Source organism: Brachybacterium sp. GU-2 (genome assembly GCF_030866705.2).
In the GTDB taxonomy this organism is placed as follows: domain Bacteria; phylum Actinomycetota; class Actinomycetes; order Actinomycetales; family Dermabacteraceae; genus Brachybacterium; species Brachybacterium conglomeratum.
In genome coordinates, this window is record NZ_CP133037.2 from 3,008,101 (window position 1) to 3,117,582 (window position 109,482).

Sequence of the window (109,482 nt, forward strand, 5' to 3'; positions counted from 1 at the left end):
CTGTCGGTGGGGGTGCGGAACCGGAACACGATCCGGTTGTCGTCCTCCTGCACCGCATCGAATGTGACGCCGCCCGTGCGGGCGAGCGGCTTGATCACGTCGAGGATCGGCTTGTCGCGGTCGTTGACCTTCACCGTCTTGCCTCGACCCTGCGAGGTGGCGACCGTGAACCCGTCCTGCTGGCGCGCCGTGACCGCGCCCGTGCCGACGTTCGCGTGCACGATGTCGCGGATCACCGTCTCAGCAGGACCGGACCGGGTGTACTTCCCCTCGGCCGTCTGCTGCGTCCAGATCTTCGTCGGGTCGCCGAGGAGGAGCCGGTCACGCACATGCACCAGATCCGACTCCCCAGTCAGAGTCCGGTCCCGGGACTGCGTGTCCTCGCTGATCTCCGTGACCGGCCCCGACAGGACCGTCACCCCGGAGTCCTGGATGATGACCCGCCATCCCGGCCCGACCCGCTGCGACAGCGGATCACCGGAGGGGACCGTGATCTGGAACGTGCCCACGTCCGCGTCCCGCAGGACTGCCGTGCACTCCGTGACGACGAGATGCCCGCGCCGCACCCGCTGAGGGTCGACCGCCCAAACGACCAGCGACATCAGACCCCCTCGAGGTAGCGCTCGCGATACGTGAGCCGGACGAGCGTCGCCGGAGTCGCCGACACGAGCGTGACAGTGAGCGACTGCTGCCCCGGATCCAGAGAGAACAGGCGCGACCGCAGGCTCGTATCCGACCACCGGTCAGGAGTGATCCGGCCCGCCGCCGTATCGATCAGCACCGGCGAGGTCGGGGAGAAGCTGCCCGCGATCTCGATCCGGTCCGTGCCGCGTGCGATCACCAGATCCGTTCCCGGACCCAGCACCTCCCACGCCGGCCACACCGGGCCGTCACCCTCGATCGTCACGTCGAACCGGCCCTGCACAACAGACTGCGCCAGGATCACCGGGAAGAACGGCGACGTGTCAGACAGGAACGGCTTGCTGCCCGGGTTCACGCGCAGCTCGACCGTCTGCTCCGGCCCCAGCCACCACGAATCCGGACACTCGAACGTCAGCCCGAGCGTCTGCCACGACCCGTGGAACCCGTCACCGAAGTCCCCGTCCAGCCCCTCCCGGTAGTAGCCGCGGATCATCCGATCCGTGCCCGATGCGGGATCCTCGATCCGGATCTCCACCGGCCCGAGGTGGGGCGCGAGAAGCCTGTTCAACTCCCGCCGCATCACGGACAGACCCGCGACCGAGTCCGCCTCCATCAGCAGAGGGAGGTACACCTCCCGCGCCCTATACCGGACACCACGCACGATGCTGCCGTCCCCGGTGATCCGGTCCTTCGACGCGATGTCCACCGGGGCGAGACCCAGACCCGTGCTGCCATACAGATGCAGCACCGGATCATCCGGGCCCCGCCCCAGCGTGAACGTCTCACCGTTCCGAGACAGCGACACGATCGGAGAGTCCGACCAATCCATCAGCCCCTCCTCACGCGTACAGCGCCATCTGGCGCTTCTGCCGCTTCTCGATCTCCCGGGCAACGTCCTCAGCCGTGTAGCCGTGGACACCGCCGTTGATCTGGATCGCCGGACGCTCCTCCGACCCAGCACCCATGCCCGCCGACGCCGCGACAGACGGGACTTGCGGACGGATGTCCGCGCGCCCCATCTCCCGGAGCCCCGCCAGGTCCGGCGGCGTCACCAGCGACTCGAGCGACGACTGCACCGCCGGGACCATCCCCTCGACACCGACCTGGAAGCCCTCCCCGGTGAACCCACCGAGCGCCTTCATCACCCGCGAAGGCGACTTGATCTTGAGCTTCGACCGGACCGTGAAGATGACCCGGTTCGCGAGGTTCTCCGACGCCTTCTCGACGTTCTTCAGCTGCGACTCAAGCCCGCGCACGAGACCCTTCGCAGAGTCCACGCCGGCCTGATGCATCTGCTGACCGAGGACCGTCCCCGACTTCGACGACGCACTGTTGAGGGCGTTGTACTGCTTCGTGATCGCCTTGATCTGCGAATCGGACCCCGACAGGAGGTTCTTCGCGACCTTCGCCCCGTCCGCAGCTCCGAGCTGAGCGATCTGATCGATCAGCCCCTTCGACAGGCCCTTCGACTGCAGCTCACTCAGCTGCCCGGTGAAGGTCTTCACTGTCGCCGCCGAGTTGCGGAATCCCCGGATGATCGTCTCGATCCCCGTGGTCGCCGACTCGGCCGTGAGCGCATACCCGCCGGCGAACTTCTCGGTGAGCGACGACGCGTAGTCGTCCCGCACCTTCGTCGCCTCGGTCAGCGCCGCCTTCGCGTTCTTCAGCTTCGCCGTCAGAGTGTCCGACTGCTTCGCGAGGTTCTGCAGCTTCGTCGTCGCCGACGATGCGTACTTCGTGAAGAACGCATCAGCGGCCTTCGTCGCCGCGGCCGAGGTGTTACCCCGACGCGCCTGCTTCAGCGCCGCTTCCGTCGATGCGATCTGCTTCTGGACGTCCTTCAGCTTCGCCGCCGTCGCAGACGCCGCAGCCGAGTAGTCGCCGCGCCGCGCCTTCGTGAGCGCGGACTGGGTCGACTCGATCTGCTTCCGCACCTGCGCGAGCTGCTTCGCCTGCTTCTTCGAGTCGAGGGCCTTCGCCTTCTTCCGAAGATCAGCGAGGTCGTCCGACAGTCGGTTGACCGTGGACTTCTTCGCCGACGACGTCTTCGCGGACACCGTTTTGTTCAGCTGGGACGCCTGGTTCTTCAGCGCCTTCAGCGAGTCAGACAGTCGATCGACCGTCTGCTTCTGGTTCGCCTTGAACCGGTCGTTGAACGTCTTCGTGATCCCGTCGGCGAGCTTCCCCGCCGCGGTCTTCACCTGCTTCTCGGTCCCGAGAAGCCCGTCCAGAATGACGGTCACCTTCGACGAGCCGATCTTCGCGTTCGGCGACACCTTCCCACCGGACGCATACCCGACCAGGCCCCCGGACGCATACCCGGCCAGCGCTCTCGCGCCGTACCGGTTCAGCGCATCCAGCAGCCCCGGACGAGCCGACTCAATCGACCGCCGGGACGACTTCTGCACCACGAACTCGTCCGCATGCACCACACCCGCGGGCTGGTACTTGCTTCCGGGCCCGGTCCAGCCACCATCCGCGTAGCCGCCCTTGCGGTTCCAACCTCGTGCCGGCGACCCGTACGCGGCGCGCGCGTATCGGATCGAGGCGAGGATGTTGCTCAGCGGGTCCCAGATGTTCTTGTCGTACCCCGGACGGGCGTACGCACGGAACGTCGGGTCGATGACCTGCATCAGGCCCTTAGAAGGAGTGCCCTTCTTCGCGTTCGAGTCCCAGTTGTTAATCGCCCGCGGATTGAACCCCGACTCCTGGTTCATGCGGCGCATGAGGGAGTTGAGATTCGACTCGGAAAGCTCGCCCTCCATGGACAGAGCCTTCTTCGCCACTGGCAGCCAGCGGGCAGTCTTCACAGCGCGACCAGCGCTGTCGATCTGCTCCATGCCCCAGTCGCCGAGCTCGGAGATCTTCTTCGACGCCCAGTCGACCGCGCCACCGATCAGCTTCTGCGGCACCTCGAACAGCATGTCGCCCAGCGGCGAGTCACCGACGCCCTTGCGGGTCTTCTCCTTCAGCGACTTCCACAGGCCAGCGAACGGGTTCAGCATCCCGCCACCACCGCCGGAGCCAGACTCGCCGCCCGCACCGAGGTACGGGGCCGGGTCGACGTAGCGCCCGTCCTTCTTCAGCGAGAAGTGGAGGTGCGGACCGGACGAGCGGCCGGTCGAACCGACCCGCGCAACATCCGCGCCACGACCGACCGACGAGCCCGCCTTCGCGATGTACTGCGACAGGTGGTGGTAGCCCGCGACGAGCCCGTTCCCGAGCACCAGCTCGAGCTTGTTGCCCGCGTTCGCGTTGCGCGTGTGCCGGATGTGCCCGGCACCCACAGCCTTCAGGATCGCTCCCGAAGGCATCGGCCAGTCGATGCCCTTGTGCCTGCCACCACGAGCTCCGAAGCCGTCGCCCCGCGGGTAGCTGCCGGCGAACGGCATCCGCAGCTTCACGAGGCCGCCCGACGCGTAGCCGAGGGCCCTCGCGCCGTGACGGTTCAGCGAATCGAGGAAGCCCGGCGCGCGCCGCGCCAGATCGTTCTGCGACTCCTTCCGGATCACGTACTCGTCAGCATGGACGATGCCCGCAGGCGTGTACTTCGACCCCGGGCCCGTGTAGCCACCAGAAGACCAGCCGACCGTGAACTTCTTCTCGTCGATCGTGCCGACACCGAACGTGCCCGCGACCGTGTTGTACTTCTTCACGATCCCGTCGCGGATGATGTCCTGGACGACGAACTTGATCGGAGCCTTCGCAGTATCCCGGATCTTCTCCCACGACTTCTTCACCGAGTCACGGAGACTGGTGAACGCGTCCTTCACGCCACCGGTCACCCGGTCGAACATCGGCTTGATCGTGTCGCGGAACCAGTTCGCGACCGGCGCGATCACCTTGTCCTGGATGAACTTCCACGACGCCTTGATCGAGTCGCGCATCGTGTTGAAGCCCGACTTCAGCTTCCCGATCACGTTCGAGACAATCGGCCACGCCGTATCCCGGAACCAGGCCACGACCGTGTTCACAGCCGTCTTCACGGCCTTCCACACGGTCTGCGCGATCAGCTTCCAGCCCTCGAAGGACATCTTCAGCCAGCCGATGACCTTGCTGATCAGCGGCCAGGCCGTGTTCTGGAACCAGGACACGACCGTGTTGATCGAGCCCTTGATCGCGTTCCAGTAGATGCCGATCGCGATCTTCAGAGCTCCGAAGAACTTCCCGATCCAGCCGATGACGCGCTGGATGATCGGCCACGCGGCAGCGATCAGCCAGTTCACGACCGCAGAGATCGCGGCCTGGATCCCGGCCCACGCCGGCTTCAGGGCCGAGTTCCACAGCCACAGCGCCGCGCCGGCGATCGCGTCCCACGCCCGCTTGATCAGCGGCCAGGCCGTGCCGACGATCCAGCCAGCGACCGCCCCGATCACGGCCTTGATCCCGTTCCAAACGGGCACCATCACGTTGTTGTAGAGCCACAGCGCGACCGGCGCGATGACGTTGCTGAAGTACCACTTCAGCAGGTCGATGTAGACCAGCACCGCGGTCACGACGACCGCGATGACTGTCTTGATGCCCTGCCACGCAGGCTGCATCACGTTCTGCCACAGCCACATCGCGGCCGCACCGATCGCCGACCACGCCGTCTGCAGAGCAGGCCACAGCGTGCCCGTGACCCAGTCACCGACCACCGCGATCGCGGTCTTGATCCCGTTCCACGCCGGGACGATCGCCGAGTTGTACAGCCACAGAGCGCCCGCGGCGATACCGTCCCACGCAGCCTGCAGGTAGGGGAGCGCCGTGCCGGTGAACCAGTCCACGACCGATGCGGCGGCGTTCTTGATCGCGGTCCACACGGACTCCCAGATCGCCTTGCCAGTCTCGGTCTTCGTGAAGAACCAGACCAGTCCAGCGACCAGCAGCGTGATCCCCGTGAGGATCAGGCCGATCGGCCCGGTCGCGAAGCGGATCGCCGCGCCGAGCAGACGAGTCGCCACAGCCGCGGCCTTCGACGCGATCGCGCCGGCCTTCGTCGCGATCGTCCGCGCACGCTCCGCGATCGTCGCCCGAGTCGTCGTCGCCGCGTTCGCATTGGTCGCGGCGGTGAGACGGATCTCAGCCATGGTCGCCTGGTTGCGGGCAACAGCAGACGCCAGCGACGTCACGTTGCGGAGGATCTGCGTGGGCAGGGTGGCGATGTCAGCCGCACGCTGCGCAGTGACAGCCGCGGTCACCCCCTGCGTGGCGACCTTGTAGGCAGCGAACCCTGCCACGAGATAGGGGAGCAGCTTCACGACCGTGTCGGAATGATCCGCGAGGAACCCCATCGCGGAACCGAGAAGCTCGAGCCCAGACGCGAGCAGAGTCGGGGACGCCTGCGCCATCTGGGAAAGCGACCCACCGATGGACGAGAACGCGCCACCGAGCCCATCCACACCCTTGGAACCGAGCCCGCCGAGCGAGTCGAGGAACCCCGAGAACGACGAGAAGTCGAGCTGCTTGACCGAGTCCCACAGCTGCCGCGCCATGTACCCGGCACGCTCCATGAACCCCGGGAAGCCGGACGAGGTGATCTCCCCGTCGTTGTACTGCCAGGCGGCACCGAAAGCGGTGATCCCGCCCTTCAGTTCGCCGAACACGTTCTTCCCGATGTCGCCCACGCGGGTCAGGAAGTCGATGACGATCTGCGGGTCGATCTTCTCGATCCACGACACGATGCCCGCGAAGAACCCCTCGACGCCCGCCGTTGCTGCGGGGGTGAATCCCGCGAACAGGTGGTCGAGGATGGGGCCGAGCTTCTTCGTGACAGCCTGGATGACGGACTGGATCCCCGTTGCTCCGGCCTTCACCATCGGCAGGAAGCGGGTGACCACGTCTGCGCCGAGCTTCGAGAAGCTCGTGAGCATGTTCGCTATCGAGCCGCGGGTCGTGTCACCCATCGCGGTCGCGACGCCGCCAGCCGCCTGACGAGCGGCCTCCTCGAAGGTGGCGAAGTCGATCTCGCCCTTCGAGGCCATCTTCTTTACCTCGTCCTGGGACTTGCCCAGCTGGTCACCGAGCGCCTGCCAGATCGGGATGCCGCGCTGGGCGATCATGTTGATGTCGCCGGTGTACGCGGTGCCGACAGCAGCGACCGTGTTGAAGATCCCGCCGATCTCCTCCATGGGCGCCTTCGCGCCAGCGGCGACGTTCGCGACGGTCTTCATCGTCTGCTCGAGCTGCTCGCCCGGCTTGATGCCCGCCGCGACTGCACCGGCCGCAGACGTCGCTGCGGCGTCGAGGCCGAACGCGGTCCCCTCAACCGAGGCGAGGGCGTTCCCCATGATCTTCTCGACAGACTCGGTGTCATGGCCGAGCCCGGACATCATGGCCCGCGCGTCCTCGATGCCGAGGGAACGGTTGATGCCGCCCTTGAGGGTCAGCCCCGCGATCGCACCAGTGACGACCCCGCCGATCTTCAGCCCACTCTTCAGCGACGACGTGATCGTCGAGCCGAGCTTCGAGCCGATCGACTGTCCGGCACGAGACGTCTCCGACATGACCGCGGACCCCGCGAGCTGCGACCCGATGTTGCCGCGCACACCCTGGATCGTGGGGATCAGACCGATGGCTGCGGTCGCGATGACGGGGTTGCCTCCAACGGCCATCGGGCACCTCCTGGCATGCAGAGAGGAGGCAACGCCGCTACCCGGCGCGCCCCTCTACCTGTCGTCTTGCTTCGATAGCCCGCTGCCGGCGCATGAACTCCTGCGCCTTCGCGTCCGCGGTCGACGCCTTCGCCTGCACGTCACCGACGAACGCTGGCGGTTCCTGCATCTGCGGGGGGTTCTTCCCCTTCGACCCGTCCTCGGTCTTCCGCCACTCAAGCCGCTCGACTCGGTTCATGACGGCGAGGAGGCCGTGGTACTCGTCGGTCCACGCCCTCGGACCGCCCGTCGCCTGCCAGACCCGCGACCCTGCGGGGAGTTGTGTGGCGAGGACCGCGACGCGGCGGAGAGTGAGTCCGCCGCGCCACAGGTCCACCAGATCGATGCCGTACTCGCCCGCGAGATCGGCCTCGAGCTCCTCCGGGAACTCAGAGAGGACCCAGAGGAGGCCGGTCAGTTTCCCTGACCCGCCGCCTCCATCAGCTCGGTGAACACCTCGCCCATCTGCTCGGTGCCGACACGGTTGGTCTCTTTGTCGCGGACCAGATCCTTCAGCTTCTCCTGGTCTCCGCTGTCGAGAAGCTCGTCGAGCATCACGGGGAGCATGCCCTTCAGCGACATCTCCATGAACTCGTAGTCGTCGACGGTGCGCTGCTGGTACTTCTCGACGTGGACGGTGAACAACTCGCCGCGGACCTCGACGATCACGTCGCCCTTCGCGGCCTCGGCCTGCAGCGCCTTGACCTTCGCGCTGGTGGCCTTCTTCTTGTCGCCGGGGGACTTCGCGCCCGCAGCCTTCGCCTTCTCGGCGGTGGTCTTCGTGGTGGTGGTCTCAGACATGGTGACGGTCCTTTCGTGACGGTCGAGAGAGTGCGTGACGGTCGGATGAAGGAGGGAGGTGGTGCTGGGCGCGGACCGTCACGCACGCGCCCAGCACCGGACATGCAGAAGCCCCCGCCACCACAGGTGGAGAGGGCTCCGGGATCGAGTAGCGGCAGATCAGCCGCCGGCGACCTCCGCGACCATCGCGGGATCGTTGGTGAGGATGTCGTAGCCGCCGTACACCGTCACGGTCTGCTCGTACATCGTGATCTCCGAGTTGGACGCGACCTCCTCGGGCCGCTCACCGGTCTCCCCGGAGGGGATGAGGTAGCGGTACCAGATGTCGCCGTCCCACTTGTCGACGATCCACGAGCGGCGGTCGTTCGACTTCTTCGAGCCCGACACCTTGATGCGGGACACGCCACCGGTGGTGGTGTGCTCCTTGATGTCGTGGATCAGCCCGAAGGTGAGGAGGGTCGTCTCGAGCGCGGTGAACGTGAACGTGTCCTCGCTCGTGGTGACCTTCTTCCGCACGACACGACCGCCCTGGTGACCGTTGAAGGTCTCCACGTTGTCGTTGTGCGCGAAGTTCAGGCCGTCCTCGGACAGCCAGCCCACGTTGTCGTGGTTCTCGGGGATGACGATGTCGTCATCGGCCGGCATGACCGCGCCGTGGTCCCCGATCCACACGGAATCGAGCTCGCCACCGTAAATGCGCGCGTTGTCGGGGTTGAGCCACGTCGCCTCCGTGGCAGTGGTGATCGGAACGCTCACTTGGAGACCTCCTTGCTCACGGGCGCCACCTTCGCGACGTCCTTGTCCTGGATCTGGATCGAACCGCGACCCGCCATCACTCGAGCGATCTGCGCGTCGAGCGTGACCGAGTCACCGGCCTTGTACTTCTTCCCGCCGATCTCCTGGTTGTGGGAGACGACGGCCTTGACCTTGCTGTCAGCCATCACTGGCCCTTCCTGTACGTACCCCGCAGGTACACCTCATGGGTGAGGACATAGCGGGGTGTGGATGAATCGGGATCAGGAGAGTCCATCGGGGCTGAGATCTCCTCGACCCGATGCACCTTGACCCCGGAAAGAGTGACGCCGCGGAGGGCGAGCACCGCGGCCCGCACATGCTGTGCATCTGACTGCGCGTCGACCTTCTTCTCGGCCCAGCACTCGAACGTGAGCCGAGCGACGTCCGTGACCCCGTTCGCGAGGTATCCGCCCGTGCGGATCGTTCGCACGAACCGTTCAGGACGTGTTGTCGGGATCGTGGTGACGCAGCGCAGCCCCGTCGCCTCGGATAGGTGAGCGTTGATGAGCCCCTGCGCGTTCGCGAACCCCATCGCTCACCCCCTCAACTGGTCACGGACCCGCATCAGGGTGTGGTTCCGTGCGTTGTCACGAGCAGCCTCCGGAGTCTCAGCCGTGACACGGCCGAGGGCGCGAGTTCGGCCAACCTCGACGGTCGACTCGTACCCGCGACCCGCAGACCTTGCCGCCGCCCTTGTGCGTCGAGCGAGCTCGTCCCGCACGCCCTTCGACTTCAGCAGTTTGTCGATCTCACGAGAGTTCAGCTTCACGTCGACGCGTCGCGCCATCAGCCAGCCACCTTCTCCACGTTGATCTGCACGCACCCGATGTCGAGACCGGGGCGCCGGCCACGGCAGAGCACCCCGCGACGTCGAGCCGGGTTCGACCGCTCATCGAAGATCGCGACCTCGCCGACGACGCCCCACCGGCCCTCGTAGCCGGGGACCTCGAGCTCGTCGTGAGCACCGACCCGCACCCCCTCCGAGGCGAGGATCGTGAGCCGAGTGATGACGAGGGACCGGTTCGGGTCCCCAGGCTCATCCGACGTGGTCGGGTAGATCGACTCCACCTCGAGCACGTACGGCTCACCAGGGATCTCGATCTCGTCGCCCATCTCGTCCACGCCGCCCGTCCCGGCGGGGTGAACAGTCACGGTCAGCGCCATGTGTCCACCGTCCCAGCGGCTCGGCGGCTCCCACTCGTGACGCCGAGCATCTTGCGATGCTGGGCAGTGAGGGTGAGCTGTCCGGGGGAGTCACCGCCATACGTGATCGACCCCGACGAGGGCCCGTTCGACTCCTGCACGGTGCGGACACCGCCGGGGTTCGCGAACTTCCCGAGCACGAGGTCGATCTGGACGTCCTTCGCGGCGTCTTCGTCGACCAGCCCGGCCCGCACTCGTTCGGCGAGCACGGGTAGCTTCACCTCTGCGAGGATCGCCCGCTTCGCTCGCCCCAGCCAGTACGTCATCTGCGCCGTCTCGTACGCCGCGGTGACCCCCTCGAGGTCTGCTCCTTCGAGGTCGGTCTCGGTGGCCCACTCGATGATGTCCGCCATGACGGGGCACCTCCTTACTTGGTGGAGGCACCCTTCGCACGCGCACGCGAGGCCTTCGCGGGCTCCTCGGCGGCGGGGGCCTCCTTGGCGGTGCCGTCCTTGTCAGAGGCGGCGTTCTCCTCCTCGGGCTCCGGCTGGGGATCCTCAGCGGCGGGGGCCTCGCCCTTGCCGGCGAACACCTCGGAGCGGACGCCCTTCGCGTCCGCGTCCGAGATGTCCTCACCGGCGAGGCGGACCCGTCCACCGATCAGCACGTTCTCGGTGAGGCGCGGCATCAGATCACCTTCAGCGACGCGGACAGGTTCGCGTTCTTCAGGATCGGGAGGAACGTCGAGTCGGCGTCCACCACGGTCTTGCCGGCGGTGCCCTCGGTGTCCCACACGGCTGCGACCGCGCCGGGCAGCTGACCGCCGATGGCGGAGAACTCGGGCTTGAACGAGGACTCGGTGAGGCCCCAGATCGTCGCGCCGAGCTCGGAAGCGCCACCGCTGACGTAGTCCGGCACCAGGATCAGGCGATCCTCGGGCAGGAGACGCGACTGGCCGATCTTGCCGTTGTAGCGGACCAGCTGGGGCAGGTCGGAGGCCAGGAGCACCTGGTTGACCTGCTCGAGGGTCGCCGGGCGGGTGACGTCGTTGACCTTCGACGCGAACTGCGCGTGGCGGAGGAACGCGTTGATCGCCTTCGTCGACGCGAGCGCGTACGAGGGGCGGGTGCCGCCGGACTTCTCCTCGAAGATGTCGACGAAGTCGCCGAGCGGCCCGAGCACGTCGGAGCCTGCAGCGGACACCAGCTGGGCGAGCGCCGCGGTCAACTCAGCGGCGCGGCCGAAGTCCTCGTCCAGACCGAAGTTCGCCTGGTCGATGGTGGCCTTGCCGGTCGCGAGCACGTTCGCACGCTGGCGGCGAGCCGCGTTGAAGATCGCCTGCGCGACGGAGTCACCGGCACGCTTGATGAGGTTCGCGTACCCCTCACCGCCCGCGAGGCGGGACATCAGCGCGTCGGACTCCGACACGGGGATGCGGCGGGAGAATGCGACCAGGTCGATCGTGCGGCGGGCCTGCTTGGGCAGGTCCCCGGTGGACGGCTGAGCGTCCCAGTCGCGGGCCTCGGCCTCGGGAGTCACGCCGGCGTCGCCGACGCTGAAGCGCACGGCGATGTTGTCGACCGTCTCGTCCGGGAGGATCTGCGAGAGCACGTCCTGCTCGGAGTACGACTCGATCCGGCCACGGACGAACCCGGTCGTCTCCGCCGGGGTCAGGTACTTGGTGTTGAGCGCCATGTCAGGCCTCCTCGACGATGATGTGGGTCAGCGCGGCCGCGGGGGCAGCGTCGACGACGGCCTGAGCCGCGGCGGACAGGAGCGGCTTGCGCACGTGCGCCTGCCGCATCACGGCGACGTTCAGCGCACCGTCCGCGTCGGTGACGCGATCGGAGACGGTGAAGCCGACCTGGTCGGTCTCGCCGACGGTCGGGGCGGCGTCGTCCTTGGTGTAGACGGTCGCGGCGCCCGCGGCGGTAATCACGACCGGCGACAGTGCCGGGACGGCCCCGTCGTTCACGTCGGCGGTCGCCTTGAAGGTGGTTGCGGTGTCCAGACCCAGCAGGGACGCGAGCGCCTTGCGGCTCGACACTCCCCGGCGGTCCTCGTCCTTGATAGCCATGAGGTGGCCTTCCTATGAGATGTGGGGTTGTTCAGGGGCGGAAGCTCTTCGCGGCCTCACGGCCCGCCTCGACCGAGCCCCCGGGCTGACCGGAAGTCGGACGCAGGGCGGGGCCCTGGTCGGCGCTGGACAGGTTCGCGAGGATCCTGTCCGCTGCCTGGTTCATCTCGTCCTCGGAGTCGCCCGTGACGAAATCAGCCCACTCGCTGGGCACGTTCTTCGAGGCCAGGACCGACGCGCGCATCTGCGCACGGGTCTTCTCGGCCTCGTAAGCCTGGGTGGTCTTCTCGAGCTCGGCGATGCGCTCCTGCGCCCGCTGCAGCTCGGTCTTCTCGGCGTCCTCGATCTCCTTCAGCCGAGCCTCGAGCGCGTCCGCGCGCTTCTTCGCCTGCGCGGCGCGGAGCCGCTCCGACTTCAGCGCCTTCATCCCCGGCTCACCGAGCGGCTCATCCGCATCGTCGTCGGCGGAGGGAGGATTCCCCTCCTCGTCGGAGCCGTCGGAAGACTTCGGGTCCCCGCCGCCATCCCCGTCGGGGGTCTCGGCGTACCGGAGTGCGCCGACGGTCTCGAGGAGGTTCATGAGGTTGCGATCCATCGCGGAGTCCTTTCACGCCCCCATCGCGGAGGCATGGCGAAGAGCCCCACCAGTCGGTGAGGCTCGAGATTGGTCATTGGTCAGCGAGCGCCGTGCTCGCCTCGGATGATCGCCAAGGCGATCTGCTCCTGGTTAGGAAGCTCGCGCGACTCGGCCTTCCACGCGTCTCGCTTCTCGCTGGGACGCAGTACGCGGGAGTAGATCTCCTCACGGAGCGCTTCCCGTTGTGTCGCACGCTCTTCGCCCGCACGGGCGTACGCGTCGTCCCATTGCCGGGTGAAGCTCTCCCAGCGGAGTTGATACTCCTCGGGGACGTCGTCCATCCCGTTCGCGCCGAACATGGCAATCGGCTCGCACCGGCAGTTCCCGTGGAATGGGGAACCGGGGCCCTGCTTCGAGCCTCGAGCCGCTCGCGCCTCCGGGGTCACCATCGGTTCGCCGTTCTCATCGATCCCCGCGTAGCGGAGGTACGGATGGAAGAACCGACGATGCTCATGGCGGTCTGACCGGTAGTACCCGTAGCGCGCTACAGTCCGGGACGCATCGGCCCGGTTGCTGTAGGTCCACTGCGACATCATCCGGCAGTACGCACACGCATCCGCGCTGGGGACGCGACGCCAGGATGCTTCCTCCGGAGACTCTGCAATCCCCTGGGAGACCGTCTCGCGCCCGACGTTCGTGACCAGACGAGTAGCACCCTGCACGACCTTCGGCAGGACTTCCTCCATCGCCCACGGCATCACCACATCGGTGAGAGCCCACTTCACGACCGGCTCGAGCATCGCCGCGGTGATCACGGCAGCGGTGGGCTTCCACGGCACGACGCTGAGGCCGGCAGAACGGTGGGCACTCTTCACGTACCCGACAGCGGCATCCTGTGACGACTGCGCGTAGGACGACAGAACCACCGGCGCTGCCGTCGCCATGTACTCGAACACATCGGATCCGCCGGGGGCGCGATCCATCAGCAGAGTCGTCACATGCGTGGTCGCATCGGCGATCTCGGCCGTCTCGCCCCGCCACTTCAGGAACGCATCCCAGCTCACGACTGCTCGACCCCGGACTCACGAGCAGCGACCAGAGCCGACGTGAGCGGATTCGACCGCGCGGCGAGCGCCTGCTCAGCGATCGCCTGCTGGTTCTTCCGCCGCTCCGCCTCCTGGAACGCCTCCGTGAGCCGCAGGGACGTAGCCCTCGAGTAGCCAGCCGCCTCGTACGTCACGACCTCACCAGGCACCACGGCACCCGCGGTCACGAGCGACGCGAGCGCCATCCGCTGCGAGTATCGGGTCGTCATCGCCGGATCGTGCATGTCGCACGCCAGCGCCTCGACATCAGTCGGCAGCGTGACGGAGTTGTTGGCGAGGAGCCACACGTCCTGCATCAGATCCACGGTCGGATCGTCGATGTCACGCCCCGTCTCGTCCGCGAGGTCGTTCAGCTCCCCGTCAGCACGGTCGATCGCATCGGCCGACGACGGGTTGTCGTGGATGACACCCAGCTTGTCCGGCGACAGCTGCGACTCCGCGGCGAACATCGTCGCCGTCATCCGCAGCTGATCCATATGGGGCTGCTGCGAGCCGATCTGGACCTGCCCGATCTTCGACTCCGGCGCATCCTTCACCGGAGCGCCGTCCTCGTCCCGCTCGTAGTCCAGCGCGAAGAACCGCGCCATCCCCGACCGGAACTGCTCCGCCGCCTCCGGAGGAGTGTTCGTCCCGTACAGCTGCGGGTACCCGTACACCTCACCGTTCATCTCGCCACGCAGGAACGACCGCGCACCCGAGCGAGCCAGCGACATCATCGGACGGTTGATCCGCGACTGCCCCCACGGCTTGTCCAGCTGAGGACGGAACCGGAACGCACGCAGCGACACCCTGCCCGGCAGACCCGTCGAGAACCGGCCCACCTGCCAGTCCGCACCGACCGTCGGCCGCTCGAGCTGGATCACCTGCCCGGGGTAGAACAGCAGCAGCGACTTCGGCCCGAAGTGCGACCACTCCTGAACCGCGAGACCCACACGGAGCCGGCCCGGACGCACCGGATCCCACAGCCCCGTCGCGTCCCGCGCCGAGTAAGCCTGCACCTGCAGCGTCCCCGCGTTCTTCAGCGTCGCCATGAACGCGACGCCGTAGATCAGCATCGACTGCACAGCCATCTTGTGCTGCTGGTAGAAGCCCGTGTCACGGAACGTCCTGTCGAGCCCGTCGAACCGATCGACCGAACCTCGACGCACGAACCCATCCAGCTGGATCCGGCGCGCCAGAGCATCGACGGCCGTCGCATTCCAGCCCAGCACCGACGCGTACGGCTCGAACTCCGGCGGGATCGCGACGCCCATGTTCACGAACGCCTGCTCCGCGTTGTAGAACACGAACCGCTCCCGGTTCCGCTGAGCGACCCGACGCACCTGCTCCGACATCTCCGCGATGTCCGCGTTCTCCGCGTCCGACAGCTCCGCGATCCGAGGAAGGTTCAGCAGCCGCTCCGGCTCATGCGAAACGTCCACCATCGGGCCAGGGCCGATACCGAGCATCACCGGATCACCGCCGTTCTACGTCTTGCAGGGACCTGCTTCTTCCGGGCGGCGCCAGCGGACATTGCATCCAGCCGTGCCTTCCATGCCATCACCGCCGCGTATGCGGCATCGATCTTGTCGGGGGAGTCGGGGTACGCCTTGTACAGCAGGTACCCGGACCTCGTGCGTCGCCGGCGCGCGTTCAGCATGTGCCGGATCAGGACCGTCGACCCATCGAGCGAGCAGTCACCGTTCACGACCGCGTCGTGGAGCTCCTCGAGGAGCCTCGGCACGTTCGCGTCCTTGCCCTTCGGCCAGTACGTCATCGGAGCGTCACGCTTCGCCTTCACCGTCAGGTGCCGGCCATGCCGCGCCTCCCACTCGGAGATCTGCGACGTCCACCCGTTCGGGTCCGCGTAGAACCCGACCACCGTGTACTGGTCGAACACCTCACGCACTCGAGCATCCACATCCGCGACGGGCACATGCCACTCCGTCGCGCTCCGCGGCTGCTCCCACACGTCCAACACGAACAGGTGCCCGTCCGAGACCCGGCACCCGATCAGAGCCGTCGCATCCGCCATCCCACGCGCACGCCCACGAGAGCCGTCGAACCCGACCACGATCGGATCATCCGGGCCGACGACCTTCACGACGTCGACCACCGCGGTGAGTTCCGGGCGGGACAGCCACGAATCCGACGCTGCGACCACCTGGTTCAGGTAGTCCGACCGAGCGACCTGCACATCCTTCGTCAGGTCCCAGAACGACTGGATCCGCGGCTCAAGGTCCGCATGCCCGGGAGGGCACGCCGGCTCATGGATCACGCACCCGTCAGGATGCTGCGACGCATCCCCGTACGCGATCCGCAGACCGATCGTCAGCGACTCACGATCCGCGACATCCGTGTCCCCAGGCGCCTCGCGATGGTCGTAGTACAGACCATCCGCGACCGCCTTCCCCTCCTGGATCATCGACCAGTAGTTCGCGGACTTCTCCGCGACACTGTCCTCGCCGGGGATGAACGCGTTCGGCGTCTCGAGATACGCACCACCGCGCTTCGCTGCGTTCGCGTCGATCACCTGATGGAGCCGGGCGCCACCATTCGACGACACCCACTCCTCCGTCTGATCACAGACCACGAAGTCCGAACGAGCACCCTTGATCGTCCGCGCCGACGTCGTCACCATCTCGAGGCGCCCCGACGGGAGGTTGATCCGATCACCCAGGATCTCCACACCCCGGTAGTTGTCCACCACCGGGCCCTCCATCATCTCCTGCAGCGCCGAGAACGTGTTCCGAGACTGCGTCTCCGACGTCGCGGCGACCTGGATCAGCGGCGTCCGGATCTCCGCCCACGGCTTCCCGACAGGCTGACCCGACGCATCCCAGCCATCGAACACGACCGGGCCCAGCCCCTCGACAGCCATCAGAGCAGCCGCGAACGGTGACTTCCCCCAGCCACGAGGACGCGACAGCACCCCGCGCCGGAACTTCCGCCGGCCCGTCACCGGATCCAGCCGGTAGAAGTTGATCAGGAAGTCTTCCTGCTCGGGGTAGAGCACGAACGGGCGCGGCTCCGCACCAGCATCCGGCTGCGCCAGGTTCGCCGAGATCCAGTCGATCACGTCGTACCCCAGCGTCGGGAACTCGTCCCCGTCCAGTGGCTCCCACGACATCCGCGGTCACCTCCTGGACACTCACTCCGCGGACGCCGGACGCTCCTCCGGACGCAATACCTTGATCTGTCCACGCCGAGCTCGAGCAGACTCCGCCGGCGCACTCCGCTTCGAGTCCGCCGCATCCGCGTCCGCGAACTGCATCCGCAGGCGAGCGCGGTCCTCCGGGGTGCTCCCGAACTTCGCAACACGAAGACGCAGCTCCGGCAGCGACGACATATGACCCCGACCCCACACCGCCGCATGCAGCAGCGCCGTGTCGAGCAGGAACGCCCAGTCCGTCGACCCGAAGTGCTCCGACTGCGGCGAGTCCCGCCACATCGCCCACCAGCGCCGAGTCGCCTCCGGCCACACGTACTTCTGCGCGATCAGCTCGCCGTCCTTCTCGACCTGAACATCGAACTCAGGGAGCTCCGGCTGCTCCGACTCCTCGAACCGAAGGATCGTCGTCGCCGACGGATCAGCGTTGCGCCGGACCCGCTTCGAAGGGTCCTTCGGCTGCGGTCCACGACCTGCCATCGCCACCACCTCCTGTCAGAACCAGAACTCCCCAGACCCGTACGGCTACCTAGCGACTAGCGACCCCGCCGCGCTCTGGGTGGGGGAGGGGAGGGCATACAGCCCCCTGACCTGCGGGTTTACTTGAGTCCGGGGTGGGGTTCGGTCTTGCGCTTCCAGCGGTGTTGTCCGCGGCGTGCTTCGGCTTGTGTCTTGTCGCTGTGGCAGGTCGAACAGGCTCCTTGGCCGTTCGCGGGGTCGAGCTCTGCGCCGCCTTCGGCGACGGGGACGATGTGGTCGGCTTCGTCGACGTGGCCGGTGCATCGTGGGCCGTTGATCTGGCAGTGCTTGTCGCGTGCCTTGATGGCGCGCTCCCATGCGATCTGCTGTGATCGTGTGGCGGTGCGCTGCGTGGGGTACTCGGTCCAGCTCACGTGGTGCTTCCTTCTGTCACGGCTGCTGGCTACGCTTCGCTCATGGGCTATCGAGAGTGGCGTGAGCGTCAGCTCGCGAGGGTTGATGCGATGCAGGCGCGTGCTGATGAGCGTGTGGTTCGGGCTGAGCAGCGTGCGGCTGATGCGCGTGCTGAGGTTGAGTCAGCGAGGTCTGTGCGTGCTTCGGAGTCCACGTTGTCGTGGGCTGAGTCGCGTGCTCGTGCGCTTGGTGAGGTCCATGAGGATCTGGTGTCTCGGGCGGAGGCTCTGGGGATTCCGTTGCCGTCGCCCGATCGTCAGTTGCGAGGTCGTGGTCTTGCGGCGTTGGGTGAGCTCGTGGTGCTCGATGGCTCTGGTGTTGAGGGTGGCACCGTTGATGCGTATGAGGCGTGGCGTGATCGGATCATCGTTGAGGAGTCGATGGTGGCGAAGCAGGCTCGTGGTGAGTCGCTGTCGTTGAGGGATCGCGCGGCGTTGAGGGTTGCTCGGTTCGCGTCGAGGTAGGTCGGGGCCGGCCGGGTTCCGGGGTGGGGGTGGGGTCCCTTGTCGGTGAGGGGTGGGTCCTGCCTGGGGGTTGGGTCCCTGGTTGTGGGGGGTGTGCACCGAGCCCCCGGGGGACTTGTTGGTCTCCCCGGGGGCTGGTGCTGCGCCGTGCCGTCGCGTGGGGGCGTCTGTGGCCCAGGTGTACGCGTGTGGCTGGCGCGTCCCGCGAGCGCCTGTCACCCGTGGGGCGCTTCGAGCGGGGGCTGGGTGCCGTGGTCGTCCCTGCTGGCGCTGGGTCGGTGGTCACGGTCTTCGGACATGCGAAAGGCCGCTACCCGTAGGGGTGAGCGGCCTGGGAGTGGAGACACTGGTGCCTCAGTCGGAAGGTTACACGATTGCGGGAGCGGATGCGAGTAGCGGGAATCCGTAGTGTTGGCGGAGGTCTTGGACGCGCCAGTGCTTGCCGTCGGGGTCGCATCGGTAGTCGGGTTCGCGGTGCTGCCTGCGGGCCCGGTCTCGTTCGGCGTTGCGGTCGCGCTTGACGCGGTTCTCGATGCCGGGGGCGAAGCGGTCGGCTTCGCGGAGCGTGAGCATCGTGTGGTCGGGGACAGCTTGGGCGTGGCGTTGGATCTCCTCGGCGTCCGCCATCGTGGGCGTGTCGTCCTTGGGGGCGTTGCCGGTGAGACGTGCGAGGCGCCACCACAGCGCGGTGAGGTCTTGTTGCCACTCCTCACCCCACGGGGACTCGAGGATCCGGGGGGTGTGGTCCCAGTGCCAGCGCCAGCACTCCGCCCAGGACCCGGCGTGCTGCTCCTCGGTGATGGTCTCCCGCCACTCCCGGAGGACTTGGTCGGGGTGGGGGAGGTCGTCGCCGTGGTCCGCGTCGCGGGACCAGGGGCCGAGCATGGCGAGGGCGTCACCGCCGGGGATCCGGTCGGTGGTGCCGCGGATGCCGGTGAGGTCCATGGAGTAGCCGGAGATGGTGAGCATGACGTCGTTGAGCTGGGCGCGCCATTCCCTGATGTCGTCGAGGCGGTTGCGGTGGCGGGCGATGAGGTTGAGGTGTTCGAAGTCGTCGAGGGGGTCGGTCATTCGTCGTCTCCTTCGAGGAGGTCGTCCTGCGTGAGCTGGGTGCGGGTGTCGCCGTCTGGGCGCTGCTGGACGTGCCAGACGGTTCCGTCCGCGTCGCGGTAGATGTACTCGCCGTGGTGCAGGTACCCCGCCGGCTGGTAGTTCGAGGCGGGGCCCACGTAGCCGCCTGCTGCGTAGCCGGTCTGGTTGGACTGCCTGCCGAGGATCCGGCGGAGGAGCGCGCGGGTGAGGTTGCCGATGGTGGTCACTGGTCGTCTCCTGCCTTGCGTCCGTATTGGGGGATCCCGCGCTCCTGGCGGTACTTCTCGACGTCGTGGTCGGTGAGCACGGCTCTGCGCTGTGCGGTCTTGTCGATCTGCTCGGCGACTTCGTCGGCGGTGTAGCCCCGGGCTTTGAAGTGGACGTGCGGTCCGGTGGAGTTGCCGGTCGGAGGGTTCTCCTGCTCGAGCTGTCCGCCGAGTGCGGCTCCGACGAACAGCAGCAGTACGCCGGTGAGGAGCCATGCCCACCACGGGCCGTACGGCTGCCAGATGGCGGCGAGGAGTGCGAGGACGGAGAGGGTGAGGGTGGCGCGGGCGAGGTGCTTCATCGGGGGTCCTCCGGGTCGGTGTATCGGGTGGCGAGAAGGCGTCGGGCCCCTCCGGCAAATGCCCGGGTGGTCGCGATCAGGGCCGGGGTGAGGGCGCGCCAGACGATGACGTAGGCGGTGGTGAGGTCTCGGGCTTTCGCCCGGTACGTGTAGCGGGGACGGACGGTCATCGTTCGATCTCCTTCTCGATCTCGGTGAGGTAGGTGGCGGTGACGGCGAGGAGCCGGGCCGCGGTGTTGAGGTGGTGGGCGAGGTCGTGGAGGGTCATGTGGCTCCGTGGGGTGTAGGCGGGCATGAAAGAAGCCGCACCCTTCACGGGTACGGCTGGGGGTATTCGTGGCGTGTGGGGCTACTGCTGGGGTTCCCAGGGGGTCGTGTAGCGGGTCATGCGGGGGAGCGAGTCGATCCACGCGACCATGAGGTCGTGGAACGGATGATCGCCGAGATGTGCGGTGCTGTAGCCGTCCTCGTCGATGAAGTACCAGCGCCCGTCGGCGTCCTGGTTGGGGGTGCTGTGCGGGGGCCAGGGGGCGTCGGTGAGCCGCGGGAACACGGGGAGCCCCTTGTGCTCCTCCTCGGCTTCGATGGGCACGAGAGCCGTCCAGCCGACCATCTCGGCGTTCGTGCAGTTCCCGCCCACGGCAACCCATACGTCCCGACCGAGGGGGGAGACCTTGTGGGCGTGGTCCATACCGGGGCCAGCGGCGTGACGGGCGAGAGTCCCGACGGGCAGTGCTTCGGCCTGCTCGGCGGACTCGATCAGGACAGGGCGGTACAGGGTGGTCATCGGGTCTCCTTCCGGTACTGCCAGTCCTGGCGGATGGGGCCGGGAAGGCTGAGCTTGAGCTGGATGCGGCGGCGCTGGACGGTCCGCAACCAGACCCAGCCGTGGGTGACGGTGTCGACGGGGCGCCAGGCGAACCAGCGATGCCAGGGGCCGATCGCGTTGTAGAACAGCGGCGCGGCGGTGTCCGTGTTCACGGGGTGTCCTTTCGCTGGGCGAGGGTCTGGCGGATCTGGGCGATGCGTGCCCGCGCCTCCCCTGGGGGAGGGGCGTCGAGCACTTCCGGCAGTCGTGCGCCCACTGATCCGGATGCTTCCCGCACTCCCTGCCGACGGGGATCTTCCGGGCCGCGCGGGCACGGACCCACGACGACACGTCCGACGGGCGGAGGAACCAACGCTCCGTCCGCGGGCCCTGACGGACGAAGTACTCGCGCGCAGCCTCGAGCCCCTCACGGGGGAGGCCGGCGAGAGCCTGGTGCCACAGCATCAGACGGTCACGGTTCGCGTGCCGGACCTTCTCCTGCTGCTCCACGGTGCCGGTGCGGGGCTGCCACTGCTCCACGAGGCGGGCGAGGATCAGCGACTCGACGTAGGCGGTGATCCACTCGCCGGTGACGGCGGTGCCCTGCCACTGGATCGCGGCGCGGGTCCCGTTAGCCGCGGTGACGATCTCGGTAGCGGGCTGGTCGAGGGTGTCGAGGGCGGATCCGATCGGGGTGGGGTCGTTCATGAGGGTGCTCCCATCTGTTGCATGTCGAAGTGGGCTTGGACGAGCGAGTCGCGGGAGTCGACCTCGCGGTTCGGTCGTTGTTGGGTGCTCCGGTCGGGGCGGGCGTTGCGGAGCCAGTTGCGGACGACGGCGTCCCAGTCGAGCCGGCGGTTGTTGCCGCCCTTGGACCAGTCGCGGACCTTCGCGATCTCGAGCTCGAGGTCGACGCCGCGCTCGGCGGCGAGCTGTCGATGCTCGGGCTTCGGCTCCCAGTCGTCGGGGATCTGGTGTGCGCCGCGCTTGCGCGGAACACTCTCCGTAGGAGAGTGCTTCTCCTCTTCTCCCCTTCTCCCCTTCTCCCCTTCTCCAATGGGTGACCCTTCGCGAAGGTCTCGCGAGGGTGTCGCGACGGTCTCGCGAGGCTTGGTGTTGTCGCTGGTGGGGAGGGGGTAGCGGGACTTCGCGGCCTTGTCGATGCGCTGATGCTTCGACCAGGCGTTGACGTACAGGTACGGCTTCCCCTCGAGGGTGTAGCGAGTGATCTGGCCACCTTCGGAAAGCCTCGCGAGGCTTCGCGAGACCGTCGCGAGAGTGTCGCGAGGGTCGTCCTCGAGGGGGAACAGGTCGGCCACGATCAGCTTCTCCACGTCCCGGCCGACGCCGTTGTCGTCGACGTAGGACCAGAGGCCGATGAACACGAGCCGGGTGGTCCAGTCCATCGCGGCGATGTCCTCACTCGACCAGAACTCTGGACGTATGCTGCGGATCCTCAACTCTCCGCCCCCTTCGCGATCTCGATGACCTCGTGCCACTGGGCGACGGGCACCTGGAAGCACTCGGAATACCCGGCACCGTTCCTGCCGAGATGCGCCGCAGCGTCAGCCTTGGACGCGAACGCGAGAGGCCACCGGCTACGCATCTCCTCCTGTACCTGGCTCTCGACGTTCAGCGCCTCGATCCCTTCGAACGACTGCAGGTACAGCAGCTCCCCTCCGCGGACCAGGTAGGGGCCGAAGCGCGTGCGTCCGGCGGAGGTGTACCCCGCCTTGACGACGCCAATGGCGGGCCACCCGACGATGTACACCTGACTCAGGAGCCATCTCCCTGCGCTGTAGTGGGCGAGCTCGTGCGGCTGTGAGCTCTCCATGTCGTTCCTCCTCATTCGTCGTAGGTGGGGTGGTCGGCTCCGAGGAGCCATGCGAGGTCCGCGAGGGTCATGTGGACCCACTGGTCGGCGGGGTTGGTGGTGCCGCGCCGCTTGTGGACGACCACGCCGATCCGGGCGTCGTCGTTCATCGCCTCGAGGTGGGCTTCGCGGATCCAGCCGGCGAGGTCGGTGCGGGCGGTGTCCTTGCATTCGAGGACGACGCGCTCGCCCCGGTGGCGGACACCGCCGATGTCGCCGCGGTCCTTCGCGCCTGTCTTCACGCGGCGGTCGATGCGGTCGTCGAGGTGTTGCGCGAGCCAGTCCGCGATGGAGCGTTCGAAGCGGGCGCCGGCGGCGCGGGCGGATGCGCGGGTGCGGGTCATCCCTTCGCCTCCCCGCGGGTCATGGCGAGCACGGTGCGGGGGTCGAGCTGTTCGCCGCGGCGGACCGCGTGCTCGGCCTGTTGGCGGATGAGGTGGAGTCGGACGGCGGGGCGGTCCTCGGTCATGGGTTCTCCTTTGGTGGAGGATGTCGTTCAGGCAACGAGAAGCCCCGCCACCCGGGGAGGGGTGACGAGGCTGTGGGCTGTGGGGTGGTGGGGTCTAGGCGTTCAGCTCGATGATGCTGAGGACGATCTGCGCGAGGCCCACGGCCACGGTGACACCGATGGCGACCCACGCGAGTGTGCGGCTCCCCTTCGCGTCCTTCTCTGTGGCCGCGGCGTGCTTCCTCGCGTCGTCCCGCTGCTCGACGAGGATCGTGTTCTGCTCCTCGATCTGAGCGATGAGCTCGTAGGTGGGATCCGGTGCGGGCGAAGGAAGGTCTGGCATGTCGAATGCAGTGGCCCGAGCTGCCGGGATGGCGGGCGCCACGGGCTCGGGCCGGAGGTTCGGACCCGTTCCGGTTGCGATGTTGCCCTTGAGGGCGAAGTGCGGCTTTAGAGCCTCTGTCAGGCTCTTCGCCATCGACGCATGGGACGCGAGGATCTCTTCCGCGAGCTTGTTCTGGGCGTGCTCGATCGTTTCGGCGATCTCGGTGACTCTGCTGTGGTTGAGCTTCCGGAGATCGGCCACCCGAAACTTCGGGAGATCGTCCGATGCTTGGACTCGTTCCCAGGTGCCGTCCGGTGTCTTCTTCTCGATCCAAGGGGTGTCGTCATCGTCCGACACGATTCGCAGTTCGCTCATGCCCTCATCCTTCCAGCGCGCGGCGGATGTCGTAGAAGCTGACCTGATCGTCATAGGCCGCTTCGAGCACGTCCCGCACGGCCTTGATCCGCGCGTCCCGGATGCGCACCTGCTCCATCTGGTCGAGGGCCGCGCCGCGCTCGTCCCGGACCTCCTGGGTGAGGTCACGGATGCGCTGCTCTGCGGCGTCGAGCTGGTCGAGGAGCTGGGGCACGGCGGTGCGGGAGGCGGCGATGAACTCGGCGTCAGGGCCCGCGACGCACCAGTCGGTGATGTACACGGCGGGGAGGTTGCGTTCCCCGCCGAACAGGACGACCGCGAAGTCGTGGGGTCGTGTGGGCATGCAGTCCCACGTTTCCCACGGCCCTGGGGTGGCCTTGTCTGCGAGTGCTCGTAGCTGGTCTCGGGTGGGCTGCACGGTCACGGGGTCAGTCATCGTCCTCGTCCTCCCACCACTCAGCACCGCATCGGCGGCACTCATAGGTCGTCATGCCGTCCTGCGTGGTGGACACCTCGTCATGGTCGTAGGTCTCGCCGCACACGTCGGCGTTCTCGTCATCCCAGTCGATCAGGTCGATAGTCACGGGGTCTCCTCGGGGTAGGTGTCATCGACTGCAGTACGGAGGTCGTCGGCGGTAGCGGGGCCGAGGTCGCTGTCCTCGTCCTCACCGATCCCCCAGTCGAGAAGCGTGCGGTCCACGAACTCCCTGGCGGCGTCTCGGCGGACACGGGCGAGGAAGGCGGACCATGCCTCCTCGCCAGCGCGGTCGGCCTCGCGCTCCTGGTGCCGCGTGATGGGCTCGGACTGCTCGACGTACGCGGCCACGTAGATCAGTCGAACGTCGTCCTCGCTCGGCACGTACTCATCGGTGCTCATCGCTGTCTCCTGTCTCGTACTCGGTGGCGATGGTGTGGAGCAGTTCGGCGTCGTCTCGGTGGCAGGGCAGGCAGTAGGGGGAGGAGGCGTTGTCGTGCACGCTGTCCGCCGCTTCCCTGAGTGCTTCTGCCTTCGCCTTGCGCACCTCGGCGGCCACAGCAGGCGTGACCATTTTGGCGAGCCGTTCTGCCGTGTCCTGCAAGACGGGCAGAACGGCAGCGGCGTAGACCTTGTACTCCTGCCAGGCGTCCTCTCCTCTGATGTGGACGCGAGCCGCTATAGCCCGCGCCACGTGCTCGGTCAGCGCGTCAGTGTCGGTGGTGGTCATGTCATTCGCTCCTGTCCATGAATCCTGCGTGATGTGGGCCGGCGTGTCCTGCGGGCCGGTAGCAGTGCGTGCCGATCCGGGACTGGTGCCCGCAACGGGTGAGGCCGGACTCGGCCAGGTACTCGACGCGCCAGGTCGGGTGGATCGGGTGGGTGCGCCCCGGCTCGTCGTCGAAACGGACCGTGAGGTGCTCAGCGGTGCGCGATGAACCCGTGATCGTTGCCGGGTCACCGTTGCAGATGACCCGCGCCCCTCGCTTCGCGGGCACGCCGTAGCGGTCCCGGATGGACTGCATACTCACGGTGCCTCCCGGTGCTCGGCGGGCCTGGCGAGGCCGACGGCCACGAGCGCGGCGTCCAGAGCCTCCTGGTGCGTGGGGTGCCACGTGCGCGTCGCAGCGTTGGCCGGGTCCCGGTGAGCGATGCGGACGCGCGGGTCCGGGACCTCGCGTCCGGGATTCCACAGGTCCGCATACACCTCGCACGACCAGTCCCCGCCCGCCTCGCGCCACACCTCGGCGCGCCTCACAGTAGGCACCCGCAGTCGCCGCCCGGTCCTCCGACGTGGGGGCACACGTCCGGCGTCCCATCCCCGCCGCCATCCTCGCCGACGACACGGACGCCGCCCGTTCTCATGAACTCGGCCACCCGGTCGAGGCCCTCTGCTAGATCTGCGGAGACATCCAGCGGCTCCACGTCCACCAGGTCCGTCCAGGGCACCTCGCGGAGGGACGGCGTGGACCAGGTCTCGGTCGTGCCGTAGTCCGGGGACCAGATGCGGGGCTTGCCGGGAGTGCCGTCGCGCTCCGTGCGACCGTCGCGCTTGTGCCAGGCGCGGACGGCGGGGGCGTCCAGCCACTCCGGGCGTGCCGGGGGCTCGGTCAGAGCGGCGGCGAGAATGCGGCACATGCCCACGTCGGAAACCTGGTGCCCCCATCCGTCCGCCTCGCGCCGCGCCCGCTTGACCATCTCGTCGGTGATCGCGTCCGGGGTGAGGGAGTGGGAGGTCTCGCAGAGACGGTCCAGCGCCTCGCCCCGCTCGCGTCGCGCCTCGTCCCGCTCACGGGTGAGGCGCTCGATGGTCTCCAACGCCTCGTCGAGCCGCCAGTGCGCATCCTTGTCGGTGCAGATGGTCGCCCGCTCCTCGGCCTCTTTCTCGATCAGCGCCGCCGCGACACCGCCGTCGGCGTAGTCCGGGGATTCGTGGCGCGTGTACGCGCCGAGGGGTTCGTCGGTGCGGGCGTAGGACCCGGAGGGGGCGACCTCGTCCAGAGCGGCACGGAGCGCGGCAGGGTCGACGTGCACGGCGGCGACCTCCTCACGCCCACGGAACCTCTCGGAGACCTTGACGGTGATCTCGCCGGGGCCAGCCGTGAGGCTCCCGGTGGAGAGACGCACGGTGTCGCCTGCGCGGTCAGTGATGGTCTTGCTGGTCATGGTTAGGCTCCTTCGGGGGATCGGGTGCGGTGCATGTCGCAGACGGGGTACTCGTGCCCGTCATCGGGATCAGTACGGGTCGTGGTGGCGGTCCGGTCGCACGGGGCGTAGAAGCCGTCCCGGTCGATCACTTGCTCGTGGCAGAGGCCCCACCACGTGTAGAAGCGGTGCTCCGTGAGGCTGGGGGTGTGCACGCACTTCGCGTGCGGGAGGGGATGCCCCACGGGCAGAGAGCACGAAAGGGAGTCGCCCTTCTTCGACGGGCACCGGTCGTCAGGGACGGGACGGCACGGGCAGCTCATGCCGCCGCCTCCCGGATCAGGCGGGTGCACTGCGTGTACGAGGTCGGGGTGCCGTTGATCGACGAGTACGAGCAGCGGCCGTCCTCCCACTGGATCTCCACCTCGTCAGCCTCGAGCGAGGTGAAGTACGCGCCGACGCACGGCGGGTGCGCGCTGAGGTGGACCCGCCAACGGTTCGTGAGCGCGTCCGTGATGAGACGCGGGAGAGCGCGGGGGATCATGCGGGGTCCTCTCTGCGGACGTCGACGATGGAGTCGTGTGGGAAGCGGGGCTGGTCCATGCCGGGCGCAGCCGCGCACGTGACCGTGGTCTTGTTGACGCGGACGACCTGATGCCAGGACAGGCCGTTGTGGCGGCGGACCAGCACCAGCCGCGCACCCTTGAGCCGCGCCGGGTCGACGACTTCGAGCGCGTCACGTGCCGCGCGCCGTTCCTCGGCCCGGGCCTTCTCCACTGCACGGACCAGCTGCTCGCGTTCCCGCTTCTCCCTGCCGAGCCGGTTCAGGTAGGTGGTGAGCTCGGCATCGCGCCGGGCCTGCGTCTCGTGGAATCGCATCGACTGCATGCCGGGGTCCGTGGGGGCGATCGTGTGCATCCGATCCCACTCCTTGAGCGCCTCCTCTGCGCGCTGGACTGCGGCGCTCATGCCGCCTCCCCGCAGTCCGCGCCGTCGTCGGGCGCGACCTCGTCGAGGTGGAGCGCGAACATCTCGCCCACGGACTGCTCGGGCCCGCCCGCGGAGCCCTGCGACTCCATCTCCTCGCCGCACGTGCACCGGCACCAGGCTTCGCCCGGCTGCTCGAGGGTGGGCGGGTCGGTGCGGTGGTCCTCGAGCTCGTGGACCGTCTCGGTGATGACGGCACCGTGGCCGTCGTAGCGGATCGTCATGACAGGTCTCCTCCCAGGAGGTCGAGAAGGTCTTGCTGTGGGATGAACGGGGTGCCGTCATCCGCCTCGAAGCGGGTGCGGGCAACGACGTAGTGGCCCTGCGCAGTCAGCCCCTCCGAGACGTGCCAGGACTCGTCCCAGTAGTGCTTCCACGGGCCGTGGCGCCTCATCCAGTCGCCGGCCCCAGCGGTGCGGGCGTGCTCGAGCGCGTTCGCTTCGGGGTCGCCGTCCATGCGGTGCCGCCTGGTGCCGTCTTCTTCGACCCGCCCGTCACGGGTCCGGTGCTTGCGGCAGTACGTGCTCACGCCTCCACCTCGCGTGCGCCGTCGTAGTCGCGGAGTGCGGCACGGATTCGGTCGACAGCGCGCTCCTTGTCGTCCACCTGTGCCCAGTAGTTGAAGTTGCGGCACTCGTTGACCAGTTCGGCCCATGCCTGATCGGGGGTCACGTCGTCTCCTTCCTGATGATGTAGTCCTTCAAGCGGCGCCCGGTCTGGGCGGCGCGGGTGCAGTAGTCGCAGTCGCACCCGTCCTGGTGGAGGTCCGTCGTGCCGTGCACCTCGGTGGGGAACCGGCACTTCGGGCACGGGCAGAGGCCCCGCACCCGTGTGCGGCGGTGCCGGGTCACGCCGCGACCTCCTGCACCGGGATGGCGAGGATCGCGTCAGCGATCACGGCCCGCGTCCACGTCGACTCACCCGCCGCGATCAGGGAGATCGTGGAGTGGGAGCAGCCGGCGGCGTCACCGATGCCCCGCTTCGTCCACCCCTGCGCCAGCAGCGCCTCGAGATGCTCGCGGGCAGGGTCGACGAGGACGAGGTCCGGGCGGGGCCTGGTGACAGCGCCCGGCGCCCAGCCCGGCGCGGGGTCGAGGGGGAGGCACTGGATGTCCTCGGACAGTTCCCCGCCGATGAACTGCCACCGCCCGGAACGGATCGCATAGAGCGTCGACTCGCCGTACCCGAGGTGCTCCGCGAGCGCCGCGATCGACCAGCCGTACTGGGTGGTGAGGGTGACGAGATGCTTCTGCGCGGTCGTGACGGGGACCGACGCCGGCATGCGGTAGCCGCGGGGCGTGGTCTCGCGGACGAGGACACACAGGTTGCAGCCGCAACCCGACGCGACCTTCCGGGGGGAGCCGTGAGCGTGAAGAGCCATCGTGGGGGCCTTCCTAGTGGTAGGGGTGGTGGTTCGGGTTGCCCGGTGGCGGTCTAGGCGCTGAGCCGCTCGGAGTCGGCGTCACCGGGCATGAAAAGGCCCCCGCTGGTGCGGGAGCCTCGAGGTCGTGCGGGGTGGGTCAGGGGGTCAGCGGACCTCCCCGTCTTCGATGACGACCGCGCCCTCGTCTGCGTCGCCGACCCGCTCGATCCAGAGCTGGAAGTCGCGCTCGGCGACCTGCTCACGGATCGCCACCATTGCGTCGTCGTCGAGCAGGGACCCGTCGAGGATGCGGATGACGCGGAGCTTCGGGTTCGCGGCCATCGCCATGGCGAGGGACACGCGGATCTGTTCGGCGCTGGACGCCTGGGAGAACGGGACGCCGGCGTAGGTGACGCCGTGCTCATCGAAGCCGAGTCCGTCGACAGGGAATGACGCCTCGGCGAGGGCCTGCTGCTTCTCCGTGTCGAGCGCGTCGATCTGCTCGGTCAGGTCGGAGTACGCGCCGCGGAGGCGGTCGCGCTCGGCGGCCTTCTCTCGTGCCGCGTTGTTCGCGCGGATCCTCTGGTTCTCCTCCTCGAGCGTCTCGAGGCGAGCGGCGAGAGGTGCGGGATCGGGTGCCGTCTCGAGCTGCTCGACGGCGGCCTTGCTGGCGACGACGTTGGCCTCGGCCTTCGCGAGCGATTCGCGCAGCTGCTCGACCGTGCGCTCAGCGGCCTCGAGGTCGGCGCGCACCTGCAGTCCCTCGTCGCTCCGGCGCTCGGCGTCACGCAGTGCCGCGACGGCTTCCGACATGCTCGTCTCCTGCTCGGGGAGCGTGGTGTCGACGGCGACTTCGCCGATCGCCTTGCCCTGCTGGCCGATCGCGGTCCGCTCGGCGAACAGCGAGGCGCGCTTCTGGTCCAGGCTGTCGATGTCGACGGGGAGGTCGACGAGGTCGAGCAGCGCGTCGCGCTGGTCTCGCGCGGAGAGCCGGGTGAACTCGAGCGGGTCGAAGGTCAGTTGCCCGACGAGCGCGTCGAGCATCTTCTGCGGCGACGAGTAGGCAGCGCCGTCGGCCGAGGTGACCTTGAGAGTGGTCCCTCCCTTCGTCCAGCTCCGGGTGACGATGAGGTTGCCCAGGTCGAGGGTGACGCTCGCATTGTCCTCGCCGTCGCGGATGGGCACGGCGGTGGACTTCCCGGCCTTGCCGCCGCCGAGCGCGAGCCAGATCGCGTCAAGGACGCTGGACTTGCCCTGTGCGTTGCGGCCGCCGATGACCTGCAGAGTGCCGTCGGGGTGGATCCCGACGGCCTTGAGGCGCTTCACGTTCTCGGCGCGCAGTTCGATGATCTTCACGGATGTCTCCTGTGTGAGGGGATGCGAAAGGCCCCGCCGTGCGGCGAGGCCTGGGTCATGCGTTACTGCTGGTCAGGGACTAAAAGGGAGGGTCGTCGTACCCGCCCTGGTTCCCGCCGCCGGCCCACGGGTCGGACTGCGGAGCGCCCTGGGAATGGCCGTAACCGGACTGCGGTGCGCCCTGTTGCTGGCCCTGCTGGCGCTTCTTGAACAGGCGGATCCCATCGGCGTTCACGCGCACGGAGAGGGACAGGCCGTTCGGGCCGTCGTAGGAGTCGACGCCCTCGACGGTGCCGGTGATCGTGACGGAGTCGCCCTTCTCCGGCTTCAGGGTGGCGAGGAGGTCGTGATGCTCGCGCCAGAACGCTGCCTGGTAGGCGGTCGTGGAGAGCGTCTGCCAGTTCCCCTGCTCGTCCTTCTTCGACCGGCCGGCGAGGACGCGGAGGTTCCCGACCGACACGCCCTGGTGGGTCGCGGAGAAGCGGGGATCGGCCGCGATGCGGCCCTCGATCGTGATGCGTGCGTCAGGCATTCGGGGTGTCCCCTTCCAGGGAGTCGATGATGGTGGAGACCTCGGCGCGGGTCAGGTCGTTGCTGGACTCGACGGTGCGGCCGGTCAGGTTGGAGACGTACTCGAGGATGTCGTCCCGCTCGGTCAGGCCGATGTCGCGGAGGGCGGCGAACATCTTCTTGCGCTGCTGCTCGCTGGGCGCCTCGCCGGTCTCGTCGATCGCGGCCTTGAGCTCGTCCTGACCCTGCGTCTGGGCGGGGATGAACTGATCCGCGGTGACGGCCTGGGCCTGCTGGGGTGAGGGCATTTCGCGGATCTCGTCGCTGGTGTAGCCGACGCCGTACAGGGCCTCGGAAGCGGCGAGTCGGGCGACGGCGGTGATGGCGCGCCACTGCAGCATCGTCATCGGCTGCTTCCGGTAGTTGTCCTTTCCGGCCAGGCCCATGTCCTTCGCCCACTTCATGTCGCGGGTGACGGTGTAGGTGTAGTCGGGGTCGTCGGCGCGGATGATCTCGGCGGTGACGGACTGCGCCTGCTCGTCGACCTTCACGCGGAGCTTGTGGCCGGCCTTGCGGACGTTGGACGCGACGAGCTCGGCGGACGCGGTCGGGGTGCCCTGAATGACGTCGATGCGGTACAGCGACTCGGCGGGGGCGAGGCCCATGCTCGAGCCGAGGTTGATCGCGATGAGAGCGTTGCCGGGGTTGCCCTGGTAGGCCTTCGGGAGGATGGATCCGCCGCTGGCGGTGACGGCCTTCGCGAACTGCATCTGCGTGTCCAGCGCCGCGGCAGGCTGTTGGTAGGTGGTCATCTCGGTCATTCGTGGTCTCCGATCGTGAGGCAGGGGTCTGCAATGGACGTGGATGCGTCGTCGAGTCGGGCGGCGAGCATCTCGAGGAGGGCGAGGTCGTGCTTGTCGACCTCGGGGAGGACGACGGTGACGCCGTCGGATCCGTAGCCAGTGAGGGTGACGCGGAGGTTCTTCACTGCGCCCACCTCGGTAGGCCCGTCTGGTGGATCTGTTGGTCGTCGGCAAGGCCGGGCCACTGCCCGGTGAGGATCGCGTCGCCGTAGAGGCGGAGGGCCCGCTCTCCGTCTTCGCGCCCCCGCTCGAGCAGCTCGGTCGAGGCCTGGTGGACGTAGCACTCGTGCGGGGCGTCCTTCGACAGGGCGATCCACAGGAACGGCCGCTCGGGCTCACCGTTCAGCTCGAGCACGCGGGAGTACCACCAGGCCTGCAGCCCATACCGGTAGTTCCACGCCGTCTTCTCCCACTGCATCGGGTCGACAGGGTCCTTCGACGTCTTCACGTCCACGATCGCGTTGTCGCGGAGCCAGTCGATTCGGCCCCGCATCACCATCCCCGTCTCGGGGTCCTCGGCCCACGCGGACACTTCGGGCCTGCCCTCAGAGAGGATGCCGGCGGTGAGCTTGTTGGACAGGACCGCGTCGGCCATCTCCTCGGCGGCGTTGAAGTCCTTCGCGAGGATCGGGGTGGAGTCCGCGGCGCGGACATCGTCCCGCTCGATCTGCGCCGCCTTGGTCCGCCACGAGTCGGCGTTGATGACGGTGTAGTCGCCGACACCGAGGATGAGGGCGTGCACCACGGAGCCGAGGTCGAACGAGTCCTTGTGCACGGGATGGTCCTGGCCCCAGCGGAACGCACGGAGGCCCCGGGTCGCGATCGTCTTCGCGCCCGTGCTGCTGAGCGAGGCCCGGTGACCGTGGTACTCCTGCTCCGGAATCCCGTCGTGCAGACCGGTCGTCGGGAGAGTCATCGCGCCACCACTTCGGGGATGACGTAGGTGATGCGGATGGTGAGGTCTTCACGCTTCACGTTCGCGTAGAGGTGGGGGGAGTTCCCGATGCGGGCGTAGTCGAGACCGTCGACGCGGTCGTAGATGTGCAGCGCGACGTCGACGCCGGGCTGGGACGGTGTCGCGAGGTCGCAGGCGAGCACGTCGTCGGGATCGACGTCATGGTCGGTGAGGAACCGGTCGATGACGGCTCCTCGGGTGGCGTAGTGGGTCATCGTTGCCTCTCTTCGAGTAGGGCTCGGCGTGCGGCGCGGGCTCTGGCGATCGCGCCGTCGGGGTCGTCCTTGCGTGCCTTGCCGGTGGCGCGGGAGCCGGTGTAGTCGCGGTGGGCGGGCTTGGTCTTCCGCTCCGGGCGCTGGTACTCGGGCATGAACGGGTTGTTCTCCCGGCGCATGGCCTCGACAGAGTCGGCGCGGCGCGTGTACGCGTCAGCGATGAGGGCGCGGAGGTCGTCGGTCATCGCCGCCACCTCTCGATCACGAGGCACGCGGCGACGAACAGGCCGAAGCCGATACCGCACCCGACAGCGCCTCCGATGAGCGCGAGGGCGAGGGGAGTCTCGAGCGGGCTCACGTCTCGTCCTCCTCGTCGTCGAGCAGCTCGCCGGAGTCGATCCACACCGCGGCCGCGAGGACGTCGTCGACGCTCTTGAGGTAGGGGAGGAGCCCCATCACGATCCGGCGACGCCGTTCCGCGTTCTCCTCGTTCAGGCCCTCGGACCGCGCGGGCACCCGCTGCGGCACGACGGGCCCCGGCTTCGCGGCGGGCACGAGGCCCAGGTCGGTGGTGCTCATGACGTCTTCCTCTCGGTGGGTAGGGATCGGGCGTATTCCTCGAGCTCCGAGACGAGGTAGCGGGGCTTCGAGTCGGGGTAGCGCTCGGTGAGGTACCCGTCCTTGACGAGCTCGATCACGCGCTTCTCGCTGGTGGCGAGCATCGCGGCGGCGTCACGGCGGTAGACCATGACGGGGGACGCTTGGATGGTCAGGTCAGCCATGGGGCTGCTCCTCTCGGTCGTTCCTGTGGTCTTCGCACTGGTGTCGGTCGCGCTTGGACGAGTTGAAGGTGGCGTCGCATCGGACGCAGCGGGAGAAGGTCATGCGTTCCTCCTGTGGGTGGGGATGCGCCAGGTGATCCAGCGGCGGAGGTGCCGCCACCGTTCGGCGCGTGTGCTGATCGGGGTGCCGGCGCGGCGCCCGGTCTGGGAGTGCCTCACCTGTGCACGTCCCATCGCGTCGCGGAACGGCCGGAGGGCGTGACCCCGTTCCGGTCGACGGCGCGGACGCCGCCGAGCTCGTGCAGCTCGGAGGTGCGGGTGCGGATGCTGGCGGGGGAGGAGCCACGCCCGTAGCCGTGAGCGAGGAGGTACCAGTCGCGGATCTCGTCGTGCGTGCACGGCCCGTGAGCCTCGAGGATCGAGAAGATCCGGGACTGGATCTGCCAGACCTTCGAGACGGGCGGTGCGGCGGCGTGCGATGTGGGCGGGTCGGAGAGGCGGGCGGCGAGGCTCGCGTAGATCGGGGTGTGGTCGACGGCGGTCACATGAGGCTCCTTCGGGCATAGAGAAGAGCCCCCGCCATGTGGCGAGGGCTCCGAGGGGTGAGTGGGGTCAGGCGGTGAGGCCGAGCTCGACGAACGGGTCTGTGTCGAACCGCTTGCGATAGATGCGGCGGATCGTCGTGATGGCGCTGTTGGCGTCACCGACGAAGGGCAGGCCTCGCCGGAAGGTGAGTTCCCTCCGGAGGCGGGCCAGCAGCTTCTCGCGTGGCCACGCTTCGACGTTCATGAGGTAGAGCTGATGGTTGAGCGCAGGTTCGTGTAGCGCGATCTCGTCTCGCTCCACTTCGAGGGCTGCGGCTCGGTTGGGGTGCACCGTGACTCGCATCCGGGACGTCTGGGCCGCGACTCCGGTCGTGTGGTGCTGCTTCCATCGCTTGGCGACGTCGTGAGTGCATCCGATGTAGACGACGTCGCCATCGCTGTTCATGCATCTGTAGACGAAGTGCCGGGCCTCGCGGAGCGCGTGCCGCCTCAGCTCGAGAGCGGAGGGTGTGTGCTTCATGTGGTCTCCATCCGTCTGATCGCGTCCAGAGCCGTGGGGTCAGGGCTGACCCCAAGGACGCGCAGTGCTGTGTAGAAGTCCTCGACGGTCTGCATTCGCTCAGCGCGCTTCGCAAGCTTGAGTGCGAGGCGCTGGCACTTGGAGCGGGAGAGCTGGGGGGCGGCGAGTGCGATGCGCTTCTCGAACCCGGTCGCTGTGGGCATGGGGGTCTCCTGTGGTGTCTTCGTCCGTGGCGAACCTCGGAGCGGGGGTGGTGCAGGGGAGAGTCAGGCGGCGGGAGTGATCGGCTCGAGCCGGAACAGATCGTCGGTGTCGACGTTGAGCGCCTTCGCGATCTTCGCGGCGGTCTCGGGGTTCGCGGTGGTGCGTGCTCCGCTGGCGAGGTTCCCGACGGTGCCCTTGGAAACGCCGGCGGCGCGGGCGAGGTCCGCGTAGGACCAGCGGTGGAACTTGAGTGCCATGCGGAGGGAGCGGGCATCGACCGTTGCGGCGAACCGGCGGCGAGTCTCGGAGTAGTTCATGTGCTTCCTCCCTTCGTGTTGAGGTGTTGCTGAGACAGTACACGGCTTGGACGATGTTGTGCAACACCTGAAACAAAGAAGTTGCTCAGACCTGCGTGACCAGGAGTTACACCGGTGAGATTCTTGGACGCGTCGTACACGCGTAGGCTTGCCTAGCCCCGTCCCTGACCTCGAAGGTTCCTTCCATGAGCGGCCTCAGCGATCTCCTACAGCGCCTCAACACCGAGGGCTGGTCGTCGCGCCGCATCGAACGGGAGACCGAGAAGCATGGGCGGAAGATCAGCTACGCGAGCGTGTCTCGCTACCTCAACGGCACGCACCCCCAGAACCCCGACGCCGCCACCCTGCAGGCACTCGCAGACGTGTTCGGCGTCCACGTCAACGAGCTGCGCAACGCACTCGGCCGGCCAGGCGTCGGCGAGCCCTTCGACCTCGGCGAGGACGGGGCGCGGCTCACAGGACCGCAGCGCGAGGCGATCCGCACCACCGTGCGCCTGTTCGTCGAGCAGAACGACGCGCTGGCGGATCGATCTCAGTCTGATGGCGCAACAACTCGAACGTCAGAGCCTCGGCTGACACTCGTCTCAGATGACGTGCCGGACCTGAGGGGGCTGCGCTTTGCTGCAGATGAGGAGAAGCCGGGGGATGACCCCGGGGAGGACGACGACTGACCTCGTCCTCCACGCCGAGGACATGGGCGCGACCGTCCACTGGGCCCTCGACCTCCCCGAGCGGGGCCGCTACTACCCCGGCATCGACGTCATCGTCCTGCGTCACGGCATGACCGAGCGGCGCACCGTCTCCACCCTCGCCCACGAGCTCGCCCACCTCTACTACGGAGACCCTCTGTGCACGCCGGTGGTAAGGCGCCGCGCGTGGAGGTGGGCGGCTCAGCTCCTCGTGCCCGATGACGAGTATGCGGCTGCTGAGCTGCTCGATTCTTCGCCAGGCGCTATCGCTCAGCACCTCGGCGTCACCGTCGACGTCATCCACGCCTACCAGCGCGCAGCCTGACCGATCACGGTTCGATCACGGGTAGTTAGACCTCGGTCGTTCCATGCGAACCTTCACCCATCCTCACCTGTCCAGAAAGGACCCCACCATGCAGCGCACCATCCGTCGTCTCGCCATCCCCCTCGCAGGAGCACTACTGCTTGGCGGGTGCGGGAGCACGAATGACAGCCCGGAGGCCTCTGAATCGGAACAGCAGACCGTCGCCAGCGACGGAGGTGCCGGCGCCCCGATGGACGACGGGGGCGACGATGAAGCGATCGACGAGTCGGAAGCCTGGCCTGAGGTGGATGACGAGTCGGAAGAGCAGGGGTTCTACGGCCCCGGCGAGTACCTGGCGATGAACATGACCGGTGCGGGGTTCATCATCACGCTCCCCGCAGAGGGGCCCGAGGACATCGAGGCGTTCCGTGAGGCGACCGGTCAGGAGCCGGTCGGCTACATCAAGGTCGAGGTCGACAACACCAACGGCTACGAGGACGCGCAGCCGAACGGAATGACCCTCGTTGACACGGACGGGCAGGAGTACGAGTACGAGTCGGCGTTCATCGTGATCGACGAGTGGGGGCCGACGATGCGTGACGACGGTCCAGAGGATGTGAACGACGGGTACTGGTACTCGATGCCTGACGGCACGGAGATCAGCGAGGCCGAGTACGACGAACTCGACGGGGCGGGCGTAGAAATCTACGACGCGTACCTCGACACTTCGGCCAGCCCCACAGCGAAGAAGACGGTGTGGCTGATGGGTCCGGAGGTCCCGAAGGAGATGACCTACATCGAGCTGCAGGAGCCTGCGGGCTCTTACCAGGCGAGCCCGCTCGAGTAGGGACATGACGAAACGCCCCCGAAGTCAGTTTGTATCTGACATCGGGGGCGTTTCTGCGGGGTCAGGCGGTGAGGAGCTTCTCCATCCGCTCGAGCCCTTCGCGGGCAAGGCGGGTGTTCACGTGCGCATACCCCTTCGTCGTAAGGACGGAGGAGTGGCCGAGGATCGTCTGGATGACGTGGATGTCCACGCCGGCCTCGAGGAGCAGCGTGGCGACGCCGTGGCGCGCATCGTGCAAGCGCACCGGTGGCAGCTCGGCGGCGGCGAGGATGGCCTTCCAGGCGTTGCGGTCCGTCTTCTGATCCAGGGGCAGGCCGTCCGCGCGCCGGAACAGGAGATCGTGCTTCTCGGCGGCGTCGGGCATCTTCTGCATGTGCGCCTCGAGGGCGACGTGCAGCGGCTCGATGATGGGGACGACGCGGAAGGAGCCGCCGGTCTTCGGGGGAGGAGCCAGTAGCCGCGGCCGAGGTCCCGCTGGGGGATCGACTCGTCCGGCTTCGCTCCGGCCTTGAGCTTCTGGGCCTGCCAGCGGACGGTGATGAGGTCGCGCTCGAGGTCGACGGCGGCGCGCTCGATGCCTAGGCACTCGCCCTGGCGCATCCCGGTGAAGAGCGCGAGCGCCCAGCGCGCGGCGAGGGGGTGTTCTGCGACTGCCTCGAGCAGTGCGCGGGTCTGCGCTCCGGTGAGGACGTTCGTCTCGACGTGGCGCCGCTTGGGTGCGGCGACGTGGTCGCGGTCGGCGGGGTTGGTGCGGAGGTGGCCGGCGCGGACCGCGTCGCGAAGGACGACGGCAAGGATCCGGTGGATCTGCAGGCGCGTCGTCGAGGAGACGGGGTCCTTGCGGTCCTTGCCCTCGCCGTACCCGTCCCGGCAGAGCTGCTGCACGGCTTCGACGTGGCGGGGCGTCAGGTCGGCGAGCTTCACGCGGCCGATCGCGGGGATGATCCAGCGGTTGATGTAGCCGGCGTACGTGTCGAGAGTGCGGGGGCGGAGGCGCTCGGGGGCGGTGTCCTTGAGCCAGGAGTCGCACCAGGCCTTAATGGTGGGGGTCACGGTGATCACGTCGCCGTGGTTCGCGAGCTCGCCCAGGATCTTGAGCCGCTCGGAGACGACGTCGGACTTCTTCGGGCGGCGGATGACCTTGCGTCGGCGCTTCCCGTCGGGACCCTTGGGGAGGTTGACGATGGCGACCCAGTAGCCGCGCTCGTCCTGGTAGAAGCTGCCGTCGCCGTGTGCCATAGCGCCCGCTCTCGATGTGGTGACATTCGTGGTGCCACTCCTGGTCTAGGACTGGTCTACCCGTAGGCTTGAAATAGTGCCCCTGACCCGCAGATTTATCAATACGGCCTACGTCAGGACTCTATCGCATCGGACTTTTAATCCGCGGGTCGAGGGTTCGATCCCCTCCGGGCCCACCCTGGTCGAAGCCTGTCGTCGGCGACATGGCCGCGTCCTGTGGGGAGTCGACGGGAACTTGGTCGCACACCCGGCCCGTATGGCGGGGAGTGCCTGTCGGCTGCGTCCGCGGGACGAGCAGGGTGTACACGGTGCGAGAACCGTGTCGGCGACCCATCGGTGTCGAAGCGCGGTCTCGCCTGCGCGAGTGCCCAGGCGGAGGCGCTGGTAGGCGCCGCTCTATTGACGGGTCCGGCATCCGGGGCAAGAAGCCGAGAGCCGCGTTCTCAGAGGTGGGCGGCAGCGGCCGGGCCGATGGGACCAGGGTCGATGACGACCAGGGAGGCGAGTTCGATGCGGTGGCGAGGTCGGGCCGTGTCGCTGCGGACGAGGTCAGTTCGCGGTAGGGGTGAGGTCGTTCATGAGTGCACGGACGCGGGCGTCGATGTCGTCCCGCACCAGGCGCATGCGCTCCATCCCTTCGATGCCCCGCTGGGAGGGCTCATCGGTGTGCCAGGTGGTGACCGGCGCGGTCATTCCCTCGACGGGTTCGATGACGGCTTCGCCGCCGATGACGATCACGTGGTCGACGCTGCGCAGCAGCTCGGAGGTGACCGGCTGCGGGACGGCGGAGGACATGTCCGCGCCGACCTCGGCGATCGCCTCCGCGGACTGGGCATTGATGGCGGTGCCGGGGCGGGTGCCGGCGGAGTGCACCTCGACGGCATCTCCGGCGTGTTGGCGCATGAGGGCGGCCGCCATCTGTGACTTACCGCCGTTCTTCACGCACACGAACAGGACTGCGGGGCGTTTCGCGGTCATGGTGACTCGATCTCTCTGCTGGGTCATCGGGTGGGAATGGTCGCGTCGCCGGGGAAGAGCCGGCGGCCCATCGCGAGAGCGACGTAGACGAGGACGACGAGGACCGGGACCTCGATCAGGGGGCCGACGACACCGGCGAGGGCCTGGCCGGAGGTGACGCCGAAGGTGCCGATGGCGACGGCGATGGCGAGCTCGAAGTTGTTGCCCGAGGCGGTGAACGCGACGGTCGTGGACTTGGCGTAGTTCAGGCCGATCGCCCGTCCGAGCAGGAAGGACCCCAGGAACATGACCACGAAGTAGACCAGCAGCGGCAGAGCGATGCGGGCCACGTCTCCCGGGGCGGAGAGGATCGCGTCGCCCTGGAGAGCGAACAGCAGCACGATGGTGAACAGCAGCCCGTACAGCGCCATGGGACCGATCTTCGGGAGGAACCGCTCCTCGTACCAGGTGCGACCCTTCGCTCGCTCCCCGAGGACGCGGGTCAGGAACCCGGCGACCAGGGGGATCCCGAGGAAGATCAGCACGCTGAGGACGATCGCGCCGATCGAGAATTCGGCCGACGTGGTCGGCAGCCCCAGCCACGACGGCAGCACCTGGAGGTAGAACCAGCCCAGGGCTCCGAAGGCGATCACCTGGAAGACGGAGTTGATCGCGACCAGTACGGCGGCAGCTTCGCGGTCACCGCAGGCCAGATCGTTCCAGATCAGCACCATCGCGATGCAGCGCGCGAGACCGACGATGATCAGGCCGGTCCGGTACTCCGGCAGGTCGGCAAGGAAGATCCACGCGAGGCCGAACATGAGGGCCGGTCCGACGATCCAGTTCAGCACCAGCGAGGTCACCAGCAGGCGTCGGTCCGCGCCGATGCGCCGGGTCTCGTCGTAGCGGACCTTCGCCAGGACCGGGTACATCATCACCAGCAGCCCGATCGCGATGGGCAGGGACACAGACCCGATCTTCACCGCCTCCAGCGCGGTGTTCAGGCCGGGGACGAACCGCCCCAGCAGGAGTCCCACGGCCATGGCGGCCAGGATCCATACCGGGAGCCAGCGATCGAGGAAGGACATCTCCTTCATCACGCGCTGCTGCTCCACGTCCTTGGTGGTCGTGCTCATCAGGCCTCGGCACCTTCCATCGACGGTTATCGATGAGTACGCTATGTTCCACATCGATGACTGTCAATGTAAGGTGAGGGCATGACCACGACGACCGACGCCACAGCCACCGGATTCGCGGCGAGGACCGGCTCTGACGAGTGCTGCACGCTGTCCTCGGGTCCGGTCGACACCGTCGACGCCGAACGGATCGCCTCCCTGCTCAAGGCGCTGTCCGACCCCACGCGGCTCCGGCTCCTCTCCCACGTCGCCGCCCAGGGCTGTGAGTCGGTCTGCGCATGCGATCTCACCGAGCCGCTCGGCATCAGTCAGCCCACCGTCAGCCACCACATGAAGAAGCTCGTCGACGCCGGCCTGCTCACGCGCGAGCAGAAGGGCCGCTGGGCCCACTACTCCGTCGTCCCCTCAGCCTTTGCCGAACTCCGCGCGTTCCTCGACATCGCCTGAACCTCACCCCCGGTCGGGAGGCTCCCAGGACCGCTCGCCCCAGCGTCTTGCTCGTCTGTGTCCACAACGCCGGTCGATCCCAGATAGCAGCCGGGTGGCTGCGGGAACTCGCCGGGGACCGCATCGAGGTCCGCTCCGCCGGGTCTGCGCCCGCCAGCTCGATCAACCCCGCAGCGGTGGAGGCCATGGCGGAGGTCGGCATCGAGATCTCCCACCAGAAGCCGAAGATCCTCACCCCCGAATCCGTCCAGGCCTCCGATGTGGTCATCACCATGGGATGCGGCGACGCCTGCCCCTACTACCCCGGCAAGCGGTACGAGGACTGGAAACTCGAGGACCCAGCCGGCAAGGGCGTCGCGGAAGTCCGCTCGGTGCGCGACGAGATCCGTACCCGCATCGAGGAGCTCATCGGCAGCTTGCTGTCCCGCGAGCCACTCGACATTCCAGTCCAAGGTTGAGGAAAGCCGAGCGCACGTGTGACTAGGGCTTCTGGAGACACCGTCCCCAAGGAACAGATGCCGACTCGTCTCGAACACCTCTTGACAGCAACGCTGACAGCGACGCGGTGGTGTCCGTCGCGCTTCGGGTAGCAGTACGAGCCCTCTGACCTGCTTGTAGACGCTCTGCGGCCGATGCTCTGGCGGACTTTTCATCCGCTAGTCGTGGGTTCGATCCCCTCCGGGCCCACTGCAGATCACACCGGGAAAGTTTCCCCTAGGGGAAGGTCTGCGATCCGGGTTTGACAGCAACTTTGACAGCAACGCGGCTGAGCGGGGTGAGTGGAGGACGCCTCCGCCCTCGGGGGCGAGACGACCCAGACCCTCCTGCGTCGCATGGGGAACGATGCACCGCCCTTGAAAACCTCGCGCCTCGCAACCCGGCTCGTGCTGCGGTGATGGGCTGTGCCCGCAGGAGTCCACCGAGGCTGACCACAGAGCCTCGCGCTGTTGCGTCAACCGTTTGACGCCTCTAGCGTCCCGGATCAATCGATTGACACCGGGTGACGAGACGCGAGGAGGGAGCCGTGATGGTGCGGATGCGGGATATTGCCGACCAGCTCGGCATATCAGTGTCGACGGTCTCTCTCGCGCTGAACCACAAGGACAAGGGGAGGGTGAACCCGCCCCTAGCTGAGAAGATCCGCGTGACGGCGAACCGGATGGGCTACCGGCCCAATCCCCATGCGGTGGGTCTGAAGCTCAACAAGAGCCATGCGATCGCCTTGATCTGCCATACGGGCCCTGATGATCCGTTCCTCTCCGGTCTGACGGGCGGGGCACAGGCTGCGGCAGCTGAGGCCGGGTACATCCTCATCACGATCCCCGTCACAGACGCCCCCGGTGCGGAGGAAAGTGCGATCCAGACCGCGCTGCAGCGCGACGTCGACGGGATCGTGTTCGCTGCCGACTACTACCGCCGACGTAACATCCCCACGGTCCCGGACACCACGCCGTTCCTGTTTCTCGACTGCATCAGCACGGGATCGAATCCGGTAGTCACCGAAGTCATCGCGGACGAAACCCAGGGCTCCTACGAGGCCACATCGCATCTGATCTCCGCAGGCCACACGCATATCGGATACGTCGGCGTCGATGACGACCGGTACATCGCTCGGCACCTGCGCGAGAAGGGCTTCCGCGATGCTGTGCGGGAACACCTCGGGGACGAGGCAACGCCGCTGATCATTAACGCGGCGGATCCCTCCATTTCTGCGGGAGAAGCGGCAGCCGCGTCGCTCTTCTCCCGCCCGGTGGCAGAACGGCCCACGGCGCTGTTCTGCTTCTCCGATCGCACCGCCTTCGGAGTGGCGCAGGCGGCCAGACGGCACGGTCTCTCGCTTCCGGAGGACCTCAGCATCGTCGGTTTCGACAACGTCGAGTACACCTCCGAATTCTTCACCCCACGCCTAACCACCGTCGAGCTGCCTCACCAACGCATGAGCTCCGAGGCCGTACGACAACTCGTCCACCTCATAGAGAACCCCCGCTGCGAACCGCACCGCCTCAAAGTTCCCTGTCCGCTCATCCACCGCGACTCCGTCCGCTTTCACCACGACTGACACCACCCGCTTCGAAAGGTAAGAACGATGACGTTCACACGACGCCAGACCCTCGGTGCCCTCGGCACCGCCGCCGCTCTCCCCGCGATGACCATGGGCTTGTCCGCCTGCGGGTCTTCCGCAGAGGGGGACGGCACGTCTCTCAAGATTCTCCAGTACGAGGACCCCACCTCCGCCCAGGGACAGGGCTGGAAGCGCGCCCTGGAGATCTTCAAGGAGAAGCACCCCGACGTCGCCGTCGACTTCCAGCAGACCAGCTTCGATGCCGTCCGCCAGAACGCCAAGATCACCCTGTCGGGCAACGAGGTCCCCGACGTTATCGAGTTCAACAAGGGCAACGCAGACGGCGGCCAGCTCGCCGCGCAGGGCCTACTCACCGACCTCACCGAAACCGTGACCGCACGCGGATGGGACGCCAAGGTCAGCGATTCGATGAGCTCCTTCGCCCTGTACGAGGACGGCATGGCCGGCTCAGGCTCCTGGTTCGGGATCCCGAACATCGGCGAGTACGTCACGCTGTTCTACAACCAGGACCTCTTCGACCAGCACGGCATCTCCCCTGACATCAGCGACCTCGAAGGCCTCGAAGCAGCGATGGACACCCTGCTGGTCGCGGGCGTCACCCCCATCGCAAGTTCCGCTGCCACCAGCCAGGGCTTCAACCAGATGTGGATCTGGTACTCCCTCGTCTCCGCGATCGCCACCCGCGACGAAATCGACGACTTCATGTTCGTGAAGGGCCCTGTCGACTTCTCCGCCAGCCCTTGGGCAGAAGGAACGGAGCGCTTCCAGTCCTGGATCGACCGAGGATACGTGGGTACCGATATCGCAGGTCTGAACTTCGAGCAGGCCACCGTCAACTTCCTCAGCGGCAACGCCGCAATGGTGGTGTGGAACCACGGTGTCTTCCACCGTGCCGTGGCTGAGGCCGATTTCAACTGGGGCTGGATGACGTTCCCCGGCGCGAACCTCGTCATGGGCTCTTCCGGGCACCTCTGGGGCGTTCCGGAGCGCGCCAAGAACAAGGAACTCGCCTATGAGTTCATCGACATCACGCTGTCCGAAGAGGTGCAGAACCTCATCGGAGAGCTCGGTGGGCTGCCCATCGCAGCTGACCCCGCAGTCATCACCGATGAGCGCACCCGCGACTACACCGAAAGGTTCGTGCAGCTGATGGACGACAACGCGCTGTCGTACTACCCGGACTACCCGGTCATCGGCTTCCTCGACTTCATCCAGGAGCATATGCAGGCCATGTCCAATGGCAACGAGACCGCACAGGAGTACCTCGATGCGCTGCAGTCCTTCTACGACGAAGGCACCCAGCAGTGACAGCATCCACGCACCTCACCACCCGCCCCGTGCCGCGACCGAAGACCGGTCCCCGCCGCGCATCCGGTCACCGCGAGACTTACTGGCCCTACCTTCTGCCCATGGCGATCGGGTTCGTCGTCATCGTGCTCGTCCCGCTCGGCGCGAACGTCGCGATCAGTCTGTTCGACTGGCGAGGCGGCGCCGCCGACATGGAATGGGTAGGCCTGGGCAACTACGCCGAACTGCTCCAGGACGAGAACTTCTGGATGTCGTTCAAGAACTCGTTGCTCATGATCGTCGCGATCGTCGTGGCCCCCACCATCCTCGGCCTGATCATCGCTTCGCTCCTGTTCAACCTGATCGCGCCCCGCTACGGAAGCCGGATCGCGAGCTTCCTGCGCGGTAGCTTCTACCTTCCCCAGATTCTCCCGATCGCAGTTGCCGGCTTCATCTGGAGCTGGGTCATGAACACCGACGCCGGCGCGGTCAACTCGTTCCTCAAGACGCTCGGCATCGCAAATCCGCCCGACTGGCTCGGAGACCCGGAGATCGCGATCGTCACCGTCATGCTCATGATGGTGTGGCTGCAGATCGGATACCCGCTGGTCATCTTCATGGCAGCGCTCGGCCGCGTAGACCCCTCGCTGTATGAAGCGGCGGATCTGGACGGCGCCTCCTGGTTCCAGCAACTACGGCGCATCACCATTCCCGAGATCCGGCCAGAGATCTTCATCGTGTCGCTCACCGCGACCGTTGCGGCGCTGAAGGTCTTCGCACCGATCCTGATCCTCACCGGGGGTGGCCCCGAGGGATCGACCGTCGTCCCGTCCTACTACGCCTACCGGAACTTCTTCGAGCTCTCGCAAGTCGGCTACGGCTCCGCGATCGCCACGGTCATGGCCGCTGTGATCCTCGTCGTCGCGCTGGTGATGCTCTGGTTCCAGAGGAGGACCGAGAATGCCTGACACACTCACCACCGCGCGGAACATCCCGGTGGGCTCACGGCCGCCCCGCAAACGCGGAGTGAACATCCGTCTCCGCCCGGCCTCTCTTCTGACGCTCGTGCTGTCCTGTGTCGGTGCTCTGGTTGTCCTCGCTCCGTTCCTGCTGGTACTGCTGAACGCCTTCAAGAGCCCTGCGGACTACTCCACCAACGGCCCTTTGGCATGGCCCGAGCGCCTGGACCTCGGTCCAGTGCGCAGCTACCTCGAGATCATCGACTTCCCCCGGGCGCTGACGAACTCCATCGTCATCTCCGTGCTGGTAGCCGTCATCGGTGTGCTGTTCTCGGTGCTCGCGGCGTACGCCATCGGCGTCGGCCGCGTCCGAATGCGCACGGGCATCCTTGCCATCTTGCTGCTGGCGACGATGATCCCGCAGGAAGCACTGGTCTACCCGCTGTTCTACATCGCCCAGGCGACAGGGACGCTGAACACCATCTGGTCAGTGACCATCATCTTCATCGTCCTGCAAGGAGCGTTCGGCACGTACCTCCTCTCCGGTGTGCTCGGCACCTTCCCGAAGGAGCTTCTCGAAGCAGCCCGTATGGACGGTGCTGGGCGTTGGCGCATCCTGTGGACCGTGGTCGTGCCTGTCATCCGGCCGACCTTGTCGGTCCTCATGGTCTTCTTCTTCATCTGGACGTGGAACGAGTTCTACATCCCAGTAGTCCTGCTCAACGACCAGAGCGCACAGACGATCCCCATCGCCCTGGCCACCCTGCGCGGCCAGCACACCGTGGACATGACGGTCGTCAACGCCGGCTCGTTCCTGTCCCTGATCCCCACCATCCTCTTCTTCCTCATCTTCCAGAGGACCCTGAGCAACGGCGTCACTGCCGGAGCCGTGAAGTAACCAAGGAGTCTCGTTGTTCGACATCTTTACCCCCTCCCGCATGAAGCGCGGCATCACGAGCCACACCTTCAACGCCGAGAACCCCGAGGGGCGAAAGGGAGCCGCGGCGCAGGCAGCCTCCCGCCTCGGTACCGGGCGAAAAGGATCGCCCGCAGTCGATCTACAGCCGGGACAGGAGCTGGTCCTCGCCGATGTCGAGGGCCCGGGGATCATCCGTCACCTGTGGATCACATGCAACGCAATCACCGAGGCGAACCCCTTCGTCTATCGCAACCTGGTACTGAAGATGTACTGGGACGAAGCGACCGAACCCTCGGTCGTTGCACCGCTCGGAGACTTCTTCTGCTGCGGTGGCGCCGTCTCCAGCAGGGTCGAGTCGCTGCCGATCGTCGTCGCTCCGAACTCGGGATTCAACGCGTTCATCGCCATGCCGTTCCGGACCAGGGCTCGCATCGTCATCGAGAGTCAGCACCCCGACACAGTCAAGGGCTTCTTCTACCAAGTCGACTGCACCACCGGAGACGAGCTCAGCGAAGACATGGGCTACTTCCACGCCCAGTGGCGACGCTCCAACGGCGACGTCGGCAAAGGCAACGACCACGTCGTTCTCGACACCGTGCGGGGACGCGGCGTGTACCTGGGCTCGTTCTTCTCCGTCACCTCCCTCGAGCGGTACTGGTGGGGAGAGGGGGAGATCAAATTCTTCACAGATGGCGACCAACAGTGGCCCTCGCTGACCAGCACCGGCCTGGAGGACTACGTCGGCGGCTCGTGGGCCTTCCAGGACGGTCTCCAAAAGGATCCCGAGCCAGTGCCCGGCACATACTCCAGCCACTCCTTCGGTTTCACGCGTGTCGCCACGAAGGAGACCACCAAGTTCTCAAACTACGAGCGGGCCATGCCGCCGCAGTTCGACATGTACCGCTGGCACATGCTCGACCCGATCCACTTCGCCGATGACCTGCGCGTCACTCAGCAGATGATCGGCGATTGGGACAACGGGCTCTTCGAGCGCAACGACGACATCGCCAGCGTCGCCTACTGGTACCTCGATCACCCGACTGGTGTCGACGGGCAGATCGGCACTGCCAAGGACCGCAGACCACGCTGACCGGCCGTGGGCCAGCGGCTGCTATCAGCCCTGGCCCCCGGTCACCGCGGTAAGCCCATCGCACGGGCAGTGCTGCACCTCCGCGAAGCCCCGAACTCCCAGGGAACATCGGCGCGACGCACCGGAAAGGTCTCCTTTGAAACACGCTAAGGCACACGCGAGAACGCCCACCATCGGGGGAACGTGACATCGACGTCGGCCACGAACGCCCTCAGACCCGGCGGAGCCTGTGCTTCGTGCGGTTCTCCCGGCGCTGACGACGCAGCTCCCGCGCCCAGTGCGGGTACATCCCCTCCGGCAGCGGGATTGCCGAGATCTGCGTGATGAGCAGTGCGAGGAACAACGGGATCGACAGCAGGGCCGCCGGGATCCGGAGGAGACCGTCGGCGACGGGGAGAGCCGCCAGGGCGAAGCACAGGCAGAGGCCCGCGACGGCGGGCCAGCCCAGCACCGTCATGCGCTCTTGGGACGTGCGAGGGAACATCCCGTCCCCCATCCAGCGTCGCGCTGTCGCGCTGCGGCCGAGCCTCCGCCAGATCACGTGCACGACGATCCCCAGCGCGATCATCACGGCAGCGAGAGCGAGCAGCAGGTAAGGGATCACCCCAGCAGTCTGCCAGCCGCCCGGAGAGGGTCCGCGATCGCGGACGCGATGCGGATGGAGAGTCCTCCCCATTGCCGATGTCGGGCACGGGCAGAATGCCGGGGGTGATCACGACGAGATGCGGAGGAACGAGCACGTGGGCTTCCACGGGATGGACACGGCGGAGACCGAGGCCTTCGGTGAGCTGCTGGGCGCCTCCCGGGAGAAGATCTCGTCACGGAACGACGAGCTCGCCGGGGTCATCGCCGGGCTCGACGGCTTCTGACGCGGCCCGGATGCCTCGGCCTTCTTCTCCACCTGGGAGTCCCGCCCTTCGACGATCACGACGGCGGCCCACAGGGCGAGCGATCGGAGGAGTCGGATACCGTTCGACTCCCGAGGCTCGCAGCCAGTGCGCGCGCAGCGACATCGCGTCGGCCAGCAGCTCCTGAGCCCCACGGCCACCGCGCCACCGACACGAAGAGGACACGTCATGCGATTCGCGCTCCTGGGCACCGGTCGGATCAGCGGATGGTTCGCCAGGACCTGCCACGACTCCGGCATCGCCGAGCCCGCGATCGTGTACTCGCGCTCGCAGGAGCGGGGCGAGGAGTTCGCGCGTTCCCACGACATCGCCGCCTGGAGCGATGACCTCGACGCGATCCTCGCGGATCCGGAGATCGACGCCGTCTATGTCGCGAGCCCCATCCCCGCGCACGCCGCCCAGGTGCGCCAGGCGCTCGCGGCCGGCAAGCACGTGCTGTGCGAGAAGTCGCTCGCGGTGGACCTGGCCGAGGCGGAGGAGCTGGTCGAGGCGGCGAAGAAGGCGGACCGCGTCCTGCTCGAAGCAGTGCGCCACATCCACGACTCGGCGATGGAGACCATCCGTGCTCACCTGCCGGAGCTCGGCCGGACCTGGAGCGCCTCTTTCGAGATGATCCAGTACTCCAGCCGCTACGACGCCTTCCGCTCCGGCACGGTCCTGAACGCCTTCAACCCGGAGCTCGGCATCTCTGCCCTCGCGGACGTGGGCATCTACCCGCTGCACGCGGCCGTTCAGCTGTTCGGCGCCCCCCGCCGCACCGCCGCGATGACGCTCAGCCTTCCCAACGACTTCCAGGCCAGCGCCGCTGTGCTGCTGGACTGCACCAGCACCGTCGTGACCTGCCGCTACTCGAAGGTCACGCACGGTGTCACCCCCAGTGTGATCGAGGGCGAGGACGCGACGATGACCATCGACAAGATCGCTGAGCCCTCCGAGATCGTCCTCCACTACCGCGACGGCCGCACCCGCACCCTCATGTCCGTCCCGGCGCGGCGCCCCGGCGACACCATGACCGGCGAGCTGGAGGTCTTCGCACAGCTCGTCGAGGCGCACGACGTCGACCACCGCTTCCACGCGCAGACCCTCGCGGTGCAGGCGATCGTCGACGAGATCACCGCACAGGCCGGAGAGAGCGCCCCGCCCGTGCGCTGACCTATGCGATCACGGGGTCAGGGCCCGGCCCTCGACGCTCCCCGAGGGCTCCTGCCACGCGGGCGCGCGATGCTATCCCCGTCGGCCTCCGAGGTCGATGGGCACCTCTCCCCATGCCCCGAAGGTTGTGACCCGCGTCGCGCCGTGCCTAGGTTCGAGGGTGCCGACGTGGGGGAACGATCCGGCGACGGCGCCGTCCGACGCACCCGAGATCCTTGAGGGGACGAAGAACGATGACCACCACCAAGCTCACGCACCGGCTGGCCGGCGGGGCCGCGGCCTCGGCGCTCGCCGTCGCGGGCATGGCCGTGCTCGCCCAGCCCGCGCAGGCTGCCGCACCCGGCACCACCACCGACCAGCTCACCATCCGCTCCGGCACCAGCACGGGCTCCGCCGCTCTCGGCACGATCCCCGCCGGCACCACCCTCGACCTCGAGTGCCAGACCGCGGGGGAGGCCGTGCAGGGCACCTACGCCAGCGAGTACTGGGCGAAGGTCAGCTACGACGGCGTGGACGGCTACGTCTCCCGCGCCTACGTGACCGTCCCCGACGCCGCCGGCCTCGGCGAGTGCGGCGGCGGGGACCCCGCCCCCGAGGATCCGGACCTGTCCGCCGACCGCCAAGAGGTGCTCGACCGCGGCCAGACCTGGGTGGACCGCAACGTGCCCTACTCCATGGAGGCGTACACGAACGGTCCCGACGGCCGTCAGTACCGCACCGACTGCTCCGGCTTCGTCTCGATGGCGTACGGCCTGGACACCAGCTACTCCACGGTGACGCTCACCGAGCACTTCACCGAGATCTCGAAGGACGACCTGCAGCCGGGCGACATCATCGGCAATCTCGGCCCGGGCTCCGGCGGCGCCGCCGGACACGTCGTCATCTTCACCGGATGGACCGACGACTCCAAGACCTCCTTCACCGTCATCGAGCAGGCCGGCGGCGTCGGCGGCGTGGCGCGCACCCACACCTGGGGCACCGACTTCTGGAACCAGAACGCCTACCGGTACAACGGCTTCTGAGCCCCGCCCCTCCGGCTAGGCTCGCGAGCGGGGGAGTGCAGCAGCACTCGCACGCACCACGCACGTGAGAGGGGCACGCATGTCGCAGCCGAACCAGCCCGACGACGGTCGGGGGAACGGGGCCGGCCACGGACAGGGAGGCACGGGGCAGGACGGGGGAGGGTACGGCTACGGCATGACCACGCCCGGAGCCGCACCGCCGCCCGGGTCTGCCCCGTCACCCGGTCCCGCCCCGTCGGCCGGTCCCTCCCCGTGGGCGGGGCAGGGCCCGACGGCGGGTCCGGAACCCTCGACGGCGCCGCTGCGGAAGGTCGGGATCGGCACCCCGGTGCCCAGCCTCGTCACCGGCGCGCTCGCCTATCTCGTCGCCCTCCTCGCGGCGCTGGTCGTGATCGTCTCGGCGGTTCTCGCCGTGCTCACCGCCGACACGGGCGCGAGCACGGACCCGACCGGCGTCGTGGGCGCCCCGGCGACCGACGACGCCGGATTCGCGGGGATCATCGGCCTGCTCGGGATCCCGTTCCAGCTGGTCGCCCTCGCGAGCTTCGGCTCCTACGACGCGGAGCTGCAGATGGGCTTCCTGGGGAGCCTCTCCCTGAGCTGGCGCGGCCTGCCGCTGCTGATCACCGCGGCGATGACCGTCTTCGCCTTCCTCGCCGCGCGCACCGCCCAGCGGCGGTGGAGCTCCAACGGGCCGCTCGGCGCGGCTCTGTGGTCCGGCCTCTCCGGTCTCGGCGTCGCCCTGGTCGCGCTGCTGGTCACGCGCCTGACCGCGTTCTCGATCGAGGACCCCGCGAACGGCCTGTCCCTCTCGATGCACGCCGCCGGGGCCGACATGTTCTTCGGCACCTGGGCGCTGATCACGCTGCCGCTCCTGCTCGGCCATCTCGCGGGGATGCGCAAGCCCGACTGGTGGCCGCTGGTCGCCGACCTCGCCGCCGCGCCCCGCCTCGTGCTCGTCCACGCCCTCGCCTTCGCCGTGCCCGTCGGCCTCCTCGCCGTCGCGGCCGGGGCGATCGTGCAGATCGTCGACGGGGAGGGACGCTCCGTGCTCGGCGCGCTGCTGGCGCTGCCGCTGTGGGGGCCGACCGCTCTCGCGCTCCTCCCGGGACTCGGAATGCTGGTCGTACCGGTGCGCGCCTCCGCCCGGGGAGACGTGGGCGATCTCGGGCTGGGGAGCGGCATCACGCCGCAGAGCGGCACGCAGAACCTGTGGTTCGTCGACCTGCCCTGGTACGTGTGGCTGCCGATGGTGCTGATCGCCCTGCTCGTGCCGCTGCTGATCGCGCTGCTGTGGCACCGGGACCGGGAGATCCCGGCCGGGAACGTGATCGCGCAGGTCACCTCCTGGGCGGCGCTGCCACTCGCCTACACCTTCTGCTCGCTGGTGCTTCTCGCCCTCGTGCACGTGCGGGTGGACGCCGAGATGGGATTCCTCGGCGCGATGGGTGTCTCGATGTCGCTGGCCGCCTGGATGCCGGTGGTCGCGTTCCTCCTCGGCCTCGCCGTCGAGGTGATCGCGCGCTTCGGCGCTCCCTTCGTGGACCGCTTCGTCCCCGACCCGCTCGTGAACTGGTTCCGCCGCTCGGCACGGGCGCGTCGCGCCGGATCGGCCGCCCCGGCCGCGCCCGTCGGGGAAGATGGACGGTCGTGGACGACGTCGAGCGCAGAGCCCCGCACCGGGGACGGGAGGAACCAGGGATGACAGGCCAGGGCCAGGGACAGCAGGGCGAGGCGAGCCCGGAGGCGATCGGCGAGGACCGCGCCGCCGGCTCCGAGGCGTACTTCGTCCCCATCGGCCCCGACACCTACCTGCCCAGCGAGCACGCGGGCGGCGCGTGGAGCGACGACGAGCTGCACATCAGCCCCGTCGGCGCTCTGCTGGTGGAGCATCTCGAGCGCTGGCGGGCCCAGCACGCCGACCCCGACAAGGTGCTCGGACGGATCTCCATCGACATCCTCGGCCAGCTCCGCCGCGGGCCGATCGAGCTGTCCACCCGCATGCTCCGCCCCGGCCGCACCATCGAGCTGCTCGAGACCACCGCCGTGATCGCCGGGCGCGAGACGCTCCGTGCCCGCAGCTGGGTGATGTCCGCGCAGGAGACCGCCGAGGTCGCCGGGACCGAGCTGCCGCTGCTGCCCGGACCCGAGGGACTGCCCGAGCGGAGCATGGCGGAGGACTGGACCGGCGGCTTCATCCACAGCATCAGCCTGCGCGACGCCGAGCCGAAGCGGCCCGGACGCGGCCGCAGCTGGCTGCGCGCCGAGCATCCCCTGATCGACGGTGAGGAGGCCGGCGAGCTCGCCACCTTCCTCATCCCCGTCGACGCCTCCAACGGCATCGCGGTGCGCGAGAAGCCGCGCGAATGGATGTTCCCGAACCTCGACCTCACCATCCACCTGATGCGCCGGCCGACGGGCCGCTGGCTGGGCCTGGACACCACCGTCTCCTTCGGCCCCACCGGACAGGGCCTGACCAGCTCGGTCCTGCACGACCAGGAGGGACCGCTCGGCTCGGTGCAGCAGACGCTCACCGTCCGCCCCATCCCTCGCCAGGCCTGACGAGTCACCTGCCGATGGCAGGTTCTGCGGGATCATCGACGCGAGTGCGCCGCTCCTGCGGCTCGACCGCTGCTCCGGGCCGACGCCCGCTCCCGCATACCCTGACTGCCATGCCGCACCTGCTCTGCCTCGACCTGGGGACCTCCGCCGCGAAGGCCGCGCTCCTGGACCTGGACGGCACCGTCCATCGCCGGGCGGAGGCCCCGTACCCCACCCGCCACGCGGCCGACGGGACCGCGGAGCAGGACCCCCGCGAATGGGAGCGCGCCGCCCGCGCGGTGATCGTCGAGCTGCTCGAGGCGGCGCCCGCCGCGAAGGCGTGGGTTGATGGCGCGGCGCCGGCGCCCGTGCCGGACACGGCGCCCGACGGCGAGGTGGCGGCGCTCGTGCTCACCGGGCAGATGCAGGACCTCGTCGCCGTCCCGCGCTCGGGTGCCGCGAGCATCGCGATCCTCTACTCCGACACCCGCGCGGGCGCCGAGGCGGCGGAGCTGCGCGCCGCGCTCGCCGCGGACGGCGTCTCCTGGGACTCGCTGACCGGCAACCTGCAAGACGCGACCAGCTGCGCCGCGATGCATCTGCGCCTGCTCCGCACGGCCCCGGAACAGCTCGCGGACCTGCAGGGCGTCGTGTTCGGCCCGGCCGGATATCTCGTGGTGCGGATGGGGCTCGGGCTCTGGTGCGATCCGACGACCGCCGCGACGACGGGACTGCTCGAGGCCCGCACCCGCGACTGGTCGCCCGCTGTCGCCCGCGCCGCCGGGCTCGATCCGGCTCTGCTGCCCGCGCTGACCGCTGCGGCAGGTCAGGTCGTGGGACACGCCGGCACGGAGGCGACGGCGCTGCTGGGCGTGCCGGACGGGCTGCCCGTCGTGCTCGCCCCGGGAGATGCGGGCGCCACGACCAGTGGGATCGTCGGCCTCGCGCCGGGCGACGCCTACATCTACCTCGGGACCAGCGGATGGCTCGCCTCAGTGCTGCCCGGGACCCGGACGTCGCCGACGGGGGCACAGGACGCCGGCGAGGGGTCAGCCGGTGATGAACCCGCCGGCGTCTCGCACCACCTCGCTCTCGGAGCGTCGTCGGCGACCGCCGAGCCCCGGATTCTGCGGCTCTCCGCGCTGCTCTCCGCCGGCGCCGCCGCGGACTGGGCCCGGCAGGCTGTCCTCGACGGCGCGGACCCGGCCCGGGCCGATCAGCTGCTCGAGGCGCGGGAGCAGGAGCGCGGCCGCGGTCCGAGCGGGCTGCTCGCCCTGCCCTCGATCGTGGGGGAGCGGTTCCCGGTCCGGGACGCGAGCCTGCGCGGCGCCGTGGTGGGGATCGACGCGGGGACCCGGGGCATCGATCTGTACGCCGCGATGCTCGAGGGCGTGGCGCACGGACTCGCCCACGGGCTCGAGCACGCAGATGGCACCTCTCCTCGTCCGCTGCCCGTGACCGGGGGCGGCGCCGCCTCCGCGCCCTGGCTGCGGATTCTCGCCGACGTCACCGGCCGACCCGTGCGCACCGTCGACGGGACCGACGCCGCACTGCTCGGCTGCGCCCTCGTCGCCGCGGAGGCGCTCGGCCTGGACCACGCCCTGGTCCCGCCGGGCGCCCGACAGGAGGCGGCGACGATCGACCCCGACCCGTCGGCCGCAGCGCAGCATGCTGCGCTGCGGCCTGCTCACCGGGCCCTGTACGACGCGGCCGCGCGGGTGCAGCGGCTCCGCTGAGACGAGGCGGGCAAGCGGAGGCGGAGGAGGCGCCGGCACGCGGGTGCAACGTCGCCGCAGCCGACGAGGGGAGCGCGGGAGAGGGGAAGTCGGCGTAGACGCGCCGGAGTGCAGGAGGAGCGGAACCATCCGCGACAGGCGAGCTGCGTCAGTCGAGGCAGAACTCGTCGCCCTCCGGGTCGGTCATCGCGATGAAGCCGCCGCTCATCGGCGGTTTGGGCTCGTGGCGCCGTTTTCGCGTCGCACCGAGCCGGAGGAGTCGCTCGCACTCCGCCTCGAGCGCCGCCATCCTCGCCTCGCCCTCGAGACCGGGCGCGGCTCGCACATCGAGGTGGACGCGATTCTTGGCGTGAGCCGAAGCGGAATCGAGCGCGGTGCCGCTCAGCCCGCCTGCGCGGCCTCGTTCGCTAGGGCGAACTCCTCGTCGGTGACCGGTTCGAGCCAGGTGACCGTCTCGCCGTCCTCGTCAGCCTCCTGCGCGGCGATGTGCGCCATCCGCGTCCCGGCCATCGCGCCGTGCCAGTGCTCCTCGAGCGGCGGGATCCAGACGGTGCGACCGGTCTCGAGAGTCTGCACATCCCCCGCCCGCGTCACCACCAGGCCCACACCTGCGGTGCCGTACAGGGTCTGGCCGCGCGGGTGGGTGTGCCAGTGGGTGCGGGCGCCGGGCGCGAAGTGGACGTGGGCCATCGCGAGGAGGGACCCCTCCATCGGTCCGCGCAGCGCCTCGTGGAGCACGGAGCCGGTGAAGGCGTCGGCCGGCGCCTGGGCGGACTGGGGAACGGGGAGCTTCTGCATCGATGCCTCCTCGGCGAGCGGTGGTCCCCATGAGATACCGGACGAGTGCGCAGGGGCAAGGGTGTGGACGGACGGGCGGTCCAGGAAACGGATCGTTCCTCCACAGGGAATTCTGGAGGGAATTGCTGATTCCCGGTGATGTGGAGGAGTGGTCGGTGCGGGAGGCGGGGTGCCAGTGGACGCGATGCGCACTCAAGCGTGCAGTTCATAGGCGTTTTAGGTGTGTCGGAGTCGACGTGTCGCGGGGTCTTCTCCCGGTGTCGGGAGAATCGTGCTTCGACGCTGTCCACAATTTCCGTCGAGGATTTCATCTGTCAGGGGTGTGCGGGAGGATGGGGCCATGACAGCGACGACGCCCCCGCAGCCCGCCCCGGAGCAGCACGCTCCGGAGCAGGTGCTCGCCGCGCTGCATGCGGGCGGCCCGTCCGCACTCGCAGAGATGCTCGGGGACGTCGACCACCTGCTCACCTCCCTTGCGATCGACCCGCAGGAGATGTTCGAGGTCGGCGCTCGGCCTCGCCACGAGATCAAGAACCTGCTGGACATGATCCATGGCGCGCTCAGCTCCCTCGCGGCGCTCGAGGCCCGCACCCTCGTCGCCTTCGCCGAGGCGCACCTCCGCGACCGGATCGACGTGGCACGGGACGACGTCGCCCATGAGGACGACGTCCTCCCGCCGCTCGAGCAGCTCATCCGCCAGTCCGATCGACGAGCCTCGGCCGACATCACCCTCGCGACCCACCGCTCGCCCGCCACCGCGAGCTCGAGCCTGGCCGCCGCCCGCCGACTCGTCGGCTCCATGCCGCGTATGCTCTCCGCTCTCGGCCGCGGTGCGATCACACCTGCCGTCGCGTATGCCACGGCCACCACCTCCGCCCCGCTGACCGACCAGCAGCGCCGCGACGTGGACCAGGTGCTCCACGAGCGCCTGCCCGAGATGGAGGGCGCCGGCGTCAAGGCCTGGCGAGGAGCCGTCGGAGCCGCCGTCGGCGAGCTCGACCCCGACGGAGCCGCGCACCGGCACCGGATCGCCCGCCGCTCCCGCCACGTCACCCTCACCCCGGGCGAGCACGGCATGGCGACCCTCAGCGCCCACCTTCCCGCCCTCGACGCGAAGCGCGTCCACAAGCGGCTCTCCCTCGAGGCCGAGCGACGCAGGGCCGAGGGCGACCGAGAAGGCCACGGCGCGCTCATGGCCGATGCGCTGGTCGGGACCCTGCTCGGCAGGGACAGCGGACTCGAGCTCGAGACCCTCGACGTCGGCGTGATCATCACCGACCGGGCCCTGCTCGTTCCCGAGCACGGCGACGCGGCGTACATCGAGGGATACGGTCCGGTGCCCGCCGAAGCCCTGCGCGCCGAGCTGCGCGCAGCCCTCGCCGCACCGGAGGACCCAGCCTGCGACCGCTACGGCCCTGACGGGCCGTCGATCAGGGCTGTGCTGCGGAAGCTGTTCCAGCACCCCACGCGCGGGGAGATCGTCGCCGTCGAGTCGAGAGCCCGCGAGTTCCCGCGGGCCCTGAAGCGCTTCCTGCATCTGCGAGACGGTCGCTGCCGCGCCCCGTACTGCGACGCCCACGTGCGCCAGTACGACCACATCACCCCGCACAGCCGCGGCGGTGCGACCAGCCTCGACAACGGCCAGGGGCTGTGCGGGCACGACAACCTCGGCAAGGAGGACGGCTACGCGACCGTCGAGCGCCGAGGCGACCAGGCCGCCGACGGCCACCAGGTGGAGTGGACGGGCCACAGCGGGGCGAGCGTCGTCCGACGGGCCCAGCGCCTCGGGCCGACCGCCTTCGTGGTGATGCCCGACGACTCGGTGGCACCGGATACGACGACGGGGACGACGGAAGCCGTAGGAGACTCCGACGGCGAGCAGCTCGAGACCAGCGGGGCCGCCGACGGGGAAGGGCTCGAGATCCGCGGGACCACCGACTCGGAGGCCTGCACCATGACCCGCCCGATGAGCGCTCAGGTGCTCACTCGCACGATCCCGACCCGCCCCGTGCGGTCAGCGGGGCCCTCTGGTCAGAAGAGTCCGCAAGCACTTGCGCCCGGCAGGATCCGTCACGACGAGGGGCGATCCGGGAGGTCATCCACGGGATCGCCCCTCGCCTCGAGAGTTCGCCGGGCTCAGCGCGCTGCGCGCCGCAGCCAGGCGGTCGTCGCGCCCGGCAGCAGGATCTCGTCGTCCACGCCGCCCTCGAGCGGGCTCGAGGCGATCAGCACCTCACCCTCCGGCAGCGCGACGGGCGCTTCGCCGAAGTTCGTCACCGACAGCCAGCCGCCCGGACGCTCGAAGGCCAGCACCTCCCCGGTCGAGAGAGTCTCGTCCCAGGTCAGCGACTCCTCGGACTGCAGCTCGCGGCGCAGGCGCAGCGCGGCCCGGTACATCTCGAGCGTCGAGCCGCGCACCCCGTCCTCGGCCTCCACCGAGAAGTCCGCGAACCATGCCGGCTGGGGGAGATGCGCCCCGCCCGTGCTGAAGCCGAAGGACGAGCCGCTGCGGGTCCACGGCAGCGGCACCCGGCAGCCGTCCCGGCCCAGACCGTCGAAGCCGCGGTCCTCGGCGGTGGTGCGCCAGAACGCGGGGTCCTGCCGCTGCTCGTCAGGGATCTCGGCGACCTCGTGCAGGCCCAGCTCCTCGCCCTGGTACAGGTACGCGCTGCCGGGCAGCGCGAGCTCGAACAGCGTCGCCGCCCGTGCCCGGCGTAGCCCCAGTGCACGGTCGATGCCGTCCTCGGGACCGCCCGCGAGCACCCACTCCGCGCCCTGCTTCACGTCCCGGCCGGCCCGCGGCGGCAGCCCGTACCGCGTCGCGTGGCGCACCCCGTCATGGTTCGAGAACACCCAGGTGGTGGAGGAGCCGGTGACCTCCGACTGCGCCAGGTTGTCGGTGACGATCTCCCGGAAGTGCGCGGCGTCGAAGTCCGCCTCCATCAGGTCGAAGTTGAACGCCTGGCCCAGCCCCTCGGGGCTCGCGTACTTCGCGCGGCGCTCCGCCGTCTCCACCCACGCCTCGGCCACCGCGATCCGCGGCGGATCGTAGCGGTCGAACAGCTCGCGCCACTCCGCATAGATCTCGTGCACGTCGTCCCGGTCCCACAGCGGGTGCGTGCCGTCCTTCGGCATCTGCTTCAGCTCCGCCTTCGAGGGCAGCACCTCCGACAGGTCCTTCGCCAGGCCGTGGGCGACGTCGATCCGGAACCCGTCCACCCCGCGGTCGGACCAGAACGCGAGGGTGCGCAGGAAGTCCTCGTGCACCTCCGGGTGCTTCCAGTTGAAGTCCGGCTGCTCGGTCGCGAAGGAGTGCAGGTACCACTGCCCGTCCGGCACCCGCGTCCACGCCGGGCCCGAGAAGATCGAGGTCCAGTCCGCCGGCGGCTCCTCGCCGTCCTTCCCCCGCCCGTCGCGGAAGATGTATCGCTCGCGGGCGTTGGAGCCCTTCGGCGAGGCGAGCGCCTCCTGGAACCACTCGTGACGGTCCGAGGAGTGGTTCGGGACCACGTCCACGATCAGACGGATCCCGACGCCGTGCAGCGCCGCGACCATCTCGTCGAACTCCTCGAGCGTCCCGATCCGCGGGTCCACGTCGCGGTAGTCGTCCACGTCGTATCCGCCGTCGGCCAGGGCCGAGGGGTAGAACGGGCTCAGCCACACCGCATCCACGCCGAGCTTCTGCAGGTACGGCACGCGGGAGATGATCCCGCGCAGGTCGCCGATACCGTCGCCGTTGCCGTCCGCGAAGGACCGAGGATAGATCTGGTAGACGGAGGCCTGACGCCACCAGTCGGCGTCGGCCTGCAGCGCGGCGGGAAGGGACTGGGGAGCAGCGGTCACGATGGGAGAACCTCCGGTCGATCGGGTGGGACGGTGAAGGGGCTGGGTCATTTGATCGCGCCCTGGGTGAGGCCCGACATCACCCAGCGCTGTGCGAACAGGTACACGATGATCGCGGGGGCCATTGCCATCAGGTACGACGCGAAGGCCACGTTGTAGTTGTTGCTGAACTGGGTCTGGAACATGTTCTGCAGCACCGGGACGGTCTGCAGCGCCGGGTCGGAGATGATCAACGAGGGCATCATGAAGTCGTTCCACGACTGGATGAAGGCGAAGATCCCCACCGTCGCGCACATCGGGCCGAGCAGCGGCAGGATCAGACGCCAGAACACCCGCCAGGTGCCGGCGCCGTCCATCCGCATCGACTCCTCGAGCTCGAGCGGGATGGTGCGCAGGAACGCGGTGAACAGCAGCGTGTTGAACGCCATCGCGAAGGCGATGTGCAGGATCGCCACGCCCAGGGGGTTGTCCAGCCCGAGCAGGCCGGTGAGCTGGATCTGCGGCAGCGCCACCACCGGGAACGGGATGAACATCGCCGCCAGCAGGTAGAAGAACGACCAGCGGAACAGCCGACGGTCCCAGTTGCGCACGATCGCGTACGCCGCGAGGGAGGAGATCACGATCTCCCCGGCCACCGCGACCACGGTGATGAACAGCGAGATCGCGAAGGCGCGCGGGAAGTTCGTCAGGCTCCACGCCTCCGCGAAGCTCGACAGGGTCAGCGGCGAGGGGAGGCTGAACGCATTGCCGTCGACCGCCTGCTCGGTGGTCTTCAGCGACATGTTCACGGTGACGAACAGCGGCACGAGCACCGTGAGCGCGCCGAGCATCAGCAGCGCGGTCGTGGTGACGTTCACGCGGTCCCGGCCCACCCGACCGCGACCGCGACGACGCGGGGCCGGGGAGGTCGAGCTCGAGCCCGCGGACGGGGCAGGGGCGAGGGGTGCGGCGGTCGACATGCTCAGAGCACCGTCCTTCCACGGGTGAGGCGGAGCTGGAGGCCCGCGAGCGCGATCGAGATCAGGAAGAACACCATGGCGTTGGCCATCTGGTAGGCGTAGTCCCCGCCCTCGAAGCCGCGGAAGATCGACATCGCGACCGAGCGGGTGGCCACGCCCGGCCCGCCGTCGGTGAGGCCGACGATGATGTCGTAGGCGTTGAGGTAGTTCTTGAAGCCGAGGATCGTGTTGATGACGACGAAGCCGGAGACCATCGGCAGCGTGATGTGCCACAGGCTCTGCCGTCCCGTCGCACCGTCGATCGAGGCCGCCTCGTACACGTCGGCAGGGATCGTGACGAGCCCGGCGATGTAGATCAACATCGTCGCCGGGATGGACTGCCAGGCCGTCACGATGACGATCGCGACCCATGCCCAGTCTTCGTTCGCCAGGATCGAGACCGACAGCGCCTCGGAGCTGAGCGCCTCGCCGAGCATCGGCACGGTGTTCGCGAACAGGTACTGGAACACGAACGCGATGACGATCCCGGAGATCACCATCGGGATCACGTAGATCGTGCGCAGCGCCGCGGTGAAGCGGATCCGGGAGGTCAGCCCGAGCGCCAGCAGGAACGCCAGCGCGTTCACGAGCACGACGGTGACCAGCGCGAACCCGAGGGTGAACAGGTAGGAGTCCAGGATCCCCTGGTCGCGGAACATCGCGATGTAGTTCCGCAGCCCGATGACGTCCCAGTCCCCGAACCCGATCGAGCTCGTGAAGCTGTAGGCGAAGCCGAGCACGGCCGGGAGCGTCACCGCGAGGGTGAACAGCGCCAGCGCCGGCAGGAGGAACAGGTGGTAGAGGGGGTCGGTGCGGCGTCGCGAGGGGCGCGAGACGGACGCGCGCCCGGTCGCCGGGGCGTCCGGGGCCGGGCCGTCCGCGGTCCCGTCCTCGCGCGTCGGTGTCGTCGTCGACATCGGTGCTCCTTGTCGTGGGGTCATCATGCGCTCACTCCCGGAAGGCCAGGCGGGCCCAGTCGGCGTCCATGCGGGCCAGGACCGGCTCGGGGTCGGCGCCGCCCGCGATCGACTGGATGTAGTTCTCCGCCGGGATCGAGCGGGGGATGAACTGCGAGGCGCCCATGTAGAAGCGGCCCTCGTCGTAGTACCGCTGCATCTCGGCGATGCGGTCGTCGGTGACCGGCGGGGCGTCGGTCCTCGTGCCGAAGGCGAGGAACTCCGCGTTGTAGGGGTCCTGCACCTCGGGCCGCATCAGGAACTGCGCGAGCTCGCGCGCGCCCTCGGGGCTGCTGGCCGCCTCGGGCACCCACAGCGACAGGTCGATGTTCACGCGCACCTTGAGGTCGGCGGGGTCGTCGGTCATCGGCAGCGGGAAGGTGCCCAGTTCGACGTCCGTGCCGGCCTTCGCGATCTCGCCGAGCGCCCAGGGGCCCTGGAAGTACATCGCGCCCTTGCCCTGGGCGATCGCGGTGTTCCCGTCGCCGTAGCCGCGGTTGGCGGCATCGGGGTTCACGAACGCGAGCAGCTCGCCCATGCGCTGCATCGGCTCGAGCAGGGTGCGCTGGAAGGAGACCTCGGAGTCGGGGCCGACGTCCTCGCCGATCTCGTCCATCCGCCGGTAGAACTCCCGCACGTCCACGAGCCCGCCGACGGTGTAGTCGAACAGCCCCTGCGCCACCGTCCACGCGTCGAGGAAGGTCGCGTAGATCGGGGTGACGTCCGCGGCCTGCAGCGTCTCGCACACCGCGAGCAGCTCGTCCCAGGTGGTGGGGACCTCCAGGCCGTGCTCATCGAAGATCCGCCGGTTGTAGATCACCGAGGCGGCGGTGACCGAGTAGGGGAGCACGCTGGTGCGGCCCTCGTAGGTGGGATACCAGTTGGCGAGCTCAGCGACGTCCTCGCGGATCCGCCCCGCCTCGGGGAGGTCGGAGAGGTCCGAGAGCGCCCCGCGCTCCATGAAGCGTCCCATCTCGAGGTTGTAGTTCAGACAGCCGAGGTCCGGCGGGCTGTTGCGCACGAAGCTCGCCGAGAGGTTCGTGGCGATGTCGTGCTGGACCGAGAACCGGCTCTGCGCCTGCGAGAACTCCCTGGCGAGCTGCGAGAAGTAGGGGATGGCCTCGGGCTTGGACTGGTAGAGCGTCAGCTGCGAGCTGCCGCCGCCGGCACCGCAGGCGGAGAGGGCCGAGGCGGCGAGGGCGGCGGCCGCGCCGGCGAGCACGCCACGTCGCGAGGGCCGCGTCGGCGAGTGCCGCGCGTGCCGGCTGATCGGGGATGACACCATCGTCTCCTTGGAGGGGAGCGGAGTCGCCGCAGTGAGGCGACGATTGTTACGCTAGAGGTTATATTTACTACCTATCGAAAGTATGGAGGGGGTGGTCAGGACATGTCAACACCGCCGCGATCCGGGGAGCGGTCCCAGGTCGGAGAGGTGCGGTCCGCGGACCGCGGGGTCAGCTCGCCGCAGCTGATGCGTCGGGCGAACCGTCAGGCGCTCCTCCAGCACGCCCTCGGGACCGAGGCCTTCACCGCGGCCGACGCGATGGCCGCCACCGGGCTCACCCGCGCCACCGTGCTCGGCGTGTGCGCCGAGCTCGAGCAGGCGGGATGGCTCGAAGACGCCCCGGCGGAACGCGACGGTGCCGCCCCGCGAGGCCGACCCGCCCGCCGCTTCGCCCTGCGCGCGCAGGCGGCGATCCTGCTCGCCGTCGACGCCGGCGAGCACACCCTCGCCGCCCGTGCGGCGGACCTGCGCGGCCGCGAGCTGGCCGCAGAGCGCCTCGTGCTCGAGGACGCTCCGCTCGCCGGCGACGACCTCGAGGCCGGCGCCGCCGCGGCGGAACGACGCCTCGAGGCGCTGCGCGCGCTGCTGGACCGGGTGAGCACGCGGGCCGGCGCGGGAGGTCCGGTCGACGCGGCCGGCGCAGGGGGCTCCCACGACACGGCCGACGCGGTCGACGCTCCCGCCGCGGCCGGCACTGCCGACGGACGAGGCGCGGGTGGAGCGCCCCGCCTGCTCACCGTCGTCGGCGTGCCCGCCCCGGTCGATGCCGAGGGACGCTCGCCGAGCGGCGACGCCGGCTACTGGCCTGCCATGAACCCCGGCCTCGTCGACGCGCTCGACGGCCCCGTCCTCGTCGAGAACGACGCGAACCTCGCCGCGCTCGCCGAGCGCGCCCACCTGTCCCGCTCCGGCGCCGATGCGGACCACCTCGCCGCCCTGCTCATGGGCGAGCGCTTCGGCGCCGGGCTCGTCGTCGACGGACGGCTCCTGCGCGGGGCCGACGGCGGCGCGGGCGAGATGCGCTTCCTCGAGACCGTGCTCGGCGACCCTCGCGGGGCCGACGGCGTTGCCGCCCTCGCCCGGCGGTGGGCGCTCGAGGCGCTCGAGGCAGGGGAGACCTCCGTCGCGCTCTCGGCCCTGCCCTCCTCCGAGCTCGGTGCGAAGGACGTCTTCGCCGCCGCCCGCGACGGCGACGCGCTCGCCGGTGGGGTGCTCGAGCGCATCGGCGACCGCCTCGCCCGCATCGCCATGATCCTCTCGAGCCTGCTCGCCGTGGACACCGTCGTCGTCGCCGGTGCGATCGCCGAGGCCATCGACCCCGTCCTCGAGCATGCGCGCGAGGCGATGCCCCGGATCGGGGCGCCTCCCCTCCCGCAGCTGCGGGCCAGCTCCCTCGGCCGCGACGTCGTCGTGCGCGGGGCGCTGGAGCTCGCCCTGACCCGCCTGCACGAGGACCCGCTGGCCCTCCTGGCCGCGGACCCCGTCCAGGAGCCCCATCCACCGACCGAAGGGAACCGCACGTCATGACCGCAGCAGCACCGCAGGCCGAAGCACCGCAGGAGGGGGCGCGCCGACTCCGCGCCGGCGTGATCGGCCTGGGCTGGGCCGGCCAGCAGCACCTCGCCGCCTACGCCGCCGATCCGACCGTCGACCTCGTCGCCCTCTCCGCGATGGAGGAGCACCTGCTGGAGAGGTTCGGCGAGGAACACCAGGTGCCCGGCCGCTACCGGGACTGGCGGGAGATGCTCGCCGAGGCGGAGCTCGACGTCGTCTCGATCGCGACCCCGACGTTCCTCCACGCCGAGATGACGATCGCGGCGCTCGAGGCGGGCGTGCACGTGCTCACCGAGAAGCCGATGGCCCAGACCGGCGAGGCCGCCGCCTCGATGGTCGAGGCGGCCCGTCGCGCCGGGCGCGTGCTCGAGGTGTCCTTCAACCACCGCCGACGCGGCGACGTCACCGCGCTGAAGTCCGTGATCGACTCCGGCGTCCTGGGGAACATCTACTACGCCAAGACCGGCTGGATCCGCCGCCAGGGCATCCCCGGGCTCGGCACCTGGTTCACCAAGGCCGAGAGCGCCGGCGGCGGCGCGATGATGGACATCGGCATCCACATGCTCGACATGACCCTCCACCTCCTCGGCGAACCGTCCGTCACCGCCGCCTCCGCCATGACCCACGCGGAGTTCGGCCCCCGCGGCCGCGGCGGCTCCGGCTTCGGCGTCTCCCAGCTCGAGGACGGCGCCCCCTTCGAGGTCGAGGACCTCGCCACCGCCTTCCTGCGCCTGGACGGCGGTGCGACGATGCTGCTGGAGTCCAGCTGGGCGCAGTGGATCCCGGAGGATCTCTGCTACGTCACCCTCTACGGCGCCGACGGCGGGGCGACGATCGAGTGGGCCGGCGGTCCCGGCGACCACCGCATCACCGTGTGGACCGAGGTCGAGGGCATCCCCGCCGAGCTCAGTCCGCAGGTGGGTGAGGACCGGGGCCACGCGGGCGCCATCGCCGAGTTCCTGCAGGCGGTCCGCTCCGGCGACGTCGCCGCCCACGACGGCTCCCTGGCGCTGCGCCGCGCCCGGGTGATCGACGCCTGCTACGCCTCCGCCGCGGCGGGCCGGGAGGTCGAGGTTGAGGGCTGAGCGCACGGGGCGGGCCGGGGCGGTCTGGAGGCGTTGCGTCCCCGGCGCCTTGGCCGCCCCCGGCGGTGATCACGCCCCGGTCGGCCCCGACGGTGCCTGGTCGTCCGCGAGTCCGTCGCCGAGGTCTGCCGCGAAGCGCGCGAGATAGCCGTCGAACCGGGCGAGGTCCTGGTCGGACCAGCCGGAGAAGGTGAGCTCGAGGATCTGCGAGGCGCGACCCAGGTACTTCTCGAGCATCGCGCGTCCCTCGGCGCTGAGCGTGACGGTCGAGGCCCGGCGGTCGGCGGGGTCGGGTGAGCGGTCGACGAGCTCCCGCTCGCCGAGCGAGCGGATCTGCACGCTCATCGTCGAGCGGTCCACACCCTGCCACTGCGCGAGCTCGCCCATCCGCTGCGGAGGCAGCGTCGCGAGATGGGCGAGCAGATGCGTCTCGTTGCGGGAGAGGGACGTGCCGCTGTCGCGATGGAGGGTGCGCCGGGCCCAGCGCTCGATCGCCTGCACCGCCGCGCCCATGTGCGCGGCCAGGACGGTGCGGTCCACGGGCGTGGGCGCGGGGGATGGGGCCCCCGAGATGACGGGTGCCGACGGCGCGGGCGCAGAAGGCGCAGCCTCCGAGTGCACGGACTCCGGCGGTGCGGACTCTGACGGCGAGACTTCAGGTGTCGACGACGGCGGGACGACGGTGCTCACAAAAATGCCCTCCCAGGTTTTCTTGAGATCTCAACAGGTTGGTTGGTAAACTCAAACTATAACGACGCGGACGACGCAGACGGAGCCGAGTGATCGGGTCGAGCAGGACCCGGCAGAGAGCTCGCCTCCCGGAATCGTTCACCGACACCACGAGGAGGACAGCATGACCCAGAAGCCGCCCGAGAGCACCCAGTCCACCGAGCCCACGCAGACCGCCCAGCCGGCGCAGGCCCCCCAGACGGCGCAGGCGACGCAGACGCACGCCGCCGAGCAGCCCGAACCCACCACGGACCCCTCGATGGCCACGCTCGCCACCTACCCCGACTACATGGGCGCCCAGGAGGCCGTCGATCTCCTGTCCGACAAGGGCTACGACGTCGCCGCGGTGCGGATCGTGGGTCACGGGCTCAAGAGCGTCGAGCTCGTGACCGGCCGCATGACCTGGGGCAAGGCCGCTCTGTACGGTGCGGGCGGCGGTGCCTGGTTAGGTCTGATGCTGGGACTGCTGCTGGCGATCTTCGTCCCGCTCGCGTTCGTCGGCCCCGTGCTGAGCGGCATCGTCTTCGGCGCCGTGTGGGGTGTCATCTTCGGCCTGATCGGCTTCGCCGCCACCGGCAACCGGCGCAACTTCCGTTCGCAGCGGATCACCCAGGCCACGAGCTACAGCGTGGAGGTGCCCAGCGACCGTCTCGCGGCCGCGCAGCAGATCCTCGCGGCCGGACGCTGAGTCGCCCTGGCGGCCCCGACGACGAGGAGCGCCCCCGACACCATGCGGTGTCGGGGGCGCTTCTCATCGGTTCCGGTGCCCGTCGGTGCCGGCGCTCAGCGGTGCCGGTGCCGCGGGGTCACTCGCCCTCGACGGGCGGGAGCACGTCGGGGTTCTCCTCGAGCCAGGCCTCCACGGCCTCCGCCTCCTTGCCCTCGCCGAACTCGTTGACGACCTTGTCCTCGAGGGAGCCGAACTGCTCGTCGGTCAGGGTCGCGCCCGCGATCCACTCGGCGGCATCGGGGAAGTCCTCCTTGAAGCCGGTGCGGCCCAGGTGGTGCAGCGCCTCCGGCTCGCCGAAGGCGCCCTCGGGATCCTCGAGCGCCTTCATGTCGTAGGCCGGCATCGCCCAGAAGGGGGTCCAGAGCGTGACGACGATGTCCTCCTCGGCGTCGATCGCGTTCTCGAGCTCCGTGATCATCGCGGTGGTGGAGGAGGTGACGAGCTCGTAGTCGTCGAGGCCGTAGCCCGGGATCACGCTCTCCTGGGTCGCCTTGGTGAGCCCGGCGCCCGGCTCGATGCCGACGATCCGGCCGCCGAAGCGGTCGGCCTGGCCCGCGAGCTCGTCGATCGAGGTGATGTCCACGTACTGCGGCACGGACAGGTTCAGGACCGCGCCCTCGTAGTAGGCCACCAGGTCCTCGATGTCGTCGCCGTACTCCTCCATGTAGGAGGCGTGGGTGACCTCGGGCCAGGCCGAGGGGAACATGTCCACATCGCCCTGGGCGAGACCCGCGTAGAGCACGCCGGCCTCGGGGATCTGCTCGTGCTCGACGGTGTAGCCCATAGCTGTCAGGCGGTTGTCGAGCAGGTAGGCGAGGGACAGCCCGTCGGTCCACGAGGGGATGTAGCCGAGCGTGATGGTCTCGCCGCCCGAGCCGCCGTCGGAGCCTCCGCCGCTCTCGCCGTCACCGCCGCAGGCGGCGAGGCCGAGGCCCATCAGGCCGGCACCGCCGATCAGGGCGGAGCGTCGGGTGAGGGGGTTGGCGGCGGGGCGTCGTGCGCCGCGGGGGCTGAGGGGGAGTCGTCGGGTGCTCATGAGGGAGTTCCTTTCGTGGTGGTCAACGGATCGTGGTGATCATCGGTCTGTGGGGGAAGCGGCCCGTCCCCGTCGCCGGGGACGGCCCGCCGACGGGTCAGATCCCGGTGGACGCGCGCTGCGCGATGGACCGCTGGATCAGGGCGAGCGCGGAGGTCGGATATCCGGAGGGGTTGCCGATCGCCGCGGTGAGACGGTCGAGGTAGACGGCCAGGACCACCACGGCCAGACCGGCCTCGACACCGAGGGGCAGGTTCTGGGTGGAGATCGCCTGGACGACCTCCTTGCCCAGGCCGTCCGCGCCGACCATGCCGGCGACCACGGCCATCGACAGGGAGAGCATGATGACCTGGTTGACGCCCGCCATGATGGTCGGGATGGCCAGTGGCAGCTGGATGCCGCGGAGGATCTGGCCGCGGGTCGCGCCGAAGGCCTCGCCGGCCTCGACGGTCTCTCCGTCGACCTGGCGGATGCCCAGCTCGGTCATGCGCACCCCGGGCGGCAGCGCGAAGATGATCGTGGCGAAGACGCCCGGGACCACGCCGATCGAGAAGAAGGTGACCGCCGGGATCAGGTAGACGAAGGCAGGCATCGTCTGCATGAAGTCCATGATCGGCTTCACGATCGCGCTGACCGTGCTGGAGACAGCCGCGAGGATGCCCAGCGGCACCGCGATCACGACCGCGAACACGGTCGCGACCAGCACCAGCGCCATGGTCTGCATCATCGTCTCCCACTGCTCCATCGAGATCACGATGGCGAAGCCGATCAGCGTCGCGAGCGAGAGCTTCCAGGAGCGGAACACGAAGGCGATCAGCGCGAAGACCACGACCATCACCAGCGCGGGCGCCAGCAGGAGCAGGTCGGTGAGGCCGCCGATCAGGAAGTCCATCACCGTGGAGAAGAGGTCGAACAGCCAGGAGAGGTTCTCCTTCAGCCAGTCGATGCCGGCGTCGACCCACTCTCCGATCGGGAGGCGGGGCATGAGGGCGTCGTCGGGGTTCATCGTGCGTCACCTCCGAGGCGATCGTCGGCGGTCGGGGCGTCCTGCGTGGTCGCCCCCGGGGTCCCGGGAGCCTCCGGTCCGGGCGGCGGATCGACGACGGGGGAGGGGGTCTCGCCCTCGCCGATCACGCCGAGCGCGGTCAGCAGGGTGACCCGGGGGATCACGCCGGCGAACCGGCCCTCGTCGTCGACGACGACGAGCGGCGCGTCGTGCTGGGCGGACTTCCCGAACAGCTCCGCGACAGGCGTGTCGTGGCTGACCACCGCCATGTCGTGCACGTCGGACCAGGGCAGCTCGTCCTGGCCGAGGCGCACCGCCTCGGCGACGTCGTCCTGCCAGATCACGCCGGCGGGGGTGCGGTCGCGCTCGAGCACCACGAGCCAGGGGTTCTGCGTCTCGCGCAGCAGCTTGTGGGCGGTGCGCGGACCCTGACCGATGCCGAGGGTCTCGCGCGGCTGCTCCATCACGGCGCCGGCCACGAGCACGCGGGTGCGGTCGACGTCCTGGATGAACTTCGCGACGTAGTCGTTGGCGGGCTCGTTGAGGATCTCCTCCGAGGACCCGATCTGCTCGATCCGGCCGTCGCGCATCATCGCGATCCGGTCGCCCAGGCGCATCGCCTCGTTGAGGTCATGGGTGATGAACAGGATCGTCTTCTCCAGGCGCTGCTGCAGGTCGACGAGCTGGTCCTGCATGTCGCGCCGGATCAGCGGGTCCAGGGCGGAGAACGCCTCGTCCATCAGCATCACGTCGGTGCCGGCGGCGAGGGCGCGGGCGAGGCCCACGCGCTGCTTCATGCCGCCGGAGAGGGAGGAGGGGCGGTAGGCGTCCCAGCCCTTCAGCCCGACCATCCCCAGCGCCTCCTTCGCCTTCTTCTCGCGATCGGAGCGGTTCATGCCGCTGATCTCGAGGCCGTAGGCGGCGTTCTCGCCGACGGTGCGATGCGGCAGGAGCGCGAAGTTCTGGAAGACCATGGAGATCCGGCGACGGCGCACGTCCCGCACCTGCGCGGGGGTCATCTTCGAGAGGACCTCCTCGCCGATGCGGATCTCGCCGTCGGTGGCGGGGAGCAGGCCGTTGACCATGCGGATGAGGGTGGACTTCCCGGAGCCGGACAGGCCCATCACCACGAAGATCTCCCCGGGGTCGACGCTGAAGCTCGCATCGATGACGGCGGCGGTCAGGCCCTGCTCGCGCAGGTCCTCGCGCGAGCGTCCGCTGCGGAGCTCGCGCACTCCTCGCTCTGGGCGGCGGCCGAAGACCTTGTACAGGCCCTCGGCGGAGATCACAGGTGGCACAGGGGCTCCTTCGGTGGCGACATGACGTGCGCGATGCCGAGCGGGACGTGAGCGACTAAGGGCGCAGTGCGACAGAAGGCGCAGAGCGACAGGAGGCGCAGCGGGACCCGGGCGGCATCCGACGATCCATCACTCTAAGCCTCGACCGTGGGAAAAACCGCCTGGGAACAGGCGTTTCAGGGCTCACGAAGGGGGCTCGGAGCGTCCGCGGGACGGAGGCGGCGGGGGTGGGGGGTCGTGGGGGAAACGGTCTGGCCTGCAGGGATGCGCCTGCCGGACGGGACGACCGACGGCCGATCCGACTGTCCGACAATCGGGACATAACTATTCGGTCACGTCCTGCCCGGGCGGGGGCTCCCGCCCGTCGACGACCTGCGGAAGGGCGGGGACGACGCGGGGCTGTCAGCTCCGTGGCGGGAGGGTCTCGGCGAGGAAGCCGAGGGTCTGCTGCCAGGCGGCCTCGGCGGCGCCGGCGTGGTGGAGACCGGGGTGGGGGTTGTCGAAGGCGTGTCCCGCACCCTCGTGGAGCACGAAGCGCACCTGCTCGCGGGTGCCGTCGGCGGTGACGGCCTCGCGGATCTGCTCGACCTGCTGGAGCGGGATGAAGGCGTCGGCCGTGCCGAAGTGGTGCAGGCTCGGCACGTCCACCTGCGCGGCGCGGTCCAGCAGCGTCGGCAGCGCGGAGCCGTAGTAGCTGACCAGGGCCGAGACCGGACGGTCTTCGTCGGCGGCCGATGCGGCGGCGGAGAACGCGAGCCCGCCGCCGTAGCAGAAGCCCACCAGCCCCACCCGTTCGGAGTCGACCGCGCCGTGGGCGCGCAGCGCGCCGACCGCCGCGATCGCATCGGCCTCGGCCCGCTCCCAGGGCACGCGCGAGGTCAGCGCCATGCCCTCCTCGAGCCAGGCCTGGAAGTCCTCGCCGTCCTCGATGCCGACGACCGGCGGGTCGAGGCGGGCGAAGAGCTGCGGGGCGAGCACCGCATAGCCGCGGGCGGCGAGATCCGCGCAGCGTTGCTGCATGTACGAGGAGAGTCCGAAGATCTCCTGCAGCACCACGAGGCCCGGCACGGGCTGATCGAGGTCCTCGGGCAGCCAGAGCAGCCCGGGCAGGTCGCCGGCGTCCGTCGGGATCTGAAGCGTGGTCGCACTCACGCCGCGACCCTACCCCGCGCTCGCCCGGCATGCCCGGGGCCGTCGTGCGGAGGGCGTGCGGCGGGGCCCGGCGGACTCAGGAGAACAGGGCGAGGGCGTAGACCGCGAAGAGCAGCAGGTGCACGGTGCCGTGCACCGCGGTCACGCGCGGAGCCGCCGCGGAGACGGCCGAGACCGCGAAGGTCACGCCGAGCAGCAGCAGGTTCGCGGGCGACTCCGCCAGCACCACCGGGCTGCCGGTGGCGAGCCCGATGATCAGCACGGTCGGGATGGTCAGCGCCAGGGTCGAGACGAGCGCGCCGTGGCACAGGTTCACCACCCGCTGCATCTCCCCGCCGGCCGCCGCTCGGAGCGCGGTGAGCGTCTCGGGGGTGAACACGATCGCGGCGATCAGCAAGCCGGACAGGGCGATCGGGGCGCCGAGCCGGTCCAGCCCCTCGTCGAGCAGCCCGGCCATGTCGTGGGAGAGCAGCACGATCGGCAGCACGGTCGCGACGAGCAGCAGCACGCGCAGGCCCAGCTCCGCGCGGTGGCGAGAGAGCGTCGCGCCGATGCCGGGGGAGGAGTCCTCGGTGTCGGAGGCGTCCGCGGCGTCGGCGGGCTCCTCGGCGGACCCGTCGGCCGCGGGGAGCTCCACCTCCTGGAACTCGACCGCCTGCGCGCCGGTCTGGCGCCACAGGAAGACGGCGTACACGGCGACGGTCATCACCGCGATCGCGACGCCCTGGACGGGGGCGTAGGTGCCGTCCTCGCCGAGCACCGTCGGGACCGCGAAGGCCATCGCGCCGAGGCCGATCAGCAGCACCAGGTAGACGGAGGTGCCGGTCCGGTTCACGCGCATCGACTCGCGGCGGATGCCGCCGACCAGCAGGCAGAGACCGAGGACGAGGTTCATGATGATCATCGAGACCGCCATGACCGAGTCGCGGGCGATGGTCGCGTGATCGCCCGGGCCGAGCATCACCGCGGCGATCAGCACCACCTCGATCACCACGATCGACAGGGTGAGCACCAGGGTGCCGTAGGGGTCGCCGAGGCGGTGGGCGAGCGCCTCCGCCTGCGCGACCACGCCGCCGGCGGCGATCACGATCACCGCGACGATCGCGGCGAGGGCGAGCGCGAGCAGCGCCGAGGACAGCGCGCCCGGGGCGGGGAGAGCAGCATCAGCGCGGCGACGCCCGCCCAGCCGAGCAGCAGTCGCGAGATCGCGCTGCGGTCGAGCACCGTGCGGAGGAGGTCCCTCCCGGCGAGGGCGCGGCCCGGGGACTCAGGGCCGCGGGAGCCGGGGACGTGCGGCGCGCCGCCGGGCTCGGGGGAGCGGTCGGGTGCGGCCGACGGGGACGCGGCGCGCGGCCGGCGGGTGCGGGACGAGGGGCTCATCGGATCTCCTGCGAGGCCGTCCTCGTGGTGCGTCCGCGGGCCGGGTCGTCCCGGCCGGGGCGCCGATCTGCCCTCGGCGCGCTCTCACCGTAGCCCGTCGCGCCTGCCCGGGTCAGCTCGTGGTGAGCGGTCTGACCAGGGCGGGCGCGAGACGGGGCGGGCCGAGATGCGCCGAGGCTCAGACGTCGGTCGGGCTGCCGATGCCGACCAGCAGCCCCTGGTCGCCGTCGGCGAAGGCACCGGGGGCGACGTGCAGCTGCCAGGAGTCGCCCTCGGCGGTGGCGGCCGTGCAGTCCGTCGTCCCGAATTCCTCGAAGTCCAGGCCGTCCTCGCAGGTCACCTCGGACCAGTCGGCCATGCCGGCCACCGGCACGTAGGCGTTCTCGGAGGTGAGGGTCTGCAGGGTCGCGTCGGCGACCTCCTCCGCGCCGAGCGGCTCGGCCCCGAACATCGAGCCCTGGCCCAGGCCCGTCAGCATCACGTTCTCCTGGGTCAGCTCCCTCGCCTCCTCGGCGAGCTCGGTGCCGGTGGAGAACAGCACCGCGACCCGGTAGCCGCTCTCGAGGCCGTCCTCGTGCGGGACGGCGACCGTGCTGGCGACCCACTCCTGCGTCGGGGCGGTGTCGTCCGGGCTCGTCGGCCCGACGCAGCCGGCGCTCTGCCCCCTCTCAACCACGAGCTCGTCGGCGCACTCGGCGGTGCCGCCGAAGGGCCCCGCGAGGAGCGCGGCGAGGTCGTCGTCCGCAAGCGTCGGCGCCCCGTCCCCGGAGGTCTCGTCGATGCCGAGGTCCGTGACCAGGAGGATCCGGGTGCGCTCGCCCGCGGCGCCCGGATCCCCCTCCTCCTGGTCTCCTGCCCCCTCGTCGTCCCCTGCCTCGTCCTGGTCGTCGGTCGTCTGGTCGTCCTCGGACTCGGCGTCGTCGCCGGACCCGGCGTCGTCGGACGGCTGCTCGCCGCCGGACTGCTCCTCCGTCGTGGTGGCGGGCTCCTGGGCGCCGTCGTCCCCGGTCCCGGCCTCGTCCCCCGCGCCGCATGCGGTCAGGCCCAGCAGTGCCGTGCAGGCCGCGAGCGCCATGCTGCGGCGCAGGCGACGGGTGGTCGTGGTGCGTGCGTCGAGGTGTCCCATCGGGGTCTCCGTCCCGGCCCTCCCCGGTGCGGCGGGTGCGCCGTCATGGACCGGGGAGCGGTGGCCCGCATCACACCCTGCCCAATGGTCAAGAGAGGGTCAAGTCCATGCCATGAAATGCTTGTGCTGGCGGTGTGGAGATCCTGTGGGGATCAGGGGGCGTGCAGGTCAGCGCCTCTCGCCGGGGCGCGGGTCGCCGTGCAGCCGCCGGTACTCGTCGTCCTCCGCATCCTCGTCCCGGGTGAGCGCGTCGCCGCCCCCGCGCAGGCCCAGCAGCACTCCGAGCCCGGCGCCGACGAGCACGCCGAGAACCGCGCCGATCCACAGGGTGTCGACGACCGCGAGCCCCGTCCCGATCCCGACCACGAACCCGAGGATCATCCCGAAGGGCAGCCAGGTGGCATCGAAGCGGCGGCGAGCAGGCGGGGCCATGGAACCTCTGTCGGGCGGAGCGAGCGGGACGGTCGGGGCGTGCGGCGCGGTCGCGGTGAGGCGCGACGCACGGCAGTCAGACCGACAGGGTAGTCCGCCGCGGACGCGGATAGCATCGGCCCGTGACCACGTCCTCCTCCTCTCCCACCGTGCTGCAGGCGCTGCGCAGCCCGCGCCGCCTCACCACCGAGGTGCTGGCCGGCGCCGTGACCACCCTCGCCCTGATCCCGGAGGTCATCTCCTTCTCGGTGATCGCGGGCGTGGACCCGAAGGTCAGCCTCATCGCCTCCGTCGTGCTCGCGATCTCGATGACCTTCCTCGGCGGACGCCCCGCGATGATCACCGCCGCCGCGGGCGCGGTCGCTCTCGTCGTCGCCCCGCTCGTGCACACCCACGGCGTCGAGTACCTGCTGCCCACCGTGATCCTCGCGGGCCTCGTCCAGGTCGCGTTCGGCCTCGTCGGGCTCGCGCGGATCATGCGCTTCATCCCCCGCTCGGTGATGATCGGCTTCGTCAACGCGCTGGGCATCCTGATCTTCACCGCGCAGCTCCAGCACGTCCTGGACGTGCCCGCCGCGGTCTACCCGCTGTTCGCGCTCACCCTCGTCGTGGTGCTCGCCCTGCCGCGCCTGACGAAGGCCGTGCCCGCGCCGCTGGTCGCGATCGTGCTGGTCACCGCGATCGCGATGATCTTCCATCTCCGCGTCCCGACCGTCGGCGACCAGGGCGAGGTCTCCGGCGGCCTGCCCGGCCTCACCCCGCTCGAGGTGCCGCTGACGCTGGAGACGCTGCAGATCATCGCCCCGACCGCACTGTCCGTCGCCTTCGTCGGCCTGATGGAGACGCTGCTGACCGCGAAGCTCGTCGACGACATCACCGACACCCGCTCCTCGAAGAGCCGCGAGTCCTGGGCGCTCGGGGTCTCGAACATCCTCGCCGGGTTCTGGGGCGGGATCGCCGGCTGCGCGATGATCGGCCAGACCGTCATGAACGTGAAGCTGGGCCGGGCCCGCACCCGCATCTCCACCTTCGTCGCCGGCGTGCTGCTGCTGATCCTGGTCACCGCGCTGTCGGACCTCATGGAGCAGATCCCGATGGCCGCGCTCGCCGCGGTGATGATGGTCGTCGCGGTCTCGACCGTGGACTTCCACAGCGTGCGGCCCGCGACCCTGCGCCGCATGCCGGTCTCCGAGACGCTCGTCATGGCCACGACCGTCGTGGTCGTGGTGATCACCCACAACCTCGCCCTCGGCGTCGCCGCCGGGGCGCTGCTCGCGGTCGCCCTGTTCGCCCGTCGCGTCGCGCACGTGACCCGCGTGGAGCGCACGACGGGGGCCGACGTGACGCGCTACACCGTGCACGGCCCGCTCTTCTTCGGCTCGAGCAACGACCTGGTCGAGCAGTTCGACTACGCCGCCGACGCCGAGCGCGGCCTCCCGGTCGCCGTCGACTTCACCGCGGCCCAGATCTGGGACGCCTCGACCGTGGCCGTGCTCGACTCGGTCCAGGCCAAGTACGTCGAGCACGGCCTCGAGGTCTCCTTCATCGGGCTCGATGACCGCTCGACCCTCTTCCACGGCCGGCTCACCGGGACGCTGAACTAGCTCCGTGCAGCGGGGCCCGAGCCCCGCGACCGGGCGTTCACCAGGTGATCGCCTCGTCCACGCTCGGCCCGCCGAGCACGTGCTGCTTGCAGAAGGCGAGCACCGCCCGGTTCCACACCACGGCGTTCGACGGGGTGAGCACCCAGTGGTTCTCGCTGGTCAGCTGCAGGAAGCGGTGCGGCATGTCCTCCACCTCGCCGTCCCAGGCAGAGACCAGGTCCCACCACAGCCGCAGAGCCTCGGAGACCGGCACCCGGTAGTCGCGATTGCCGTGGGTGATCAGCATCGGGGTGGTGATCGCGTCGACCTCGTGATGCGGGGAGAAGGCCCGGTACCAGTCCGGGTCCTCGTCCTCATGGCGGTGCACGCGCATCTTCGAGGCCGCCGCATCGGTGGTGCGGTGCTGCTGGGGCAGGGCCCAGAGCCCGGCGTGGGAGACGATCGCGTCGAAGCGGTCGGTGTGCCCGGCGATCCAGTTCGCCATGAACCCGCCGAAGGACGCGCCGAGCATCGCGGTGCGCGTCCCGTCGAGCTCCGTCCGGTCGAGCACCGCGTCCAGCAGCGACTCGCATTCGTGGAACACGACGTCGGGCCGGCGCGGCCAGCCGCGGTTCAGCCCCTCGTCCCCGTAGCCGGTGGACATCGCCGGATCCGGCATCAGCACCGCCCAGCCGGCCTCGACCGCGAACCACGGGCACCAGCGCCAGCTCCACGCGTTGTACGAGCCGTGCGGGCCGCCGTGGATCCACAGCATCACCGGCGCCGGTTCTGCGGCGCTCGCGCTCGCCGGGACGCACAGCCAGCCGCCTACCTCGATCCCGTCCACGTCCGTGCTCACCCGCTCGAGGGTGCCGGGCAGCGCGCCGACCGCGCCCGGGGCGGGCAGCTCCGTGACCGTGCCGTCGGCCGCGATCCGCACCGGCCGCGGCGGGGTGCCGACGTCGCTGCGCAGCGCGTGGACCGCCCCGGCCAGCTCTCCGCCCCCGCCGCCGGCTCGGCTGCCGCGGGGCGCGGGGGAGAGGGAGGAGAACACGCCGCCGTCGGCGAGGGTGTGGGCGGAGCCCGTCGTCGCGTCGACGGTGAGGACCGCGCCGGAGGAATGCAGGTCCCCGGCGACCAGCAGGGTGGCCGCGTCGGACCACTCGAGGTTCGTCAGGGTCAGATCGCCGAGCTCGGCGGTGACATGGCCGGTGCTGACGATGCCGCCGCCGGCATGGTCTCCGCCGTCCCGGCCGGCGACGGCCAGGGTGTGGATCTCGAGCCGGTCGTAGCTCGTGTTGGCCGGGGAGGACAGGGTCGAGCGCAGCAGGGCCAGGCGCGTCCCGTCGGGGGAGAAGGAGGGGGAGGAGTACTGCGCCTCGTCGTCGGCCTCGAGCAGCACGGTGCGCTCGCCGGAGCCGACGTCGAGGAGCACGAGATCGCTGCGGGTCTCACCGCCCGCGACCCGCCGCGTCCAGGAGGTCGCGACCGTCTGCGCATCGGGGGAGAGGTCCGCCGAGGCCGAGGTCAGCGCGACGGTTCCGGCCCCCGGGGTGAGGTCGTCGAGCTTCCCGGCGGGGGAGACGAGCAGGAGATGCCGCTCCTGGTCGCCGATCTCGTGGTCCCACTGCCGGATCGGCATGCCGGTGTGCCAGATCGTGGTGCGCTTCGCGTCCTTGCGGGCGCTGCGTCGCCCGGCGTCGTCCTCGAGGGTGCCGCCGGGCAGGACCTGCGTCGCCGCCAGCATCGTGCCGTCGTCCGCCACGGCGAGCAGCTCGAGCCCGCCCGGCGCGGCGGCGACCAACTCCGCCTCGCCGCTCGCGGGCAGGCGCCAGATCCCGGGCTTGTCCTCGAAGGAGTCGCCGCCGGGATCGGGGCGAGCGGAGATGAACAGCACCGAGCCGTCCGGTCCCGGTCGCGGACCGCTCTCGCCCTTCTCCGACCGGGTAAGCCGCCGCGCGGGCTCGGTGCCCGTCGGGTCGAGCTCCCACAGGGCCGACGGGGTGCGGGCCCCGTGCTCGTCGGCCTCCTGGAACGCGGCGACCACCCGGCCGCCCGGGAGAGCGGCGAGGGAGGCGAGGCGGGGCAGGCGCAGCAGCCCCTCGACATCCGAGAAGTCGGTGAACGTCGGGGTGGAGGCGAGGTCGGCAGGGGCGGTGGCGGTGGCGGCGTCGTCGGTGCTCATCCCCGCCACGCTACCGCCGGGTCAGGTGCGGCGGACCCGCTCAGGGGATCAGCACGATCTTCCCGGCGCTGTGCCCGGTCTCCACCGCGGCCATCGCCTCCGCGGCGGCGATGAGCGGGTAGCGGGCGGTGACGTGCGGATCCACCGCCCCGTCGGCGACCAGCCGGGTGATCTGCGCGAGCGCATCCTCGGACGAGGGACGGCCGCCGCCGCCGAGCTCCTCGGCGGTGGCCTGATCGGCCGCGGAGAGGATCCGCGCCCGATCCCTGGTGAGCGGCGCGAGGTCCCGCAGCGGCTGCCCGCCGACGAGGTCGATCAGCAGGTCCACGCCGTCCGGGGCGAGGTCGCGCACCGCGTCCGCGGCGCCGTCGCCGGAGAGGACGTGCTCGGCGCCCGCGGACTCGACCAGCTCCTGCTTCGCCCCCGAGGCGACGCCGAGCACCCGGGCCCCGGCCGCGACGGCGACCTGCACCGCCATCCGGCCGACGCCCCCGCCCGCACCGAGCACCAGCACGGTCTCGCCCGGTGCGGCGGAGGCGGCGAGGTCCCAGGCGGTCGTCCCCGCCACCGGCAGCGTCGCCGCCTGCTCGCAGGCGACCTCCGGCGGGCGGTGCACCGCGGCGGAGGCCGTCAGCACGGTGTGCTCGGCGAAGGCGCCGAGGCCGCGGGCGGGCGCACCGAGAACGTCGTCCCCGATCTCGAAGCCGTTGACCCCCTCGCCGAAGGCGGTGACCACGCCTGCCGCCTCGAGGCCGAGCGCGAGCGGCAGCGACCCCGTGGTCCCGAAGAGTCCCTCGCGGCGCTTCGCGTCGGCCGGGTTCACCCCCGCCACCCGCACCTCGATCGCGATCTCACCGGGCCGCGGCGCGGGCGCCTCCCGGGTGCTCAGCTGCTGGTTCTCGGGCCCGCCGTAGGCGGTGGTGACGAAGACGGTGCTCATGCCCGGATCCTTCGCCGCTTCGCTGCGCGGGTCAAGGCTCGCCGGGACAGGACGGGCCGGCCGGGTCGGGGCGTGGCCCGGCGGCGCGAGGCAGAACCGGACGGTGCGGCCGCGGAGCGGGCCGTGATCCTCTCAGGGCGGTGCTCGTCCCGGAAGTGCGGCGCCGACGGTGCGGACCCAGAGCACGGGCTCGGTGGTGTGGTCTTGGTTCGTCGGCATCGGACAGCGCATGTGTCGCAGAGAACTGCGTACATCATGTACGTGATGTACGCAGTTCTCTGCGAGGACTTCCCTGTTCCCTGCCCCCGTCCCCTGTGTCCTGCCTCGTATGGCGGGCGGGAGGGCTGTGCGCGGGCGGGCGATCCATCGGTAGGCGTCGGCGAAGGGGCCTGTGGGGCGCCGGTGACGCGCGCCGGCGAAGGAGCTCGGGGCCGCCTGCGGTGAACGCAGGCGCGGCCCGCCCGGACTCAGATCTCCTGGCGGCGTACCAGGCGCAGCACGGTGCGCAGGAGCATCATCACCAGCAGGATGATCCCCACGTAGCCGTTGATCACGTAGACGATGTTGACCATCTGCGAGAACGGCAGCACCAGACCGATCAGGGTGCCGACCGCGGCGAGCACCACGGTGAGCCGCTTGAACTTGTGGGTGCCGTCGGCGAAGAAGCGCTGGGAGACGGTCCACAGCAGCGGCACGGCGGTGGTGAAGATACCCGCGAGGATGATCAGCGAGAAGCCCGAGGCGAGCACGGGGCTGATGTCGTTCGCCAGGACCAGCATCGGGATCTCGGTGCCCGCGACGACCTCGATGTTCGCCAGCAGGCCGAGCCCGACGACCATGCAGGCGATCGCGAACAGGGCGCCGCCGAGGATGCCGCCCGAGGCGGCCTCGCGGTTGCTGCGCGTGGTGCGGCCCAGCGCCGTGAGGAACGCAGCGAGCCACAGCATGCAGAAGCCGACGTAGGACAGCCCCGACATGAACCAATTGTTCGAGGCCTGCACCAGGTCGAGCGAGGGGAGCATGGACACGCCCTCGTCGATCCCGTGCGAGGAGCGGACGATGCCGACGATGCCGAGGGTGATCGCGATGACCACGATGATCGGGCCGATCTTGCCGATCACGTCCACCAGGCTCGAGAGCCCGAACCAGGCCGTCAGCCCCACCACGACCGCGAGCGCCACGCCGCCGATGTACTTCGAGAGGCCGTAGTGCTCCTGGAACACGGCGCCCGCGCCGGAGACCATCACGGTGAAGCTCAGGAACACGAACAGGACCGAGAACCAGTCGAAGAAGGTGCCGAGGTACTTGCCGCAGTAGTAGTAGAAGATCCGCGAGGGCTTCTCGAACTGGTGCTTCCTCCCCACGAGGAAGAACTCCACGCTCACGTAGGAGATCAGCACCAGCACCAGCGGGCCGGAGCCGAAGATCCCCCAGTAGCCGTAGGACGTGAAGTACTGCAGGATCTCCTGCCCGGTCGCGAAGCCCGAGCCGATCAGGAAGGCGATGATCGCCCCTGCATAGGTGAGGACCCTGAGCGGGCCCTTCTTCTCAGTCGTCGCGAGGTCACGGCGTGTGGTCGTCTGTGCCACGGAAGCTCCTGTCCGGGGACGGCCCGGCGCGGGTCGCGGCCGTCCCTCATCGGACTGCAGGCACCGGCGCGCCGGGAGGGTGCCGGTCGACGTCGACCCGGGCACCACTGATATATGAGTTGTCGGACGTCAATGTATGTGGCGCCTCTCACGCCGTCAAGCATGTGATCACATACTCGACGGCGTGAGGGGCGCCTGGAGTCATGCCATCGTCGCCGGGCTCGGTACCTGTGAGGACGTCATCCCCGTGAGCGCCGGGCCCACGTCGTCGGCCGGACGGGTCGGGCGCCGACGGCGCAGGAGCCGCATGGCGTTCGCGATCACCGCCAGCACCGACGCCTCGTGCACCAGCATCCCGATCGCCATCGTGACGCCGCCGGCGAACACGCCAGCCAGGAGCAGCGCCACCGTCGCGACCGCGAGGACGATGTTCTGGCGCATCACCCGCACGGTGCGGCGGGCGAGGCCGAGGGCCTCGGGCAGCCGCAGCAGGTTGTCATGCATCAGCGCGATGTCCGCGGTCTCGATCGCGACACCGCTGCCTGCCGCGCCCATCGCCACGCCGATGTCGGCCGTGGCGAGCGCGGGGGCGTCGTTCACGCCGTCGCCGACCATCGCGACCGTGCGTCCCTCGCGCTGCAGCGCGGTGACCGCGGCCAGCTTGTCCTCGGGCAGCAGCCCGGCGCGGACCTCGTCGATCCCGATCTGCGCCGCGACCGCCTCGGCCACCCACCGGTCGTCGCCGGTCAGCATCAGGACGCTGCGCACGCCCTCCGCGTGGAGGCGTCGGACCATCTCGGCGGCCTCCGGACGCAGCCGGTCCGCGACCGCGAGCACGCCGATCACGGTGCCGTCGAGCGCGACGGCCATCGGGGTGCGGCCGAGCCCGGCCAGGCGCGCGATCTCCTCCTGCGCCCCGGCGGGGACGAGGACGCCCTCGTGCTCCAGCAGCGGCAGGTTCCCGACAGCGACGCGCCTGCCCTCGACCGCGGCGACGATGCCCTTGCCGGGCACCGGCTCGGTGTGCTCGGGCAGGTCGCCGGGGACGATGCCCTCCTCGGCCGCGCCCTCGAGCACCGGGCGGGCCAGCGGGTGCTCGGACCCGGCCTCGGCCCGTGCCGCCCAGCGCAGCACCGCGGTGCGGTCCAGGGCGGGGTCGAGCACGGTGACGTCAGTGAGATAGGGGCGGCCCTCGGTGAGGGTGCCGGTCTTGTCCAGCGTGACGGTGTCGACCTCGGCGCTGGTCTCGAGGAACTCCCCGCCCTTGATGAGCAGGCCGTCCCGGGCGCCGCGGCCGATGCCGGCGACGACCGCGACCGGGATCGAGATGACCAGCGCGCCGGGGCAGCCGATCACCAGCAGGGTCAGGGCGAGCACCACGTCGCCGGTGGCGAGCCCGGCGAGCAGGGCGAGCAGGATGATGCCCGGTGTGTACCAGGTGGAGAAGCGCTCCAGGAAGGTCTGGGTGCGGGCCTTCGCGTCCTGCGCCTCCTCGACCCGGTGGATGATCCGGGCCAGCGTCGTGTCGGCGCCGACGCCGGTGGCGCGCACCTGCAGTAACCCGCCGGCGGAGACGCTGCCGGCGAACACCGGGTCGTCCTCGCCCTTCGCGGCGGGGATCGACTCGCCGGTGATCGCGGCCTCGTCGATCGCGCCCGTGCCGGCCAGCACCGTCCCGTCGACCGGGACCTTGGCGCCGTTCTTCACGAGCACCGTCTCGCCGAGGCGGACCTCGGCGGCCGGGATCTCGACCTGCTGCCCGTCCCGCAGCACGATCGCGAGATCGGGGGCGGCGGCGACGAGCTCGGTGAGCGCGGAGCGGGTGTGGTCCATGGTGCGTGCCTCGAGCGCATGCCCGACGGCGAACAGGACGGTCACCGCGGCGGCCTCCCAGTACTCGCCGATCACCAGGGCGCCGGAGGCGGCGATCGTGACCAGCAGGTCGATGCCGACGGTGCGCACCTGGAGGGCGCGCACGGCGGCGAGGAGGATCGGAGCGCCCGCGACGACCGCGGCGAGCACCATCAGGGCGTCGGAGGCGAGGAGGGGGATCGGGCGGTCGAGGTGGAGGCCGAGCTCGCCGTGCCCGGCGCCGAAGGGGTTCACCCCGGCGCTGAGCGAGAGCAGGGCGGCCACCAGGATCAGCGCCCCGGCGAGCACCGGCGTGCTCCACGGGCCGCGCCACCAGCGCTGCAGGGCGGTCATGACAGGTCCTCTCGGTCAGGTGATGGATGGGGGCCGGCTCAGAAGGCCGACGGCGCGGCCGTGTAGCCGGCCTTCGCGATCGCGTCGACGATCTGCTCGGTGGTGGCCACGGCCGGGTCGTGCTCGACCTCGACGCGGCTGGACGCGAACTTCACCGTGACGTCCTGGACGCCCTTCAGACGACCGACCTGCTTCTCGATCTTGGCCACGCACGAGGGGCAGCTGAAGCCCTCGGCGCGGAAGACGGTGCGGGTGCTCGCGGGGGTGGTGGAACCGGTGGTGGCAGACATCGGATGCGGTCCTCTCTCTCGGTGCTGCGAGGGTGTCTCCCTCGCTGTCACCTCGACCGTAGGAACGAACCGTCGGCCCGACCATGACGGCGGTCAATCAACCGCACCCTGTTTCTGACCAGGACCGATGTCCCGGTCGGCCCGCGCCGTGCGGGCTATCCTCGCGCAATGACCGCCCCTGACGGGCGGCGCACCATCCCGCTCGCGGAGGTGACGCTGCCGCACCAGTGCCCGGCCCCCGTGCGCCTCGGCGTCCTCGCCCGCTCCGCCTACTTCCACGGCCTGGACGAGCAGGCGCTCGAGCGGGTCGACCGACGCATGCGCACCCTCACGATCCCGGCCGACGCGCCCGTCTTCCGGGCGGGGGAGCCGGCCGACGCGCTCTACGTCGTCGCCGAGGGACGGATACGGATCGTCGAGGACACGGCCTCCGGCTCTGTCGTGGTCACCGACATCCTCGGCCCGGGTCAGATGTTCGGCGCGATGAGCAGCCTCGGCGACCCGGTCCACCAGCGCACCGCGACCGCGCTGGTCGGCTCCTGCCTGCTGCGCATCGGGCAGGAGGCGTTCCGCGAGGTGATGGTCGAGAACCCCGTGGTCGGGCTGCGGGTCGTCGACGACCTCGCCGCACGGCTCTCCCGTGCACAGTCCGACATGGGACGGCAGAGCACCGCCACCGTCGAGCAGCGCGTCGCTCGGGCGCTGCTGCGCCTCGCCGACTCCCTCGGCGAGGACCGGGGCGCCCAGGGCCTGCTGCTCGAGGTGCCGCTGTCCCGCGCGGACCTCGCCGGTCTCGCCCGCTCCACCCCGGAGTCGGTCTCCCGCGTGATGAGCGCACTGCGACGCGAGGGCGTCATCGACTCCGGCCGGCGCTGGACCTCGATCCTGGACCGCGACGCGCTCGAGGAGCGGGCCGAGGACACGTGAACCGGACTGCCGAGATCGGGCAGGATGCAGGGACGGCTCGTGAGGGACTGCGAGGCACGGGCCCCCTCTCGGACCGCTCCGCCTGACCAGATCATCCAGCCGAAGGGATCCGCTCCGATGGCAGAACACCGCGACGCCGACGACTTCAGCCCGCCCCCGTTCTCCTTCGCACTCATGGGCCATCTCGCGACAGGGATGGTCAAGGCCGCCGTGATCGCCCTGCTTCTCTGGGGTCTGGGACTGACGGGGTGGACGGCGAGCCTCTCCGCGGGATCCGCGATCACCACGGCCGTGGGCGTGATGGTGGCGATCGAGCTCGCCACCACCGGCGTGGAGCGGATCTTCGTCCTCCGGCACCGACACCCGGACCCCGGGAGCATCACGATGACGGCGATCGTCGCCGTGCTCCCGCTGCCGATCGGCCTTCTCGCCGGGCTGGTCCTCGGCCCGGCGCCGTCGTCGGCCCTGACCACGATGGTCGTCACCACGGCGGTCTACTGGATCGCGCTCGTGACGCTGGAGCGTCCGTGGGCCGACGGGGACACCCAGGCCGACATCCGCAGGAAGCACGAGGAGACGAGGGCGATGACTAGGGAGCAGTTCCGGTCCGAATGACCTGCGTCCTCGCCGGCGTCGGACCCTCGTGGTCCTCTGGTGCCCCCGGCAGGATTCGAACCTGCGACACCCGCTTTAGGAGAGCGGTGCTCTATCCCCTGAGCTACGGAGGCGCTCCGGTCCGGTCGGGGATGAATCCCCATGACCGAAGGCCTGGGTCATCGTAGCCTCCCATGGCAGGATCGCTCCATGTCGACCGCATCGCACGAGACCGCCGCCACCGTCGCCGCCGTGATCCTGGCCGGGGGAGCGGCCTCGCGCCTGGGCGGCACCGACAAGACCCGCCTGCCCATCGCGGGCGCGAGCGTGCTCGAGCGTGTGCTGCGGGCCGCCCCCGTCGGCCGCCGCATCGTCGTGGGCCCGAGCGGGGCCGACGGCGGCGACCTCGCCGCCCGCCACGGCGCCCGCTTCGTGCTCGAGGACCCGCCGCGCTCCGGGCCGCTGGCCGCGCTCGCCCGCGGCGTCGCCGAGATCTCCGAGGCGCCCGACGAGGCGACCGTGCTGGTCCTCGGCGGGGACATGCCGCTGCTGCGCCCCGAGACCCTCCGCGCCCTCGCCGCCCGCAGCGCCGAGACCGGCCGCGTCGTCGCCCTCGAGTCGAAGGACGGGCACGTCCAGTTCCTCGGCGCCGCCTGGCCGCTCGGCCGGCTCCGCGCCGCGCTCGCCCAGATCGAGCACACCGGCGGCGGCTGGGCGGACCTCAGCCTGCGCCGCCTCTACGGCACGCTCGCCGACGACGAGCTCGTGAGCCTGCCCGTCACCGGCTCCGAGGCCGCCGACATCGACACCCCCGACGCCCTGGACCAGGTGCGCCGCGCCGCCGGCCCCCGCATCGCGCTCGCCCAGATCGAGGTGCCCACCGACCACGCCTCGATGGTCGCCGTGGTCCGCGGCGCCGTCGCCGAGGCCGCCGAGGAGGGCGCCCACCTCGTGCTCCTGCCCGAGGCGACCCTCACCCCCTTCGGCACCGACCTGCGCGCCGCCGCCGAGACCCACCACGAGGACTTCGCCCGCCTGCTCCAGGAGCTCGCCGACGAGCACTCCCTCGTGGTGGTCGCCGGCTCCTTCAGTCCCGCCGACGACGGCCGCGTCCACAACACCGTCCTCGTGCGCGGCGCCGGCGGAACCCCCTCGCTCGAGTACCGCAAGATCCACCTCTTCGACGCCTTCGACGCCGACGAGTCCGCCACCGTCGCCCCCGGGCAGGAGCTGGTCACCTTCGACCTCGCCGGCGCCCGCTTCGGCCTGGCCACCTGCTACGACATGCGATTCCCGGAGCAGTTCACGGCGCTCGCCCGCCGCGGCGCGCACGCGATCCTGCTGCCGACGGCCTGGGCCGAGGGTCCCGGCAAGCGCGAGCAGCTCCAGCTGCTGCTGCGCGCGCGGGCGCTGGACTCGACCTCGGCGATCCTCGCCGCCGACCAGTCCCCGCCCGCCGGCTACACGGGCAGGGCCCCGCGCGGCGTCGGCCGCTCCGCCGCCGTCGGCCCGCTGGGCCGGATCCGCCAGGAGCTCGGGCTCGAGCCCGGACTGCTGATGGTCGACCTGGACCTCGCCGAGGTCGAGACGGCGCGCGCGGCCCTGCCCGTGCTGCGCCACGCGGTGCCGCTGCCCGAGCGCTGAGCCCGCGGCGAGCACGACCTGATCACGTGGCTGTCGGGCGCGCGACCGGGCGGGCCCGCCTGTCGGCGTGACCGGGGGAACAGACCCGTCCCGACAGCCTCGCGTACCCTGCCGGGGTGAACACCCTGCTCAGCCGCCATGCCTCCGTTCGCGCCGCCGCCCTCGCAGCACTCTTCGCCGCCCTGCTCGCCGCGCTCCTCGCGCTCGGCGCGCCCGCGCAGGCCCACGACACGCTGCTCGAGTCGGATCCGGCCGACGGCGCGACGCTGGAGACCTCGCCCGAGGCGATCACCCTCACCTTCTCCGCCGACATCCTCGAGGTGAGCCCGCTGGTGCGGATCACCGACGAGTCCGGCGAGCAGCTGGCCGAGATCACACCGAGCGTCGACGGACCCGTCGCCACCGCGACCCTCGAGGAGCCGCTGCCCGCCGGGACCAGCACCGTCCAGTGGCGCGTCGTCTCCAGCGACGGCCACCCCATCGAGGGCACCTTCGAGGTCACCGCCGAGCAGGACACCGCCGCGGAGGAGACCACCGAGGCGCCCGCCGAGGAGAGCAGCCCCACCGAGGAGAGCGCCCCTGCGGAGACCACCACGCCCGCCGAGGAGGACGAGCAGGCCACGGCAGAGGCCGCCGAGGACGAGAGCGGCTCCTCCATGACCCCGCTGCTCATCGTGCTCGGCGTCGTCGTGGTCGGCGCGGTCGTCGCGGTGCTGCTGATCATGCGCCGCCGCGACTGACACCCGGCCCGTCGGTCGCTGGGCCGGACCCGGACACGGAAGAACCCCCGAGGTATGCCTCGGGGGTTCCTCGTTGCTCAGGGGGAGCGGGACTCAGTTGTCCTTGTCGTCGTCCCCGCCGAGTCCGAGTCGGTCGCGGGCGGCGTCCGCTCCCTTGTCGACGTGGCCGTCGACGTTGTCCGGAGTGCGACCCTTGACCTGCTCGGTCGCACCGTCGAGGCCCTGCTCGACCTTGTCCGGGTTGTCGTCGGCGAAGCCCTTGGCCTTGTTCAGCGCGTCATCGAAGCCCATGTTCATGTCCTTTCGTTCGCGGAACCACCCCGTGACCGAGGCGACATCGCCAACCTACGACGCCCTGCCGCCGTGACTCAAACGTGACCCGACGATCCGACCTGATCTGGTCGAATCTGCGCGCGACAGGCGTGATCGGTGGCAAAGCGCGCAATACTGTCTGCGTGAGCATGCGCGAAGCCGGGTCCCGCCCCTCCCTGTCGACCCCCTCGAGCCCGTCCGAGGCGCCGCGCCGCGCAGCGAGGGGACGCAGCGCCCGCTGGGACCACGTGCTCTCGCTGCTGACCACCACCAAGCGCCTCAGCGTCGCCGAGGTCGCCGCTGACCTCGAGGTCAGCGAGTCCACGGTGCGACGGGACTTCATGGAGATGGAGCGGGCCCAGCTCGCCCGCCGCACCCACGGCGGGATCGTCGCGGTCGACGTCGCCTACTCTCTCGCCAGCGTCCCGCGCGCGGCCGATGAGGGCTCCGGCCAGCGCGAGCGGGTCGCGGACCGCGCCGCCTCCCTCGTCGAGCCCGGGCAGATCATCGGCTTCAACGGCGGGCGCACCACCACCTCCGCCGCGCGCCGGGCCGTCTCCCGCTCCGACCTCGACTCCCGCGACGGGACGCCGGGCCTGACCGTCGTCTGTGCGGCGCTGAACATCGCGACTGAGGCCGTGCTGCGCCCCTCCGTGCGCACCGTCGTGCTCGGCGGCGTCGCCGAGCCCTACTCCTTCGAGCTCACCGGCCCCATCGCCACCGCCACCATGCGCGACCTGTGGCTGGACACGATGTTCGTCGGCACCGTCGGACTCGACCTCGGTGCGGGCCTGACCTGCAACTCCGACGCTGAGGCCGGCGTCACCCGGATGATGATCGGGCACTCCCGCCGCGTCGTCGGCCTCGCCACCGCCGACAAGATCGGCCACCGCGCGCTCGCCGGGATCTGCCCCGTCTCCGTGCTCACCGACCTGATCATCGCCGGCCCTGTCCCCGAGGACCTCCGCGCCCATCTGCAGGAGAGCTCGGTGCGCCTGCACGAGGTGTGAGCAGGTCGGGCGTCCCACGGGCGGCACGCCTGCGCTGACGCCGGCCGCGCTCCCGGTAGCGTGGGCTCCCATGTGGAGTTTCCTGCGCGGGAAGAAGCGATCGGAGAGCACGGGCCAGGAGGCGCCGTCGCGCGACGACGCCCTGTCGGCCCTCGCCCGGGAGCGTCGCGGCGAGCGGTCCGGGGATCAGCAGGAGGCCCCCGCGAGCCCCGATCCGGCACCCGCCGCGCCGCAGCGCGAGGAGCCCCCGGCCGAGCCGGCGCGGGCCGGCGGCTACGAGGTCGTGCTCGACCACCGCTTCGACGAGGTCGGGGCCGGGATCGCGCCCGAGCAGGACGAGGACGGCGTGCCCGTGGTCCGCCGCGAGCACCGCCCGCTCAGCCGCGAGGACCGCGTCGCCGACGCCCTGGACCGCTGGGCCCAGCAGATCACCGGCGGCGTCACCGCCCCCTCCTTCCTCACCCAGATCCGTGCCGGCGGCACGGTCCTGGACCTCACCCACTCCCACCCCTCCGGGCTCGCGCAGCTGCTCGCAGGCCGCGGCCCCACGCGCCTGTCCTCCCTGGTGCGCGAGGTCGGGGCGCTCGCCGACGCCCGCGCCCACGCCCGCACCATCCGCGAGGTCGCCGAGCGGCACGCGGAGGAGGTGGGCCTGACCACCTGCCATCTCGGGATCGGCGAGGCGATCTGGTACCCCGAGGACGGCTCCGAGCCGATCCACGCCCCCGTGCTCGTGCGCCCCGTGACCCTTCGCCTGCGCGGCAACGCCCGCGAGGACGTCGACCTCGAGGTCGACGCGACCGCGGACCTCAACCCCGTCCTGCTGCGCGCCCTGCGCGAGGCCGGCGTCGCCGTCGACGCCCGCGCGCTGCTGGCCACGACCGACGGTGCGCACGGCTTCGACCCCAACCCCGTCCTGGACGCCTTCCGCTCCCTCGGCCAGCCGCTGACCGGCTTCCGCGTCCTGCACGCCCTCGTCGTCGGGAACATGATGGACGCGGCCGGCTCCGTCGCCGAGGACCTCGCCGAGGCGCGCGAGGACTGGGCCGCCTCGCCGCTGGTCGCCGCGCTCGCCGGCGACGAGACCGCCCGCACCCAGGTGCGCGGCGCGGAGCAGGGACTGGCCCCGGAGGTTCCTGAGGACGAGCTGGTCGCCGCCGTCGACCCCGGCCACCGCGCCGTGCTCGAACGGGTCTTGGCCGGCGGGGACCTCGCCGTGCCCACCCCGCCCGGCACCACCAGCCTCGACCTCGTGGTCGACCTCGCCGAGGAGCTCAACGCCCGCGGCAGGAGCGTCCTGATCGTCTCCCAGCGCCGCCGCAACCTCTCCCAGCTCGTCGAGATCGCTCGTCGCCGCGGCCTCGAGGAGCTCGTCTTCGACCTCTCCCCGGACCCGTCCCTGCAGCGCAACGCCTCCGCCTCGCTGCTGCGCAGCCTGCGCCGCGCCGGCTCCCACGGACTCGGCCCGGACGACGCCGCGCCCGAGGAGCTCGGCGCCAGCCGCGACATCCTCGTCGGCCACGTCGAGGCGATGCACCGGATCCAGGAGCCGTGGGACGCCTCCGCACACGACGCGATCTCTGCGCTCGCCGCGCTGACCCGCCTCCACCCCGCCCCCCGCACCTCCGTGCGCCTGCCCGGCTCCGTGGCCGCGCAGATGGTGGGGGAGGACCGCGACCGCTACGCCGAGGCGCTGCGCGAGGCCGCCGAGGTGGGCGTGCTCTCCACCGGGCCCGAGCAGACTGCCTGGTACGGCGCGCCGATCAGCTCCGACACCCAGGCATCGCGGGCCGAGGAGCTCGTGGACCAGCTGCGCGGCGAGATCCTGCCGCAGCTGCGTCGTGCCGGTGCCCGCGCCGGCCGGGAGCTGGGCCTGCGCGAACCCGCGACCCTCGTCCAGCTCGGCGAGCGCCTCGCGCTGCTGGACCGGGTGCAGGCGCTGCTGGGCACCTTCCAGTCCGCCGTGTTCGCCGCCCCGCTGCCCGACCTCGTCGCCGCCACCGCCGACAAGCGCTGGCGCGAGGAGCGCGGCGTGGAGATGGGCTTCGGCGCCCGTCGGCGGCTGAAGAAGGAGGCCGCCGCACTGCAGCGCCCCGCCTCCCTGTCCCCGGACCTGCACCGCGACCTCGGCGAAGCCCGTGACGTGGTCGAGGAGTGGCGCCGCCACGCCGCCGAGACGGAGGGGAGCCCCTCGCGGCCGTCCCTGCCCGAGGACCTCGAGCAGATCCACCGCATCGCCGCCCGCTCGCAGAAGGTGCTCGACGAGCTCGCCGTGCTGCTGGACGGCACCGGAGCCGGCGCCGACCTCGCCCGCACCGACCTCGACGAGCTCGAGCGCCGTGTCGAGGCCCTCGCCGCGGACCGCCACGACCTCGAGACCCTCCCGCGGCGCACCGAGCTGCTGCGCCGACTCGGCTTCGACGGCCTCGGCGAGCTCGTCGAGGACCTCCGTGCCCGCCGCGTCCCGATCGACCAGGTCGGCGCCGAGCTGGAGCTGGCCTGGTGGCGCAGCGTCCTCGAGCTGATCGCCGGCGCCGAGCCGACCATCTCCCAGTACGACGGCACCTCCCTCTCCCAGGTCGCCGAGCGGTTCCGCCGCCTGGACTCCGCCTATCTCGCCGGCGCCGCCGCCCGCGTGCACGCCGCGGCTGACGAGACGAGGGTGGCGACGATGAAGCTCTACCCGGACACCTCCCGCGCCGCGATCGCCGAGCTCGCCCGCTCCTCGACCGTGTCCATCCGCGACCTCGCCGCGAAGTACGAGGACATCCTCTTCGCGGCCCGCCCCGCCTGGCTCGCCTCCCCGTACCTGGTCCCGCAGGTCATCCCGCGGGGACGCCACTTCGACGTGCTGATCGTCGCCGACGGCGGGCGCCTGCCCACCGCCGCGGCGCTGCCCTCGATCGTCCGGGCGTCGCAGACCGTCGTCGTCGGCGATGTGCTCGAGTACGGCGGGGACTCGGTCCCGAGCCTCCTCGACGACATGCTGCGCATCGCCCCGCACCAGGAGATCCTGCGCGATCCCCATCCCGCGACCGAGGGGCTGCGCGGCTTCGCCCAGCGCCGCGCCCTGGTCGGCGAGGTCGTGGCCGTGCCGAGCCCCGTCGCCCCCGAGCAGGACCGCCTGGTCACCGTCGAGAACGGCCGCGGCCCCGTCACCGAGGGGACCGAGTACGTCGAGTCCACCGAGGCGGAGCTGCGCCGCGTCACCGACCTCGTGATCGAGCACGCCCGCACCCGCCCCGAGCGGTCCCTGGCCGTGCTCACCTTCACCGAGGAGCACGCCCGGCGCCTGATGGAGCGGATCATGAACACCGTCTCCGTCATCCCGGCCCTGCGCGACTACTTCGACCCCGGCGCCCGCGAGGTGTTCACCGTGCTGCCCGCCGCGCAGGCCACCTCCGTGCTGCGCGACGACATCATCGTCTCGATCGGCTTCGGGAAGACCCCGCACGGCCGGCTGCTGCACCGCTTCGGACCGCTGTCCGAGGAGAGCGGCCGCAAGGCCCTCGCCACCGTCATCACCCGCGCCCGCGGCCGCACCACCGTGGTCTCCTCCCTCGCCGTGCAGGACCTCGACCACGCCCGGCTGCGCTCCGACGGCGCCCGCGACCTGCGCGCCCTGCTCTGGGTGCTGCAGGGCGGGCACGACGTCCCCGTCGTCCCCCACGTCGCCGCGCTCACCGGCAGCGACGAGGAGATCACCCCGCCCGCCCCCGAGGCGCCGCGCGCCGCACCCGCCGCCCCCGCCCCGGACGGGAGCGAGGGGGCCGTGCAGGAGGGCCCCGGCGGCGCCGCGGCGGAGCCGGCAGCTCCCGCGGAGCCGGCGCTCGCGCAGGAGCTCTCCGACGAGGACCTCGATGCCGCGATCGAGGCGGCGCTGGCCCGCAAGTCCGCCGCCTCCCCGCAGAGCGCGGACCCCGAGGCCGACGGCGCCGGGACCGGTCAGGAGGCGGAGCAGCCGGCAGCGGAGTCCGACGACGCCTCCCAGGCCGCGACCGGTGGCGCCGCCGGCTCCGACGCGCCCGCGGGCGCCGAGGCGCCCTCCGACGCCGATGAGCCCGCCGCCGCGCGGCCCGAGCCGGAGGCCGAGCGGGCCCCGCGCGAGCTCGAGACCGACGCCCTCGTCCAGGACCTCGCCGATCGCCTGCGTCGGCTCGGCCTGCTGGTCGAGCGGGACTTCGGCCTGTCCGCGGACCGGATCGAGCTCGCGCTCGGCCACCCGGACATGCCCGGCCGACTGCTGCTGGCCGTGGACACCGACGGCGCCCACTACGTCGACACCCCCAGCCAGCGCGAGCGCGACCGGCTGCGGGCTGAGCGCCTCGAGGCCGCCGGCTGGGCGACCGAGCGCGTGTGGTCCTGGGCCCTGTTCATCGACCCCGACGGGGAGGCCGAGCGGATCCGTCGCGCCCTGGACCGGGCGCTGCGCCTGGTCCAGGAGGAGGAGAGCTCCGACTCGCCCTCCGGCGTCGGCACGATCCGCCATCGCCTGCCCCGCCCGCAGATCCCCGCCGGTCACCCGCTGAGCTTCTACTCCAGCGACGACTTCGACGCGGTGGTGGAGTACATCTGCTCCGACGGCCGCGCCCGGCTCGAGGAGCACCTGGCCACCGAGGTGCGCAGCTTCCTCGGCTTCGAGCAGCGCTCCGTGCTGCTGGACGTCTCCGTCTCCAGCGCGATCCGCCGCTACCAGGAGCGGCAGTGAGCACCGGCTCCGCGGCCGGCGCGGGAGCATCGGCCCGCGGGAGAGCGGCGAGACCCGCCCGCCGGGTCGTCGTCTCCTCCGTGACAGGCAAGCCGATCGACTGGGAGGCGCAGGACGCGGCCGCGCCCGCCGCCTCCCGTGGCGAGGAGCCGAAGGTGCTCCCGGACCGCCTCGCCGAGGACGCCCCCGAGCCCGGGGCCGACGAGTCCAACGACGCCCGCCTCAGCGGCGACGTGCCCCCGCACTGGGGTCGCTGAGGCGGTGCACGAACGGGCGCTGGGTGCCCGACCCGGTCAGGGATGGACGATCAGGCGAAGTCCCTCGTCCTCCGAAGGCTCTTCGATCAGACCGGCCAGGTGGGTGTTCCCCGCCAGATCCACCTCATGTGCATACGCCGTGCCCGCCTCGGTCCGGGCTCGGGCCCGTCGGGTGGACTCCTCGAGCGGGGTCGTCAGACGGTGCAGCAGCACTTCGGCGCCGGCCCGTCGAGCCCGCGTGATCCCGTCGGCCCGGCGATCCCGCGACCAGGCGTTCCAGTCCAGGATCGCGTCGCTCCCCGTGCGCAGCACCTGCTCGGCGATGTCACCCAGCAGTGCCCTCACGACGGCCGCTCGCTCGCCGTACGCCGTGTCCTCCACGGTGAGCTCCGGATTCAGACGCAGCATCCACTCGTCCAGCGTCAGGCGCACTGCGGGCGACTCCGCCTCCAGGCGGCGGGCGAGGGTGGACTTCCCCGAACCGACCAGACCGCACAGGAGATGAAGACGCGGTCGAGCGGCAGTGGGGCCGGATGCGTCACTCACGCCGTCGACGATATCGGTGCTGGCGCTGCGCCTCCGTAGGCTCGGGCCATGACGGACACCGCCCCCGCCGCCGCGCCCGCCCACACCGCTCTCCCGCGCCACCGCAATCCGCTCGGGAACCTCCTGCGCGGCGCGCTGATCGGGGTGGTCGAGACCGTGCCCGGCGTCAGCGGCGGCACCGTCGCGCTGGTCACCGGGATCTACGACGAGCTGATCGAGGCGGGGCACCGGATCACCGCCGCCGCCCGTCGCCTCGTGACCGGGCCGGAGCGCCTCGCCGGAGCGCGTGAGCAGCTGCGCGGCGTGAACTGGCTGCTCGTGCTTCCGCTGCTGGTCGGCATGGCGGCCGCCGTCCTCACCATCGCCGGGCCTATCGCAGGTCTCGTCGAGGACCATCCCGAGACGATGCGCGCCCTGTTCCTCGGCCTCGTCGCCGGCTCCGTGCTGGTGCCAGTGCGGCTCTCCGGCGGGGCGTGGCGCGGAGCGGAGCTCGGCCTGTTCGCCCTCGGCGCGGTCGGCGGGCTGCTGCTGACCTCCCTGCCCTCGACCTCCCTCGAGCCGAGCCCGTGGGTGGTCGCCCCGGCCGCCGCGATCGCCGTGTGCGCGCTCGTGCTGCCCGGCGTCTCGGGATCCTTCCTGCTGCTGAGCGTCGGCCTCTACCAGCCCACCCTGCAGGCCGTGGACCAGCGGGACCTCGGCTACATCGCCTGGTTCGGGCTGTGGGCCCTCGTGGGGCTCGTGGTCATCGTGAAGCTCATGCGGATCCTGCTGACCCGTCACCACCGCGGCACCATGGTGGTGCTCGCAGGCGTCATGATCGGCGCCCTGCGCAGCCTCTGGCCGTGGCAGGACGCCTCGGGCGCCCTGCAGCGCCCGGGCGCGGACTGGCCGATGATGCTGCTCCTCGCCCTCGTCGGCGTGGCGGCCGTGCAGCTGCTCGTCCTCGTCGAGTCCCGCCTCGCCGCACGCGCGGCGTAGGCCCGAGAGCGCCCGCCGGGACGGCCCCCGCGCCCCGACGCCTGCGCCGTACCCTGGCGGCATGACTGACACGCGCACCGACAGCATCGACCTCTCCGCCATCCGCGTCGCCCTGATCGGGGCCGGGAACATGGGCGGGCCCGTCGGCAGCACCATGCTCGACGCCGGGGTGCGTCCCGAGAACCTGCGGATCGCGAACTCGAGCTCGGCCAGCAGCGAGCGCGCCGCGGAGGAGCTCGGCGCGACCGCCGCCGCCTCCCGGGCCGACTCGATCGAGGGCGCCGACGTCGTCGTCCTCGGCGTGAAGCCCTACCAGATCCTCGACCTCGTCGCCGAGCTGCGGGACGACCTCCCCGGCGGCGCCGTGGTGCTCTCCCTCGCCGCCGGCACCACCCTCGCGCAGATCCAGGACGCGCTCCCGTCGGGCGCCGCCGTCGCCCGTGCCATGCCGAACACCCCCATCTCGGTGGGGGAGGGGGCCGTGGGCCTCATGCGCGGCGACGCCGTCTCCGACGAGCAGCATGCGCTGCTGCACGACCTGTTCTCGAGCGCCGGCGTGGCCGTGGACATCACCGAGGAGCAGGTCCACGCCTTCATCGGCACCGCTGGCTCGATGCCCGCCTTCGTCTTCACGCTCATCGAGGCGATGACCGACGAGGCCGTGCGGCTCGGGCTGAAGCGCGACCTCGCCGCCTCCCTCGTGCAGCAGACAGTGCGCGGCGCCGCGACCCTGCTCACCGAGAGCGGCACCCACCCGGCCGTCGCGAAGAACGCGGTCTCCAGCCCCGGCGGCACCACCGTGCAGGGCCTCGCCGCCCTCGAGCGGGAGGGCGTGCGCGCCGGCGTCGCCGCCGCGATGGCCGCCGCGGCCGACTCCTCCCGCGCGATGAGCAAAGGCTGATCGACGTGCTGCGAGCTTGCGAGCGGTAGGAGATCAGCAGGGAGGGCGCTGGCTGATCGACGTGCTGCGAGCTTGCGAGCGGTAGGGGCACCGGTCACCCTGCCCCGCCGGCCGCGACACCGTCAGATGGTCAGCTGCTGGCGCGTGGCGTACCACTACGCCGATATAGGCATAGAGGCACGCCACGCGCCGGCACCTGACCACACCCCGCCACGCCAGGCCCGAAGCGGACCTGCCACGGCCGGTCCGGCCCCGGAAGCACTGGCCCAGGCCCGGGAGAGCCGGTGCTCGCCCTGGTCGGCGCGCATGGTGCCCGTGGGGATCAGGCGCGCTGGGAGAACTTCTCGATCTGGCCCGTGCGGCCGGAGACGATCAGCAGGTCGTGCGCGGCGACCACCGTCTCCGGCACCGCATAGGTGAAGTCCTTGCCCGGTGACTTCACGCCCACCACGGTCACGCCGAAGCGCTTGCGGATGTCGGAGTCGGCGAGGGTCATGCCCTGCACCTCGCGCGGCGGGCGCATCTTCACGATCGCGAAGTCGTCGTCGAACTCGATGAAGTCCATGAGGTGGCCGTTGACCAGGTGCGCCACGCGCTTGCCGGCATCGGCCTCGGGGTAGACGACGTGGTGGGCGCCGATGCGCTGCAGGATCCGGCCGTGGGCGGGGGAGATCGCCTTCGCCCAGATCACGGGCTTGCCGAGGTCCACGAGGTTCGTCGCGATCAGCACGCTGGACTCGATCGAGGTGCCCACGCCCACCACCGCGGTGCGGAAGCCGCCGGCACCGACCTGCTCGAGCACCTCGGGCTGGGTCGCATCGGCCCTCACCACGTGGGTGAGCTGGCCGGAGTACTTCTGGACGAGGTCCGGATCGGTGTCGATCGCGAGCACCTGCGTGCCGAGCTTCTCGAGGGTCAGGGCGATCGCGGCGCCGAAGCGGCCCAGGCCGATCACGAGGGCGCCCTCGTCGCGGGCGGTGCGGGGCATGTCGGCTCCTTCAGGTCGGGCGCGGTCGGGGATCGAGTCGGGCCGGCTCAGTCTAGGCCGATCCGCGTCGGGGCTCAGCCCACGATCGGCCGCTCCTCGGGGTACTGGATCATCCGCACCCGGGAACGGACGGCGAGGGCGGCACCCAGGGCCATCGGCCCGAGTCGTCCCACGTACATGCACGCCGCGAGGACGGCCTTCGCCTCGGTGGGCAGCGACGGGGTGATCCCCGTGGACAGCCCCACGGTGCCGAAGGCGGACAGCGACTCGAAGAGCACCTGGTCCAGCGAGTACGGGGTCATCCGCAGCAGCACGAAGGACGCCGCGAACACGATCGCGGCGCTCATGACGAGCACGCCGATGGCCTGGCGGATCGTGTCGTGGGGGATGCGCCGGCCGAACACCTCGACGTCGGGGTTGCCCCGGATCTCCGCCCAGATCGACAGCATCAGCAGCGCGAAGGTCGTCACACGGATGCCGCCCGCAGTGGAGCCGGAGCCGCCGCCGATGAACATCAGCAGGTCCGTCAGCAGGCGCGACTCGGTGGTCAGCTGGCCCACGTCCAGCGTCGCGAAGCCACCTGATCGCGGCATGATCGCGGCGAACCCGGCGGCGAGCACCTTCGTGCCCACGTCCTCGTTCCCCAGGGTGGCGGGGTTGGACCACTCCATCGTGAGATAGCCGCCGAACCCGACCACCAGCAGCAGCGCCGTCGTGGTGAGGGTCAGCTTCGCGTGGACGCTCCACTTCCGCGGGGTGCGCAGCTTCCGCACCACCACCAGGATCACGGGGAAGCCGAGGGAGCCGACCAGCACGGCGAGACCGATCGGGATGGTGAAGAACGGGTCGCCGAGGTACTGCGCGGTGCCCGCGGCCTCGGGCACGAAGCCCGCGTTGTTGAAGGCGCTGATCGCATAGAACAGACCCAGGAACAGCGACTCCCCGACCCCGTGCTCGGTGACGAACATGTACGGGGTCAGGGCCACGAAGGTCGCGATCTCGAAGGCGGTGGAGGTGATGAGGATGACCCGCAGCACCCCGCCCACCTCGGCGAGCCGCTCGGCGCGGGTCTCCTGCGCGGTGATCACCCGCTGGGCGAGACCGAGCCGGTGCATCACCGAGATGCTCAGCAGGGAGGCGACGGTCATCAGCCCCAGGCCGCCGAGCTTCACCGCGACCATGATCACGGTCAGCCCGAAGGTCGACCAGTGGGTGCCGGTGTCGACGGTGACGAGGCCGGTCACGCAGATCGCGGAGACGGCGGTGAACAGTGCGTCGATGAGGTCGGTGCCCTGACCGTCGCGCGTCGCGATCGGCAGCGAGAGGAGCGCCGTGAACACGCCGATCAGCAGGGTGAACACGCCCAGCGCAATACGGGCCGGGGTCGCCTTGGACAGCGACCTGGCGTGATCGCGCAGGCCCTGCCGGCGGGCGCGCGGGGCAGGGCCGGACAGCCGCCGGCGGGTGGGCCGGGTACCCCGTTCGGTCATCGCATCCCTCGTCCTCGTGGCGACCGGCGGTCGCGTCCGCGGCAGTCTAGACCCGTCCCGCGCGAACACCCGTCCCTCGCGATCATCGGTACGCTCACCCCATGCCCGCCGACGTGCCCGCCCCTGCCCAGGTCCCCGCCCCCGACGGCATCGGGATCGTCTGGGACGACGCCCTGTGCGAGTACGACTTCGGGCCCTACCATCCGATGGCCCCGATCCGGCTCACGCTCACCCGGATCCTCGCGGGCGCGGCCGGGGTGCTGGACCGCGAGTGCGTGCGGACCCTGCCCGCCCCCGTCGCGAGCGACGAGGAGCTCCAGGCCGTCCACGACCCCGCCCTGGTCCAGGCGGTCAGGCGGTCTTCGCCCGGCTTCGAGGGGCTGACCGCCGAGGACCTCGACGAGCTGATCTCCTTCGGCATCGGCGGCGACGACGTCCCGCCCTTCTCCGGCATGCACACCGCCTCCGCCCGCATCGCCGGCGGCTCCCTCGCCGCGGTCGACGCGATCCTCGCCGGCCACGTGCGCAGCGCGGTCAACGTCGCCGGCGGCATGCATCACGCCAAGCCCACCAGCGTCTCCGGCTTCTGCGTCTACAACGATGCCGCCCTCGCTGTGCGCCGGGCCCTGGACGCGGGCGAGGAGCGGGTGATGTACGTCGACGTCGACGTCCACCACGGCGACGGCGTCGAGCGCGCCCTGTGGGGCGAGCCGCGCGCCGTGACCCTCTCGATCCACGAGACGGGGAGAGGCTCTTCCCCGGCACCGGCTTCGTCCAGGACACCGGCGGACCCTCCGCGCAGGGCAGCGCGATCAACGTCCCGCTCCCGCCCCGCACCACGGCCGACGGCTGGGTGCGGGCGATCCGTGCGACCGTCCCCGCCCTGGTCCGGGCGGTGCAGCCCACGCTGCTGGTCACCCAGCACGGCGCCGACACCCACCGCAGCGACCCGCTGGCGGATTTCTCCGTCACCCTCGAGGCGCAGCGCGAGGTGATGATGCTGATGAAGGAGCTGTCCGACGAGGTGTGCGGCGGGCGCTGGCTCGCCCTCGGCGGCGGCGGATACGCGGTGATCGACGTGGTCCCACGCTCCTGGACCCACCTGCTCGCGGTCGCGACGGGCGAGCCGATCGACCCGGCCGCGCCTCTGCCGCAGGAGTTCCTCGCGGCGGCCGAGCGCGCCCGCACCGAGCACGGCCTCTCCCCGGAGCCGTCGGTGCGGAGCTTCGGCGACGACCGCCCCCTGGCCGTGCGCGCCTGGGAGCACGGCTTCGACCCCGAGGACCCGCTCGACCGGGCGGTCCAGGGAGCTCGCCGTGGAGCCTTCCCCGAGTGGGGACTGGACCCCTTCCTGGACTGAGCGGTCCCGGGACGGGCCGGCCGATCCGTCGGCCCCGCCTCGCCGGTGCGGCCCGCGTTCGAGGGACGACGCTCCCGACGACCTGCCACAATGACGCCCAGGTGCCCCGTGCCCGGGGCCCGCACCCGACCATCCCGGGGGAGCCATGACCGATCGGACCACCCAGGTGCTCGACACCTTCGCGGAGCACCTGCGCACGCTCACGCTGCCGCTGCCCGTCGAGGGCGCAGGCGCCGCCCGCACCGAGGCCCGTGCCGCCCTCTCCCAGCTCGCCGACCACGTCACCCCCCGCCTGGCCTCCCTCGACGCGCCGCTGCTGGTCGTGATCGGCGGCTCCACCGGCGCTGGCAAGTCCACGCTCGTCAACGCGCTGGTCGGCGCGCCGGTCAGCCGCTCCGGCGCGATCCGCCCCACCACGCGCCGGCCCGTGCTCCTCCACCACCCGGCCGACGAGCCCTGGTTCACCGGCACCCGCATCCTCCCCGGCCTCGCCCGCGTCCACGGCGGCGCGAGCCCTGGCGCCGCCGATGCCGAGGCCCCCGGGGCGCAGGACACCACCGGCGACGTGGACCCCGCGACCTCCCTGGCCCTCCACGCCGAGGAGCGGATCCCCCAGGGCCTCGCGCTGCTGGACGCCCCGGACATCGACTCGGTCGCGAAGGGCAATCGCGAGCTCGCCCGGCAGCTGCTGCGCGCCGCGGACCTGTGGCTCTTCGTCACCACCGCCAACCGCTACGCCGACGCCGTGCCCTGGGAGGTGCTGCGCACCGCCGCCGAGCGCGACGTGACCGTCGACGTGGTCATGAACCGCATCCCGGACCGCGGCGGCGTGGCCAAGGAGCTCGCCGCCGACCTCACCTCCATGCTCGAGCGGCAGGGTGTCGAGGTGGACCGCCTCTTCCTGGTCCCCGAGACCACGATCGACGACGACGGCATGCTCCCGCCCGAGGTGATCGCCGAGCTCGCCGCGCACTTCACCGCGCTCGCGGCCGACGGGGAGGGACGGCGCCGCATCGCCCGGCGCACCCTCGCCGGCGCCGTCGACGGCCTCGCCGCCTCCGCCCACGACATCGCCGAGCACGCCGCGCTCCAGGACGACGAGCGCCGGCGGCTGCGCGAGGAGGCCGTGGCCGCGTTCTCCGGCTCCCGGGAGCGGATCGACGCCGCCCTCGGCGACGGCTCCCTGCTGCGCGGCGAGGTGCTCGCCCGCTGGCAGGACGTGGTGGGGACCGGCGAGTTCTTCCGCGGCGTGGAGTCCTTCGTGACCCGCGCCCGGGACCGCCTCGGCCAGATGCTCTCGGGCCGTCCCGCCCCCGCGGTCGAGGCCGAGCAGGCGCTCGGCAGCGGACTCGTCCACGTCGTCGTCGACGAGACGGCGCGCGGCGCCGAGCGGGCCGACGCCGCCTGGCGCGCGAGCGCCGCCGGACGCTCCCTCGCCGAGGGCCAGGACCTCACCCGGATCGACGAGGACTACCCCGAGCAGGTCCGCGCCGCGGTGCGCGCCTGGCAGGGCGACGTGCTCGAGCTGGTCCGCGCCGAGGGCGCCGACCGCCGCACGAAGGCGCGGGTGCTCTCCCTCGGCGTGAACGTCGTCGGCGTCGCGCTGATGGTCGTCGTCTTCGCCTCCACCGCCTTCATCCCCACCGGCCTCGAGGTCGGCGCCGGGGCCGCGACCGCCGTCGTCGGCCAGCGGCTGCTCGAGGCGATCTTCGGCGACGAGGCGGTCAGGCGCATGGCGAAGGCCGCCCGGGAGTCCCTCACCGGCCGGCTCGACGCCCTGGTCGCCGAGCGCTCCGCCCCCTTCCTCGACCGGCTCGACGCGCTCGGCGACGACGACGCCGCGGAGGAGCTCGAGGCCGACGCCGAGGCGCTCGCCGCCCTCGCCCGCGACATCCGGGAGGAGACCCGATGAGCCTCCGCCGCCCCCGCACCACCCCGCTGCACGAACGGCTCGACGCCCTGGACCGGGCGCTCGCCGCACTCGACGGGATCGCCCCCGGCGAGGCCCTGAACGGGACGAGCGAGCTGCTGGAGAGGATCGACCGCCGCCGCGCCCTCTCCGCCGAGCACACCGTGATCGGACTGTTCGGCGCGACCGGCTCCGGGAAGTCCTCCCTGCTGAACGCCCTGATCGGCAAGGACGTGGCCCGCGCGGCGGTGCGCCGCCCCACCACCTCCGCGCCGCTCGCCGCCGTGCTCGGCGACGCGGGCAGCGAGGCGCTGCTGGACTGGCTCGAGGTCGAGGAGCGCCACGCCCTCGACGAGGGCACGGCGCTGGCCCGGGCGGCCGACAAGCCTGCCCGCGGCCGTCGTGCCCGCCGCACCGACGCCGGCACTCCCGGCGTCGTGCTGCTGGACCTGCCGGACCTCGACTCGGTCGAATCCGCCCACCGCGACATCGCCGAGCGCATGACCGGGATGGTCGACGTGATCGTGTGGGTCACCGACCCGCAGAAGTACGCCGACGCGCTGCTGCACCACGAGTTCGTGCGTCCCTTCGCCGGCCACGACGCCGTCACCGTGCTGGTCCTGAACCAGGTGGACCGGCTCCGCGAGGCCGAGCGCGAGGGCGTGCTCGCCTCCCTCGCCGAGATCGCCCGCGCCGACGGGCTCGAGAGCGCGCCCGTCCTCGCCGCCTCCGCCGAGACCGGGGAGGGGGTCGAGGAGCTGCGCGAGCACCTGCTCGGCATCGCCCGCAGCCGCGAGGCCGTGGTCGAGCGGCACCGGGCCGACGTGCGCGGAGCCGCCGCACGGCTGCGCGAGGCCGCGGATCCCACCGGCATGGCCGAGCGCTCGAGCCCCGCCGCGATCGATACCCTCGCCCGGGACCTCTCCCTGGCCGCCCGGGTCGAGCCCGTCGCCCGCGCCGTCGGCGGCTCCTACCGCCATCGGGCGGCGCGCCGCGTCGGCTGGCCGCCGCTGCGCTGGATCCGCTCGATGCGCGCGGATCCCCTGGCCCGGCTCGGCATCGGCCGAGGTCGCGACGGGGAGGGCCTCGAGCGCACCTCCCTGCCCGCCCCGGACGCCGCGGCCTCCGCGCGCGCCTCCGGGGGCGTGCGCCGATTCGCCGACGACGCCTCCGCCGGCGGCAGCGATCCCTGGCGCGCCGCCGTCCGCGCCGCGGCCCGCTCCGAGGAGACGGCGCTCCCGGACGCCCTGGACCAGGCGGTCGCGGAGGCGGACCTCCGCGCGGGGGAGACCTCCTGGTGGTGGCGGGTGCTGGACGTGCTGCAGTGGCTCGCGCTGCTGATCGGCGTGGTGGGCCTCGGCTGGCTGGGCCTGAACGCCGCGCTCGCCTTCCTCGGGGTGCCCCCGCCGCCGATGCCGATGGTCGAGGAGCTGTGGATCCCGATCCCCCTGCCCACGGTGATGCTGGTCCTCGCGATCGCGGCGGGGATCCTGCTGGGCGTCGCCGGCAGTGCGATCGCCGCGATGAGCGGCGCATGGCACCGTCGTCGGGCGCGGCGACTGCTCACCGCCCGGGTGCGAGGGACCGCGCAGGATCTCGTCGTCGAGCCGGTCGACGAGACGCTGCACCGGGCACGGCAGGCTGCGAGCGATCTCGCACTCGCGCTCGGTGAGTGAGGCGGCGGGACGGTGTAGAGTGGATCGTCGACCGTGGCGTCGGCCGGGCGTCGGCCCGGGAGACTGCTCAGCCTGCCCCGCACGCTGACCGGCCGCGCATCTGAGATCCGCAGCATCACACCGCAGGCTCGTCCTGCAGAACAGAGGCTACCTATGGGTTCTGTCGTCAAGAAGCGACGCAAGCGCATGTCCAAGAAGAAGCACCGCAAGCTGCTTCGCAAGACCCGTCACCAGCGCCGCAACAAGAAGTGAGCGACGCCTGACATGCGAGAGCCCCCGCCGCATGGCGGGGGCTCTCGCATGTCAGGCGCTGCCGGTCGGGCGGGCATGCGGTCCGGTGCGCGCCTCGGGAACGGCGCCCGTGGGCCGCGACCGCGCGGGCCGTAGGCTGCGGCCGCGCGGGCCGTGGGCTGCGGCCGGCGGGCGCCGGCGCCCTGCCGCGATCCTCAGGCGCGGCCGGTGAGGCGGCGCCACCAGGGCCGACGGCGCAGCGCGGTGCGCAGCTGCTCGGCATCGACCCGGTAGCGGGCGTGGACCTTCCCGTCCACGATGATCACCGGCACGTCGTGGTCCCAGTGCTCGCGCAGACGCTCGTCGGCGTCGATGTCCCGCACCTCGACGGCGGTGCCGGCGCGATCGGCCTCGGCCCGCACCACCGGCAGCGCCTCATCGCACAGATGGCAGCCCTCCCGCGTGAGGTAGAGGACGCGGGCGTCGGGATCGCTGGGGGAGGGGACGTGCGGCGAGGTCATGGGCGGCACCATATCGGGCGGAGGGGCGAACGGATGACGGAGGTCGTGGGCCGGGGGCGAGGCGCCGGCGATGATCGCGCGCGTGCTCGGGGCACCGGCGGGGGGTCGCGCGCAGGCGCGGGGCGCGGCCGCGACGACCCCGGACGCGATGATTCCGGACATGACGACCCCGGGCGCGACGACGGGCCGCCCGCATGCAGCGGACGGCCCGTCGGACCGGGCGGCGCGGGGGCGCCCCGGAGAGCAGGAGATCAGGCCGCGGTCGGCGCGGTGAACTCGGCCTCGATGGAGATCTTCACGGAGTCGGCGACCAGCACGCCACCGGCCTCGAGGGCGGCGTTCCAGGTCAGGCCGAACTCCTTGCGGGAGATGGTGGTCTCGCCGGTGAAGCCTGCGCGGTAGACGCCGAAGGGATCGGTCGCGGCGCCCTCGTAGGCGAAGTCGAGCTCGACCGGCTTGGTGATGCCGTTGATGGTCAGCTCGCCGTGGAGGGTGTCGCCCTTGAGCTCGGTGGTGCGGAAGGTGATCGTCGGGTTGTTCTCGACGTCGAAGAAGTCGGCGCTCTTGAGGTGCGCGTCGCGGTCGGGGTTGGAGGTGGAGATCGACTCGGTCTTCAGGGTCGCGGTGAAGGCCAGGTCCTCGCCGCCCTCGGCGACGACGAGCTCGCCCTCGACATCGGTGAACTGGCCGCGGACCTTCGAGATGCCGGCGTGGCGCACGGTGAACGCCACGGAGGTGTGGGCGGGATCGAGGGTCCAGGTGCCGGGGGTGAGGTCGCTCATGAGATGACTCCTTCTGGTGGTGGTCCGGTGGTGACGGGCGCCGGTCGGGCTGTTCCGCACCGTATTGCTTGAAAGCTAAACTAAAATGAGGGATGATGGCAAGAGGAAGAGTCCCGGAAAGAGGAAACGTGATGCATGACACGACGTCAAGCGAGGAGCAGGCTGTCGCGGCGGCTTCGGTGAGCCCCGCGGTCGATGGTGCGCAGGACGAGGCGGACCGCGCCTCGACGCCCGAGGAGCTGTGGCTGACGGCGAAGGAGCAGGAGGCGTGGCGCACCTTCCTCTACGCCACCACCCTGCTCACCGACCGGTTCGGCGACGCGCTGCAGTCCGACCCCGAGATCGACCTGGCGCTGGGGGAGTACGAGATCCTGGTGCGCCTGAACGAGGCCGAGGGCGGGTTCCTGCGCATGTCCGAGCTGGCCGACAAGGTCGTCCACTCCCGCTCCCGCCTCACCCACACCATCACCCGCATGGAGAAGCGGGGCCTCGTCGAGCGCGTGCGCTGCTCCTCCGACGGTCGCGGCCGTCAGGCCCAGCTGACCGCCGAGGGCCAGGCCCTCCTCGAGCGCGCCGCGCCCACGCACGTGCGCTCCGTCCGCGATCTCCTGCTGGACGTCATCGGCCACGACGACCTGCTCGAGCTCGGTCGGATCCTCGGCAGGACCATCGCGGAGGACGCCCCGATCGCCGTCGGATGTCCGGCACCTCACGAGGACGCCCCGGCTCGGAGCTGATCCGGAGGTGGGGTTGGTACCGTGAGGCGGCTCGCGAGAGCCTGCGACAGTGAGAGGGAGCCCCCAGCGATGACCACCACCACGGTGCACCTCGTCCGCCACGGCGAGGTGCACAACCCGGAGCGCATCCTGTACGGGCGCCTGCCCGGATACCGGCTCAGCGCCCGTGGTGAGCAGATGGCGCAGCGCGTCGGCGAGCACCTCGCCGGCGCCGACGTCGCCCTCGTGCGCTCCTCGCCGCTGCTGCGCGCCCAGCAGACCGCCGCCCCGATCGCCGCCGCGCACGACCTCGAGATCTCGACGGACCAGCGCCTCATCGAATCGGGCAACCGCTTCGAGGGTCAGCGCATGGGCCACGGCGACGCGAAGCTCACCGACCCGCGCAACTGGCGCTGGTTCGTCAACCCGTTCCGCCCCTCCTGGGGCGAGCCCTACCGGGAGCAGGTTGCGCGCGTGGCCTCCGCCGTGCACGAGGCCCGCGCCGAGGCCGAGGGACGCGAGGCCGTGCTGGTCCTGCACCAGCTGCCGATCTGGGTCACCCGGCGCAGCGCCGAGGGCAAGCCCCTGTTCCACGACCCGCGCCGGCGCGAGTGCGGCCTCTGCTCGGTGACGAGCCTGCGCTTCGTCGGCCCGCACCTGTCGGACGTCGGCTACGCCGAGCCCGCCGCCGCCCTCTATGACGGCGCCGTCGACGCGACCGGAGGCAAGCTCACATGAGGACCCCGCGCCCCGTCCCGAGCCGGCGCGGCCTCCTCCGCGTGGCCGCCGCGGCGCCGCTGGGCGTGCTGCTGGCCGCCTGCGGCACCGACACCTCCGATCGCTATGCCTCCGGGGAGGCCGGGTACGTCTCCGGAGACGGCGTCTCCGTCGAGATCCCCGCCGCCGAGCGCGGCGAGGCGATCGCCTTCACCGGCACCACCTTCGACGAGGAGCCGGTCGACCTCGCGGACACCCGCGGCGAGGTGCTCGTGCTGAACGTCTGGTACGCCTCCTGCCCGCCCTGCCGCAAGGAGGCCCCGGACCTCCAGGCCATCCACGAGGAGTACGCCGAGAAGGGCGTCTCCTTCCTCGGCATCAACGTGCGCGACGCCGCCGGCCCCGCGCAGGCCTTCGAGGAGAAGTACGGGATCACCTACCCCTCGGTGCCCGACACCGGCGCGGAGATCATGTACGCCCTGCGCGGCCAGGTCGCCCCGAACGCCGTCCCCTCCACTCTCGTGCTCGACCGCGAGGGGCGCGTCGCCGCCCGCATCTCCGGCGCCGCCGACCCCTCCGTGCTCCGCGCGATGATCGACGCGGTGGTCGCCGAATGATGCTCGCCGAGATCGGGGCCGCCTTCCAGGCGACCGCCCTGTCCGGATCGCTGCTGCTCGCGATCGCCGTCGCCGCCGCAGCGGGCCTGGTCGCCTTCCTCTCGCCGTGCGTGCTGCCGGTGGTCCCCGGCTATCTCGGGTACGTCTCGGGCCTCGCCGGACAGGGCCCCGGCCCCGCCCCCGCCGCGAAGGGCGCCGGCCGCCGCGCCGCCCGCCCGCAGCGGCCCGGCACCGGGCGGATGCTCGCCGGCTCCCTGCTTTTCGTGGCCGGCTTCGCGGTGGTGTTCATGGCGCTCGGCGGCTTCGCCGGCGCCGTCGGCTACCTCCTCCAGGAGCACGCCGTGTGGATCAACCGCGTCGCCGGCGCGATCGTGATCCTCATGGGCCTGGTGTTCATGGGCCTGATCCCGGGGCTGTCGGCCACGAAGCCGATCTCCTCGAAGAAGCCCGACGCGGGCCTGCTCGGCGCACCGCTGATGGGGCTGGTGTTCGGCCTGAGCTGGACCCCCTGCATCGGCCCCACCTACGCCGCCATCGTGGCGCTGTCCCTGGACGGCGGCGGCGACGGCGCGGCCGTGCGCGGCGGCGTCCTGGCGCTGGCCTACTCCCTGGGCCTCGGCATCCCCTTCGTGCTCTTCGCGCTGCTGTTCGAGCGCGCGCTCGGGCTGAGCAGGAAGCTGTCGGCCCACCGCCGCAGCATCGGCCTGCTCTCCGGCGCGCTGCTGATCGCGATCGGCGTGCTCCTGATGACCGGGGTGTGGGCGAGCTGGATGAGCGAGCTGCAAGGCCTGATCGCGACCTTCGAACCGGTGGTGTGATGAGCGAGAAGAAACCCCGTCCGGACCGCGGCGTCCGGACCGACGACGCAGAGCGTCCCGGCACGGGCCCCACCGAGGCAGGCGCCGAGGCGAGCGGATCCGGCACGGGCCCGTCGGAGTCCGGCAGCTGGTCCAGCAAGCCCGAGGTCGACGGGAAGCGCGCCGCCGCGCCCTCCCTGGGCCTGCGCGGCACGCTGCTGTTCCTGTGGCGGCAGCTGACCTCCATGCAGACGGCGCTCGTGCTGCTCATGCTGCTGGCCGTCGCCGCGATCCCCGGCTCGCTCTACCCGCAGCGCAGCGTGAACCCGGCCCTGACCGAGCAGTTCCTCGAGGAGAACGGCCGCTGGGGCGAGATCCTGGACGCGCTGGGCTTCTTCGAGGTCTTCTCCTCGCCGTGGTTCTCCGCGATCTACCTGCTGCTGTTCATCTCCCTGATCGGCTGCATCGTCCCCCGCGTCGGCGTGCACCTGAGGCAGCTGCGCGCGAAGCCGCCCCGCACCCCCTCCCGCCTGACCCGCTTCACCGGGTACACCCGCCTCGAGCTGCCCGGCGCGCAGGCCGACTCCCTGATCGAGACGGCCCATCGCAGCCTGCGCCGCTCCCGCTACCGCACCGAGGTGCGCGAGGAGAAGGCCGGCCGCTCCGTCAGCGCCGAGCGGGGGCTGCTGCGCGAGACCGGCAACCTCCTGTTCCACATCGCGCTGGTCGGCGTGCTGGTGTGCATCGCCGGCGGCACCCTGACCAGCTACCGCGGACAGGTCACGGTGGTCGAGGGCGGCGGCTTCGCGAACTCGCTGACCCAGTACGACTCCTTCGAGTCCGGGGCCTGGTTCGACGAAAACGACCTGCCCGACTTCCGCTTCACCCTCGAGGATTTCCGGGCCACCTATGTCCAGCCCGGCGAGGCGGGGAAGGTCGGCGAGCCGCGCTCCTTCGAGGCCGACGTGCAGGTGACCACCCCCGGTCAGGAGCAGGAGTCCCGCACGGTCCAGGTCAACAAGCCCCTGCACGTCCCGGGCGCGTCGATGTACCTGCTCGGCAACGGCTACGCCCCCGAGATCACGGTGACCGACCCCGAGGGCACCGTCGTCGCCGAGGGGCCGCTGATCACCGTCCCGATGGGGGACACGAACTACACCTCCCAGGTGGTGCTCAAGGCGCCCGACGCCCAGCCCGAGCAGACCGCCGTGGTCGGCTTCTTCCTGCCCACCGGCACCATCGACGAGCAGGGCCCGCGCTCCCTCTACCCCGACGCGCTGGACCCGCAGCTCGCCCTCACCGTCTACCAGGGCGACCTGGGCCTGGACTCCGGCGTGCCGCAGAACGCGTACGAGGTGGACCTCACCACCCTCACCCAGGTCCCGGGTGAGGACGGCGACCCGGTGCTGATCCGGCTGTACCCCGGCCAGGAGTACAGCCTCGCCGACGGCACCACCGTCAGCTTCGACGGGCTGAAGCGCTACGCCGCCTTCGACATCGCCCACAACCCCTTCGAGCGCTGGATCCTGATCAGCGCGCTGGTCGCCGTCGGCGGCCTGATCCTCTCCCTGTTCGTGCCGCGCCGGCGCCTGTGGGTGCGGGTGCGGGAGCAGGGCGGCACGACCGTGCTCGAGGTCGCCGGGCTCGCCCGCAGCGACGATCCCGCGCTCGCGGACGACGTGAAGGCCCTGGCGTCCCGGCTCTCGGAGGCGCACGATGGACAACGGCTCCCGGACGCCGCACCGTCCGGGCACCCCGAGGCGGACGCCTCGGGCGGACCTCGAGAAGGAAGTGCCCAGTGATCAACCAGCAGCTGGCAGAGCTCTCGAACCTCGCCATCGTGGTGACGATCGTGCTCTACGTGCTCGCCCTGATCGGCTTCGGCGCCGATCTCGCCTCGTCCTCCCAGCGCCGCAGCGACGCCCGCCTCGCCGCCCAGGAGCGAAAGGAGGCGCAGGAGAGGGAGATGAGCCCCGCGAGCGTCGGCGCCTCGGGCGCCGAGGCGGCGGGGGCGACCGCCGTGGGCGGCACCGCGGTGGCCGCTCGCCCCGGCGCAGCGAGCGCGGGCTCCGCAGGCTCCGGCGCCGGCGGCTCGGATTCCCTCGCCCCGGGCACCGCCGGTACGGGCACCGCGGGGGAGGCTCCCGCCGCGTCCGGCGGCATGTCCGCGCAGCGCTTCGCCTTCCTGCTGGCCTCGGCCGCGACCGTGCTGCACCTGATCGGCGTGATCTCCCGTGCGCTCGCCACCCAGCGCGTCCCGTGGGCGAACATGTACGAGTTCGCGACCACCTCCACCGCGATCGTGATGGTCGCCTTCCTCGCCTTCAGCGTGCGCCGCACGGAGCTGCGGGCGCTGGGCACCTTCGTCGTCGGCCCCGTGCTGCTCGTGCTGCTGCTCGCGCAGACGTTCTGGATCGTGCCCGCTGCCGAGCTCACCCCGAGCCTCCAGAACTCCCACTGGATCTACATCCACATCGGCGTCGCGATCATGGCGACGGCGC

The 109,482-nt window shown here is 70.6% G+C and carries 124 protein-coding genes, 2 tRNA genes and 3 pseudogenes (2 of these 129 cut by a window edge); 41 read left to right on the forward strand and 88 right to left on the reverse strand.

What is annotated here, in order from left to right; genetic code table 11:
* The 56 genes from RBL05_RS13665 to RBL05_RS13935 form a co-directional block, all read right to left on the reverse strand.
* Positions 1-602: the 5' portion of a Gp37-like protein gene (locus RBL05_RS13665; RefSeq protein ID WP_308739014.1), read on the reverse strand. The gene continues 511 nt to the left of window position 1, outside the view; only the first 602 of its 1,113 coding nucleotides appear in the window; it begins with the start codon at positions 600-602; its stop codon lies beyond the left edge, outside the window.
* Complete coding sequence (locus RBL05_RS13670) at positions 602-1,471, reverse strand: phage distal tail protein (RefSeq protein WP_308739013.1); 870 nt, start codon at positions 1,469-1,471, stop codon at positions 602-604. Before RBL05_RS13670 ends, RBL05_RS13665 begins: the two co-directional genes overlap by 1 nt.
* 10 nt (positions 1,472-1,481) lie before the next feature.
* Positions 1,482-7,235: a peptidoglycan DD-metalloendopeptidase family protein gene (locus RBL05_RS13675; protein WP_318603770.1), complete on the reverse strand. Its 5,754-nt coding sequence runs from the start codon at positions 7,233-7,235 to the stop codon at positions 1,482-1,484.
* Positions 7,236-7,272: 37 nt separating this feature from the next.
* A complete protein-coding gene (locus RBL05_RS16945; protein ID WP_412523767.1) occupies positions 7,273-7,611 on the reverse strand; it encodes a DUF5361 domain-containing protein in 339 nt (112 codons plus the stop codon).
* A gap of 77 nt (positions 7,612-7,688) precedes the next feature.
* Positions 7,689-8,075, reverse strand: a complete 387-nt coding sequence (locus tag RBL05_RS13680) for a hypothetical protein (RefSeq protein ID WP_308739011.1) — start codon at positions 8,073-8,075, stop codon at positions 7,689-7,691.
* Positions 8,076-8,234: 159 nt separating this feature from the next.
* Complete coding sequence (locus RBL05_RS13685) at positions 8,235-8,831, reverse strand: hypothetical protein (protein ID WP_308739010.1); 597 nt, start codon at positions 8,829-8,831, stop codon at positions 8,235-8,237.
* The gene (locus tag RBL05_RS13690; RefSeq protein ID WP_308739009.1) at positions 8,828-9,016 is read right to left on the reverse strand and encodes a hypothetical protein; all 189 of its coding nucleotides are present in this window, start codon (positions 9,014-9,016) and stop codon (positions 8,828-8,830) included. The genes RBL05_RS13685 and RBL05_RS13690 overlap by 4 nt, the downstream gene beginning before the upstream one ends.
* Complete coding sequence (locus RBL05_RS13695; RefSeq protein WP_308739008.1) at positions 9,016-9,402, reverse strand: hypothetical protein; 387 nt, start codon at positions 9,400-9,402, stop codon at positions 9,016-9,018. Before RBL05_RS13695 ends, RBL05_RS13690 begins: the two co-directional genes overlap by 1 nt.
* A 254-nt stretch (positions 9,403-9,656) precedes the next feature.
* Positions 9,657-10,034, reverse strand: coding sequence for a hypothetical protein (locus RBL05_RS13700; RefSeq protein ID WP_308739007.1), 378 nt, complete (start codon positions 10,032-10,034; stop codon positions 9,657-9,659).
* A complete protein-coding gene (locus tag RBL05_RS13705) occupies positions 10,025-10,426 on the reverse strand; it encodes a hypothetical protein (RefSeq protein WP_308739006.1) in 402 nt (133 codons plus the stop codon). Before RBL05_RS13705 ends, RBL05_RS13700 begins: the two co-directional genes overlap by 10 nt.
* A 14-nt stretch (positions 10,427-10,440) precedes the next feature.
* A complete protein-coding gene (locus RBL05_RS13710) occupies positions 10,441-10,701 on the reverse strand; it encodes a hypothetical protein (RefSeq protein WP_308739005.1) in 261 nt (86 codons plus the stop codon).
* Entirely contained in the window at positions 10,701-11,708 is a 1,008-nt protein-coding gene (locus RBL05_RS13715; RefSeq protein ID WP_308739004.1) for a major capsid protein, read from the reverse strand. Before RBL05_RS13715 ends, RBL05_RS13710 begins: the two co-directional genes overlap by 1 nt.
* A 1-nt stretch (position 11,709) precedes the next feature.
* Entirely contained in the window at positions 11,710-12,090 is a 381-nt protein-coding gene (locus RBL05_RS13720) for a hypothetical protein (RefSeq protein WP_308739003.1), read from the reverse strand.
* 31 nt (positions 12,091-12,121) lie between these two features.
* Positions 12,122-12,685 (reverse strand): DUF4355 domain-containing protein, encoded by a 564-nt coding sequence (locus tag RBL05_RS13725; protein ID WP_308739002.1) that lies wholly within the window; start codon positions 12,683-12,685, stop codon positions 12,122-12,124.
* 80 nt (positions 12,686-12,765) lie between these two features.
* Positions 12,766-13,731 carry a hypothetical protein gene (locus tag RBL05_RS13730; protein ID WP_308739001.1) on the reverse strand — a complete coding sequence of 322 codons (966 nt, stop codon included), beginning with the start codon at positions 13,729-13,731 and terminating at the stop codon, positions 12,766-12,768.
* Positions 13,728-15,224: a hypothetical protein gene (locus RBL05_RS13735; protein WP_308739000.1), complete on the reverse strand. Its 1,497-nt coding sequence runs from the start codon at positions 15,222-15,224 to the stop codon at positions 13,728-13,730. The genes RBL05_RS13730 and RBL05_RS13735 overlap by 4 nt, the downstream gene beginning before the upstream one ends.
* Complete coding sequence (locus tag RBL05_RS13740; protein WP_308738999.1) at positions 15,221-16,831, reverse strand: hypothetical protein; 1,611 nt, start codon at positions 16,829-16,831, stop codon at positions 15,221-15,223. The genes RBL05_RS13735 and RBL05_RS13740 overlap by 4 nt, the downstream gene beginning before the upstream one ends.
* Positions 16,832-16,903: 72 nt before the next feature.
* Positions 16,904-17,407 (reverse strand): hypothetical protein, encoded by a 504-nt coding sequence (locus RBL05_RS13745; RefSeq protein WP_318603776.1) that lies wholly within the window; start codon positions 17,405-17,407, stop codon positions 16,904-16,906.
* A gap of 113 nt (positions 17,408-17,520) precedes the next feature.
* Complete coding sequence (locus RBL05_RS13750) at positions 17,521-17,814, reverse strand: HNH endonuclease (protein WP_308738997.1); 294 nt, start codon at positions 17,812-17,814, stop codon at positions 17,521-17,523.
* A gap of 870 nt (positions 17,815-18,684) precedes the next feature.
* Positions 18,685-19,389 (reverse strand): hypothetical protein, encoded by a 705-nt coding sequence (locus tag RBL05_RS13755; protein WP_318603779.1) that lies wholly within the window; start codon positions 19,387-19,389, stop codon positions 18,685-18,687.
* Positions 19,386-19,637: a hypothetical protein gene (locus tag RBL05_RS13760; RefSeq protein ID WP_308738995.1), complete on the reverse strand. Its 252-nt coding sequence runs from the start codon at positions 19,635-19,637 to the stop codon at positions 19,386-19,388. Before RBL05_RS13760 ends, RBL05_RS13755 begins: the two co-directional genes overlap by 4 nt.
* Positions 19,634-19,978, reverse strand: coding sequence for a hypothetical protein (locus tag RBL05_RS13765; protein WP_308738994.1), 345 nt, complete (start codon positions 19,976-19,978; stop codon positions 19,634-19,636). Before RBL05_RS13765 ends, RBL05_RS13760 begins: the two co-directional genes overlap by 4 nt.
* Positions 19,975-20,148, reverse strand: coding sequence for a hypothetical protein (locus RBL05_RS13770; protein WP_308738993.1), 174 nt, complete (start codon positions 20,146-20,148; stop codon positions 19,975-19,977). The genes RBL05_RS13765 and RBL05_RS13770 overlap by 4 nt, the downstream gene beginning before the upstream one ends.
* Before the next feature lie 179 nt (positions 20,149-20,327).
* Positions 20,328-20,765 (reverse strand): hypothetical protein, encoded by a 438-nt coding sequence (locus RBL05_RS13775; RefSeq protein ID WP_308738992.1) that lies wholly within the window; start codon positions 20,763-20,765, stop codon positions 20,328-20,330.
* The gene (locus RBL05_RS13780) at positions 20,762-20,959 is read right to left on the reverse strand and encodes a hypothetical protein (protein ID WP_308738991.1); all 198 of its coding nucleotides are present in this window, start codon (positions 20,957-20,959) and stop codon (positions 20,762-20,764) included. The genes RBL05_RS13775 and RBL05_RS13780 overlap by 4 nt, the downstream gene beginning before the upstream one ends.
* A gap of 531 nt (positions 20,960-21,490) precedes the next feature.
* Positions 21,491-22,192 (reverse strand): hypothetical protein, encoded by a 702-nt coding sequence (locus RBL05_RS13785; protein WP_308738990.1) that lies wholly within the window; start codon positions 22,190-22,192, stop codon positions 21,491-21,493.
* A gap of 50 nt (positions 22,193-22,242) precedes the next feature.
* On the reverse strand, positions 22,243-22,620 hold the full coding sequence (locus RBL05_RS13790) for a hypothetical protein (protein WP_308738989.1): 378 nt from the start codon (positions 22,618-22,620) through the stop codon (positions 22,243-22,245).
* An 11-nt stretch (positions 22,621-22,631) separates the two neighbouring features.
* Complete coding sequence (locus RBL05_RS13795; protein WP_308738988.1) at positions 22,632-23,003, reverse strand: hypothetical protein; 372 nt, start codon at positions 23,001-23,003, stop codon at positions 22,632-22,634.
* Positions 23,000-23,128, reverse strand: coding sequence for a hypothetical protein (locus RBL05_RS13800; protein WP_308738987.1), 129 nt, complete (start codon positions 23,126-23,128; stop codon positions 23,000-23,002). The genes RBL05_RS13795 and RBL05_RS13800 overlap by 4 nt, the downstream gene beginning before the upstream one ends.
* A gap of 94 nt (positions 23,129-23,222) precedes the next feature.
* Positions 23,223-23,807: a hypothetical protein gene (locus RBL05_RS13805; protein WP_308738986.1), complete on the reverse strand. Its 585-nt coding sequence runs from the start codon at positions 23,805-23,807 to the stop codon at positions 23,223-23,225.
* A 4-nt stretch (positions 23,808-23,811) separates the two neighbouring features.
* Positions 23,812-24,288: an ead/Ea22-like family protein gene (locus RBL05_RS13810; RefSeq protein WP_318603782.1), complete on the reverse strand. Its 477-nt coding sequence runs from the start codon at positions 24,286-24,288 to the stop codon at positions 23,812-23,814.
* Complete coding sequence (locus RBL05_RS13815; protein ID WP_308738984.1) at positions 24,236-24,391, reverse strand: hypothetical protein; 156 nt, start codon at positions 24,389-24,391, stop codon at positions 24,236-24,238. The genes RBL05_RS13810 and RBL05_RS13815 overlap by 53 nt, the downstream gene beginning before the upstream one ends.
* A complete protein-coding gene (locus RBL05_RS13820) occupies positions 24,388-24,684 on the reverse strand; it encodes a hypothetical protein (protein WP_308738983.1) in 297 nt (98 codons plus the stop codon). The genes RBL05_RS13815 and RBL05_RS13820 overlap by 4 nt, the downstream gene beginning before the upstream one ends.
* A complete protein-coding gene (locus RBL05_RS13825; protein ID WP_308738982.1) occupies positions 24,671-25,012 on the reverse strand; it encodes a hypothetical protein in 342 nt (113 codons plus the stop codon). The genes RBL05_RS13820 and RBL05_RS13825 overlap by 14 nt, the downstream gene beginning before the upstream one ends.
* 524 nt (positions 25,013-25,536) lie before the next feature.
* Positions 25,537-26,448 (reverse strand): hypothetical protein, encoded by a 912-nt coding sequence (locus RBL05_RS13830; RefSeq protein WP_308738980.1) that lies wholly within the window; start codon positions 26,446-26,448, stop codon positions 25,537-25,539.
* Between the two features lie 2 nt (positions 26,449-26,450).
* The gene (locus RBL05_RS13835) at positions 26,451-26,642 is read right to left on the reverse strand and encodes a hypothetical protein (RefSeq protein WP_308738979.1); all 192 of its coding nucleotides are present in this window, start codon (positions 26,640-26,642) and stop codon (positions 26,451-26,453) included.
* A gap of 104 nt (positions 26,643-26,746) precedes the next feature.
* The gene (locus tag RBL05_RS13840) at positions 26,747-26,971 is read right to left on the reverse strand and encodes a hypothetical protein (RefSeq protein ID WP_308738978.1); all 225 of its coding nucleotides are present in this window, start codon (positions 26,969-26,971) and stop codon (positions 26,747-26,749) included.
* Positions 26,968-27,396, reverse strand: coding sequence for a hypothetical protein (locus tag RBL05_RS13845; protein ID WP_308738977.1), 429 nt, complete (start codon positions 27,394-27,396; stop codon positions 26,968-26,970). Before RBL05_RS13845 ends, RBL05_RS13840 begins: the two co-directional genes overlap by 4 nt.
* Positions 27,393-27,638, reverse strand: coding sequence for a hypothetical protein (locus tag RBL05_RS13850; RefSeq protein WP_308738976.1), 246 nt, complete (start codon positions 27,636-27,638; stop codon positions 27,393-27,395). The genes RBL05_RS13845 and RBL05_RS13850 overlap by 4 nt, the downstream gene beginning before the upstream one ends.
* On the reverse strand, positions 27,635-27,943 hold the full coding sequence (locus RBL05_RS13855) for a hypothetical protein (RefSeq protein WP_308738975.1): 309 nt from the start codon (positions 27,941-27,943) through the stop codon (positions 27,635-27,637). Before RBL05_RS13855 ends, RBL05_RS13850 begins: the two co-directional genes overlap by 4 nt.
* A complete protein-coding gene (locus RBL05_RS13860; protein ID WP_308738974.1) occupies positions 27,940-28,086 on the reverse strand; it encodes a hypothetical protein in 147 nt (48 codons plus the stop codon). The genes RBL05_RS13855 and RBL05_RS13860 overlap by 4 nt, the downstream gene beginning before the upstream one ends.
* A complete protein-coding gene (locus tag RBL05_RS13865; RefSeq protein ID WP_308738973.1) occupies positions 28,083-28,265 on the reverse strand; it encodes a hypothetical protein in 183 nt (60 codons plus the stop codon). Before RBL05_RS13865 ends, RBL05_RS13860 begins: the two co-directional genes overlap by 4 nt.
* Entirely contained in the window at positions 28,262-28,795 is a 534-nt protein-coding gene (locus RBL05_RS13870; protein WP_308738972.1) for a helix-turn-helix domain-containing protein, read from the reverse strand. Before RBL05_RS13870 ends, RBL05_RS13865 begins: the two co-directional genes overlap by 4 nt.
* Before the next feature lie 147 nt (positions 28,796-28,942).
* A complete protein-coding gene (locus RBL05_RS13875; RefSeq protein WP_318603784.1) occupies positions 28,943-30,133 on the reverse strand; it encodes an AAA family ATPase in 1,191 nt (396 codons plus the stop codon).
* A 79-nt stretch (positions 30,134-30,212) separates the two neighbouring features.
* A complete protein-coding gene (locus tag RBL05_RS13880; protein WP_308738970.1) occupies positions 30,213-30,665 on the reverse strand; it encodes a single-stranded DNA-binding protein in 453 nt (150 codons plus the stop codon).
* Entirely contained in the window at positions 30,658-31,464 is an 807-nt protein-coding gene (locus RBL05_RS13885) for a hypothetical protein (protein ID WP_308738969.1), read from the reverse strand. Before RBL05_RS13885 ends, RBL05_RS13880 begins: the two co-directional genes overlap by 8 nt.
* Entirely contained in the window at positions 31,461-31,631 is a 171-nt protein-coding gene (locus tag RBL05_RS13890; RefSeq protein ID WP_308738968.1) for a hypothetical protein, read from the reverse strand. The genes RBL05_RS13885 and RBL05_RS13890 overlap by 4 nt, the downstream gene beginning before the upstream one ends.
* Positions 31,628-32,422 carry a PD-(D/E)XK nuclease-like domain-containing protein gene (locus tag RBL05_RS13895; protein ID WP_308738967.1) on the reverse strand — a complete coding sequence of 265 codons (795 nt, stop codon included), beginning with the start codon at positions 32,420-32,422 and terminating at the stop codon, positions 31,628-31,630. The genes RBL05_RS13890 and RBL05_RS13895 overlap by 4 nt, the downstream gene beginning before the upstream one ends.
* Positions 32,419-32,676, reverse strand: a complete 258-nt coding sequence (locus RBL05_RS13900) for a hypothetical protein (protein ID WP_308738966.1) — start codon at positions 32,674-32,676, stop codon at positions 32,419-32,421. Before RBL05_RS13900 ends, RBL05_RS13895 begins: the two co-directional genes overlap by 4 nt.
* On the reverse strand, positions 32,673-32,921 hold the full coding sequence (locus RBL05_RS13905; protein ID WP_308738965.1) for a hypothetical protein: 249 nt from the start codon (positions 32,919-32,921) through the stop codon (positions 32,673-32,675). The genes RBL05_RS13900 and RBL05_RS13905 overlap by 4 nt, the downstream gene beginning before the upstream one ends.
* 109 nt (positions 32,922-33,030) lie before the next feature.
* A complete protein-coding gene (locus RBL05_RS13910) occupies positions 33,031-33,255 on the reverse strand; it encodes a hypothetical protein (protein WP_318603785.1) in 225 nt (74 codons plus the stop codon).
* Complete coding sequence (locus RBL05_RS13915; RefSeq protein WP_318603787.1) at positions 33,252-33,458, reverse strand: hypothetical protein; 207 nt, start codon at positions 33,456-33,458, stop codon at positions 33,252-33,254. The genes RBL05_RS13910 and RBL05_RS13915 overlap by 4 nt, the downstream gene beginning before the upstream one ends.
* Before the next feature lie 215 nt (positions 33,459-33,673).
* Complete coding sequence (locus RBL05_RS13920) at positions 33,674-34,003, reverse strand: hypothetical protein (protein ID WP_308738963.1); 330 nt, start codon at positions 34,001-34,003, stop codon at positions 33,674-33,676.
* A gap of 67 nt (positions 34,004-34,070) precedes the next feature.
* Positions 34,071-34,523: a GIY-YIG nuclease family protein gene (locus RBL05_RS13925; protein WP_308738962.1), complete on the reverse strand. Its 453-nt coding sequence runs from the start codon at positions 34,521-34,523 to the stop codon at positions 34,071-34,073.
* Complete coding sequence (locus RBL05_RS13930; protein WP_308738961.1) at positions 34,520-34,726, reverse strand: hypothetical protein; 207 nt, start codon at positions 34,724-34,726, stop codon at positions 34,520-34,522. The genes RBL05_RS13925 and RBL05_RS13930 overlap by 4 nt, the downstream gene beginning before the upstream one ends.
* A gap of 63 nt (positions 34,727-34,789) precedes the next feature.
* A complete protein-coding gene (locus RBL05_RS13935; RefSeq protein ID WP_308738960.1) occupies positions 34,790-35,044 on the reverse strand; it encodes a helix-turn-helix transcriptional regulator in 255 nt (84 codons plus the stop codon).
* A 185-nt stretch (positions 35,045-35,229) separates the two neighbouring features.
* Between RBL05_RS13935 and RBL05_RS13940 the strand changes: the two genes are divergently transcribed.
* From RBL05_RS13940 to RBL05_RS13950, 3 genes are all read left to right on the forward strand, one after another.
* Positions 35,230-35,715, forward strand: a complete 486-nt coding sequence (locus tag RBL05_RS13940; RefSeq protein WP_308738959.1) for a helix-turn-helix domain-containing protein — start codon at positions 35,230-35,232, stop codon at positions 35,713-35,715.
* Complete coding sequence (locus RBL05_RS13945; protein WP_308738958.1) at positions 35,690-36,058, forward strand: ImmA/IrrE family metallo-endopeptidase; 369 nt, start codon at positions 35,690-35,692, stop codon at positions 36,056-36,058. Before RBL05_RS13940 ends, RBL05_RS13945 begins: the two co-directional genes overlap by 26 nt.
* A gap of 88 nt (positions 36,059-36,146) precedes the next feature.
* The gene (locus tag RBL05_RS13950; RefSeq protein ID WP_308738957.1) at positions 36,147-36,884 is read left to right on the forward strand and encodes a hypothetical protein; all 738 of its coding nucleotides are present in this window, start codon (positions 36,147-36,149) and stop codon (positions 36,882-36,884) included.
* Between the two features lie 61 nt (positions 36,885-36,945).
* On the opposite strand, the gene RBL05_RS16950 is transcribed toward RBL05_RS13950, so the two are convergent.
* From RBL05_RS16950 to arsB, 4 genes and pseudogenes are all read right to left on the reverse strand, one after another.
* Complete coding sequence (locus RBL05_RS16950) at positions 36,946-37,257, reverse strand: tyrosine-type recombinase/integrase (RefSeq protein WP_412523768.1); 312 nt, start codon at positions 37,255-37,257, stop codon at positions 36,946-36,948.
* A gap of 563 nt (positions 37,258-37,820) precedes the next feature.
* A pseudogene (locus RBL05_RS16955) lies at positions 37,821-38,123 on the reverse strand (hypothetical protein); the annotation flags it as partial.
* A gap of 549 nt (positions 38,124-38,672) precedes the next feature.
* Positions 38,673-39,101, reverse strand: coding sequence for a low molecular weight phosphatase family protein (locus RBL05_RS13960; protein ID WP_308738955.1), 429 nt, complete (start codon positions 39,099-39,101; stop codon positions 38,673-38,675).
* A 23-nt stretch (positions 39,102-39,124) separates the two neighbouring features.
* A complete protein-coding gene (arsB, locus tag RBL05_RS13965) occupies positions 39,125-40,216 on the reverse strand; it encodes an ACR3 family arsenite efflux transporter (protein ID WP_308738954.1) in 1,092 nt (363 codons plus the stop codon).
* A gap of 81 nt (positions 40,217-40,297) precedes the next feature.
* Between arsB and RBL05_RS13970 the strand changes: the two genes are divergently transcribed.
* The 8 genes from RBL05_RS13970 to RBL05_RS14005 all read left to right on the forward strand — a co-directional run bounded on the left by RBL05_RS13970 (position 40,298) and on the right by RBL05_RS14005 (position 47,001).
* Complete coding sequence (locus RBL05_RS13970) at positions 40,298-40,663, forward strand: ArsR/SmtB family transcription factor (RefSeq protein ID WP_308738953.1); 366 nt, start codon at positions 40,298-40,300, stop codon at positions 40,661-40,663.
* Positions 40,664-40,746: 83 nt separating this feature from the next.
* Entirely contained in the window at positions 40,747-41,121 is a 375-nt protein-coding gene (locus RBL05_RS13975; protein WP_318604319.1) for an arsenate reductase ArsC, read from the forward strand.
* 156 nt (positions 41,122-41,277) lie between these two features.
* Positions 41,278-41,350 (forward strand) — tRNA-Lys (locus RBL05_RS13980).
* Between the two features lie 340 nt (positions 41,351-41,690).
* Positions 41,691-42,722, forward strand: a complete 1,032-nt coding sequence (locus RBL05_RS13985) for a LacI family DNA-binding transcriptional regulator (RefSeq protein ID WP_259814836.1) — start codon at positions 41,691-41,693, stop codon at positions 42,720-42,722.
* 27 nt (positions 42,723-42,749) lie between these two features.
* Positions 42,750-44,054: an ABC transporter substrate-binding protein gene (locus RBL05_RS13990; RefSeq protein WP_308738951.1), complete on the forward strand. Its 1,305-nt coding sequence runs from the start codon at positions 42,750-42,752 to the stop codon at positions 44,052-44,054.
* Between the two features lie 101 nt (positions 44,055-44,155).
* Positions 44,156-45,001, forward strand: coding sequence for a carbohydrate ABC transporter permease (locus RBL05_RS13995; RefSeq protein WP_270409137.1), 846 nt, complete (start codon positions 44,156-44,158; stop codon positions 44,999-45,001).
* Positions 44,994-45,890: a carbohydrate ABC transporter permease gene (locus RBL05_RS14000; protein WP_259815383.1), complete on the forward strand. Its 897-nt coding sequence runs from the start codon at positions 44,994-44,996 to the stop codon at positions 45,888-45,890. Before RBL05_RS13995 ends, RBL05_RS14000 begins: the two co-directional genes overlap by 8 nt.
* A 13-nt stretch (positions 45,891-45,903) precedes the next feature.
* Positions 45,904-47,001, forward strand: a complete 1,098-nt coding sequence (locus RBL05_RS14005; protein WP_308738948.1) for a glycoside hydrolase family 172 protein — start codon at positions 45,904-45,906, stop codon at positions 46,999-47,001.
* A gap of 211 nt (positions 47,002-47,212) precedes the next feature.
* On the opposite strand, the gene RBL05_RS14010 is transcribed toward RBL05_RS14005, so the two are convergent.
* Positions 47,213-47,605 carry a hypothetical protein gene (locus tag RBL05_RS14010; protein WP_308738947.1) on the reverse strand — a complete coding sequence of 131 codons (393 nt, stop codon included), beginning with the start codon at positions 47,603-47,605 and terminating at the stop codon, positions 47,213-47,215.
* Between the two features lie 118 nt (positions 47,606-47,723).
* Here RBL05_RS14010 and RBL05_RS14015 point away from each other — a divergent pair, with 118 nt between their 5' ends.
* The 6 genes from RBL05_RS14015 to RBL05_RS14040 all read left to right on the forward strand — a co-directional run bounded on the left by RBL05_RS14015 (position 47,724) and on the right by RBL05_RS14040 (position 54,360).
* A complete protein-coding gene (locus RBL05_RS14015; protein WP_308738946.1) occupies positions 47,724-47,870 on the forward strand; it encodes a hypothetical protein in 147 nt (48 codons plus the stop codon).
* A 207-nt stretch (positions 47,871-48,077) separates the two neighbouring features.
* On the forward strand, positions 48,078-49,061 hold the full coding sequence (locus RBL05_RS14020; RefSeq protein WP_308738945.1) for a Gfo/Idh/MocA family protein: 984 nt from the start codon (positions 48,078-48,080) through the stop codon (positions 49,059-49,061).
* A gap of 233 nt (positions 49,062-49,294) precedes the next feature.
* Positions 49,295-50,083, forward strand: a complete 789-nt coding sequence (locus RBL05_RS14025; protein ID WP_308738944.1) for an SH3 domain-containing protein — start codon at positions 49,295-49,297, stop codon at positions 50,081-50,083.
* A gap of 175 nt (positions 50,084-50,258) precedes the next feature.
* Positions 50,259-51,788, forward strand: coding sequence for a hypothetical protein (locus RBL05_RS14030; protein ID WP_308738943.1), 1,530 nt, complete (start codon positions 50,259-50,261; stop codon positions 51,786-51,788).
* Positions 51,785-52,645, forward strand: a complete 861-nt coding sequence (locus tag RBL05_RS14035) for a thioesterase family protein (RefSeq protein WP_308738942.1) — start codon at positions 51,785-51,787, stop codon at positions 52,643-52,645. Before RBL05_RS14030 ends, RBL05_RS14035 begins: the two co-directional genes overlap by 4 nt.
* Before the next feature lie 110 nt (positions 52,646-52,755).
* Positions 52,756-54,360 (forward strand): FGGY family carbohydrate kinase, encoded by a 1,605-nt coding sequence (locus RBL05_RS14040; RefSeq protein WP_308738941.1) that lies wholly within the window; start codon positions 52,756-52,758, stop codon positions 54,358-54,360.
* Between the two features lie 148 nt (positions 54,361-54,508).
* On the opposite strand, the gene RBL05_RS14045 is transcribed toward RBL05_RS14040, so the two are convergent.
* On the reverse strand, positions 54,509-54,685 hold the full coding sequence (locus RBL05_RS14045) for a VOC family protein (RefSeq protein WP_412523769.1): 177 nt from the start codon (positions 54,683-54,685) through the stop codon (positions 54,509-54,511).
* Positions 54,686-54,741: 56 nt separating this feature from the next.
* Positions 54,742-55,158, reverse strand: coding sequence for a cupin domain-containing protein (locus tag RBL05_RS14050; protein ID WP_308738940.1), 417 nt, complete (start codon positions 55,156-55,158; stop codon positions 54,742-54,744).
* Between the two features lie 1,192 nt (positions 55,159-56,350).
* Between RBL05_RS14050 and RBL05_RS16960 the strand changes: the two are divergent.
* A pseudogene (locus RBL05_RS16960) lies at positions 56,351-56,785 on the forward strand (HNH endonuclease); the annotation flags it as partial.
* 509 nt (positions 56,786-57,294) lie between these two features.
* Here RBL05_RS16960 and RBL05_RS14060 read toward each other — a convergent pair.
* The 4 genes from RBL05_RS14060 to RBL05_RS14075 are packed head-to-tail and all read right to left on the reverse strand — an operon-like array spanning position 57,295 to position 62,240.
* Positions 57,295-59,052, reverse strand: a complete 1,758-nt coding sequence (locus tag RBL05_RS14060) for an alpha-amylase family glycosyl hydrolase (RefSeq protein ID WP_412523770.1) — start codon at positions 59,050-59,052, stop codon at positions 57,295-57,297.
* Positions 59,049-59,960, reverse strand: coding sequence for a carbohydrate ABC transporter permease (locus RBL05_RS14065; RefSeq protein WP_308738937.1), 912 nt, complete (start codon positions 59,958-59,960; stop codon positions 59,049-59,051). Before RBL05_RS14065 ends, RBL05_RS14060 begins: the two co-directional genes overlap by 4 nt.
* A gap of 2 nt (positions 59,961-59,962) precedes the next feature.
* Positions 59,963-60,916 (reverse strand): carbohydrate ABC transporter permease, encoded by a 954-nt coding sequence (locus RBL05_RS14070; RefSeq protein WP_308738936.1) that lies wholly within the window; start codon positions 60,914-60,916, stop codon positions 59,963-59,965.
* A gap of 31 nt (positions 60,917-60,947) precedes the next feature.
* Positions 60,948-62,240 (reverse strand): ABC transporter substrate-binding protein, encoded by a 1,293-nt coding sequence (locus RBL05_RS14075; protein ID WP_308738935.1) that lies wholly within the window; start codon positions 62,238-62,240, stop codon positions 60,948-60,950.
* A gap of 147 nt (positions 62,241-62,387) precedes the next feature.
* On the opposite strand from RBL05_RS14075, the gene RBL05_RS14080 reads away from it, so the two are divergent.
* Both RBL05_RS14080 and RBL05_RS14085 read left to right on the forward strand, forming a co-directional pair.
* Positions 62,388-63,767, forward strand: a complete 1,380-nt coding sequence (locus RBL05_RS14080; RefSeq protein WP_308738934.1) for an ROK family protein — start codon at positions 62,388-62,390, stop codon at positions 63,765-63,767.
* On the forward strand, positions 63,764-64,879 hold the full coding sequence (locus tag RBL05_RS14085) for a Gfo/Idh/MocA family protein (RefSeq protein ID WP_308738933.1): 1,116 nt from the start codon (positions 63,764-63,766) through the stop codon (positions 64,877-64,879). Before RBL05_RS14080 ends, RBL05_RS14085 begins: the two co-directional genes overlap by 4 nt.
* A 69-nt stretch (positions 64,880-64,948) precedes the next feature.
* On the opposite strand, the gene RBL05_RS14090 is transcribed toward RBL05_RS14085, so the two are convergent.
* On the reverse strand, positions 64,949-65,419 hold the full coding sequence (locus RBL05_RS14090; RefSeq protein ID WP_308738932.1) for a MarR family winged helix-turn-helix transcriptional regulator: 471 nt from the start codon (positions 65,417-65,419) through the stop codon (positions 64,949-64,951).
* A gap of 313 nt (positions 65,420-65,732) precedes the next feature.
* Between RBL05_RS14090 and RBL05_RS14095 the strand changes: the two genes are divergently transcribed.
* Positions 65,733-66,296 carry a general stress protein gene (locus RBL05_RS14095; protein ID WP_308738931.1) on the forward strand — a complete coding sequence of 188 codons (564 nt, stop codon included), beginning with the start codon at positions 65,733-65,735 and terminating at the stop codon, positions 66,294-66,296.
* A 118-nt stretch (positions 66,297-66,414) separates the two neighbouring features.
* On the opposite strand, the gene RBL05_RS14100 is transcribed toward RBL05_RS14095, so the two are convergent.
* The 8 genes from RBL05_RS14100 to RBL05_RS14135 all read right to left on the reverse strand — a co-directional run bounded on the left by RBL05_RS14100 (position 66,415) and on the right by RBL05_RS14135 (position 73,768).
* Complete coding sequence (locus tag RBL05_RS14100) at positions 66,415-67,374, reverse strand: glycine betaine ABC transporter substrate-binding protein (protein ID WP_318603799.1); 960 nt, start codon at positions 67,372-67,374, stop codon at positions 66,415-66,417.
* 97 nt (positions 67,375-67,471) lie between these two features.
* Positions 67,472-68,380 (reverse strand): ABC transporter permease, encoded by a 909-nt coding sequence (locus RBL05_RS14105; protein WP_308738930.1) that lies wholly within the window; start codon positions 68,378-68,380, stop codon positions 67,472-67,474.
* Positions 68,377-69,678 carry a glycine betaine/L-proline ABC transporter ATP-binding protein gene (locus RBL05_RS14110; protein ID WP_318603801.1) on the reverse strand — a complete coding sequence of 434 codons (1,302 nt, stop codon included), beginning with the start codon at positions 69,676-69,678 and terminating at the stop codon, positions 68,377-68,379. Before RBL05_RS14110 ends, RBL05_RS14105 begins: the two co-directional genes overlap by 4 nt.
* Before the next feature lie 402 nt (positions 69,679-70,080).
* Positions 70,081-70,830: a dienelactone hydrolase family protein gene (locus RBL05_RS14115; protein ID WP_308738929.1), complete on the reverse strand. Its 750-nt coding sequence runs from the start codon at positions 70,828-70,830 to the stop codon at positions 70,081-70,083.
* Between the two features lie 76 nt (positions 70,831-70,906).
* On the reverse strand, positions 70,907-71,923 hold the full coding sequence (locus RBL05_RS14120; RefSeq protein ID WP_318603803.1) for a calcium:proton antiporter: 1,017 nt from the start codon (positions 71,921-71,923) through the stop codon (positions 70,907-70,909).
* Positions 71,920-72,210: a hypothetical protein gene (locus RBL05_RS14125; protein WP_318603804.1), complete on the reverse strand. Its 291-nt coding sequence runs from the start codon at positions 72,208-72,210 to the stop codon at positions 71,920-71,922. Before RBL05_RS14125 ends, RBL05_RS14120 begins: the two co-directional genes overlap by 4 nt.
* A gap of 178 nt (positions 72,211-72,388) precedes the next feature.
* Positions 72,389-73,336: a hypothetical protein gene (locus RBL05_RS14130; protein ID WP_308738927.1), complete on the reverse strand. Its 948-nt coding sequence runs from the start codon at positions 73,334-73,336 to the stop codon at positions 72,389-72,391.
* Between the two features lie 168 nt (positions 73,337-73,504).
* A complete protein-coding gene (locus RBL05_RS14135) occupies positions 73,505-73,768 on the reverse strand; it encodes a hypothetical protein (RefSeq protein WP_308738926.1) in 264 nt (87 codons plus the stop codon).
* 122 nt (positions 73,769-73,890) lie between these two features.
* Here RBL05_RS14135 and RBL05_RS14140 point away from each other — a divergent pair, with 122 nt between their 5' ends.
* Positions 73,891-75,372, forward strand: coding sequence for a SulP family inorganic anion transporter (locus RBL05_RS14140; RefSeq protein ID WP_308738925.1), 1,482 nt, complete (start codon positions 73,891-73,893; stop codon positions 75,370-75,372).
* A gap of 37 nt (positions 75,373-75,409) precedes the next feature.
* On the opposite strand, the gene RBL05_RS14145 is transcribed toward RBL05_RS14140, so the two are convergent.
* The 5 genes from RBL05_RS14145 to RBL05_RS14165 form a co-directional block, all read right to left on the reverse strand.
* Positions 75,410-77,536 (reverse strand): alpha/beta fold hydrolase, encoded by a 2,127-nt coding sequence (locus RBL05_RS14145; RefSeq protein WP_308738924.1) that lies wholly within the window; start codon positions 77,534-77,536, stop codon positions 75,410-75,412.
* Positions 77,537-77,576: 40 nt separating this feature from the next.
* Positions 77,577-78,476 (reverse strand): NADP-dependent oxidoreductase, encoded by a 900-nt coding sequence (locus tag RBL05_RS14150; protein WP_318603805.1) that lies wholly within the window; start codon positions 78,474-78,476, stop codon positions 77,577-77,579.
* Between the two features lie 467 nt (positions 78,477-78,943).
* On the reverse strand, positions 78,944-80,065 hold the full coding sequence (locus RBL05_RS14155; RefSeq protein ID WP_308738922.1) for a hypothetical protein: 1,122 nt from the start codon (positions 80,063-80,065) through the stop codon (positions 78,944-78,946).
* A gap of 201 nt (positions 80,066-80,266) precedes the next feature.
* Entirely contained in the window at positions 80,267-82,270 is a 2,004-nt protein-coding gene (locus tag RBL05_RS14160) for a heavy metal translocating P-type ATPase (protein WP_308738921.1), read from the reverse strand.
* A 38-nt stretch (positions 82,271-82,308) separates the two neighbouring features.
* Positions 82,309-82,560, reverse strand: coding sequence for a heavy-metal-associated domain-containing protein (locus RBL05_RS14165; protein ID WP_062947547.1), 252 nt, complete (start codon positions 82,558-82,560; stop codon positions 82,309-82,311).
* 168 nt (positions 82,561-82,728) lie between these two features.
* Here RBL05_RS14165 and RBL05_RS14170 point away from each other — a divergent pair, with 168 nt between their 5' ends.
* The gene (locus RBL05_RS14170) at positions 82,729-83,487 is read left to right on the forward strand and encodes a Crp/Fnr family transcriptional regulator (RefSeq protein ID WP_308738920.1); all 759 of its coding nucleotides are present in this window, start codon (positions 82,729-82,731) and stop codon (positions 83,485-83,487) included.
* 117 nt (positions 83,488-83,604) lie between these two features.
* Positions 83,605-84,102 (forward strand): hypothetical protein, encoded by a 498-nt coding sequence (locus tag RBL05_RS14175; RefSeq protein WP_308738919.1) that lies wholly within the window; start codon positions 83,605-83,607, stop codon positions 84,100-84,102.
* Positions 84,103-84,139: 37 nt separating this feature from the next.
* On the opposite strand, the gene RBL05_RS14180 is transcribed toward RBL05_RS14175, so the two are convergent.
* Positions 84,140-84,215 (reverse strand) — tRNA-Arg (locus RBL05_RS14180).
* Positions 84,216-84,291: 76 nt separating this feature from the next.
* On the opposite strand from RBL05_RS14180, the gene RBL05_RS14185 reads away from it, so the two are divergent.
* Positions 84,292-85,725, forward strand: a complete 1,434-nt coding sequence (locus tag RBL05_RS14185) for a nitrilase-related carbon-nitrogen hydrolase (protein WP_308738918.1) — start codon at positions 84,292-84,294, stop codon at positions 85,723-85,725.
* A gap of 116 nt (positions 85,726-85,841) precedes the next feature.
* On the forward strand, positions 85,842-86,465 hold the full coding sequence (locus tag RBL05_RS14190; protein ID WP_308738917.1) for a copper resistance protein CopC: 624 nt from the start codon (positions 85,842-85,844) through the stop codon (positions 86,463-86,465).
* Between the two features lie 93 nt (positions 86,466-86,558).
* On the opposite strand, the gene RBL05_RS14195 is transcribed toward RBL05_RS14190, so the two are convergent.
* Positions 86,559-86,756 carry an antitoxin gene (locus RBL05_RS14195; protein ID WP_062947552.1) on the reverse strand — a complete coding sequence of 66 codons (198 nt, stop codon included), beginning with the start codon at positions 86,754-86,756 and terminating at the stop codon, positions 86,559-86,561.
* 170 nt (positions 86,757-86,926) lie between these two features.
* Between RBL05_RS14195 and RBL05_RS14200 the strand changes: the two genes are divergently transcribed.
* The 3 genes from RBL05_RS14200 to RBL05_RS14210 all read left to right on the forward strand — a co-directional run bounded on the left by RBL05_RS14200 (position 86,927) and on the right by RBL05_RS14210 (position 92,752).
* Positions 86,927-87,787 (forward strand): DeoR/GlpR family DNA-binding transcription regulator, encoded by an 861-nt coding sequence (locus RBL05_RS14200; protein ID WP_308741166.1) that lies wholly within the window; start codon positions 86,927-86,929, stop codon positions 87,785-87,787.
* A gap of 70 nt (positions 87,788-87,857) precedes the next feature.
* Positions 87,858-92,495, forward strand: coding sequence for a DUF4011 domain-containing protein (locus tag RBL05_RS14205; protein ID WP_318603809.1), 4,638 nt, complete (start codon positions 87,858-87,860; stop codon positions 92,493-92,495).
* The gene (locus RBL05_RS14210) at positions 92,492-92,752 is read left to right on the forward strand and encodes a hypothetical protein (RefSeq protein WP_308738915.1); all 261 of its coding nucleotides are present in this window, start codon (positions 92,492-92,494) and stop codon (positions 92,750-92,752) included. The genes RBL05_RS14205 and RBL05_RS14210 overlap by 4 nt, the downstream gene beginning before the upstream one ends.
* A 36-nt stretch (positions 92,753-92,788) precedes the next feature.
* Here RBL05_RS14210 and RBL05_RS14215 read toward each other — a convergent pair whose 3' ends face one another.
* The gene (locus RBL05_RS14215) at positions 92,789-93,298 is read right to left on the reverse strand and encodes an AAA family ATPase (protein WP_308738914.1); all 510 of its coding nucleotides are present in this window, start codon (positions 93,296-93,298) and stop codon (positions 92,789-92,791) included.
* A 48-nt stretch (positions 93,299-93,346) separates the two neighbouring features.
* On the opposite strand from RBL05_RS14215, the gene RBL05_RS14220 reads away from it, so the two are divergent.
* Positions 93,347-94,276, forward strand: coding sequence for a DUF368 domain-containing protein (locus RBL05_RS14220; RefSeq protein WP_308738913.1), 930 nt, complete (start codon positions 93,347-93,349; stop codon positions 94,274-94,276).
* A gap of 61 nt (positions 94,277-94,337) precedes the next feature.
* Complete coding sequence (gene proC / locus RBL05_RS14225) at positions 94,338-95,177, forward strand: pyrroline-5-carboxylate reductase (protein ID WP_308738912.1); 840 nt, start codon at positions 94,338-94,340, stop codon at positions 95,175-95,177.
* A 322-nt stretch (positions 95,178-95,499) separates the two neighbouring features.
* Here the strand turns inward: proC and RBL05_RS14230 are convergent, their stop codons facing one another.
* Entirely contained in the window at positions 95,500-96,165 is a 666-nt protein-coding gene (locus RBL05_RS14230; protein WP_263310511.1) for a potassium channel family protein, read from the reverse strand.
* A 74-nt stretch (positions 96,166-96,239) separates the two neighbouring features.
* A complete protein-coding gene (locus RBL05_RS14235) occupies positions 96,240-97,655 on the reverse strand; it encodes a TrkH family potassium uptake protein (RefSeq protein ID WP_263310512.1) in 1,416 nt (471 codons plus the stop codon).
* A 101-nt stretch (positions 97,656-97,756) separates the two neighbouring features.
* On the opposite strand from RBL05_RS14235, the pseudogene RBL05_RS14240 reads away from it, so the two are divergent.
* The 4 genes and pseudogenes from RBL05_RS14240 (at position 97,757) to RBL05_RS14255 (ending at position 102,852) form a co-directional block, all read left to right on the forward strand.
* Positions 97,757-99,015: pseudogene (locus tag RBL05_RS14240) on the forward strand (acetoin utilization protein AcuC).
* Between the two features lie 145 nt (positions 99,016-99,160).
* The gene (locus tag RBL05_RS14245) at positions 99,161-100,927 is read left to right on the forward strand and encodes a dynamin family protein (protein WP_308738910.1); all 1,767 of its coding nucleotides are present in this window, start codon (positions 99,161-99,163) and stop codon (positions 100,925-100,927) included.
* Positions 100,924-102,600 (forward strand): dynamin family protein, encoded by a 1,677-nt coding sequence (locus RBL05_RS14250; protein WP_308738909.1) that lies wholly within the window; start codon positions 100,924-100,926, stop codon positions 102,598-102,600. The genes RBL05_RS14245 and RBL05_RS14250 overlap by 4 nt, the downstream gene beginning before the upstream one ends.
* Before the next feature lie 153 nt (positions 102,601-102,753).
* Positions 102,754-102,852 (forward strand): 30S ribosomal protein bS22, encoded by a 99-nt coding sequence (locus RBL05_RS14255; protein ID WP_019174583.1) that lies wholly within the window; start codon positions 102,754-102,756, stop codon positions 102,850-102,852.
* 194 nt (positions 102,853-103,046) lie between these two features.
* On the opposite strand, the gene RBL05_RS14260 is transcribed toward RBL05_RS14255, so the two are convergent.
* Together RBL05_RS14260 and RBL05_RS14265 are read right to left on the reverse strand one after the other, a co-directional pair.
* Positions 103,047-103,352 (reverse strand): glutaredoxin family protein, encoded by a 306-nt coding sequence (locus RBL05_RS14260; protein ID WP_308738908.1) that lies wholly within the window; start codon positions 103,350-103,352, stop codon positions 103,047-103,049.
* Between the two features lie 251 nt (positions 103,353-103,603).
* Positions 103,604-104,134 carry a YceI family protein gene (locus tag RBL05_RS14265; protein ID WP_308738907.1) on the reverse strand — a complete coding sequence of 177 codons (531 nt, stop codon included), beginning with the start codon at positions 104,132-104,134 and terminating at the stop codon, positions 103,604-103,606.
* 131 nt (positions 104,135-104,265) lie between these two features.
* Between RBL05_RS14265 and RBL05_RS14270 the strand changes: the two genes are divergently transcribed.
* The 6 genes from RBL05_RS14270 to ccsB form a co-directional block, all read left to right on the forward strand.
* Entirely contained in the window at positions 104,266-104,871 is a 606-nt protein-coding gene (locus RBL05_RS14270; RefSeq protein ID WP_308738906.1) for a MarR family winged helix-turn-helix transcriptional regulator, read from the forward strand.
* A gap of 69 nt (positions 104,872-104,940) precedes the next feature.
* Complete coding sequence (locus RBL05_RS14275; protein ID WP_308738905.1) at positions 104,941-105,588, forward strand: histidine phosphatase family protein; 648 nt, start codon at positions 104,941-104,943, stop codon at positions 105,586-105,588.
* Positions 105,585-106,184: a TlpA family protein disulfide reductase gene (locus RBL05_RS14280; RefSeq protein WP_308738904.1), complete on the forward strand. Its 600-nt coding sequence runs from the start codon at positions 105,585-105,587 to the stop codon at positions 106,182-106,184. The genes RBL05_RS14275 and RBL05_RS14280 overlap by 4 nt, the downstream gene beginning before the upstream one ends.
* Entirely contained in the window at positions 106,181-107,002 is an 822-nt protein-coding gene (locus RBL05_RS14285; protein ID WP_308738903.1) for a cytochrome c biogenesis CcdA family protein, read from the forward strand. The genes RBL05_RS14280 and RBL05_RS14285 overlap by 4 nt, the downstream gene beginning before the upstream one ends.
* A complete protein-coding gene (locus RBL05_RS14290) occupies positions 107,002-108,783 on the forward strand; it encodes a cytochrome c biogenesis protein ResB (protein ID WP_308738902.1) in 1,782 nt (593 codons plus the stop codon). The genes RBL05_RS14285 and RBL05_RS14290 overlap by 1 nt, the downstream gene beginning before the upstream one ends.
* Positions 108,780-109,482 carry the 5' portion of a c-type cytochrome biogenesis protein CcsB gene (ccsB, locus tag RBL05_RS14295; protein WP_318603827.1) on the forward strand. It continues 452 nt past the right edge of the window, so 703 of the gene's 1,155 nt are visible here — the first part of the coding sequence; it begins with the start codon at positions 108,780-108,782; its stop codon lies off the right edge, out of view. The genes RBL05_RS14290 and ccsB overlap by 4 nt, the downstream gene beginning before the upstream one ends.

Coding starts and splice junctions, on each gene's coding strand:
- RBL05_RS13670 (WP_308739013.1), bottom strand. CDS start 1,471: ATGGATTGGTCGGACTCTCCGATCGTGTCGCTGTCTCGGAACGGTGAG.
- RBL05_RS13675 (WP_318603770.1), bottom strand. CDS start 7,235: ATGGCCGTTGGAGGCAACCCCGTCATCGCGACCGCAGCCATCGGTCTG.
- RBL05_RS13680 (WP_308739011.1), bottom strand. CDS start 8,075: ATGTCTGAGACCACCACCACGAAGACCACCGCCGAGAAGGCGAAGGCT.
- RBL05_RS13690 (WP_308739009.1), bottom strand. CDS start 9,016: ATGGCTGACAGCAAGGTCAAGGCCGTCGTCTCCCACAACCAGGAGATC.
- RBL05_RS13695 (WP_308739008.1), bottom strand. CDS start 9,402: ATGGGGTTCGCGAACGCGCAGGGGCTCATCAACGCTCACCTATCCGAG.
- RBL05_RS13700 (WP_308739007.1), bottom strand. CDS start 10,034: ATGGCGCTGACCGTGACTGTTCACCCCGCCGGGACGGGCGGCGTGGAC.
- RBL05_RS13705 (WP_308739006.1), bottom strand. CDS start 10,426: ATGGCGGACATCATCGAGTGGGCCACCGAGACCGACCTCGAAGGAGCA.
- RBL05_RS13710 (WP_308739005.1), bottom strand. CDS start 10,701: ATGCCGCGCCTCACCGAGAACGTGCTGATCGGTGGACGGGTCCGCCTC.
- RBL05_RS13715 (WP_308739004.1), bottom strand. CDS start 11,708: ATGGCGCTCAACACCAAGTACCTGACCCCGGCGGAGACGACCGGGTTC.
- RBL05_RS13720 (WP_308739003.1), bottom strand. CDS start 12,090: ATGGCTATCAAGGACGAGGACCGCCGGGGAGTGTCGAGCCGCAAGGCG.
- RBL05_RS13725 (WP_308739002.1), bottom strand. CDS start 12,685: ATGGATCGCAACCTCATGAACCTCCTCGAGACCGTCGGCGCACTCCGG.
- RBL05_RS13755 (WP_318603779.1), bottom strand. CDS start 19,389: ATGACCGACCCCCTCGACGACTTCGAACACCTCAACCTCATCGCCCGC.
- RBL05_RS13765 (WP_308738994.1), bottom strand. CDS start 19,978: ATGAAGCACCTCGCCCGCGCCACCCTCACCCTCTCCGTCCTCGCACTC.
- RBL05_RS13770 (WP_308738993.1), bottom strand. CDS start 20,148: ATGACCGTCCGTCCCCGCTACACGTACCGGGCGAAAGCCCGAGACCTC.
- RBL05_RS13775 (WP_308738992.1), bottom strand. CDS start 20,765: ATGACCACCCTGTACCGCCCTGTCCTGATCGAGTCCGCCGAGCAGGCC.
- RBL05_RS13785 (WP_308738990.1), bottom strand. CDS start 22,192: ATGGACTGGACCACCCGGCTCGTGTTCATCGGCCTCTGGTCCTACGTC.
- RBL05_RS13790 (WP_308738989.1), bottom strand. CDS start 22,620: ATGGAGAGCTCACAGCCGCACGAGCTCGCCCACTACAGCGCAGGGAGA.
- RBL05_RS13795 (WP_308738988.1), bottom strand. CDS start 23,003: ATGACCCGCACCCGCGCATCCGCCCGCGCCGCCGGCGCCCGCTTCGAA.
- RBL05_RS13800 (WP_308738987.1), bottom strand. CDS start 23,128: ATGACCGAGGACCGCCCCGCCGTCCGACTCCACCTCATCCGCCAACAG.
- RBL05_RS13805 (WP_308738986.1), bottom strand. CDS start 23,807: ATGAGCGAACTGCGAATCGTGTCGGACGATGACGACACCCCTTGGATC.
- RBL05_RS13810 (WP_318603782.1), bottom strand. CDS start 24,288: ATGAGTGCCGCCGATGCGGTGCTGAGTGGTGGGAGGACGAGGACGATG.
- RBL05_RS13820 (WP_308738983.1), bottom strand. CDS start 24,684: ATGAGCACCGATGAGTACGTGCCGAGCGAGGACGACGTTCGACTGATC.
- RBL05_RS13825 (WP_308738982.1), bottom strand. CDS start 25,012: ATGACCACCACCGACACTGACGCGCTGACCGAGCACGTGGCGCGGGCT.
- RBL05_RS13830 (WP_308738980.1), bottom strand. CDS start 26,448: ATGACCAGCAAGACCATCACTGACCGCGCAGGCGACACCGTGCGTCTC.
- RBL05_RS13840 (WP_308738978.1), bottom strand. CDS start 26,971: ATGATCCCCCGCGCTCTCCCGCGTCTCATCACGGACGCGCTCACGAAC.
- RBL05_RS13845 (WP_308738977.1), bottom strand. CDS start 27,396: ATGAGCGCCGCAGTCCAGCGCGCAGAGGAGGCGCTCAAGGAGTGGGAT.
- RBL05_RS13850 (WP_308738976.1), bottom strand. CDS start 27,638: ATGACGATCCGCTACGACGGCCACGGTGCCGTCATCACCGAGACGGTC.
- RBL05_RS13870 (WP_308738972.1), bottom strand. CDS start 28,795: ATGGCTCTTCACGCTCACGGCTCCCCCCGGAAGGTCGCGTCGGGTTGC.
- RBL05_RS13880 (WP_308738970.1), bottom strand. CDS start 30,665: ATGCCTGACGCACGCATCACGATCGAGGGCCGCATCGCGGCCGATCCC.
- RBL05_RS13885 (WP_308738969.1), bottom strand. CDS start 31,464: ATGACCGAGATGACCACCTACCAACAGCCTGCCGCGGCGCTGGACACG.
- RBL05_RS13895 (WP_308738967.1), bottom strand. CDS start 32,422: ATGACTCTCCCGACGACCGGTCTGCACGACGGGATTCCGGAGCAGGAG.
- RBL05_RS13900 (WP_308738966.1), bottom strand. CDS start 32,676: ATGACCCACTACGCCACCCGAGGAGCCGTCATCGACCGGTTCCTCACC.
- RBL05_RS13905 (WP_308738965.1), bottom strand. CDS start 32,921: ATGACCGACGACCTCCGCGCCCTCATCGCTGACGCGTACACGCGCCGC.
- RBL05_RS13910 (WP_318603785.1), bottom strand. CDS start 33,255: ATGAGCACCACCGACCTGGGCCTCGTGCCCGCCGCGAAGCCGGGGCCC.
- RBL05_RS13915 (WP_318603787.1), bottom strand. CDS start 33,458: ATGGCTGACCTGACCATCCAAGCGTCCCCCGTCATGGTCTACCGCCGT.
- RBL05_RS13925 (WP_308738962.1), bottom strand. CDS start 34,523: ATGAAGCACACACCCTCCGCTCTCGAGCTGAGGCGGCACGCGCTCCGC.
- RBL05_RS13930 (WP_308738961.1), bottom strand. CDS start 34,726: ATGCCCACAGCGACCGGGTTCGAGAAGCGCATCGCACTCGCCGCCCCC.
- RBL05_RS13935 (WP_308738960.1), bottom strand. CDS start 35,044: ATGAACTACTCCGAGACTCGCCGCCGGTTCGCCGCAACGGTCGATGCC.
- RBL05_RS13940 (WP_308738959.1), top strand. CDS start 35,230: ATGAGCGGCCTCAGCGATCTCCTACAGCGCCTCAACACCGAGGGCTGG.
- RBL05_RS13945 (WP_308738958.1), top strand. CDS start 35,690: ATGACCCCGGGGAGGACGACGACTGACCTCGTCCTCCACGCCGAGGAC.
- RBL05_RS13950 (WP_308738957.1), top strand. CDS start 36,147: ATGCAGCGCACCATCCGTCGTCTCGCCATCCCCCTCGCAGGAGCACTA.
- RBL05_RS16950 (WP_412523768.1), bottom strand. CDS start 37,257: ATGCAGAAGATGCCCGACGCCGCCGAGAAGCACGATCTCCTGTTCCGG.
- RBL05_RS13960 (WP_308738955.1), bottom strand. CDS start 39,101: ATGACCGCGAAACGCCCCGCAGTCCTGTTCGTGTGCGTGAAGAACGGC.
- arsB (WP_308738954.1), bottom strand. CDS start 40,216: ATGAGCACGACCACCAAGGACGTGGAGCAGCAGCGCGTGATGAAGGAG.
- RBL05_RS13970 (WP_308738953.1), top strand. CDS start 40,298: ATGACCACGACGACCGACGCCACAGCCACCGGATTCGCGGCGAGGACC.
- RBL05_RS13985 (WP_259814836.1), top strand. CDS start 41,691: ATGGTGCGGATGCGGGATATTGCCGACCAGCTCGGCATATCAGTGTCG.
- RBL05_RS13990 (WP_308738951.1), top strand. CDS start 42,750: ATGACGTTCACACGACGCCAGACCCTCGGTGCCCTCGGCACCGCCGCC.
- RBL05_RS13995 (WP_270409137.1), top strand. CDS start 44,156: ATGGCGATCGGGTTCGTCGTCATCGTGCTCGTCCCGCTCGGCGCGAAC.
- RBL05_RS14000 (WP_259815383.1), top strand. CDS start 44,994: ATGCCTGACACACTCACCACCGCGCGGAACATCCCGGTGGGCTCACGG.
- RBL05_RS14015 (WP_308738946.1), top strand. CDS start 47,724: ATGCGGAGGAACGAGCACGTGGGCTTCCACGGGATGGACACGGCGGAG.
- RBL05_RS14020 (WP_308738945.1), top strand. CDS start 48,078: ATGCGATTCGCGCTCCTGGGCACCGGTCGGATCAGCGGATGGTTCGCC.
- RBL05_RS14025 (WP_308738944.1), top strand. CDS start 49,295: ATGACCACCACCAAGCTCACGCACCGGCTGGCCGGCGGGGCCGCGGCC.
- RBL05_RS14030 (WP_308738943.1), top strand. CDS start 50,259: ATGACCACGCCCGGAGCCGCACCGCCGCCCGGGTCTGCCCCGTCACCC.
- RBL05_RS14035 (WP_308738942.1), top strand. CDS start 51,785: ATGACAGGCCAGGGCCAGGGACAGCAGGGCGAGGCGAGCCCGGAGGCG.
- RBL05_RS14040 (WP_308738941.1), top strand. CDS start 52,756: ATGCCGCACCTGCTCTGCCTCGACCTGGGGACCTCCGCCGCGAAGGCC.
- RBL05_RS14050 (WP_308738940.1), bottom strand. CDS start 55,158: ATGCAGAAGCTCCCCGTTCCCCAGTCCGCCCAGGCGCCGGCCGACGCC.
- RBL05_RS14060 (WP_412523770.1), bottom strand. CDS start 59,052: ATGACCCAGCCCCTTCACCGTCCCACCCGATCGACCGGAGGTTCTCCC.
- RBL05_RS14065 (WP_308738937.1), bottom strand. CDS start 59,960: ATGTCGACCGCCGCACCCCTCGCCCCTGCCCCGTCCGCGGGCTCGAGC.
- RBL05_RS14070 (WP_308738936.1), bottom strand. CDS start 60,916: ATGTCGACGACGACACCGACGCGCGAGGACGGGACCGCGGACGGCCCG.
- RBL05_RS14075 (WP_308738935.1), bottom strand. CDS start 62,240: ATGGTGTCATCCCCGATCAGCCGGCACGCGCGGCACTCGCCGACGCGG.
- RBL05_RS14085 (WP_308738933.1), top strand. CDS start 63,764: ATGACCGCAGCAGCACCGCAGGCCGAAGCACCGCAGGAGGGGGCGCGC.
- RBL05_RS14095 (WP_308738931.1), top strand. CDS start 65,733: ATGACCCAGAAGCCGCCCGAGAGCACCCAGTCCACCGAGCCCACGCAG.
- RBL05_RS14100 (WP_318603799.1), bottom strand. CDS start 67,374: ATGAGCACCCGACGACTCCCCCTCAGCCCCCGCGGCGCACGACGCCCC.
- RBL05_RS14105 (WP_308738930.1), bottom strand. CDS start 68,380: ATGAACCCCGACGACGCCCTCATGCCCCGCCTCCCGATCGGAGAGTGG.
- RBL05_RS14125 (WP_318603804.1), bottom strand. CDS start 72,210: ATGAGCCCCTCGTCCCGCACCCGCCGGCCGCGCGCCGCGTCCCCGTCG.
- RBL05_RS14130 (WP_308738927.1), bottom strand. CDS start 73,336: ATGGGACACCTCGACGCACGCACCACGACCACCCGTCGCCTGCGCCGC.
- RBL05_RS14135 (WP_308738926.1), bottom strand. CDS start 73,768: ATGGCCCCGCCTGCTCGCCGCCGCTTCGATGCCACCTGGCTGCCCTTC.
- RBL05_RS14145 (WP_308738924.1), bottom strand. CDS start 77,536: ATGAGCACCGACGACGCCGCCACCGCCACCGCCCCTGCCGACCTCGCC.
- RBL05_RS14150 (WP_318603805.1), bottom strand. CDS start 78,476: ATGAGCACCGTCTTCGTCACCACCGCCTACGGCGGGCCCGAGAACCAG.
- RBL05_RS14160 (WP_308738921.1), bottom strand. CDS start 82,270: ATGACCGCCCTGCAGCGCTGGTGGCGCGGCCCGTGGAGCACGCCGGTG.
- RBL05_RS14165 (WP_062947547.1), bottom strand. CDS start 82,560: ATGTCTGCCACCACCGGTTCCACCACCCCCGCGAGCACCCGCACCGTC.
- RBL05_RS14170 (WP_308738920.1), top strand. CDS start 82,729: ATGACCGCCCCTGACGGGCGGCGCACCATCCCGCTCGCGGAGGTGACG.
- RBL05_RS14175 (WP_308738919.1), top strand. CDS start 83,605: ATGGCAGAACACCGCGACGCCGACGACTTCAGCCCGCCCCCGTTCTCC.
- RBL05_RS14185 (WP_308738918.1), top strand. CDS start 84,292: ATGTCGACCGCATCGCACGAGACCGCCGCCACCGTCGCCGCCGTGATC.
- RBL05_RS14195 (WP_062947552.1), bottom strand. CDS start 86,756: ATGGGCTTCGATGACGCGCTGAACAAGGCCAAGGGCTTCGCCGACGAC.
- RBL05_RS14200 (WP_308741166.1), top strand. CDS start 86,927: ATGCGCGAAGCCGGGTCCCGCCCCTCCCTGTCGACCCCCTCGAGCCCG.
- RBL05_RS14205 (WP_318603809.1), top strand. CDS start 87,858: ATGTGGAGTTTCCTGCGCGGGAAGAAGCGATCGGAGAGCACGGGCCAG.
- RBL05_RS14220 (WP_308738913.1), top strand. CDS start 93,347: ATGACGGACACCGCCCCCGCCGCCGCGCCCGCCCACACCGCTCTCCCG.
- proC (WP_308738912.1), top strand. CDS start 94,338: ATGACTGACACGCGCACCGACAGCATCGACCTCTCCGCCATCCGCGTC.
- RBL05_RS14230 (WP_263310511.1), bottom strand. CDS start 96,165: ATGCCCCGCACCGCCCGCGACGAGGGCGCCCTCGTGATCGGCCTGGGC.
- RBL05_RS14235 (WP_263310512.1), bottom strand. CDS start 97,655: ATGACCGAACGGGGTACCCGGCCCACCCGCCGGCGGCTGTCCGGCCCT.
- RBL05_RS14245 (WP_308738910.1), top strand. CDS start 99,161: ATGACCGATCGGACCACCCAGGTGCTCGACACCTTCGCGGAGCACCTG.
- RBL05_RS14250 (WP_308738909.1), top strand. CDS start 100,924: ATGAGCCTCCGCCGCCCCCGCACCACCCCGCTGCACGAACGGCTCGAC.
- RBL05_RS14255 (WP_019174583.1), top strand. CDS start 102,754: ATGGGTTCTGTCGTCAAGAAGCGACGCAAGCGCATGTCCAAGAAGAAG.
- RBL05_RS14260 (WP_308738908.1), bottom strand. CDS start 103,352: ATGACCTCGCCGCACGTCCCCTCCCCCAGCGATCCCGACGCCCGCGTC.
- RBL05_RS14265 (WP_308738907.1), bottom strand. CDS start 104,134: ATGAGCGACCTCACCCCCGGCACCTGGACCCTCGATCCCGCCCACACC.
- RBL05_RS14270 (WP_308738906.1), top strand. CDS start 104,266: ATGCATGACACGACGTCAAGCGAGGAGCAGGCTGTCGCGGCGGCTTCG.
- RBL05_RS14275 (WP_308738905.1), top strand. CDS start 104,941: ATGACCACCACCACGGTGCACCTCGTCCGCCACGGCGAGGTGCACAAC.
- RBL05_RS14280 (WP_308738904.1), top strand. CDS start 105,585: ATGAGGACCCCGCGCCCCGTCCCGAGCCGGCGCGGCCTCCTCCGCGTG.
- RBL05_RS14285 (WP_308738903.1), top strand. CDS start 106,181: ATGATGCTCGCCGAGATCGGGGCCGCCTTCCAGGCGACCGCCCTGTCC.
- RBL05_RS14290 (WP_308738902.1), top strand. CDS start 107,002: ATGAGCGAGAAGAAACCCCGTCCGGACCGCGGCGTCCGGACCGACGAC.